The organism is Psychrobacter sp. Ps4, assembly GCF_022129285.1.
In the GTDB taxonomy this organism is placed as follows: Bacteria; Pseudomonadota; Gammaproteobacteria; order Pseudomonadales; family Moraxellaceae; genus Psychrobacter; species Psychrobacter immobilis_A.
The window spans coordinates 1-115,343 of the sequence record NZ_JADQAK010000010.1 but is presented as its reverse complement, the minus strand read 5'-3'; the positions used below and the strand labels follow the sequence as shown (position 1 = coordinate 115,343).

Annotated in this window: 95 protein-coding genes (1 of these 95 running past the window's edge); 38 read left to right on the top strand and 57 right to left on the bottom strand. The window is 43.9% G+C overall.

What is annotated here, in order from left to right; all coding sequences use genetic code 11:
• From I3252_RS07810 to I3252_RS07780, 7 genes are all read right to left on the bottom strand, one after another.
• Positions 1-766, bottom strand: the beginning of a protein-coding gene (locus I3252_RS07810; protein WP_238034785.1) for a FepA family TonB-dependent siderophore receptor. Its footprint begins 1,571 nt before the window's first position; only the first 766 of its 2,337 coding nucleotides appear in the window; it begins with the start codon at positions 764-766; its stop codon lies beyond the left edge, outside the window.
• A gap of 773 nt (positions 767-1,539) precedes the next feature.
• Positions 1,540-2,253, bottom strand: coding sequence for a hypothetical protein (locus tag I3252_RS07805; RefSeq protein WP_238034788.1), 714 nt, complete (start codon positions 2,251-2,253; stop codon positions 1,540-1,542).
• A gap of 144 nt (positions 2,254-2,397) precedes the next feature.
• Positions 2,398-3,111, bottom strand: a complete 714-nt coding sequence (locus I3252_RS07800; RefSeq protein WP_238034784.1) for a hypothetical protein — start codon at positions 3,109-3,111, stop codon at positions 2,398-2,400.
• A gap of 74 nt (positions 3,112-3,185) precedes the next feature.
• Positions 3,186-3,827: a hypothetical protein gene (locus I3252_RS07795; RefSeq protein ID WP_238034783.1), complete on the bottom strand. Its 642-nt coding sequence runs from the start codon at positions 3,825-3,827 to the stop codon at positions 3,186-3,188.
• Positions 3,828-4,065: 238 nt separating this feature from the next.
• Positions 4,066-4,650, bottom strand: coding sequence for an alpha/beta hydrolase (locus tag I3252_RS07790; RefSeq protein ID WP_238034782.1), 585 nt, complete (start codon positions 4,648-4,650; stop codon positions 4,066-4,068).
• 24 nt (positions 4,651-4,674) lie between these two features.
• A complete protein-coding gene (locus I3252_RS07785) occupies positions 4,675-5,565 on the bottom strand; it encodes a hypothetical protein (RefSeq protein WP_238034781.1) in 891 nt (296 codons plus the stop codon).
• 643 nt (positions 5,566-6,208) lie between these two features.
• Entirely contained in the window at positions 6,209-7,087 is an 879-nt protein-coding gene (locus tag I3252_RS07780; protein ID WP_238034780.1) for a LysR family transcriptional regulator, read from the bottom strand.
• Between the two features lie 90 nt (positions 7,088-7,177).
• Between I3252_RS07780 and I3252_RS07775 the strand changes: the two genes are divergently transcribed.
• Together I3252_RS07775 and I3252_RS07770 are read left to right on the top strand one after the other, a co-directional pair.
• Positions 7,178-7,627 (top strand): PACE efflux transporter, encoded by a 450-nt coding sequence (locus I3252_RS07775; protein WP_045445595.1) that lies wholly within the window; start codon positions 7,178-7,180, stop codon positions 7,625-7,627.
• A 304-nt stretch (positions 7,628-7,931) separates the two neighbouring features.
• Positions 7,932-8,420 carry an META domain-containing protein gene (locus I3252_RS07770; protein WP_193009138.1) on the top strand — a complete coding sequence of 163 codons (489 nt, stop codon included), beginning with the start codon at positions 7,932-7,934 and terminating at the stop codon, positions 8,418-8,420.
• Positions 8,421-8,632: 212 nt separating this feature from the next.
• Here the strand turns inward: I3252_RS07770 and I3252_RS07765 are convergent, their stop codons facing one another.
• Both I3252_RS07765 and cynR read right to left on the bottom strand, forming a co-directional pair.
• On the bottom strand, positions 8,633-9,019 hold the full coding sequence (locus I3252_RS07765) for a DUF6122 family protein (protein WP_193009137.1): 387 nt from the start codon (positions 9,017-9,019) through the stop codon (positions 8,633-8,635).
• A gap of 47 nt (positions 9,020-9,066) precedes the next feature.
• Positions 9,067-9,975 (bottom strand): transcriptional regulator CynR, encoded by a 909-nt coding sequence (cynR, locus tag I3252_RS07760; RefSeq protein WP_109590779.1) that lies wholly within the window; start codon positions 9,973-9,975, stop codon positions 9,067-9,069.
• Positions 9,976-10,113: 138 nt separating this feature from the next.
• On the opposite strand from cynR, the gene I3252_RS07755 reads away from it, so the two are divergent.
• From I3252_RS07755 to I3252_RS07740, 4 genes are all read left to right on the top strand, one after another.
• Positions 10,114-10,776, top strand: coding sequence for a carbonic anhydrase (locus I3252_RS07755; RefSeq protein WP_238034779.1), 663 nt, complete (start codon positions 10,114-10,116; stop codon positions 10,774-10,776).
• Between the two features lie 113 nt (positions 10,777-10,889).
• Positions 10,890-11,360, top strand: coding sequence for a cyanase (cynS, locus tag I3252_RS07750; RefSeq protein ID WP_045451487.1), 471 nt, complete (start codon positions 10,890-10,892; stop codon positions 11,358-11,360).
• A 152-nt stretch (positions 11,361-11,512) separates the two neighbouring features.
• The gene (locus I3252_RS07745) at positions 11,513-12,724 is read left to right on the top strand and encodes a CynX/NimT family MFS transporter (RefSeq protein ID WP_238034778.1); all 1,212 of its coding nucleotides are present in this window, start codon (positions 11,513-11,515) and stop codon (positions 12,722-12,724) included.
• A 55-nt stretch (positions 12,725-12,779) separates the two neighbouring features.
• Complete coding sequence (locus tag I3252_RS07740; protein WP_228244495.1) at positions 12,780-13,340, top strand: heme-binding protein; 561 nt, start codon at positions 12,780-12,782, stop codon at positions 13,338-13,340.
• Positions 13,341-13,558: 218 nt separating this feature from the next.
• On the opposite strand, the gene I3252_RS07735 is transcribed toward I3252_RS07740, so the two are convergent.
• From I3252_RS07735 to I3252_RS07690, 10 genes are all read right to left on the bottom strand, one after another.
• Entirely contained in the window at positions 13,559-14,305 is a 747-nt protein-coding gene (locus tag I3252_RS07735) for an HAD family hydrolase (protein WP_238034777.1), read from the bottom strand.
• Positions 14,305-15,447 carry a TIGR03364 family FAD-dependent oxidoreductase gene (locus I3252_RS07730; RefSeq protein WP_238034776.1) on the bottom strand — a complete coding sequence of 381 codons (1,143 nt, stop codon included), beginning with the start codon at positions 15,445-15,447 and terminating at the stop codon, positions 14,305-14,307. The genes I3252_RS07735 and I3252_RS07730 overlap by 1 nt, the downstream gene beginning before the upstream one ends.
• Positions 15,448-15,588: 141 nt before the next feature.
• Positions 15,589-16,593: an ABC transporter substrate-binding protein gene (locus I3252_RS07725; RefSeq protein WP_238034775.1), complete on the bottom strand. Its 1,005-nt coding sequence runs from the start codon at positions 16,591-16,593 to the stop codon at positions 15,589-15,591.
• A gap of 102 nt (positions 16,594-16,695) precedes the next feature.
• Positions 16,696-18,390, bottom strand: coding sequence for an iron ABC transporter permease (locus tag I3252_RS07720; protein ID WP_238034774.1), 1,695 nt, complete (start codon positions 18,388-18,390; stop codon positions 16,696-16,698).
• Between the two features lie 64 nt (positions 18,391-18,454).
• A complete protein-coding gene (locus I3252_RS07715) occupies positions 18,455-19,378 on the bottom strand; it encodes an ABC transporter ATP-binding protein (protein WP_238034773.1) in 924 nt (307 codons plus the stop codon).
• A gap of 443 nt (positions 19,379-19,821) precedes the next feature.
• Complete coding sequence (locus I3252_RS07710; protein ID WP_238034772.1) at positions 19,822-21,507, bottom strand: AMP-binding protein; 1,686 nt, start codon at positions 21,505-21,507, stop codon at positions 19,822-19,824.
• Positions 21,508-21,578: 71 nt separating this feature from the next.
• Positions 21,579-22,646 (bottom strand): CaiB/BaiF CoA-transferase family protein, encoded by a 1,068-nt coding sequence (locus I3252_RS07705; RefSeq protein ID WP_238034787.1) that lies wholly within the window; start codon positions 22,644-22,646, stop codon positions 21,579-21,581.
• A gap of 52 nt (positions 22,647-22,698) precedes the next feature.
• Entirely contained in the window at positions 22,699-24,870 is a 2,172-nt protein-coding gene (locus I3252_RS07700) for a 3-hydroxyacyl-CoA dehydrogenase NAD-binding domain-containing protein (protein WP_238034771.1), read from the bottom strand.
• 85 nt (positions 24,871-24,955) lie between these two features.
• Positions 24,956-26,164, bottom strand: coding sequence for an acetyl-CoA C-acetyltransferase (locus I3252_RS07695; RefSeq protein WP_238034770.1), 1,209 nt, complete (start codon positions 26,162-26,164; stop codon positions 24,956-24,958).
• Positions 26,165-26,268: 104 nt separating this feature from the next.
• On the bottom strand, positions 26,269-27,420 hold the full coding sequence (locus I3252_RS07690; RefSeq protein WP_238034769.1) for an acyl-CoA dehydrogenase family protein: 1,152 nt from the start codon (positions 27,418-27,420) through the stop codon (positions 26,269-26,271).
• Between the two features lie 329 nt (positions 27,421-27,749).
• On the opposite strand from I3252_RS07690, the gene I3252_RS07685 reads away from it, so the two are divergent.
• Positions 27,750-28,388 carry a TetR/AcrR family transcriptional regulator gene (locus I3252_RS07685; protein ID WP_238034768.1) on the top strand — a complete coding sequence of 213 codons (639 nt, stop codon included), beginning with the start codon at positions 27,750-27,752 and terminating at the stop codon, positions 28,386-28,388.
• 145 nt (positions 28,389-28,533) lie between these two features.
• On the opposite strand, the gene I3252_RS07680 is transcribed toward I3252_RS07685, so the two are convergent.
• The 7 genes from I3252_RS07680 to I3252_RS07650 all read right to left on the bottom strand — a co-directional run bounded on the left by I3252_RS07680 (position 28,534) and on the right by I3252_RS07650 (position 38,173).
• Entirely contained in the window at positions 28,534-28,989 is a 456-nt protein-coding gene (locus tag I3252_RS07680; RefSeq protein ID WP_238034767.1) for a hypothetical protein, read from the bottom strand.
• Positions 28,990-29,362: 373 nt separating this feature from the next.
• The gene (locus I3252_RS07675) at positions 29,363-30,649 is read right to left on the bottom strand and encodes an FAD-binding oxidoreductase (RefSeq protein ID WP_238034766.1); all 1,287 of its coding nucleotides are present in this window, start codon (positions 30,647-30,649) and stop codon (positions 29,363-29,365) included.
• Between the two features lie 17 nt (positions 30,650-30,666).
• Positions 30,667-32,127: a Na+/H+ antiporter NhaC gene (gene nhaC, locus I3252_RS07670; RefSeq protein ID WP_060491371.1), complete on the bottom strand. Its 1,461-nt coding sequence runs from the start codon at positions 32,125-32,127 to the stop codon at positions 30,667-30,669.
• A gap of 289 nt (positions 32,128-32,416) precedes the next feature.
• Positions 32,417-33,907, bottom strand: a complete 1,491-nt coding sequence (locus tag I3252_RS07665) for an aldehyde dehydrogenase family protein (protein ID WP_101212038.1) — start codon at positions 33,905-33,907, stop codon at positions 32,417-32,419.
• A gap of 170 nt (positions 33,908-34,077) precedes the next feature.
• Positions 34,078-35,547: a VOC family protein gene (locus tag I3252_RS07660; protein WP_345945881.1), complete on the bottom strand. Its 1,470-nt coding sequence runs from the start codon at positions 35,545-35,547 to the stop codon at positions 34,078-34,080.
• 134 nt (positions 35,548-35,681) lie between these two features.
• On the bottom strand, positions 35,682-36,953 hold the full coding sequence (locus tag I3252_RS07655) for an aspartate aminotransferase family protein (protein WP_238034765.1): 1,272 nt from the start codon (positions 36,951-36,953) through the stop codon (positions 35,682-35,684).
• Between the two features lie 272 nt (positions 36,954-37,225).
• Positions 37,226-38,173 (bottom strand): LysR substrate-binding domain-containing protein, encoded by a 948-nt coding sequence (locus tag I3252_RS07650; protein ID WP_201628981.1) that lies wholly within the window; start codon positions 38,171-38,173, stop codon positions 37,226-37,228.
• Positions 38,174-38,628: 455 nt separating this feature from the next.
• Between I3252_RS07650 and I3252_RS07645 the strand changes: the two genes are divergently transcribed.
• On the top strand, positions 38,629-39,828 hold the full coding sequence (locus I3252_RS07645) for a sugar transporter (protein ID WP_201565330.1): 1,200 nt from the start codon (positions 38,629-38,631) through the stop codon (positions 39,826-39,828).
• 101 nt (positions 39,829-39,929) lie between these two features.
• On the opposite strand, the gene arfB is transcribed toward I3252_RS07645, so the two are convergent.
• The 6 genes from arfB to I3252_RS07615 form a co-directional block, all read right to left on the bottom strand.
• Positions 39,930-40,343, bottom strand: coding sequence for an alternative ribosome rescue aminoacyl-tRNA hydrolase ArfB (gene arfB / locus I3252_RS07640; protein WP_238034764.1), 414 nt, complete (start codon positions 40,341-40,343; stop codon positions 39,930-39,932).
• A gap of 60 nt (positions 40,344-40,403) precedes the next feature.
• Positions 40,404-41,258, bottom strand: a complete 855-nt coding sequence (locus tag I3252_RS07635) for a CoA ester lyase (protein WP_060491377.1) — start codon at positions 41,256-41,258, stop codon at positions 40,404-40,406.
• A 220-nt stretch (positions 41,259-41,478) separates the two neighbouring features.
• Positions 41,479-42,243 (bottom strand): SDR family oxidoreductase, encoded by a 765-nt coding sequence (locus tag I3252_RS07630; RefSeq protein ID WP_201554126.1) that lies wholly within the window; start codon positions 42,241-42,243, stop codon positions 41,479-41,481.
• A gap of 169 nt (positions 42,244-42,412) precedes the next feature.
• Positions 42,413-43,195, bottom strand: coding sequence for an SDR family NAD(P)-dependent oxidoreductase (locus tag I3252_RS07625; protein WP_060491379.1), 783 nt, complete (start codon positions 43,193-43,195; stop codon positions 42,413-42,415).
• 3 nt (positions 43,196-43,198) lie between these two features.
• On the bottom strand, positions 43,199-44,206 hold the full coding sequence (locus I3252_RS07620) for an NADP-dependent oxidoreductase (protein ID WP_238034763.1): 1,008 nt from the start codon (positions 44,204-44,206) through the stop codon (positions 43,199-43,201).
• Between the two features lie 22 nt (positions 44,207-44,228).
• Positions 44,229-46,034, bottom strand: a complete 1,806-nt coding sequence (locus I3252_RS07615; protein WP_238034762.1) for an acyl-CoA dehydrogenase — start codon at positions 46,032-46,034, stop codon at positions 44,229-44,231.
• A gap of 182 nt (positions 46,035-46,216) precedes the next feature.
• Between I3252_RS07615 and I3252_RS07610 the strand changes: the two genes are divergently transcribed.
• Complete coding sequence (locus I3252_RS07610; RefSeq protein ID WP_060491382.1) at positions 46,217-47,239, top strand: helix-turn-helix domain-containing protein; 1,023 nt, start codon at positions 46,217-46,219, stop codon at positions 47,237-47,239.
• Positions 47,240-47,293: 54 nt separating this feature from the next.
• On the opposite strand, the gene I3252_RS07605 is transcribed toward I3252_RS07610, so the two are convergent.
• Complete coding sequence (locus I3252_RS07605) at positions 47,294-48,571, bottom strand: LD-carboxypeptidase (protein ID WP_238034761.1); 1,278 nt, start codon at positions 48,569-48,571, stop codon at positions 47,294-47,296.
• Positions 48,572-48,814: 243 nt separating this feature from the next.
• Between I3252_RS07605 and I3252_RS07600 the strand changes: the two genes are divergently transcribed.
• Entirely contained in the window at positions 48,815-49,225 is a 411-nt protein-coding gene (locus tag I3252_RS07600) for a YkvA family protein (protein ID WP_060491384.1), read from the top strand.
• Positions 49,226-49,348: 123 nt separating this feature from the next.
• Here the strand turns inward: I3252_RS07600 and I3252_RS07595 are convergent, their stop codons facing one another.
• Both I3252_RS07595 and I3252_RS07590 read right to left on the bottom strand, forming a co-directional pair.
• Positions 49,349-49,654: a hypothetical protein gene (locus I3252_RS07595; RefSeq protein ID WP_045445540.1), complete on the bottom strand. Its 306-nt coding sequence runs from the start codon at positions 49,652-49,654 to the stop codon at positions 49,349-49,351.
• Positions 49,655-49,745: 91 nt separating this feature from the next.
• Positions 49,746-50,300, bottom strand: coding sequence for a hypothetical protein (locus I3252_RS07590; RefSeq protein WP_087945614.1), 555 nt, complete (start codon positions 50,298-50,300; stop codon positions 49,746-49,748).
• Between the two features lie 424 nt (positions 50,301-50,724).
• Between I3252_RS07590 and dnaQ the strand changes: the two genes are divergently transcribed.
• The 9 genes from dnaQ (at position 50,725) to I3252_RS07545 (ending at position 60,595) form a co-directional block, all read left to right on the top strand.
• A complete protein-coding gene (gene dnaQ, locus I3252_RS07585) occupies positions 50,725-52,341 on the top strand; it encodes a DNA polymerase III subunit epsilon (RefSeq protein WP_238034760.1) in 1,617 nt (538 codons plus the stop codon).
• A 160-nt stretch (positions 52,342-52,501) separates the two neighbouring features.
• Positions 52,502-54,184 carry a hypothetical protein gene (locus I3252_RS07580; RefSeq protein ID WP_238034759.1) on the top strand — a complete coding sequence of 561 codons (1,683 nt, stop codon included), beginning with the start codon at positions 52,502-52,504 and terminating at the stop codon, positions 54,182-54,184.
• A gap of 252 nt (positions 54,185-54,436) precedes the next feature.
• Positions 54,437-55,462, top strand: a complete 1,026-nt coding sequence (gene nudC / locus I3252_RS07575; protein ID WP_238034758.1) for an NAD(+) diphosphatase — start codon at positions 54,437-54,439, stop codon at positions 55,460-55,462.
• A 130-nt stretch (positions 55,463-55,592) separates the two neighbouring features.
• The gene (locus I3252_RS07570; protein ID WP_238034757.1) at positions 55,593-56,441 is read left to right on the top strand and encodes an RnfABCDGE type electron transport complex subunit B; all 849 of its coding nucleotides are present in this window, start codon (positions 55,593-55,595) and stop codon (positions 56,439-56,441) included.
• Positions 56,442-56,552: 111 nt separating this feature from the next.
• Complete coding sequence (gene nth, locus I3252_RS07565) at positions 56,553-57,248, top strand: endonuclease III (RefSeq protein ID WP_201560714.1); 696 nt, start codon at positions 56,553-56,555, stop codon at positions 57,246-57,248.
• 325 nt (positions 57,249-57,573) lie between these two features.
• Complete coding sequence (locus I3252_RS07560) at positions 57,574-58,170, top strand: DJ-1/PfpI family protein (protein WP_238034756.1); 597 nt, start codon at positions 57,574-57,576, stop codon at positions 58,168-58,170.
• A gap of 162 nt (positions 58,171-58,332) precedes the next feature.
• Positions 58,333-59,499, top strand: coding sequence for a methionine adenosyltransferase (gene metK, locus I3252_RS07555; RefSeq protein WP_045451444.1), 1,167 nt, complete (start codon positions 58,333-58,335; stop codon positions 59,497-59,499).
• Between the two features lie 87 nt (positions 59,500-59,586).
• Entirely contained in the window at positions 59,587-59,943 is a 357-nt protein-coding gene (locus I3252_RS07550) for a DUF3144 domain-containing protein (RefSeq protein WP_060492247.1), read from the top strand.
• A 319-nt stretch (positions 59,944-60,262) separates the two neighbouring features.
• Positions 60,263-60,595, top strand: a complete 333-nt coding sequence (locus I3252_RS07545) for a hypothetical protein (protein WP_060491391.1) — start codon at positions 60,263-60,265, stop codon at positions 60,593-60,595.
• Positions 60,596-60,718: 123 nt separating this feature from the next.
• Here the strand turns inward: I3252_RS07545 and I3252_RS07540 are convergent, their stop codons facing one another.
• From I3252_RS07540 to I3252_RS07505, 8 genes are all read right to left on the bottom strand, one after another.
• Positions 60,719-62,374 (bottom strand): BCCT family transporter, encoded by a 1,656-nt coding sequence (locus I3252_RS07540; protein WP_201614135.1) that lies wholly within the window; start codon positions 62,372-62,374, stop codon positions 60,719-60,721.
• A gap of 236 nt (positions 62,375-62,610) precedes the next feature.
• On the bottom strand, positions 62,611-64,263 hold the full coding sequence (locus I3252_RS07535; protein WP_238034755.1) for a BCCT family transporter: 1,653 nt from the start codon (positions 64,261-64,263) through the stop codon (positions 62,611-62,613).
• Between the two features lie 176 nt (positions 64,264-64,439).
• Positions 64,440-65,693, bottom strand: a complete 1,254-nt coding sequence (locus tag I3252_RS07530) for a PQQ-dependent sugar dehydrogenase (protein ID WP_238034754.1) — start codon at positions 65,691-65,693, stop codon at positions 64,440-64,442.
• A gap of 203 nt (positions 65,694-65,896) precedes the next feature.
• Positions 65,897-68,494 (bottom strand): ATP-dependent chaperone ClpB, encoded by a 2,598-nt coding sequence (gene clpB / locus I3252_RS07525; protein WP_238034753.1) that lies wholly within the window; start codon positions 68,492-68,494, stop codon positions 65,897-65,899.
• A gap of 435 nt (positions 68,495-68,929) precedes the next feature.
• Positions 68,930-69,520, bottom strand: coding sequence for a L,D-transpeptidase family protein (locus I3252_RS07520; protein ID WP_201539871.1), 591 nt, complete (start codon positions 69,518-69,520; stop codon positions 68,930-68,932).
• A gap of 315 nt (positions 69,521-69,835) precedes the next feature.
• A complete protein-coding gene (locus I3252_RS07515; RefSeq protein WP_238034752.1) occupies positions 69,836-70,627 on the bottom strand; it encodes an SDR family NAD(P)-dependent oxidoreductase in 792 nt (263 codons plus the stop codon).
• An 87-nt stretch (positions 70,628-70,714) separates the two neighbouring features.
• Positions 70,715-72,439 carry an AMP-binding protein gene (locus tag I3252_RS07510; RefSeq protein ID WP_238034751.1) on the bottom strand — a complete coding sequence of 575 codons (1,725 nt, stop codon included), beginning with the start codon at positions 72,437-72,439 and terminating at the stop codon, positions 70,715-70,717.
• A gap of 214 nt (positions 72,440-72,653) precedes the next feature.
• Positions 72,654-73,784 carry a DNA topoisomerase IB gene (locus I3252_RS07505; protein WP_238034750.1) on the bottom strand — a complete coding sequence of 377 codons (1,131 nt, stop codon included), beginning with the start codon at positions 73,782-73,784 and terminating at the stop codon, positions 72,654-72,656.
• 181 nt (positions 73,785-73,965) lie between these two features.
• Here I3252_RS07505 and I3252_RS07500 point away from each other — a divergent pair, with 181 nt between their 5' ends.
• Positions 73,966-74,418, top strand: a complete 453-nt coding sequence (locus I3252_RS07500) for a GNAT family N-acetyltransferase (RefSeq protein ID WP_238034749.1) — start codon at positions 73,966-73,968, stop codon at positions 74,416-74,418.
• Positions 74,419-74,526: 108 nt separating this feature from the next.
• On the opposite strand, the gene I3252_RS07495 is transcribed toward I3252_RS07500, so the two are convergent.
• The 3 genes from I3252_RS07495 to I3252_RS07485 form a co-directional block, all read right to left on the bottom strand.
• Positions 74,527-74,811: a pyrimidine/purine nucleoside phosphorylase gene (locus I3252_RS07495; RefSeq protein WP_045445514.1), complete on the bottom strand. Its 285-nt coding sequence runs from the start codon at positions 74,809-74,811 to the stop codon at positions 74,527-74,529.
• Between the two features lie 36 nt (positions 74,812-74,847).
• A protein-coding gene (prfB, locus tag I3252_RS07490; protein WP_095849321.1) for a peptide chain release factor 2 occupies positions 74,848-75,943 on the bottom strand; the annotation gives its coding sequence in 2 pieces (ribosomal slippage) (positions 74,848-75,870 and positions 75,872-75,943; 1,095 coding nt in all).
• A 117-nt stretch (positions 75,944-76,060) separates the two neighbouring features.
• Positions 76,061-76,762, bottom strand: a complete 702-nt coding sequence (locus tag I3252_RS07485) for an HAD family hydrolase (RefSeq protein ID WP_238034748.1) — start codon at positions 76,760-76,762, stop codon at positions 76,061-76,063.
• Between the two features lie 269 nt (positions 76,763-77,031).
• Between I3252_RS07485 and I3252_RS07480 the strand changes: the two genes are divergently transcribed.
• Positions 77,032-77,481, top strand: a complete 450-nt coding sequence (locus I3252_RS07480; RefSeq protein WP_238034747.1) for a hypothetical protein — start codon at positions 77,032-77,034, stop codon at positions 77,479-77,481.
• Between the two features lie 93 nt (positions 77,482-77,574).
• On the opposite strand, the gene I3252_RS07475 is transcribed toward I3252_RS07480, so the two are convergent.
• Positions 77,575-78,111 carry a gamma carbonic anhydrase family protein gene (locus I3252_RS07475; protein WP_238034746.1) on the bottom strand — a complete coding sequence of 179 codons (537 nt, stop codon included), beginning with the start codon at positions 78,109-78,111 and terminating at the stop codon, positions 77,575-77,577.
• A gap of 438 nt (positions 78,112-78,549) precedes the next feature.
• Between I3252_RS07475 and carA the strand changes: the two genes are divergently transcribed.
• The 8 genes from carA to I3252_RS07435 all read left to right on the top strand — a co-directional run bounded on the left by carA (position 78,550) and on the right by I3252_RS07435 (position 90,215).
• Positions 78,550-79,782, top strand: a complete 1,233-nt coding sequence (carA, locus tag I3252_RS07470) for a glutamine-hydrolyzing carbamoyl-phosphate synthase small subunit (protein WP_238034745.1) — start codon at positions 78,550-78,552, stop codon at positions 79,780-79,782.
• Positions 79,783-79,994: 212 nt separating this feature from the next.
• Entirely contained in the window at positions 79,995-83,249 is a 3,255-nt protein-coding gene (gene carB / locus I3252_RS07465) for a carbamoyl-phosphate synthase large subunit (protein ID WP_238034744.1), read from the top strand.
• Between the two features lie 396 nt (positions 83,250-83,645).
• Positions 83,646-84,122 (top strand): transcription elongation factor GreA, encoded by a 477-nt coding sequence (gene greA / locus I3252_RS07460; protein WP_238034743.1) that lies wholly within the window; start codon positions 83,646-83,648, stop codon positions 84,120-84,122.
• Positions 84,123-84,606: 484 nt separating this feature from the next.
• The gene (locus I3252_RS07455) at positions 84,607-85,575 is read left to right on the top strand and encodes a hypothetical protein (RefSeq protein ID WP_238034742.1); all 969 of its coding nucleotides are present in this window, start codon (positions 84,607-84,609) and stop codon (positions 85,573-85,575) included.
• A 184-nt stretch (positions 85,576-85,759) separates the two neighbouring features.
• The gene (locus I3252_RS07450; RefSeq protein ID WP_238034741.1) at positions 85,760-86,374 is read left to right on the top strand and encodes a hypothetical protein; all 615 of its coding nucleotides are present in this window, start codon (positions 85,760-85,762) and stop codon (positions 86,372-86,374) included.
• Positions 86,375-86,493: 119 nt separating this feature from the next.
• Positions 86,494-87,762, top strand: coding sequence for a putative DNA modification/repair radical SAM protein (locus tag I3252_RS07445; protein ID WP_238034740.1), 1,269 nt, complete (start codon positions 86,494-86,496; stop codon positions 87,760-87,762).
• 69 nt (positions 87,763-87,831) lie between these two features.
• Positions 87,832-88,716, top strand: coding sequence for a TIGR03915 family putative DNA repair protein (locus I3252_RS07440; protein ID WP_238034739.1), 885 nt, complete (start codon positions 87,832-87,834; stop codon positions 88,714-88,716).
• A 149-nt stretch (positions 88,717-88,865) separates the two neighbouring features.
• On the top strand, positions 88,866-90,215 hold the full coding sequence (locus I3252_RS07435; RefSeq protein ID WP_226951683.1) for a glycosyltransferase: 1,350 nt from the start codon (positions 88,866-88,868) through the stop codon (positions 90,213-90,215).
• A gap of 163 nt (positions 90,216-90,378) precedes the next feature.
• Here the strand turns inward: I3252_RS07435 and I3252_RS07430 are convergent, their stop codons facing one another.
• Together I3252_RS07430 and I3252_RS07425 are read right to left on the bottom strand one after the other, a co-directional pair.
• Positions 90,379-91,137 carry a cupin domain-containing protein gene (locus I3252_RS07430; RefSeq protein WP_238034738.1) on the bottom strand — a complete coding sequence of 253 codons (759 nt, stop codon included), beginning with the start codon at positions 91,135-91,137 and terminating at the stop codon, positions 90,379-90,381.
• Entirely contained in the window at positions 91,112-91,852 is a 741-nt protein-coding gene (locus I3252_RS07425) for a gamma-glutamyl-gamma-aminobutyrate hydrolase family protein (protein ID WP_238034737.1), read from the bottom strand. Before I3252_RS07425 ends, I3252_RS07430 begins: the two co-directional genes overlap by 26 nt.
• Before the next feature lie 495 nt (positions 91,853-92,347).
• On the opposite strand from I3252_RS07425, the gene I3252_RS07420 reads away from it, so the two are divergent.
• The 6 genes from I3252_RS07420 to I3252_RS07395 all read left to right on the top strand — a co-directional run bounded on the left by I3252_RS07420 (position 92,348) and on the right by I3252_RS07395 (position 100,363).
• On the top strand, positions 92,348-93,691 hold the full coding sequence (locus I3252_RS07420) for a glutamine synthetase family protein (RefSeq protein ID WP_238034736.1): 1,344 nt from the start codon (positions 92,348-92,350) through the stop codon (positions 93,689-93,691).
• Between the two features lies 1 nt (position 93,692).
• Positions 93,693-95,045, top strand: a complete 1,353-nt coding sequence (locus I3252_RS07415) for an FAD-binding oxidoreductase (RefSeq protein WP_238034735.1) — start codon at positions 93,693-93,695, stop codon at positions 95,043-95,045.
• 195 nt (positions 95,046-95,240) lie between these two features.
• A complete protein-coding gene (locus I3252_RS07410) occupies positions 95,241-96,734 on the top strand; it encodes a Na+/H+ antiporter NhaC family protein (RefSeq protein ID WP_238034734.1) in 1,494 nt (497 codons plus the stop codon).
• A 120-nt stretch (positions 96,735-96,854) separates the two neighbouring features.
• Positions 96,855-97,724, top strand: a complete 870-nt coding sequence (aguB, locus tag I3252_RS07405) for an N-carbamoylputrescine amidase (RefSeq protein WP_238034733.1) — start codon at positions 96,855-96,857, stop codon at positions 97,722-97,724.
• Positions 97,725-97,776: 52 nt separating this feature from the next.
• Positions 97,777-98,904 carry an agmatine deiminase gene (gene aguA / locus I3252_RS07400; protein ID WP_238034732.1) on the top strand — a complete coding sequence of 376 codons (1,128 nt, stop codon included), beginning with the start codon at positions 97,777-97,779 and terminating at the stop codon, positions 98,902-98,904.
• Positions 98,905-98,989: 85 nt separating this feature from the next.
• Positions 98,990-100,363, top strand: coding sequence for an NAD-dependent succinate-semialdehyde dehydrogenase (locus I3252_RS07395; protein WP_238034731.1), 1,374 nt, complete (start codon positions 98,990-98,992; stop codon positions 100,361-100,363).
• 95 nt (positions 100,364-100,458) lie between these two features.
• Here I3252_RS07395 and I3252_RS07390 read toward each other — a convergent pair whose 3' ends face one another.
• From I3252_RS07390 to I3252_RS07380, 3 genes are all read right to left on the bottom strand, one after another.
• Positions 100,459-101,901: an APC family permease gene (locus I3252_RS07390; RefSeq protein ID WP_045445480.1), complete on the bottom strand. Its 1,443-nt coding sequence runs from the start codon at positions 101,899-101,901 to the stop codon at positions 100,459-100,461.
• 310 nt (positions 101,902-102,211) lie between these two features.
• A complete protein-coding gene (gabT, locus tag I3252_RS07385; RefSeq protein ID WP_238034730.1) occupies positions 102,212-103,474 on the bottom strand; it encodes a 4-aminobutyrate--2-oxoglutarate transaminase in 1,263 nt (420 codons plus the stop codon).
• 190 nt (positions 103,475-103,664) lie between these two features.
• The gene (locus I3252_RS07380) at positions 103,665-105,140 is read right to left on the bottom strand and encodes an NAD-dependent succinate-semialdehyde dehydrogenase (RefSeq protein WP_238034729.1); all 1,476 of its coding nucleotides are present in this window, start codon (positions 105,138-105,140) and stop codon (positions 103,665-103,667) included.
• Positions 105,141-105,402: 262 nt separating this feature from the next.
• On the opposite strand from I3252_RS07380, the gene I3252_RS07375 reads away from it, so the two are divergent.
• Positions 105,403-106,173, top strand: coding sequence for an IclR family transcriptional regulator (locus tag I3252_RS07375; RefSeq protein ID WP_238034728.1), 771 nt, complete (start codon positions 105,403-105,405; stop codon positions 106,171-106,173).
• Positions 106,174-106,229: 56 nt separating this feature from the next.
• On the opposite strand, the gene I3252_RS07370 is transcribed toward I3252_RS07375, so the two are convergent.
• The 3 genes from I3252_RS07370 to I3252_RS07360 all read right to left on the bottom strand — a co-directional run bounded on the left by I3252_RS07370 (position 106,230) and on the right by I3252_RS07360 (position 109,922).
• Positions 106,230-107,279 (bottom strand): histone deacetylase family protein, encoded by a 1,050-nt coding sequence (locus tag I3252_RS07370; protein ID WP_238034727.1) that lies wholly within the window; start codon positions 107,277-107,279, stop codon positions 106,230-106,232.
• 54 nt (positions 107,280-107,333) lie between these two features.
• Positions 107,334-108,560, bottom strand: a complete 1,227-nt coding sequence (locus I3252_RS07365) for a CaiB/BaiF CoA-transferase family protein (protein WP_238034726.1) — start codon at positions 108,558-108,560, stop codon at positions 107,334-107,336.
• Positions 108,561-108,737: 177 nt separating this feature from the next.
• Positions 108,738-109,922 carry an acyl-CoA dehydrogenase gene (locus tag I3252_RS07360; protein ID WP_193008964.1) on the bottom strand — a complete coding sequence of 395 codons (1,185 nt, stop codon included), beginning with the start codon at positions 109,920-109,922 and terminating at the stop codon, positions 108,738-108,740.
• A 175-nt stretch (positions 109,923-110,097) separates the two neighbouring features.
• Between I3252_RS07360 and I3252_RS07355 the strand changes: the two genes are divergently transcribed.
• Positions 110,098-110,925: an IclR family transcriptional regulator C-terminal domain-containing protein gene (locus tag I3252_RS07355; RefSeq protein ID WP_238034725.1), complete on the top strand. Its 828-nt coding sequence runs from the start codon at positions 110,098-110,100 to the stop codon at positions 110,923-110,925.
• Positions 110,926-110,998: 73 nt separating this feature from the next.
• Here the strand turns inward: I3252_RS07355 and rtcR are convergent, their stop codons facing one another.
• Positions 110,999-112,693, bottom strand: a complete 1,695-nt coding sequence (gene rtcR, locus I3252_RS07350) for an RNA repair transcriptional activator RtcR (RefSeq protein ID WP_238034724.1) — start codon at positions 112,691-112,693, stop codon at positions 110,999-111,001.
• The gene (locus I3252_RS07345; protein ID WP_238034723.1) at positions 112,683-113,684 is read right to left on the bottom strand and encodes a DUF4062 domain-containing protein; all 1,002 of its coding nucleotides are present in this window, start codon (positions 113,682-113,684) and stop codon (positions 112,683-112,685) included. Before I3252_RS07345 ends, rtcR begins: the two co-directional genes overlap by 11 nt.
• Before the next feature lie 241 nt (positions 113,685-113,925).
• Between I3252_RS07345 and I3252_RS07340 the strand changes: the two genes are divergently transcribed.
• Positions 113,926-115,158, top strand: a complete 1,233-nt coding sequence (locus tag I3252_RS07340) for an RtcB family protein (protein ID WP_194197287.1) — start codon at positions 113,926-113,928, stop codon at positions 115,156-115,158.
• The last annotated feature ends 185 nt before the right edge of the window (positions 115,159-115,343 follow it).

The window sequence follows — 115,343 nt, the reverse complement described above, 5'->3', positions numbered from 1 at the left end:
CGTGATAGCCAAGCGTAGTACGGAAGGACAGCTTGTCGCTTAAAGAACCAGCCATATTGATATTGGTGCGCCAGTCTTTACCTTCCAAGTCACTCTCTGGGGACTCGTAGTGACCAGTGACCGAAAATTCTTTTTTAGTAGGCGCTTTAGTGATGATATTGACTACCCCGCCCATACTACCAGAACCATAGCGAGCCGCGGCTGGACCACGCAATACTTCGATTCGTTCAATAGCGCTCGGCGGCACCCATTGCGAGTCTCCACGGGTATCTTGCTCGCTAGCCCTACCAGGGCGAACGGCATTGCGAGAAGTGACAGGACGGCCGTCGATTAAAATCAGCGTGTTATTCGGGCCCATACCACGTAGATCAATCTGGCGCTGGTTACCACGCTGACCAGAAGTTGAGGAGCCAGATAGGTTCACCCCAGGCATTTTGCGCACGATCTCTGCAATATCATTGGAAACAGAAGCTTTTTTGATAGCCTCTTCACTAATCACTGAAAGCCCAGCTGCTTGTTCAAGCTCCTCTCTTGCCGCCTTAACAACAATGGTATCTAGCTCAACAGAAGGTATTGCCTGCTGTTCATCAATTTCTTGCGCTGCTATTTGTGGTACGTTACGGCTATCTATCTCAGCAGCGAATGCAGTTGTACTCAAAATAGAGGCGATAGCAATGCCAAGCAAAGCTTTGCCAGCCGCTAAGCGTAACGGCTTTGGTAGGTAAAGAGCATTTATAGAAGCAGAAGAAATTGGTAATGTTGGCATAGATGAAAATCCTAGAAATATTTAGTGTTTACCAATACTTTGCAAATTTTCTGATAGAGCAGATTCGCTATAACATTATGGGTAAGCACTAGAAAAGCATGCAAAAGTGGTTATTTTTTAATGTTATAACAACAGAATAAATGAAGCATTGATATCGATAAGACCTTGAAAATAGAGCACGCAAAGAACTGATCGATGCTTATTAATAAAGAGTGCACACTTTAGCAACATTATAAAAATAATGCAAATACTAATGATAATAGTTATCATTAGTATTTGCATTATTTTTATATATACTAAGGCAGTTAACCACTACACCTATCTTCATATCATGTAGCTAAAGTTTCCCAAATTGAGGTCTACGGATTTGACGGGATAGGTCACTTGTCACGCCTCTTCTATATTTCTAAAACGCGTATTTCTTAAATAAGAAGTGGAGATTTTTTTTGTCTAATTTTCTAGAATTATAGTCATACTTAGGTCGTGTCCTCAATTCAATCGATAGTTATCTAAATGGGTTAAAAATGAGGACACGCCCTAGTATTCGTAAGTTTACATCGCATCTACATAATTAAGAGTAATAAGCGTTCTGTTGAAATATATAACGCTAAAATCAACCAGACTAAGGTGCTTAATTTTTTAGGTATCAAAAGTTTTTAGGCATGAAAAAACCAAGACAAGCTTGGCTATTCTCATATATCATAAAGTCACTTGATTAGCATATCATAAGTTTATCTTGATAATTTTTACTGCATAAATTACCGCTCTAACGATCAAACCCAACCCGCTTCCAAAAGCTGCTCAGTATTACTTATTTTGAATTCATGATATAGATTAAAAAATACTGCGGGGTCTTCAATGTTATCGAGCAACTCGCGTTTATTGAGCGCCGCAAACATCGCCAGTGCATAAGCCGCACAATGGATAGACTTTTTAGGATTGAACTCACGATCCGTAAAGGCTTGATATTGCATAACTTCTTCATGCAAATGCGGGTTTTGCTTTAGGGCATTCACATAGAGCCAATCATAAAATGTGGTCAATGGCTCTACGCTCCACTCCATACCAAAATAATTATAGCCAATCAGTTCACCCGAAGTCATTAAGCGCTCGTCCTTTCTGGCTTGTCTTGGCGGCGCACTTAACAAGTCAGTATAGGGACCACCATCCTCAAAAATCATACTGCTTTGAAAGGCATTTTCGACACTGTACTGCTGCCCATCTTGTTCATTTGTTAGTTTTAAGCTCAATGGACTCAGCGGAAAACTCAATTTATTACCAGACTTGCTCGATAGCTCAAGGACATGACTAAAGCCATACTTTTTGCGAATGACTTGATGCATATCATTGATTGATTTTTTCTTTTGGCGACTGGCAAACCCCACATGCCGCTCAAACCTAACCATGTCTGTTTTTACCAGATTGTCACTGTTGGTTCTCGGCATGAATACGGGTCTGTGTTCTACAGCATCTTGTCTTTGATCCACAGAATTCTGTGTTTGTTGCATAGCAATGCGCCTTATATCAATAGTCTTTTATAGCTAATCTTATATAAATATTCTTTTACAACGGCTCTCATAAAAACTGACGTTAAAACGTGTTGTCCTGACATCAATTTTACGGATAGCTACCTACTCAGCAGCATCTAATAACTTGTTAAGCGCCTCTACCATGGCATCATCTATGATACTGTCTTCTACATAACTTATTACTTCGTCTATGGTGGTCAAATCCATTTCCCGAATACCCAAACTGGCTAGCTGCTCATTGATTGAGTCTAAACTGTCATTATCTTCAGTGTCGTCTAATAGATTTTCTTCGAAGCGTCCTCTAACGAACCAATACATTTTTTCTAGCACGGTTTCTTTTTTGGTTAAAGTAGAATAGCCATCACCATAAATAAACAAGTTGAAATGATAAGGTATCTCTACCTCATTAATGAAAAAAGTACGCTTACATTCTAATGTATAGGCTTGAATCTCTTTGTCTTCTGCATCTTTGTCGTTTTTATTGTCTTCATCATATTCAATCGCTTCTTTTACCAACTCCCCTAGTATTTGATAGTCGCCCACTTTGACCTTGTGATTGTAAATGATAGCGGACTCTGCGATTGCGTCAAAAATAATGGCGCTGACGTCTAACGTATGATCGTCAATATCATAGAAACTTTTTAGCGCGGGTAAAAACTCGGTCAGCTTTTCTTCAGGTACTGGTATCAAAAACTGCTGCTCATATATTTTAATCATGTCTTCAGGCGCATAAGTGTTGGCAGTATCGGTCTCGTTTCTACCAGTCGGCTGTAAAGGTAAAAAATTATACGGGTTATAAGGATTAGTATCGGTCATTGGGGACGGCCTTTTTATTTGGGTATGCTGTGTTAAATGTTAATGCTACCAATTGATGAGTGATGTATCACATCCTACTCACACTGCGGCAGATCATACTCAATGCTATCAACCATCTCATGACGCTGTTCAATGATAAGTTGATAACCGTTAATCACGCCATTATACGGCAAGTGACCGTTATATTCTGCATAATGCGCAGCCAGACATTGTTGAATCACCAACTCATGCTTTGCCGCATTCATTTTGGCAATATTTTGCGGTAAATACGCAACAGCCTTACTGCTAGCCACGCCGCGCGACATCCAGTTAGCGCCCTCACTCCATGTAAAGTCGATGACCGCTCGCAATTGATATTGCGGTAGCGGATAAGGATAATGCGCCAAGTCATATTGGATTTGCGCAATATCCTCTGCAAAGGTGTCGTACTTTATTTCGAGCACGGGCAATAGTGTTTTTAAGAATTCATGAGCAGTAAAGTAACTATCAATATCTGTCGCATTAAGTCCTAGTATGTCGCTAGACAATACATGACGCAGACGATTACAGGCAGATATGATGTGTTTTGGCGGATAACCCATGGCTTGGACAATATCTTGCGAACGTCGTTCACATTTCTCTATTTGGCTAACCGCCTCTTTTGCCAAAGGATGCCGCGGCGTATAACGATGAGTATATTTGCAAGGCCTGAGATTTTGGCTATTGATATGAGACATCAGTGACTCCTGAACTCCGACAATAAGAATAAGCCCAAATAGGCTCATCGAATCAGGCATGGGTAACCTTGTCGGAGTACAGGCTCATGCGCTTTACCAGAGTGGTTTTATATCGTGCTGGAAGTTGCAATGTTTGCTAAGTGATTATTGAAAAACTTGGCAAACCGTTAAACCCACGATAGTTTTTTAGTTCTTTATAATAGTAATTAATAATGCCTTACTGCAAGGCTGATGGTATTTAATCTTCCCCATGATATGTCGCGTCATCCATCCAGACAATGGGGTCTTCGCACAGATGAACCAAGTGATACCAAATGTCTTCGCTACGGGCGATACGGTGATGACCACGCTCAAAATACTCCACTTCCCAGCTATCAGGTAAGTTGACCAACGTGCGTCTGGCGACGGCTACATCTAAGCATTCATCATCAACCTCAACCATGACTCTTACCATCTCAGTATTCGAGGTAGGAAATGACAATTTCATATCAGCCACTTTTGGTATGCGATCGGCTAAAACCTCACTGGCATAAATGCAAGGCGCTATTAATAGCGCACGCAAATTGTATTTGTGGGCGAAATGATTGGCAAACCAGCCACCAAGTGAATGCCCTGCCAAGACGACTCGCGGATACTGCTTCATTTTTTCTAAAATTAACGCCTCATAAATATCGAAAATCTCGTTGAAATTATCTCGATAATTCACGGTTTGGCAGGTTTTGGGCTCACGGCTAATACAAGTATATTTAGTGGTTTCATTGCTTGAATCAAGACCGTGAAAGAATAGTAAAAATGTGTCATTATTTTCAATGGGAAACATCATAGTGCTCTCCTTTTAAGGATTTTTTTATTTATTAGCATTACTTTTATAATTCAACCATAGACCATAAATGCGCTCAGCGACATCCATAGGAATCCTCGTATATCCAGCACCAAATGACACGTCATAGACCGCAATCATCATCGCGAGAACCTCATCTACGCTATCGGCATCACCTTGAATCAGACGATTAGCGATTTGCTCTGCCTCACTGCTGTACTCATCCCAAGTATCATTGTAATAACATCCCACAATACCAAAGTCATAACGATAGATCATATCGGTGATAGACCTCATTAAGCTTGCACTCGCCTTATCATAATGATTGACCCACTCTTGGTATAATTGCTGACGTATGGGCAATACACAAGGCAAAATAGGACGATCTTTGGGATCATTCAGTTTATCGGCACTTACAACGTGTGAGGGTTTCATACCCTCCTCCCAGAGCAATGAGTACGATGACGAAAACATGCCTTTTTCGCACACATTCAAACGCCATATTCCCCACATCTCCTTGCTAGCACGACTCATGGTATAGACAATAATCTGATTGAGATAATCACTATCATAGATGATATGTTGACGATCAATTCTCACGCCTTGCTTGGGCAATACATCAGTATAAGTGAGGGATATGTCACGTTCACTTGGTTCGGCAGCAACCACTACCTCAGGACAATCTAAATCTCTCTTCATCAGCTCATAGGGAGCAACAAAGCTCAATGTCTCATCACTATTATTCACAAAGTAGATATCATCTTCATAGTTATTGATAGACTCATTATGCAGATAAAATAACGGTATCTTTGATTTAGTTTGTACCTTATCTTGAATGGATTTAGGCAGTTTTGATCCACTTGACCAATTTAAATTGTTGATACGTTTTTGCTCAAAAGTGTTAGTTGTGTTTGTCATAGTACTGTCCTTATTTTTTAATTTATTTTGAATATCAGTAGCTTGTAGTATTTTTAATTTTTTTGATTCTCAGAACAAATTTAAGTCAGCCGAGCTTGTCCGCCGCTTTTAGAGCAACGTTAAAAAGTAAAGTGAATGTGTCAATGATGACTTTAGAAGTTATTTAAACTTATTTTTAACAATATGAAATCTGTGCCATCATTGATATGACAGCTATGATTTATGAGTAGCTTGGGTTTAGTTGATTAGAAAAATAATGATTAATGCCAGCCAGAGTATTGATAGTTAACAGCAATAGCGAAGTTATAGGGTGAAGCGTTGCGCCTCGAGGGTTAACTCTATGTTGCTGTTTTCCTGACTGAATTACGTCCTAACTCAGTAACTATAATATAAAAATTGAGAAAAATAAAGCGTCTAATTAAAGCGGGCGACAATTGCTGTCGCTCAGCTGTATCGCATATTTCAGTTGAAAACATAATTTGGATTGAAGCATATTATAACTTGACCACTAAAGCGCTTATATTAAAAACCGTCTAAATTTATAACCTACTCAAGCTTATAGGCGAGACTATAAATTTTATAGATAGTGCACCTGCAATAAATAGACGACCCTTTAAAACTCACTATTATTGACTGCTCAATATCACTTATTTAGCGCAATCGCAGCCGACTTCAACCAAGCAGCTGCTTTACCTAGAGGACGCTGCTTGTGCCATACAATTTCTAAAGCCACTGGCCAATCATGATCGTTAAAGTCCAATATTGGCTCGACTAAAAAACCATTATCTAAGGCACTGGCTACCACATGTTCAGGCACGAATGCCCAGCCTAGATTGCGCTGTACCAGCTCAACGATAACCCACTGGCTCTCAACCCACCAGACATCAGATGCTATTCGCAATCGCGCTTTTTCTTCGCTATGATTGCGTGTTGCCACCATCAATTGCCGATAGCGTTTCAACTCCTCCCACCCCACTGGCTGACGAGCTAGCTCATGGTTCGGTGCGCACACCATTTTCATCGACACCCAACCAAGCCCATGAAAATTCAGCGCTGAAGGTAGTATCTCTTGACGCCACATAATGCCTAAATCGGCGCGATCTTCTAGCACCAAGCGGCTGACATCTTCCATCAGAGGAAACAATAGTTCCAGCTCCACACTAGGAAATCGGCGCGAAAACTCTTCCATCAAGCCGCCCAACGTTGCTTCGGGGTACAGCTCATCAACCGCCAGTACCAATCGGCTCTCTACTCCTTCGCCCAGACTTTTGGCCACCGCGCGAAAATGCTCACAACGCTCTAGTATCACTCGCGCCTCTACCAGTAAGCGCTCTCCAGCTGGCGTCAGGACTGGATAGCGTCCACTGCGGACAAATAAGCTGTTGTCCAAATCAATTTCTAAATTTGATACCGCCGTGCTAATAGCAGACTGCGCCTTGCCTAGATAACGGGCGGCGGCGGAGAAAGAACCGGTCTCTACCGTGGTGACAAAGGCTTGCAATTGCTCTAATGAAAGGCTCATCTATCTAAAAATCCTATAGGTTCTAACTTGGTTATAATAGTTTAACAGATACAATAGGCGCGAAAATAACTGATTCAATTAGGAAGCTTCATGCGCACCGTGAAAGATCGTATTCGTCATACTTTGGGTTTTGAGATAATAGGTTTAATTATATTTGTACCGTTGGCAAGCTGGTTATTTGGCTTTGATATTCAGTCGATAGGCCTTATCGCCGTGGCTGCTTCGATTATCGCGACGTTGTGGAACTATTTTTACAACCTGTTATTTGACCACAGTATGCTGAAGCTACGTGGCAATGTACATAAGACGGTTCCACTACGGATGTTGCATGCCTTTTTATTTGAAGGTGGTTTGCTGTTATTATTCCTACCAATAATTGCGTGGCACTTAGGCATCAGCCTTTGGCAAGCCTTTCTCATGGATATTACAATGGCTACTTTCTACTTGGTACATGCTTTTGTTTATAACTGGATTTATGACAATGTGTTTCCTATTCCAGCAAACCATCTGCTATCTCAACGTAATGATGTGGTCGCCTAATAGCAATAGGCTGTGCTAAGGATTTATAGTCAATCCTATATAAATCAGATACGGTGTCAGGCTCGCTTAGTCTACTATTTGTAGTACTTTCGCTTGCCTTCCTTGTATCCAAATTATATTGAACCAACTATATCAACATAAAAACAACTTGGTATTTAAATGGTTACTGGCGCTTGTATCGCTATCATTGCTTTGTAATAATGCCTGCATCTGCTAGTGTCTCATGTCAGTTATTGGGGCAGCGAGCATAATAATTTTGAGATAAATGTCTCTATATAATAATTGAAGCAATAAAGGACTTTATATGAAAAATATGACCAAGGTAATGATGGTAAGCGTTTTAGCAGTGGGAACATTGGCAGCAGGTTGTCAAACCACATCTACGCCAAGTGCACCCGTTACCCAGCCTATTACCTCGGATGCCTTGCAAGCCTATCATTGGCAACTCGTGGATGCCAAAAACACCAAGGGCGAGACCATTACTCCATTATTCTTTAATCCAGCCAAACCATTAACCCTCGATTTTGTGACGGCGAATGGGAGCAATATCGTTACTTTGATGAATACTTGTAACAATATGAGTGCTGAATATAAGGTAGCAAATGGCGAGGTAACATTGGGTCCAGTAAGAAGCACAAGAATGGCTTGCCCTGCCCCACAAGCAAGCTTTGATAGCGCTGCGCTAGCAACCGTAAATGGTAAATATAGCATGAGCAAAAACGCCAATAACGTGCCTGTCTTGACCATTACCAATGCAAACCAAGTAGCGAATTTTAAAGCGGTTGCCAAATAATCATTGCCATATAGAGTGCTAAACTAGTCACTCAATAAAAAAGCCTCACTTATTAATAAGTGAGGCTTTTTTTGTCTATATTTATTGTCTGAATACTGAATTTAGGCCTAGTGCAGAACTAAATCCTCAGTAAATAATCCGATTCTTTAGAAAATATAAGGTTCCTATAATAAATACGGAATTAATGAGCATGCGATGGAAAGTTAAAAATACTACTTAAACCTATTTGCTAGCCATATGACCAGCTCACGAGCTGGCGCATCATCCAACGCTTGAGGGATTTGGGTATACGTCATAACACAGTCATTCAGATCCGTCAGCATATGCAACAGTAAGCCCAAACCTATGACTCTATATGGCTTAGGCAGCACTAACATAGCCACATATACTATCATTTCATAGTAACTGTGCAGCGGGTGAAAGTTAATACTACAGCGATTGGGCGAGAAGATAGGCGTTGCTAGCAGATGATCCAAATCAACCAACATAGTGGCGAGCAGTATCAGATAAACCCTTTTATAATCATTGCGAAAAAACACATAGGCAACTATTAAAGGCATGCCGAAGTGAAAAAAGTAGTGAATTAAGGTTTGCATCATTGGCCTTTTGCCTATCTCATCGTGACCGTTCGTTTTCTAAGTTTATTCTATTTGAAAAACAGTGCATTGGATTCAACCGTGTTCGAACAGACCTCATGTGCCAACGCAACAAATGCATTGGTAGCAGCGCTCTGATACGCGCCTTTTCGTTGTAGTAATACCGCTGTACGCTGGAGCAAAGACGGCGCTAAGGTAATCGCCACCAGCTCATCATAATTATGAGCGATGTTGGACGGTAATAAGGTGGTCAGTTGGGTATGGCGAACCATTTCGATCACTGCGCTTAGCGAGTTTGCCTCCATCAGTACGTTTGGCGCAATGTCATGCTGGCGACAATAATGCTCAATCTGTTCGCGCGTGGCAAATTCGCGGCTCAGCAATACCAGTGACTGCGCGTTTAGCGTTGGCAAGTCAATCGCCATTTGCTTAGCAAGAGGGTGATGTTTACTAACAACCAGTGCAAGCGTCTCTATCAGCAAGATTTGTGTATCGATATCGGCAGACTGCACATTTTCAAAAGCAATACCCACATCAAACTCATCATCGAGTATTTGCTTTTCCATCTGCTCCTGTGACATCTCCTGCACGCTTAGCGTAAGGCTCGGATAACGAGTATGAAACGCTTTGATTAAAGGTCCAAGCAAATACGTGGTAAAAGTAGGCGTAATCGCAATCCGCAACGCACCGCGACTGAGATCCTGCACATCGTGAATGGCGCGCCGTCCTTCCTCCAAATCCTGCAAGGCTCTATGGGCATAGCGCGCATAGACGTCACCGGCATCAGTCAATGTGACACGGCGACCAGAGCGATCAAATAAAGTCGCGCATAGACCTTCTTCCAACTGCTTAATCTGCTGTGATAACGCTGGCTGTGAGACGTACAAAGACGCTGCTGCTTGGGTAAAGCTTTGGTACTCTGCCACTGCCAAGAAATACTTAATGTGCCGAAGAATCATGGGTCATCTCGTGTGGATTAGGGATTGATCAAGGTTTGGTCATAAGTAATTATTATCGACATCATAATATACTAGTATTTTACCTTATAACGATAGCGGCGTATCATTCCTTTCATCAACTACACAGAGACCACCGCGATGAAAGATATTATTGAAGGTTTTCTAAAATTTCACAGTGACGCCTATCCTAAGCGCGCCGATTTATTCAAAAATTTGGCGACCAAACAAAACCCGCGCACGCTGTTTATTTCTTGTTCAGACAGCCGCTTAGTACCCGAGCTCGTTACTCAACACGAACCCGGTGGTCTGTTTGTGATTCGCAATGCGGGCAATATCGTCCCATCTTATGGTCCTGAGCCTGGCGGTGTATCGGCGTCAGTTGAGTATGCTGTTACCGCTTTGAAAGTCACGGATGTGGTGATTTGCGGGCACTCAAACTGCGGCGCGATGACTGCAATTGCCAACTGCACCTGCATGGATCATATGCCAGCGGTAGGCAGCTGGCTACGCTACGCTGACTCAGCACGGGTGGTCAATGAAGCCCGTGAACACGCCAGTGATAGCGAGCGGGTCGCCTCTATGGTTCGTGAAAATGTCATCGCCCAAATCGAAAATATCAAAACCCATCCGTCTATACGTTTGGCGCTAAGAGAAAATCGTTTGGCACTACATGGCTGGGTTTACGATATCGAGTCCGGTGATATCGATGCCTTAGATGGCGTGACCAATGAATTTGTCTCATTGGCCACGCACACTGAGGTTCGCGCTTATCCGATATCGCCACTGGCAGTCACCGTTTAGCGTTATATAACTGTCATTATTAATGACTATGCATAATCAGAAAATCAATTAACCCAAATGATTCATAAGCATCATTAACCCAATAACCACCACCAACCTCAAAAGGTATTATTATGATTCAGTCTCAAGTAAGCAACACCGCACGTCAAACATTAACGGACACCATCATTGCTGCCAAAGCGGCAAAGAACCTGTCATTTGAGCAAATCGCTTCAGGAACAGGCTTGAGTGACGTCTTTGTCACTGCCGCTTTGCTAGGTCAGCATCCGCTACCTACTGATGCCGCCCAAAAAGTTGGTGAAACTTTAGGACTTGATGAGGACGCCATCGCGTTACTACAATGTATTCCATCACGAGGCAGCGTTGGTAGTGAGATTCCTACTGATCCGACAATCTACCGTTTTTATGAGATGATGCAGGTATATGGCACCACGCTAAAAGCCTTGGTTCATGAGCAATTTGGTGATGGTATCATCAGTGCCATTAATTTCAAAATGGATATCAAAAAAGTGGCTGATCCTGAAGGTGGTGATCGCGCAGTAATTACTCTAGATGGTAAGTTCCTACCGTTCAAACCTTTTTAAATGACGCTTTAAACAGCAGTTTTATCAGCGGTTTGTAAAAGTAGTACTTATTGAAAAAGTCGGCGTTCGGCATATAGTGACGTCGGCTTTTTTGGCGACTCAGGCGGTGATTTTTTGGTACTGCCTTTCTTAATACGGATTTTATATTATTCATGAGTACCGATCATATCTCCTCCACGGCGCGTTCGTCGATACTGACCTTGTTGTTTCCTATGCTGGTGATTGCTGGGTTGGCGATGACGCTGCGCCCAACGATCACTTCTACTGGTCCATTGCTTACAGAGATACGCCTAAGCACAGCGATGGGTTTGCAAGCCGCCTCTTTATTGGTGGTGCTGCCCATGCTATGTATGGGTATATTTCCGCTACTGTTGCCTTGGATTGGGCGACGATTTAGTGAAAGCGCGTGGATCACAGGTGGTCTGTTTGCGATTGCCTTCGCGGGTTTATGGCGTTTGTGGTTAGACACGGGAGGGATGCTAATTGCCAGTGCCTTAGTAGGCGGCACGGGTATCGCCATCGTGCAAGCAATGGCACCTGGTGTGGTCAAGCGTTGGTATCCTGCGCGTGTACCACTTGCTATGGGCGTTTACTCTGCCGCACTGATGACTGGTGGCGGGGTTGCCGCTATCTTGAGTCCTGTGGTCGCTCAACATTACGGCAGTTGGCAATCCGGTTTGGGTATTTGGCTGATAGTGCCAGTTTTTGCCCTCGTGCTGTGGTGGCGACGCCCCTCCGAGCAGATGGAAAATCGAGACGACGGGGTAAAAATCAACTTTTTTGGCAATCGCCGTGCTTGGCTGCTGGCAAGTTATTTTGGTCTGGCAAACGCTGGATATGCTTGTATGATTGCATGGTTGCCAAGCTATGCGCAGACTTTGGGCTGGAGCGCGCAAAGTAGTGGCGAGCTGATCGGTATCATGACGATTTTTCAGGTCATTGGTGCGCTGGTTATTCCAATGTTGTCCGCCCATCGTCTCGACCGCCGACCTTGGTTGTTTTTTGCCGTAGGGATACAAATTGCTGGATTTATAGGTTTGATTACCATGCCGACAGCTTTACTCATCTTGTGGATTGCCTTGATTGGCTGTGGTCTTGGTGCTTGCTTTTCATTGACATTGACCGTCGCGTTAGATCATTTGTCCAAACCCAAACTCGCTGGGGCACTGGCAGCATTTGTCCAAGGCATTGGCTTTATTATTACCGCCATCGCGCCTTATGTCGCAGGTGTGCTTCGCGAGGCGACTGGCAGTTTTAAGGCGGTTTGGTGGATGCTATTGATCAGCCTTATCGGTATGCTGTTTGTCACCATCAAGTTTGCCCCAGCAAGTTATCATCAGGCAATTAACTTGTCTAAGCTTTGATTCAGGCGTATTGAGTCACGTCATGCAATATTCAAAACAACCTCAAGGATTAATTATGAAAGGGCTGATTATGAAAGAACTCGTTATCTATGCCGCGCTTGCAACTTCACTGTTGTCCATCTCCGCGTGTGCCAACACCTCACACTCACAGTATCAAGTACAAGTGATCAAACCAAACGTAATAACTCAAGGAGCAGAGATGGCAACCATTCCATTATTGACTGGCGAGATGGCACAAAACATGGTGAATGCCGCCGCATTAGAAGCCAAAAACAACAATTTGATGGTATCTGTCACCGTCGTTGACGCCTCTGGACAAACCTTAGCAGTGCTCAGAGATCACCGCGCAGGCGTGCATACCGTGCGTGCCAGTTACAAAAAAGCCTATACCGCAAACTCACAAAAAAGAGAAACGGCGGTCATCGCCAAAGGCATCAAAGACGGCACGATTCCTGAAGACCTACGCTATCTGGATGAAAACATCCTTATCTTAGATGGTGGCGTGCCCATTTATATCGATGGTATCGTAGTTGGTGGTATTGGGGTGGGCGGCGCACATGGCAGCGAAGATGTACACATCGCCAAAGCAGGTCTGAAAGCATTAGAGCAGCAGTAGCGCGGGCTAAAGTTTTAAGACAAGTATTCCACATATTATGCTGTTCGAAAATCGATAAGCCTGCCTGTCCTTATGTTTATTGTTACTTCTATAAAAGAAGAAGGAGAGAAACCATGTAATGATTTCTCTCCTTATAAAATGCGCCATTAAAGTACCCAATGTCTTAATCTAGCCATTTTTAGCCCATATAGACGCCTCAATTAAATTGAGGATATACTCTAGATCAATGCCGCTAGATCCGTGAGCTTCTCAAGCACGATATCTGGTGAATATTTTTCCAGTTTCACATGGGTTTGAGCACCAGTCAGCACCCCAACACATAGACCACAATGGGCATTTTTGCCTTCTTCGATATCAATGCCGCTGTCCCCTGCTTTCAATACCTGTTGCGAATGCTCAATCCCACACTTGTCCATAGCAAGGGTAATCATATCTGGCGCAGGACGACCATTATGCACATCATCCGCTGTAATCAAAGCATCAATATCACGACCCACTGACCATCCTAAAATAGCTAATATTTTATTGGCAGTCTGAATATCGTAGCCCGTATTTAGCACGACTTTTCTACCTGACTGCTTTAACTGAGTGAAAAAGTCTAGCATGCCATCGAAGGTTGCTACCGTGTCCTTGGTATAGGCTGATGCCAACGCTGATTTAAACGTATTAAAGGCAGCATCCTTCCATTTTTCACTATCAGCGGTCGCGGTATTGTCATTTTTGCATACTTCATTGAGTATATCGCTAATGGCTTGTCGCTTTTCTTTGCCAGCCCCAAACTCTAAACACACCTCTAGATTAACCTGAATGTCTGTTCGACCAACCTGTTGTAAGGTGTGATTGATCGCATCACATACGGTCTTATAAACCAAATTGTTTTCATTGACGGTCGTGCCTGCCATATCAAAGACACACAGTTTGATCGCGTCGAATGGCGCTTTGATACGATGAATATCTGTATTCATTATTTTGACTCCAATACTAAATTAATTAACTCTTCACCAAAGGCAAATCCCGTTGATGCGCCTGTGCCGCTTGTGATGGTACCGATGGCAACGCCTGATTCTGGTGATGCTTTAAACACGACATTGTCGGCACTTGGATAGACCCCTAACCAGTGCTGGGTGATGTCTACCTCACCGATGTCCATGACCTTTTTGAACTCGTTGATGATTAAGTTATCTGAATAAGTGTCTCTAAAGGGCAGCTCTTTATCACAGTAATCATGACTGTCACCAATGATAAGTGAGCCATCCGCTGATTGAACAACGATTAAATGTACGCCAGCCTTGCGCTCAGCAGCTTGAGTGTCATCAAGTAAGCTGCTGAGCGCACGGGCTTCTGGTAGCTGAGCAAACCCATCATAACGAGCAAAACTCAGATCTGACATGACAGCAGCATTTAGTTTGAACGCTTGCCTTGGCATCACGCGCATCATATTGAGGGTACAGAGTTTGGCATCAGACTGCGCTAAAGTATCAGGATATAAGCCATGTAAATCCGCCCCAGGACAGATGACACAATGCGCCGTCTGCAATGTTCCTCGACTGGTATGAACAGTGGGCAAGTCAACCGCCTGAACCGTGGTTTTGTTATAAAAATCCACGCCATGCACCTGTGCTAACCAGTCCGCCAATTTGCCAATCGCGGTATTTGACTCGACTCTCAGCTCGTGCGGGCTATATAAAACGCCCAAACCTGTTTTAAGATAAGGCGTCTGCTCCTGTATTTCTGATTGGCTCAATAAGCGACAGGACTCGCCCATTTCAGTCTTCAAAAACGCGTCGGCAACGCTCATTGCTTCAGGGCGCTGAACCAGCATGTGCAGACCAGTATGCTCAACCTCGATACCGGCTTTTGGCGCGATGTCTGCCCAGATATTGCGTGAGTGCATGGCACGTTGCCAATGCTCACCGCTACGCTGACCACTAACCGTCACAAAGCCAAAGTTACGAATCGAGGCATCTTTATTCTGTGCTTCACGCTCTACCAACGCCACTTTCAGCCCTTTTTTTACGGCAGCATAAGCGCTGGCAAGACCAACGATACCTCCCCCAACGACGACCACATCATAGTGTTTATCTGATAATTTACTTGTCCCTGTCATAGCTTTTTTCTTCTTTATGATTGATTACAAATGATACTCAATTTATGTTTTAGCGGCTCAATCCTTGTTTTAAGGATTTCACTAGCCAATGAAATAGTGCATTTGAACAATGACTACTCATCACGGTTTTTATGGATTCATTTACGATTCAGTTTGTCCATGGAAAAACGCTCTGTGCTTGTCTAGCAGCTCAGCCGTCAATGGCTCGCCGTACGTTTTACTGTTTTTGATTTGATTGTTAGGAGCGACTGTTTCACCGTCATAAATCACATTTGGGTATATCGTCAATAATTTTGGACGCGCATTTTTAACAATGATTTTAGCCATTTTCATCGCATTTGGATTGGTGTTCTCGCCTTTATCAATAACGGCTACCGATTCCGTTAGCGTATAATTTCCTTCACTTGGGTCAACATAATCAATGGGCAAGCCTTGTGCTTTGTTTGCGATTGCTTGATGACGCAAGCCAAAACCAATCGGCACCTCACCTGCCATCACTTTTTTGATCGGACCTGAGCCTGACAACTCCAAGTTTGGACCCGCATTGGTGCGGATATCGTTCATAATTTTCTGCCCTTCAGCGCCCATTCCATAAGTAGCGGTGACGTCTTGAATAAAGAGCCAACCTGTCGATGAGCCATTAGGATCCACCATCGCAATTTTATTTTTGTAGATCGGGTTTGCTAAATCCTTGGCACTGGTTGGTCTGGGCAGATTTTGCGCCGCCATCTCTTTTGTGTTTAAAATAATAGCGCCCGTAAAGCCTAGTATTGGTGCATAGTAATTGGGGACCGCCACTTGCGGGTCAACGTCAAAGGTCAATTCTTTAAACATAGGATGCTTGGCTTGGGCACTTTCTAAGTAGAACGAGCTCATCGTCACCATATCAGCCTCTGTATTATCGCCTTCTGCCAGCAAACGCCCACCCAACTCCCCTGTCCCAAAAGACTGAAAGACATACTGACCCTCATAGCCTGCTTCGTCTAAAACCTCTTGGATGACCTCGACCGCTTCTTCGTCGGCATTGCTATAAATGACCACTTCTTCGACGTTGCTAGAAGCACCTCCTTCCGACTCAGGTGAACTACAACCTGCTAAGACGATCCCACACGCGAAACTTGCCACTAACGTTTTGAATAAAAACATTATTTGTCCTATTATTTGTTGAGGTTTTAATAATGAAAAAGGTGTTGCTTAAAATACAAAACCAAAATAAGTCTTATCAATGCGCTTGACCGATGGGTAAGACTAAGAAGACGTTGGTACCACCATTGACTTAGGTTTTTTCTTGGTTTTTATTGCCGTTGTACCAGAGAGCCGTTTGCTATAAATATGACGGACAATAGCAAACAACATCAGTGCGCCAATATTGGTCAGCAATATCATCAGCGACAAGATAAAAATCTCATCGAAGCGCGCAAAGTGCTGTAGCTCGACTATCTTGGTGGTGAGTACCATGGTTTTGGCACCTGAAATAAAGATAACCGCGCTAATTGTCACCATGGCGCTGATAAAATAGAATGAAGCGACTTCAATCAGCGTAAAAAACGAATTGGGCACGACGATGCGGCGTAACGATGCAAACCATGAGTCGCCCAACAAACCAGCCGTCGTCTCCCAGCCCAAATTCATTTTGGACAGCGCGTTTTTACTCATCAAATAAGGCGTGGCAAAGTAATGAATGATGTTGCTAATCACGATGATAAAAATAGTATTGGCGACCGCCGACCCCGAAAACACCATCAAATAGGCAATACCGACGACCATTCCAGGCACCGTATTGGTTACCAATGCCGAGCTTTCAATACTGAATTTTCCCAGTTTAAACAAGCCTGAGCGCTCGTATAACAGGGCTGAAAAATACGTAGTCAAGGTGCCAAACACCGCCGTTAATACCGCCACAAGTAATGAGTTTTTATAGACCCGCATCAGATTGGCAGACTCTAAAGCCTCGCTGACAATCTCGGTGGTGAAGACCATCTGATAAGGCCATGATTTAATCCATGGGATGATGAATATCACGGCGAATACCAGTAACAGTGAGGCTAAAATCACACTCGATAACACCGCCAAAACACGGTCTTTGATTTTTGAGGTGGGCAGATCAATCATTTCAACTGAGTCATAGCGCACATTGAAGCGTGCCACGTACCATAGTATGGCGATGCTTAGGATGGATGGCACCAGCATAAATAGCGCAACCACTGCCCCCTTTTCGAATGAAGGTGACGCGCCTAAGATTTGGGTATAAAGCTCAGTGGCGATGACGCTATATTGCCCCCCAATCGACGCTGGAATACCAAAGTCTGTAAAGGCTAAAAAGAAACATTGAATCATCGCTGCTGCAAAGGTGCCGATTAGAGGGCGCACCACAGTCATGTCAAACTGGCGATAAGGAGAGTCTCCCATCAACTCTGATACAACGACAAACTTTTTGTCCAAATACTGGAAAGTATTGTTCAATAATAAAAAAGCAATGGGCAAGGTATAAATGGTATAACCAAGCCACATGCCATAAAAGCCGTATATGTCCTCAAACAGCTGAAAGCCAAGAATCTGAGTAAGCAAACCTTGTTTGCCAAAGGTATAAATAATGGCAAAGCCATAGGTGACGGTTGGCAACAACATAGGAAATAATGCCGCCAGCTTAATAAATTGTTTAAAACTTTTGGGCAAATTGGTCCAATGCACGGTATAAGTCAAAATAAAGCCCAAAAACGTCGCGCTAAGCGCACTCATCGTCGCCACAAAAAAGCTGTTTTGCATGGTCTGCAAAAAGCCATCACTGCTCAAAATACTGGTGTAGTTTTCTAGCCCTAATGCATCACCGACATTCAAAGACAGTGCCAGCAGTTTGACTAATGGCACAAACATAAACATGACGAATAAAACAGCAACGAATAGCCAAGTTGCTTTTACGAGGGGTGAATTGCTCAATTTCATAAATATCCAAGACGATCAAATAGTCAAATACGTTCATTCACAACATTTTTATTTTTAATCAATATTAATTGATGGTGGCATCTTTTCGTTTTTGCTGATGACTGGCTTTGATAACGTTAAGATCGTCGGTATTGTCGATAGTGTCAATACCATCGATATCGTCATAACGATGAGTCACCACACTGTCATCCTGACCATAATGTTGGCGCTGGGTATATTTGCTTAAGGGGTCGATATTTGCGCCATCATCCGCGAATAAACTTAAGATATTGCGACGCTTAATATTGAGCTGATTGAGAATGAAGTTTTTGACAAAATCATTGGCTGGGTTGCGAATGATTTCCGTTGGTGTCGCGAACTGTGCCACTTTGCCGTCTGAGAGCAGTAAAATACGATCAGATAACGTCATGGCTTCTTCTGGATCATGAGTGACTATTAAAGTCGTCAACTGATAGCGAACGGAAATCTCGCGAATACGCGCTTTGATGGTTTCTTTGATGACACCATCTAGCGCAGATAAAGGCTCATCTAATAACAGGATTTTAGGCTTCATCACCAAAGTGCGTGCGAGTGCCACGCGTTGCTTTTGACCACCAGACAATTGGCTGATACGTTTATTTAGGTGGGCTTCGATATCGAGTAAGTCGACCAGTTCATCGACTTCTGCTTGCGTGCTAATATGGGGATTATTGCGTAAACCGTATTCGATGTTTTGTTTGACATTTAGATTGGGAAACAGTGCATAGTCTTGAAAGACAATATTGAAGCCTCTTTTTTTCATCGGCACTCGTGTAATGTCTTCGCCGTTATAAGCAAGACGACCGCCATTGATACCTGTCAAACCTAAGATAATATGCAATAAAGTCGTTTTACCACAGCCAGAAGGCCCTAAGATTGAGACAATTTCGCCCTTATTAATTTTGAGGGAAATATCTTCAAAGATAACTTTATTCTCATACTTTTTCGTCACACCTCTAAGCTCTAACATATCAACCAACCTGATCATTTATTATTTGTATTGCCTAGGTCAGCAGTGTAGCCAGTAGTTGTGACATTTTGGTTAAAGAGCCATGACAATACGATGACATCAAACAACGTTAGGGCGTGTCCTCAATTCAATCAATTACTTTCTAAATGGGCTAAACATGGCTAAATTTTGTTAAACATCGTCAAATAGCTTATCAATATCTCGATATTAACTGTGCTATCTTCCTTGTTTGACGGCAATTTATCTCATTTTTATCACCATTTTTAAAATGAGGACACGCCCTAGATAAAGTATCGAAAACAATCCCATGAGCATTTTCCAAAATAGAAGACCTCATTTAATACCATTAAATGAGGCCTTCTAAAAACAGAAAGCCTGCCAATAGATGACAGACAAAATGCGTTAAACGTAGATGTTATTGATGAGAGTCTGTTGAGTAGTCGTTACGCTTCATGAGCCAATTTTCTCAGCTTGTGACGCAGTATTTTTCCGACAGTTGATTTGGGTAACTCGTCTATGAATTCGATATGGCGCGGGCATTTATAGGCGGCCAGATTTGCTTGGCACAGCACTTTAATATCATCCTCATTTAAGCTGTCATCAGATTTTACAACGTAGGCTTTGACCGACTGACCCTGCAACTTATCATCGATACCAACCACTGAACATTCGGCAACCTTAGGGTGCTCCTCAATGATGTTTTCTACTTCGTTAGGATAAACGTTGAAACCACTGACGATAATCATGTCTTTTTTACGGTCATATATTTTGATAGCACCCTGCTCGTTCATAGACGCAATATCACCTGTTTTTAAGTAACCATCAACGGTAAAAAACGTCGTATTGTCAATATTATGATAATGAGTAATGACGTTGTCACCTTTGATGCACATCTCACCAACTTCATTTATGGCGAGAATATTTCCATCGTCATCACGGATATTGATATCGACACTAGGCAGTGGAAACCCTACATTGCCACTATATTCAGTGCCATTAAATGGATTGGCGGTACCCACGCCTAGCGTCTCAGACATACCCCAGCCTTCGAGGATAGGCAGACCTGTGACTTCACGCCAGCGCTTAGCGGTTTCAGGAGTCGCTGCCATACCACCGACTACAGTTAACTTGCATGCAGAAAAATCTAGCTCCTTAAATTTGGGATTCATCAGCAGGGCTTGGAACAAAGTATTGACACCAGGCAATAGATGAAAAGGACGCTTGCGCAATATCTTGATAAACCCTTCGATATCACGGGGATTGGTAACCAGTGTGAGATGCTGACCCACACTCAACCCAACTATTGAGCAGATAAACGCATAAATATGATACAGCGGTAAAGCGACAATGGTATTTATTTGAGTACTATCAGACATGGCGTCATAGACTGGCTTGAACCATTCGACAAACTGGTAAGTGGCGGTCACAACATTTTGATTGGTAATCAAAACACCTTTGGCAACGCCTGTCGTACCGCCGGTATATTGCAGCATTAATAAGTCGCCCGCTTGAATGGTAGGACGAGAATAGCTTAATTTTTTGGCGCGTTTTAAAACGGCTTTATAGCGAGTCACGGTACAACGAGAATTTGATTTCAACTGATAACGGGGAATGGCTTTTTTGACATATTTGGCAGCGATATTAACAAGCGCACCTTTTACTACTCCTAACATATCGCCAATCTTGCTGATGACCACGTTTTTGACAGGGGTGTCTTTGATAATTTTCTCTAACGTTTTGCAAAATGGTTCTAATATAAATAATACAGCAGTATCTGAGTCAGCCAATTGATGTCTCAATTCACGAGGACTATATAGCGGATTGATGAGCGTTGTGACCATACCAGCGCGAATTGCCCCTATGACGATAGGCAGGTACTGGTTGACATTGGGCATCATGATGCCTATGACCGAACCCTTTGCTAGACCCAGACTTTGAATCCAAGCCGCAATAGCCAATGACAGGCTATCCACTTGCCCATAAGAATAAGTAACACCCATGTTGGTGATAAATTCATGGCTGGCATATTCCGTTAATTTGTCATCAAACATGTCAATCAATGTATTATGTGGCGGCACTATCTGTGCATTTATCCCTTTAGGATAATGCTGCGTCCAAAACTGATTCATAACTTACCTTCCTTGGTAATCAACTTATGAAAAACTCAATGGCTTTGAAGCATTTTTCATAAAAAACCTAGCTACTCAACCTGCTGCCATCCTGACGTTGCATCATATTCATCTTGATGGGCAAATAAGGGATGTGCTTTTGCTTCATTTAGGCTAAGCACAGGGGTGACACAGACATCAACGAGTGCAAAAACTTGTTGCCAATGCTCAAGCGTTTGACTGGCAAATTTATCGCTTACCGCCTTAGCCGCCACTTGGCTTTCAGAGGTGTTTGGCATAACACCACGTTGCCAATGGCTATTTTTGAGCTCTGGCAACGCTAACGCCTCACACAATCCTTGCCAGAATTTCAGCTCTAGCGAGCCAATGGCCATATAGCGTGCATCTGAGGTTTTGTATAAGCGATAGCAAGGCAATAACCCACCCAAAAAATCATGCTGCGGTTCTGGTTGTTGTCCTGAAAAGCTTTTCACCAGTGTTCCCGTTGCCTTTGGCATGACCATATGCTGATACAAGCTGTGCGTCATACTAACGGCAACATGACGACCTTTGCCCGTCCGCTGGGCGGCGAATACGGCAGCGAGCAATGCAATCACAGTGGTATCACTGCCACCTGCCAAATCTGCGAATTGCACGTTAGGCATCGCCTGCTCGCCAGTGGCAGTCTTTAATTGGTCTAAAACACCGCTCATCGCCATAAAGTTAATATCATGACCAGCTTTATCAGCCCAGTCATGATTAACATCAATTTTCGAATCGCTATCTGCCAAACCGTAACCAGTAATCGATACCATAACCAGCTTTGGATTAATTGCATGCAATGTTTTGGCATCTAGCCCCATACCTTCTAGGACGCCAGGGCGAAAGCTGTCTAACATCACATCAGCATCTTTAAGATGCGCTTTGATCGCAGCAATACCTTGAGGATCACGGAAGTCATGACTTTCAGTAGTTTTACCATGATTCAATGCTTTATACAATGCGCCAAAGGCTCTGGCAGGATCACCATTTTTAGGCTCAATCTTAATGATTTCTGCGCCTAAATCTGCAAGCAAACGCGTAGCAAAGGGTCCCGGTAAATTACGAGTCAAATCAACGACGCGCAGCCCTTGTAAGCAATCTGCCATTAAATCTATCATTGAACCAGTGCTCGTATTAATTGCAGAATCAAGCATAGAATTAACCATCAGCTCAGTCATCAGAAAACACCTCACCTTTATCTAACATGTCTAGCACAATCTGCGCTGGCTCAAAACGCTCACCGTATTGAGCCGCAAGTTCACGACTACGGGTGATGAACGCCTCTAACCCCATCGCATTGATGAACTGTAGCGTACCACCTTGATGTGGCGCAAAGCCCGAACCAAAAATGGAGCCGACATTGGTATCAGCGACAGAGCGCACTACGTTTTCTTGATAACATTTAGCAGATTCGTTGGCTTGGATAAACATCAAACGATCGATTAAATCTTGCTGAGCAGGCTGCTCTACTTTTGTTGGGTATAAATTCATCAGCTCAGGCCACAAGTATTTGTCGCTATTATTGGCATACTCATAAAAGCCTTTACCATTCTTTTTGCCCTCGCGATTGTGTTCTTTGACCAGCGTTTTGAGTATCTCGTACGAAGGACGCACAGCAATGGGTTTACCTTCAGCCTCCATATCTAGCTGCTGCTGTTCGCTCACGTGCAACGCCAAACTTAATGACACCTCATCTTGCAATGCCAGTGGCGGCATGGGCATGCCAGTTTTCATGCCAGCAACTTCGATGCTGCGCGGATGGACGCCCTCGCCTAACATCGCTACCCCTTCTGATACATAAGTGCCAAATACCCGTGAGGTATAAAAACCACGACTGTCATTAACGACGATAGGTGTTTTACCGATTTGTAGCACATAATCAAAGGCTTTTGCTAAAGTGGCGTCATCCGTTTGCTCGCCCATGATAATTTTAACCAGCGGCATCTTATCGACTGGCGAAAAGAAGTGTAGCCCGATAAATTGATTGGGACGCGTGCTGGCTTTTGCCAATCCAGTGATAGGAAGTGTCGACGTATTAGATGCATAGACAGCCGTGTGAGGAATCACCGCCTCGCTTTGCTGAGTACACTTGGCTTTAATCTCACGATTTTCAAACACCGCTTCAATAATAAGGTCACAGTCTGCTAAATCCTCATAAGACACGGTTGGCTTGATGCGATTAAGTAACGCTTGCTTTTTATCTTCTGTTGAGCGTTTACGGCTAATGGCTTTATCCAAAATGGTGGCAGAATACGCTTTGCCTTTTTCAGCACCTGCTATGTCAGTGTCAAGAAGTACAACGTCGATTCCTGCCTTTGCAGTGACATAAGCAATGCCCGCACCCATCATGCCTGCACCTAAAATACCAACTTTTTTGGTTTTATAGCGCTCAAAACCATCAGGACGAGATTGACCTTTTTTAATACTATTCAGCTGAGTCCATAGCGTATTAATCATATTTCTAGATTCAGCAGACAGCACACAAGCGGCGAAGTAACGCGACTCAAGCTCAAGTCCCGTATCGATATCCACTAAGCAGCCCTCGAAAACGCAAGACATGATGTGAGTAATGGCTGGATAATTGCCGTGTGACTTTTGGTTGGCCATGGCAGGCGCGATAGAAAATATCGGCACAATACTAGGATGCTTACTATCACCGCCGGGAATTTTAAAACCTTTTTTATCCCATGGTTGCTGGGCACTGGGATTGGCGTTAATCCAGTCTTTCGCCTGCTTGAACATATCTGCTTTGTCAGTAGCAACAGCATCAATCAAACCCATGTCTTTAGCAGCAGCTGGACGCAGCTCTTTACCTTGGGTCATCAGCTCGAGTGCTGATTGAATGCCAACCAATCGAGGTAAACGCTGAGTACCTCCGCCGCCCGGCAGCAAGCCCAATTTGACTTCAGGTAGACCCAGTTTGGTTTTAGGCGAATCAATCGCGATACGATAATGACAGGCCAATGCCAACTCCAAACCACCGCCAAGTGCCGTTCCAGTCATAGCAGCAACGACAGGTTTACCAGATTTCTCTAGTTTGCGTAAGCTAGCTTTCAGGTCTTCGACCAGCTCAAAGGCTTGTTCAGCGGTTTTAATATTAGCCAACTGATCAATATCAGCACCGACCACAAAGGTCTCTTTGCCAGAGGTTAAAATCAAACCTTTGGCGGACGCATCGTTAATAAAGTTGTCAGTCATCACTGCAAAACTATCGGTGAAACCGTCGCCGATGACATTCATTTTGCGACTACTTTGGTCAATCGTAACGGTGATAATGCCATTATCAGATTCGGCAGAAAAGTGGTTCAATGCATTGATGGCGTCTACGCTGTTTATGCTCATTTCAAGTCCTTTTTATATTATTCTATGTCGATATCAGTCACTAGAAACTAATGACAATCACTAAAATCTATTAGCACTATCAGCACTACACGCGCTCAATGATAGTGGCGATGCCCATACCGCCGCCCACACACAGCGTAATCATCGCGGTTTTTAGATCGCGACGTTCTAACTCGTCAAGCACAGTCGTCATGAGCATCGCGCCCGTGGCGCCAAGTGGATGACCCATAGCAATAGCGCCGCCATTGACGTTGACGATATCAAGAGAGAGTCCGAAGTCATCGGCAGTATTTAACGGAACGGCAGCAAAGGCTTCATTGATTTCCCATAGATCTATATCTGAAGCTTGCATGCCCGCTTTTTTGAGCGCTTTTTGGCAGGCAGGCGTTGGCCCTGTCAGCATAATAGCGGGTTCTGAGCCAATCACTGCAGCCATCGTAATTTTGGCACGTGGTTTTAGACCTGCTTTTTTGCCAGCAGCAGCGCTGCCAACTAAGCAAATTGCAGCACCATCAACGATGCCTGAAGAATTGCCCGCATGATGCACGTGATTTACTTTTTCAATAGTGGTATATCTGTCCAAGATAACGCTATCAAAGCCCATCTTGCCGGGCATAATAAAAGAAGGATTGAGACCAGCTAAGGTTTCGACATTGGTATTGGGACGGATGGTTTCGTCTTTATCCAATAACGTCATGCCATTGATATCGGTGACGGGAACGACCGATTTGTCATAATAGCCATTTTCCCAAGCGTTCGCAGCGCGGCGATGCGACTCGGTAGCAAACTCGTCGACATCGGTGCGACTAAAGCCTTTTAGCGTCGCTATGGTATCCGCGCCAACACCTTGCGGGACAAAATGCGCCGCTTCATTAACCCGTGGATCCATATACCATGCACCGCCGTCAGAGCCCATCGGTACACGGCTCATCGATTCTACGCCGCCTGCAATCACCATGTCCTCCATACCTGACATGACTTTGGCGGCAGCTAGATTGATAGACTCTAGACCTGAGGCACAAAACCGAGATAAAGTGACACCTGCCACACTTTGCGCCCATCCTGCATCAATGACGGCTATACGGGCAATATCAGAACCCTGCTCGCCAACCGGCGTCACGCAACCAAGCACCACATCATCGACCAAACTGGTATCCAAATGATGGCGCTGTTGCATTTCCTTTAATAAGGTACGGGCAAGCCAAATTGGTGACGCCTGATACAAAGAGCCATCCTTTTTGCCTTTACCACGCGGGGTACGGATAGCATCATAAATGTAAGCAGTCTCAGTCATAAAAATCCCTTTTTATCTTTTTTGAATAAATAACCATGATGGATGATGGCAATATAATCTATTTCTTAGAATCAAGAAGTAGAACCAAAAAGCAAATCAGCCGCTTACATAAAGCGTGACGCCAGCTCTTTCATAATTTCATTGGTGCCGCCGTAGATTTTTTGTACTCGAGCATCAGCATATAGGCGAGCGATTGGGTATTCTGTCATGTAGCCATAACCGCCAAACAGTTGGACACATTCGTCGATCACGTCACACTGCTTTTGCGTCACCCAATATTTAATCAAAGACGCTTGCGGTACGGTCAACTTGTTCTCTAACATGGCATCGACAGCAGCATCACACATCGTGCTAGCAGCGAGATAATCGGCGTAGCACTCTGCCATTTTAAAGCGCGTATTTTGAAACTTCCAAATAGGCTTACCAAAGGCTTCACGACCTTTGACATAATCTAGGGTCAAATTAATCGCCAGCTTCATCGCACCAACGCCCGTTAAAGCAATAATTAGACGCTCACGTGGCAGCTCTTGCATCATTTGAATAAAACCCATGCCCTCTACTGTGCCAAGCAAATTCTTTTGCGGCACACGGACATTGCTGAAAAATAGCTCTGACGTATCTTGTGAGGTCAGACCAATCTTATCGAGATTACGACCACGCTCGAACCCTTCTACCTTGTCCGTTTCTACCACGATAAGGGAGACACCTTGCGCCCCTTTTTCACGATCAGTTTTGCAGGCGAGCAAAATTAGGTTGGCATGCTGACCATTAGTAATAAAGGTTTTTGAGCCATTAATAATGTAATCATCACCGTCTTTTACGGCATAGGTTTTGATGTTCTGCAAATCTGAGCCAGTACCCGGTTCGGTCATAGCAATCGCAGCCACATACTCACCCGTCGCCATCTTAGGTAGCCATTCTTTTTTCTGTGCTTCCGTACCATGACTCAAGATATAAGGCGCAACAATACCCGAATGTACCATGCCACCGAATCCAGATTGATTGGCCTCAGCCTGCGCATAAAGAAGCGCTGCTTCATGACCAAAGTCACCGCCGCCACCGCCATATTCCTCTGGAATCGATGCACATAAGAAACCCATCGCGCCTGCCTCTTCCCACGCAGCGCGGTCAATCATGCCGTTTTTGCGCCACTGCTCATCTTTTGGCTCCCACGATTGAAACATTTTAAGCGCGCTATCATGCACCATCTGGTGCTCTTCGGTCATCCAGTTCGGGGTGAATTTTTCAATACTCATATTGTCTGTCCTTGACGAGGGGAAGTTGATAATGGCTAGGGCGTGTCCTCAATTCAAACGAGGACACGCCCTAATATAAAATACTATTGAGTGTAAACATATTACTTATGGTAATTTTAATTACCGTTATATACAATCTAAGCATTCTTTATATTTAATATCATACAAAACTTATACTAGGACAGTAAAAGACAATGCGCAACCAATTAAATAATAATAGTAATTAAAATTACCCAACTTACTTTTATCTTATTAATCCTTAAATGATGTACTACTTCAAGCATGAGCTATCTAAAAATACCTACCGTAAAGGAGCTACGAAACCAACGATGAAAACCACGAGCCAGATACCTAGCACGATTGAAACCCGCGCCTTGGCACCCTTATCCGATATGCGCCCTACTACTTTAGAAAAAATTGAAAAAGCCGTTCGTAAAGTGTTTGCAGGTTTTGACTCTAATGAGGTGACCATGGCGCAGATTGCAAAGTCTGCCAATGTCTCACTACAGACGCTGTATAAATATTTTGGTGATAAGCAAACACTGTTTTATACCATCATGGATATTGTATTGGGCAGGTTGGCGGCGCGCATCATGGATCATTTGCAAGGCATTGATAGCGTGCAAGATCGGCTACGCAAGACATTATGGGTCTGTTTTGACTTTGTAGACTCACATCCCGATGCGGTGATGGTACTGTCTTCGGTATCGGCATCACGTATACGTAATATTGCAATTTATGAAAATAAAGAGCTGATTGGCGCATTTTTGAATGTATTAGAAGATGGTCAAAACCGCGGAGTACTAAATGATACCGTGCCCCTTTATATACTTTTTGATGTGTTTATGGGTTTTATCAGTCGTCTTGGCTTGATGCATATCATTCGCCAGACTGACACGCCCATTAATGCAGAGTTTGATGCGTTATTCGTGATTTTATGGCGAGCCATATCAAAGCCTGACATATAATCAGTTCGATATACAATAACTTGTACGATATTATGAAATATTCATACTAGTCAAATTTTCAATTTCACCATCAAAAATCACAACGAAAAAAAGCCTCACTTGGTAGTGAGGCTTTACTTAATGCTTAAAAACTAATGCTTAGAAATTAACATTCCTTAGATTTTTTTAGCTTATATTCTTCTACCCTATCAACCATTTCATAATCTTGTTCACTCATCTGTTGATAGCCATTGCTCACACTGCCATAGGATGAATTTTTATTATCATGCTCAGCGTGCACAGCAGCATCTTTGATCTGGGCAATGTCTTCTGCAAACGGCGTATAAGGGATATCCAGCACAGCAAATAGCGCGGCTAAAAATTCATCAGCGGTAAAATATTTATCCATATAGCTGCCATCAAGCCCAAGGTATTTATTCGATAATACGTGACGTAGGCGCTCACAAGCAGGGATAGTATGCTTGATAGGATAACCCATGGCTTTGACAATATCTTGCGAACGCAGCTCAAGTGTCGCTATCTGATTGATCGCATACTGGGCAAGAAGATGGCGTGGGTGGTAATGACGGGTATATTTGGATTGGTTAGCAATGTGGCTCATGATATTGAACACCTTAGACTCCTGTAACTCCGACGAAAAAGGGTGAAATACGCCCAAATAGGCAAATAAAATCAGGCACAAATGAGGATGTCGGAGTACAGGCTCATGCGCTTTACCAGAATTATTTTATATCGTGCTGGAAGTTGCAAGGTTTGTACGCCACCATTTATAACGATAATGGCTGGCAATGACAAAACTGTTAAACCCACGATAATGACTTAAAGATGATAGCATATCAGATAATAGAAAATAAATACTGATATTAATACGCTTTGGTAATCACACGATTGTTACGGTCTCTCTATCGCCGTTAAAGTCTGAATACCTTTATATTTAAAAACGGTAGAAAAAATCAGACGATGACTCAGCAAAGCTATCTAATTATTTTTAGACATTGACCTGCATGATATAAAGTCAGTCCCAACTCAGTAAAGCCAGATTTCATCCCGCCAAAAGAGACTTTTGCCTCTTCTAAGGTCTTAAATGGCAAGGGAATACTGTCTCTATTACCGGTCATTATATAATCTGCAAAGCACTTACCCATTAGCGTGCCTGTAGTAATGCCGCGACCATTATAAGCCGTTGCGGTCAGCAAGCCCTCGTCGGGCTCCATGACTCGAAAAATATGATCTTGCGTAAAACCAAAGCTACCCGTCCACTCATACTGCCACTTAAATACTGGTAAATCTGGATAATAGCTTTTTTGCACCGCATTGGCCCATGATTGATAAAAGGATCTTGGTTTCAGCTGTGTACCACCCACCGTTCCCAATAATAGGCGGTCATCGTCATCACGGCGAAAGCTAGACAAGGCTAAGCGTGTATCCCATGCCCCTGTTTTATATGGCAAAATCCGCTCTGCTGCCTCGCCACTAAGCGGCTCAGATGCAATCTGATAATAATAAACCAGATAAAAGGTCTTTTTGATTTCTGTCCACTCGCCTTCGGTATAAGCGTTGGTGGCAATAATGACGCGCTCAGATTTCACGCGCGCTTTAGACGTCCTTGTATACCAATAGCCATCCACCTTCTCTAATGCTTCAACCGCAGAATGCTCATAGATAGTAACACCAAGATCTTTTGCTACTTTTGCGAGTCCTCTGACATAAGCCAGCGGATTGATAGTACCTGCACGATGATCTAGTAATGCTTTATTAATACTTGTCGTCCCGCAATACTCATGGCATTTGCTGCCGGTTAATACCTCAACATTCGCACCACGGCGGCTGAGCTGCTCGTATCTAATATCAACATCGACTTCACCTTTAGCGTTATGTGCCATATGGATATTACCAGATTGGGTGGCTTGGGCATCGATATTATAACGCTTGATTAAGTCGAATACTAAGCTTGGCGCTTGCCCCAGTGCTTCAGTCAGACGCTCACCTGATGCTTTACCCAAAGTGACGCTCAAATCATCAGGGCGCGCCCAAGTACCTGCATTGACTAGCCCTACGCTTTTACCAGAGCCGCCACTACCTATCGTATGGCTCTCTAAAAGGATGACTTTGACGCCTTTTTCGGCCAAATGAATCGCCGCCGATAATCCTGTATAACCGCCACCTATAACACAGATAGTCGCTGCAGTATCGCTATTCATCTGGCTATAGGTATCTATAATGGGGGCTGTCATATTCCACAAACATTGCTCTTGCAACATCTTATATTCCTTCTAAATTACACGTTGTCTACAGTGGAGAGCGTGTTTGTGTCGTTATTAACAATAGGTTCTTCACGGGGGATAAATTTGTCTAAGAATACCCATAACAAACCAAATAGCGGTGATAACCAACAGGCAAAGGCGAATGGTGCATAAGTGAGGGTCGCAATACCTAGTGTTGCCGCGACGAAACTACCGCCCATGTTCCAAGGAATAAGTGGAGATAACAGGGTTCCGGTATCTTCAATAGAACGTGTGAGTGTCGTGCGTTTGTAGCCCATTTCTTGATATTTGTCTTTTAATAAACGACCTGGCAACACCAGTGTGGTATAGACGTCACCGATGAGCGTACCAACACCAAGCGTGCTGGCATAAGTGGTCATTACTAAACCAAATCTCGATTTCACCATCTTATTAATTTTTGCCATGATGGCTTTTAGCGTACCGTAATGCTCAATTGAGCCGACGAATGCTAAAGCAAAGATGGTCAAGGTCACAACCCATGTCATCGACATGATGCCGCCTTTAGACAGCAGTTGATCCACGACAGCAAATCCCGTTTCACTGATAAAGCCATTTTGTAGGACAGTAAAAATGTCGTGCACACCCACGCCTTGCATAAAAAACGCGACCAATCCTGCGACCACCACACCAGATAAGACTGTTGGAATAGCTGGCATTTTCATCACCGCTGCAATGACAACGACAACAGCCGGTAATAACGTAATTATGCTCAAGTTATAATTGGCCGCTAGCGAAGTTTGAATTTCTTTAATTGAAGTTAAATCGACATTTTCTGCGCCGTAACCCATACCAATCCAAGCATAGATAATCAATGCAGTTACCATGGCAGGTACCGTGGTTGGCAACATACCGCGGATGTGCTCCCAAAGATCAACACCAGCCGCTGCTGGGGTTAAGTTGGTGGTGTCCGATAAAGGAGACATCTTGTCACCGAAAAAAGCGCCAGAAACAATAGCACCGCCCGTTAGTGACGGCGGAATACCCAATCCTAGCCCAATACCCATCATGGCAAGACCAACCGTACCAACCGTGCCCCACGAAGTGCCTGTAGCGACAGAAATAATGGCACAGATGATACAGACAGAGACTAGGAATGATGAAGGAGAGAAAACGCTAAAACCATAGTATAAAATCGTGGGAACCGTACCAGCGATAATCCAAGCGCCGATGAGCATACCAACGCCCATCAAGATAATCATGGCTGGTAGACCAATTTTGACAACCTTTAAAAAGCGTTGTTCCATGCCATCCCAGTCACGGCCACGCAGCTTCATAAACAAGCCAGTGATTAAAATACCGCAAGCTAAGGGAATGTGAGGGGTAAAATCTTTGAATACGAAAAACTGCACCATCAGAATAATGGCAGTCAACACCAGAGGTGCAATATCTAATAAAAAACTAGAAGACGGACCGTAGCCATCTTTAGCTTCGTCATAAGGTTTATCATCCATCATAAGACACCTACCTTCCTTAGTAGTGGATACTGCTGTCATAGATATAACAGTAGTGGAAACAACCAATCCATGGCTGCTGATAATGCTGAAAAAAGTGCTGAAAAGGTTACTGCAAAGGGTGTAAAAAGCCTATTTTGAAATCATGAATAGTTATTCATCACTTCCGCAGGCTTTCATACTAAAACAATAAATACTTAATAATTGGCGACCAAAATAGCTATTAACTGGCTTGCTAAATAGGCGCTGAGCCTACTTAACAAGCATCACATCACGTCACGTCACATTGTTATTAGCCAAAGTTGATGCCTTGTGCCAGTGGCAGCTCGGTTGAGTAGTTGACCGTATTGGTCTGACGACGCATATAAGCTTTCCATGCGTCCGAACCTGATTCACGACCGCCGCCGGTTTCTTTTTCGCCGCCGAATGCGCCGCCAATCTCAGCGCCACTGGTGCCGATGTTGACGTTGGCGATACCGCAATCACTACCGCGGTCGCTGAGGAAAGTTTCAGCTTCACGTAAGTCATTGGTAAAGATACAAGATGACAGCCCTTGTGGCACATCGTTTTGCATCGCTAGCGCATCGTCAAACTCTTTATAAGGCATGACATATAAAATCGGTGCAAACGTCTCACTACGTGCCACGTCATTTTGCTCATCAAGCTCAACAATCGCAGGGGTCACATAATAAGCATCGGGGAATTTATCCATCAGCACCCGTTCGCCGCCTGTGACTTTACCGCCAGTATTGCGAGCCTTTTCTAACGCCGCTTGCATATTATTAAAGCTGTCTTCATCAATCAGTGGACCGACCAAATTGCCTTCAAGCGGATGGCCGATGCTCACCGTCTCGTATGCAGACTTAACGCGCGGTAAGATATCGTCTTTGACCGACTCATGAACGAACAGACGGCGTAAGGTGGTGCAGCGCTGCCCTGCCGTTCCTACTGCTGAGAATAAAATGCCACGTAGTGCCAAATCTAAATCGGCAGTGGGTGCCAAAATCATGGCGTTATTACCGCCAAGCTCAAGCAAGCATTTACCAAAACGCTCAGCGACTTTTGGCCCCACTTCTCGGCCCATGCGCGTACTACCGGTGGCACTGACTAAAGCGATGTCTTTGTTTTCAACCAACGCATTACCTATATCGGTTTTGCCCAATATAATTTGCGATAAATGTGCTGGTGCTTCACCAAATTTTGCCAAGGCTTTTTCAAATAACGCTTGGCAAGCTAAGGCGACAAGTGGGGTTTTTTCTGAAGGTTTCCAGATGACAGGGTTGCCACAGACGATGGCCAGTGCCGTATTCCAAGACCAAACGGCGACTGGGAAGTTAAAGGCAGAGATGACGCCGATGACGCCAAGTGGATGCCATGTCTCACGCATGTGGTGACCTGGGCGTTCTGAGGCGATGGTTAGACCATAAAGCTGACGCGATACGCCCACGGCAAAGTCACAAATATCAATCATTTCTTGTACTTCGCCAAGGCCTTCTTCTTTGATTTTTCCGGCTTCTAGCGATACTAAGATACCTAAGTCTTCTTTGTGTTCACGCAGGACTTCACCCAACAGACGAATCAGCTCACCACGTTTAGGGGCAGGAACGACACGCCATTCTTGAAAGGCTTGTTTGGCATTTTGGATTTTATTATTAACATCATCAACGCTATCTAGAGTTATCTTGCCAATAACCGTACCGTCTATAGGCGTATTGACTTCAAAATCGCCATGTTGATATTGTTCTTCTTTGACACCCATGGCAGACATGTATTGCTTAATCATAATCAATCCTTTGCTTATTGGTATAATGGTTTACTACGTCCTTGACTGACTTATAAAATTACCCTGCTACCTACTAAGTTGCAAAATAATAAATTTCTTGCAGTCATTCCTTTTTGGAATGACGTAGTAATAAGTCGGCTATACGCTGGCTATTTTTAGCCTAAATTTTACTAAATATTGACACTAGACAGGCACTGCTCAAGGCTTTGCGCCTGCATCGCTTCATACAATGCCATCTCATCGTAAATGACTGCCCCCAAATCACGTTCAAACTCTTGTTGGCTTGAGTAACCATCATATTGGCTTGGCTGCGCCTGTTGCAGATTCGATTGAAAGATACCGGCGGCACTGACAGGCAAAAAGTCCTCATAAACGATGGGTTCAATGCGAAGCACTTCATCATTAATCAGAGCAGTCAGCTTAGCATTAGGCAGTTTATTCAAATCATCATTGCTTAAGCTGCCGGCCAACAACGCTTGACCGTCCTCAGAATCAAGGGTGCTGTCCGTCAACTGGTAATAAAAATACGCCAGCCCCTCATCGTGTAGAGTTTGATAATCATCAGGAAAAGCGGTAAATACCTCAGTTAAAATTTGATTATACTGAGCCGCATTGTCCTCATTTGGGGTAGCACCAAGCTGGCGGCGAGCTGCGGCCAATAATTCATCATAAAGCGCGCGGCCCTTTTGTGTTAACGCCACACCGCGTTGCTCAATCTCTCCAAAGCGCGCGGTATGATGCCCTTGCTCGTACTCTTCATGGCTAGCGTCTGAGTTATTAGCAACTTTAAAGCCAACCGCTTCTTGTAGCGCTTTAAAACTGGTTTGCCTTAATAAGATAGGACACGCTCTACGCGGTGGCCCTTCGATAATGGCTTTTGAGGGTATGCCTCTTGCTTGCATGCCTTGTTGTACGGCATCAATATCCAAGGTTCGAGGCGTTAAATGATTGATATGTGGACCCTTAAAGCCGACCACATCAGCGACGAGCGGATGCTGATTTAATAGACGCTGATAGAGCGCTTTTGCCACCGGCGTTTTATCATGCCAACGAAATGTCTCTAACGCTTCTTGGACAAATTGCTCTGCTTGCTCAGTAGTCAAACCACCTTGCGCCTCAAAGACTTCAATAAGCTCAATGACGCCAGTAGTGAATATCTGACGCTGCGCCAGTGTGGCCGTGGCTTCTTGTTGTAAATTTTCATCGGCAATCAAATCTAAACGCAATAACGAGGTAAAAACGCGAAAGGGGCTTTTATGCAATGAATGCGAGTCAAGTGCGCGAAAAGCTGTTGAATGTACCGGCACGCCAGCAGGCGCTAAATCGTAGTAGCCGACAGGGTGCATACCCATCACGGCAAAGAGACGGCGCATCATGCTCAGCTCTGCTGCGGTACCCAGCCGAATCGCCCCATGGCGCTCCATGCTCAGACGCTCAATCTCGCCCGTATGCAGCAGTTGTGATTTAATATCAGGATGTGAGGTTAATACTTCGGTATTGACCTCACTGACCAAATCAACCAAGTCGCCGTATAGCGGCACCTCGTTCTGATACATGGCTGACATGGCCATAGAGAAATCATGGCGAATATCATCGCTGCAGATAAAATCCTTATCTGGACTGACGCTACTATTTTTCACAAATAAACATCCTTGTAATAGAGTTAATAAATTTTTAGCTTAATAATAAGTATTTTATTTCGAGCATTTGGTTATGACGGACGATGCACTATCAATCCTAAGCACGCCTAAACATTCCTAAGCACTCCTAAACATTAAGCGGCAGGCAATCCATCAGGAAGCGCGATGAGTACCTCTTTTAGAATATCCAACCCTTCTTTTAGGGTGTCAGGCTCTATGGTAAGTGGTGGCAATAAGCGAATGATATGGCGATACTGCCCACTTGGCATCAGCAATAGACCACGCTCGCGGGCTTTGGTTAATACTTGCGCCATCACACTTGGATGCACATCATGCTCAGGATGGCGCAGCTCGATACCGCGCATCGCACCGATACCGGTAAGACCAAATAACCAAGGCGAGATACCTTCTTGTTGCCATTGGCTGATGGTCGTCTCAATCGTCTGGGCATAATGCTTGGCTGACTGCCAAACGTCATCGGCTTGCATGATATCGAGCGTGGCATTGGCAGCGGCGCAAGCAACTGGATTGCCAGAATAGGTACCGCCCAAACTGCCTTTAGGCAAACCATTGACCACACTAGCCTTGCCGATGATCGCACCTAATGGCAAGCCGCCTGCGATACTTTTGCCAAGTAAAATAAGGTCAGGCTCAATCCCTAAATGAGTAAAAGCAAACGGCGTACCCGTACGACCATAGCCGGATTGAATTTCATCCATGATGAGTAACATGCCGTGCTCATCACAAAACTTACGAAGATATTGCGCAAAGGTGGGCGACAATAACTGAAAACCGCCTTCTCCTTGTACAGGTTCGACGATGATGGCACCAATATTGTCGATATCGGTTTCTACCATAAATAAACGCTGGAGCGCATCAATCGCTTGCTCGTCGCTGATATTGTTATCGGGACTGGGAAAAGGAATGTGATAAACGCCGCTCCCTAATGCACCAAGCCCGCGCTTATAAGGCGCGACCTTACCATTGAGATTGACGGCAGCCAGTGTGCGCCCATGAAAGCCACCATCAAACGCAATAACGCCTGTGCGACCCGTTTTCATGCGTGCTATCTTGATGGCGTTTTCGGTTGCTTCTGCGCCGCAGTTGGTGAGCATCCCTGCCAGATCGCCGCTGATAGGTACAAGCTCACACAGTCGCGGCATAAAGCTTTGATACGGCTGATGCGCTGCCGCATTGTAGGCATAATGAATCAGCGCCTGGGCTTGCTGAATGATGGCATTAACGATGTGAGGGTGGCAGTGACCAAAGTTTAAAACACCAATTCCGCCGACAAAATCGATATAGCTGCGGTCATTGTCGTCCCAAACTCTGGCATTTTTGCCTTTGATGAGCGTGAGCGGATGCACCATCGTAAAGGCATCGGTCACGTTATAAAGCTTGTCCATGATGAATCTCTATCTCTTCCTTGAGTTAGACTCATTTCAACAAAACATCATTCCGGCAGCAAACGAATAATAGTTGTGGTGGCATTCCTTTTTGTCATTACCAGTAAATTAACTTCCTAAACGAATCCTTTAAAAACAAAAAAACTGCGTATCAAGGCAGTTTTTTTGTTTAGCTTGTTAAATTTTCACAGCAAATAACTTTGCAGGATAAAAATAACAAGACCAGTGCTATAAAAATACTTTAGGGTATAAAGAAACATAAGAAAGTGACATTATAAAACCAACCCTAACGCCTTTTCACGTTCATCTGAGATTGCTAAATAAGCCGTAATCCATTCTAAAACCGCTTTGACCTTATGCGATTGCCCTGAAGAGACAGGATAAGTCACATAGTAGCTGCCGCGACCCTTTGCCGCATAATCCCACGCCATCACTAAAGCGCCTGATTGTAGCTCGGGCTCAACCAAGCGTAACGGCACCAAGGCTATACCATAGCCCAGTAAGGCGGCAGAAATGCAAGCATGGAAAGTCTCAAAACGTGGACCTACAAAGGTGCCATCGACGCTGATATCTTGTTGCTTAAAATACTCATACCACGCACTTAAGCGCGAACTTATTTGCAATAACACATAATCATTTAGACACTCAGTACTCAGTGTTTTATCTCGCAAATACTGCGGCTGACAGACTGCAACGCAGTATTCATCGAACAGTTTTATAGACTCCATATTGCTCCACATGCCATCACCATATAAAAAAGCAATATCGACATTTTGGTCTTCAGAAAAAAATGGCCCCGCCAGCTCTTTAATATCCAAGTTAATAAGGGGATATTCTTGACTAAAGCCACTGAGTGCTGGAATCAACCAACGGGCGCAAAATGTCGGATGCGAGACGATTTTTAGCAGCTCGGTATTACTGCTATGCGACATCAAATTGGTGGTTGCCACCTCGATATGTTTTAAAATCTCTAACACTTCAAGATAATACGACTTACCAGCAGGGGTCAATGAAATCCGGTGCGGCGTCCGATAAAACAAAGACAGGTTTAGCATCTCCTCCAACTGCGCCACTTGCTTACTGATGGCGCTTTGGGTCATGTGCATCTCTTGCGCGGCATTGGTAAAACTCAAATGACGGGCAGCGGTCTCAAAACATTGCAGCGCCGTCGTTGAAGGGTATCGTCTAAAGGCTAATGGTTTATTGGTGTCTGTTTTCATAGATTGCTTTTCTTTTATTCCATCTTAGTAAAATATCAATGATTATTTAAAATCACGTTATCAGGCATTCCTAGCCTATGCCTATCCTTATGGCGTCATCATACCTATATTCAAGCGTAAATAGCGATACCTCACTATAAACACTATGTAACTGACACTGATGCCATCATCGGATTTACTTAACCATTCAACCAATTATTCGGTCGCTAATTTTAAAGACTCTCCTACAAAAAAACGGTCGATTCCTGATAAAAACGGTCGATTCCTGATAAAAACGGTCGATTCCTGATAAAATAGTACGGTCTGATGATAGGCTCTGACATACCGCAACTGATTTGCTATCTTGCCCTCCTCTTTTTCATCATTACGACCTATGCCGCCGTTATTCTTAAACTCATGAATTATTTTTCAGCTAATTTGCACTATTAGCGCCTTCTTTATTTGTATTGGATCATATGAAACATAACCTTGAGGTGAGCGCAAATGCTCGCCGAACTCAGTATTTCCAAGTATTCTTAATGGGCGTCAGCGCCTTTATTATGAATACCACCGAATTTGTCCCCGTTGCCCTATTAAGTGACATCGCCCAAGATTTTTCCATCACTACGGCTGAGACCGGCTGGATGTTGACACTGTATGCGTGGATTGTCGCGGCCATGTCATTGCCATTGATGCTACTTACCAGCCGCTTTGAGCGTAAAAGCTTACTTTTGGGCTTGTTTGTGGTTTTTATTGCCAGCCATGTGTTATCCGTATTTGCTTGGAGCTTTGATGTATTGCTGATTAGCCGCGTGGGTATTGCGCTATCGCATGCGATATTTTGGTCCATCACCGCAGCGATTGCGATTCGCGTAGCACCAGAAGGCAAAAAAGCACTGGCGCTTAGCGTACTTGCGACCGGTACTTCATTGGCGATGGTGCTTGGCGTGCCACTAGGGCGCTTAGTCGGTCAATGGTTTGGTTGGCGGGCAACCTTTGGCGGTATTGGCGTGATTGCTTTTATCGTCTTTATCTTGCAAGCCAGGCTATTGCCAACGCTACCCAGTATGTTTGAAGGCTCGTTTAGAAAGATTCCAGAATTGCTCAAAAACCCCTTATTGGTCTGTTTGTATCTACTCATTTTACTGGTCTTTACCGCGCACTATACCGCTTATTCTTATATCGAACCCTTTATGCGGCAGGTTGGCGCTATTAGTGAAAACGCCGCGACGGTTGTCTTGCTATTATTTGGGGTGGCAGGGATTGCCGGCAGTGTGATATTCAGTCGTTGGGGTGATCGTTTTAATACCAGATTGATGCTGATATCGATCATATTAATGCTGATATCTATGCTGGTGCTCTTATTTGCCGTGACTTCTATCTGGGCGCTGAGTTTCATTGCGTTACTGTGGGGCGCGGCGCTAATGCTGCTGATTATCTCCATGCAAGCCAAAGTCATCATGGTTGATGTCACAGCGCAAGATATGCTGATGTCGATGTTCTCAGGGATTATTAATTTAGGAATTGGCGCCGGTGCGCTGTTTGGTGGTTATGCAGTGACCCATATTTCCATATCAAGTGTGGGCTATGTCGGCGCCGCTATCGCCAGTGTGTCGCTGCTCTTGATGTTATTTATGATAAAGCGCTTTCCTGAATTAAGCAGAAGACTTGGTTAGCTAAAAACTTGATAATAAATAAGCATAAAAAATGCCAGCCACTTAAATGGGCTGGCATTTTGCTTTCTCATTCATTTAAAAATAAGAAATAAGCCACCCATTTAAAAATTCACTTTACCGCGCAAGGCTTTGGTTTTACCGCGCTGGGTCTTTTGATCCACGCGTTTACGCTTGGCATTTCTGCTAGGTTTAGTCGGCTTTCTGGTTTGATTGACATGAGTGGCTTTTATAATAAAGCTTTGCAGCCGCTCCAAGGCATCTATCTTATTGCGCTCTTGCGTACGAAACTGCTGCGCTTTAAGCACAAACACGCCTTCTTTGGTGATTCGGCTGTCTTTACTGTCTAATAAACGCTGCTTATGCACATCACTCAGGCTTGAGGCATGGATATCAAAACGCAAATGAATCGCAGACGAGACTTTATTGACGTTTTGCCCGCCTGCCCCTTGCGCGCGTATGGCGCTAATATCTACTTCACTGTCATTCAGGCTAATGGTATTACTAATAAAAATCATAGAGCTCTTTTTAAATCATAAATAAGTATGATGCATAATAAACCATTATTTGCTCCCCTTCTACTTCGTCAATAAATAACCTAATAGCTGGCGACAACGCTCAATCACTGGCGCGTCTACCATTTGACCATCTATCTCAAACACTGCCTGTCCACTGCGCTCATACTCTTCGACCACACGCTGAGCAAATGACAATGCTTTGTCAGTCGGCTTTAATGCCTGCTGGACGACAGCTACTTGTTTGGGATGAATACACAGCATTCCTGACATACCCATCTGTGACCATAAACTTACTCGGGCGCTTAGTCCTATCTCATCATTAAAATCAGGATAAACAGTATCAATCGGTGGGGACAATTGGTGCACTTTTGAAGTCAGAATAAATTGATAGCGGATTTGATTGGCGATGACATCCGCAGCAGGCGTACCTACTTGTACCCGCAAATCATTGCATAAATCTAAAAACCCATAACTAAACGCGGCTAACCCAACTGCTTTTGCCATACTATCGAGTTGATACAATCCAATGGCATTCTCAATCAAGGCAATTACAGAAAAATTAGTAAGCTGGTGCACGCTCTCAATATCTGATGCTTGTTCAGCTTTGGCTAACAACACACCAGCCAAATTAGGCATTTTCTGACAAAGCACGATGTCTTTAAAAAACTCTCCGCCCCCTGCTTTATTAATACGTAGCCAAATCGGCTGATAATCTGCACTGTCATGATATTGTTGTAACGCTGCACGGGCTTGGTCTTTATCCTCTAGAGCCACAGCATCTTCTAAATCTAAAATGACAGCATCTGCATTACTGGCAAAGGCTTTGGCTACTCTATCAATGCGAGTCGCTGGCACGAATAGCCATGTTTTATTTTGAGAGATTATATTTATTTTATGATTGGTCACTGAATTCATGCTTGATTCCCATATTATTCAAGTAGCTGTTAATACCTTTATTATGCCACTATATCGCTGATCCCCATTCAAAATTAGCGATTCACCCTATAGCACAAAACTAAGGCTACTTAGATATTCAATCAAAAAAAATCAAAAAAACCGCATGAAAATTAATCTCATGCAGTTCTTAATAGTCATGCTTTCTTTAACTGGTATTCTAAGTCTTCTGACTGGCTAACTAAGCCAACATACCACCATCGACAACGATAGTCGCGCCTGTGGTATAACTTGATGCATCAGACACTAGATACAACACTGTGCCAGCCATCTCGTCAGGATTCGCAACACGTCCTAGTGGAATAGCATGTAGCGCCATTTTTAAGACTTTATCATTGGTCGTCAAGGCAGAGGCAAACTTGGTATCTGTTAAACCTGGCAACAACGCATTGACGCGGATATTGAGTGGGCCACATTCTTTGGCAAAAGCTTTAGTCATGCTAATGACCGCTGCTTTGGTGATTGAGTAGATGCCTTGCTTGTCGCCTGCAACCAAGCCATTGACCGATGCGGTATTTAAAATCACGCCGCCGCCCTGCTCGCGCATCATTTTGCCAGCTGCCGTCGACATAAAGAAGTAACCACGAATGTTTACCTCAACCGTCTTATCGAAAGCGGCTAAATCCGTATCTAAGATATGGCCGTAGTATGGGTTGGCTGCGGCGTTATTGACCAAGATATCGATTTGACCAAACTCGCTTTTAATATGTTCAAAAATCGCATCAATCTGTGCCATCTCGCCCACGTGGCAAGCAAAGGCACTGGCTTTGTGACCATCTGCGATGATGCTATCAGCAACTGCTTGGCAAGCATCGATTTTGCGGCTTGAGACGATTACATGTGCGCCTCTGGATGCCAATAAACGAGCAATAGATTCGCCAATACCGCGGCTTGCGCCAGTAACCAAAGCGACCTTACCGGTTAAATCAAATAAATCTTTCATCATTGTTCCTTATATTTTGAATTAGCTATTCAGTTTTCAATTTTTTATCGTAACCACTTAATAAATTATAGTCGAAAAACTGCAAATCCATTACAAGGCAGCTGAGCGTAGATAGTACGCATAGTACATCGAGCGAGGCTAACATCGTAATGATTTAGCAGTTATTTGACTATTAAGCCAACATGCCACCATCAAGGGTAAACGCATGACCATTCATAAAACTGCTTTCATCACTAGCCAGCCAAGCAATCGCGCCTGACACTTCGTTAACGTCTCCCAAACGGCGCATTGGACTGGCCTTAACCGTTGCTTGCTGCGTACGCTCATCCATCGTTGCCATGGTATTGCGTACCATTGGCGTATCGATGAAGCTTGGGCAGACCGCGTTAAAACGAATATTGGCGCGCGCGTACTCATGGGCAGCAGACTTGGTTAGACCCATAACACCATGTTTAGCCGCGCTATAGGCTGAGATCATCGGTGCTGAACGCAGACCAGCAATAGACGCTACGTTAATCACATGACCACCACCATTAGGTAGCATACAGTTGACGGCAGCACGCATACAGTGCCAAACACCTTTTAAATTCACGGCGATATTGCGATCAAAGTCATCATCGCTTAGCTCATGCATGGGCGAAGGCTTATGGTCGATACCAGCATTGTTTACCACCACATCTAGACCGCCAAGCGTTTCTACTGCGAAGTCGAACAACGCACGTACTTCATCACCGCTGGTCACATCTACTTTTTTGAAGACGACACTGTCACCAGCATCTTGAGCTTGCTTGGCAACCGCAGCACCCATCTCTTCTGCTAAATCGCCTATGACGACTTTCGCACCGCGACTTGCCAGTAATAGCGCGCTAGCCGCACCGATGCCAGAGGCGCCGCCCGTGATTAAAATTCGTTTACCCGTTACATCTGATGCAATTCCGTTTGTATTCAGTGTCATGATCTATCCCTCTACCTTAAGTACTAGTTTGCCGAAGTTTTCACCGTTAAAGAGCATCATTAAGGTATCTGGGAACGTCTCGATGCCTTCAACGATATGGTCTTTTACTTTCATATCACCTGACTGAATCCAGCCAGCGATGTCTTTCATGGCGACTGGATATTCTTTGAGATTATCGAATACCACGATGCCTTCCATGCGGGCACGATTGACCAATAATGATAAATAGTTCGATGGGCCTTTGACTTCTGTGGTGTTGTTATACTGACTAATCGCACCGCAAATGACGATACGCGCATGCAGGTTTATTTGTGTGAGCACGTCATTCAGGATATCACCGCCTACGTTGTCAAAATACACATCGACGCCATCAGGACAGGTTTTTTTCAATGCTTTTTTCACATCTTCGTTTTTGTAGTCAATCGTTGCATCGAACCCAAGCTCATCGACTAAGAATTTACATTTCTCAGCACCGCCTGCGATACCGACAACACGGCAGCCTTTAATCTTGGCGATTTGACCAACCAAACTACCGACAGCGCCAGCAGCGCCAGAGACAACAACGGTCTCGCCCGCTTTTGGCTGACCTGTTTTTAGCAGACCAAAATACCCTGTCATACCCGGCATACCGAGTACACCCAAGTAATAAGACAATGGTGCAAGTTTTGGATCAACTTTATACAGATTGGCGCCATCACTGACGGCATAGGATTGCACGCCATCGTGACCTGCGACATAGTCACCAACGGCAAACTTCTCATGCTTACTTTCTATCACTTCGCCTACCGTACCAGCGCGCATGACGTCACCAATCTGTACCGGTGCAATATAAGATTTGGCATCGTTCAACCAACCACGCATCGCCGGATCGATAGAGATATATTCAACCTTAATCAGTAGCTGACCATCGGTGATCGTCGGGATTTTTTTCTCGGTATAATCCCAAGTCTCAGCACTAGGCTCGCCTACCGGTCTTGCTTTTAAGCGCCATTGTTTATTTATCGTTGTCATGTCTCTTTCCTTAGAGTTGTTTTTAGAACCAGTCCGCTTGCATATCCGTGCAAACCGAGTTGGTATTGGTTAATAATTCGATGTCGCGTTTGATTAATGGTAATTCCCAATCGATGAAGTATTTGGCCGCTTGTATCTTGCCTTTGTAGAAATTCTGCTGCTCAATATCTTGGGTAGTGCTCAGTAGCTTCTCGGCTTTACTGGCTTGGCGAATCCAAATCCAGCTCAGTATAATTGAGGCAAAAATATTCATCAGTGCTTGAGCATTACCTGTTAGCGTTAATGCTTCCTCTGTCTGTAATACTTTGCTTAAATGAACTAATACTTCATGTAGCTGACCCATATAAGGCATCAGTTTACCCGCCAATTGAGCGCTCTCAGGTGTAGTGATGCTTTCCAAATCTTGTGTGATTTCACGCTTTAGGATTTGAATGCCCAGACCGCCTTTTTGCCATAACTTACGGAATGACAAATCTAGCGCCTGCACACCATTTGTGCCTTCATGAATAGGATTTAGACGATTGTCACGCCAAAACTGCTCGGCTTGATACTCACGCGTATAGCCTGCCCCGCCCAATACTTGGATACCCAAATCATTGGCTTTCGGCCCATACTCAGACGGCCATGCTTTTAGTACTGGGGTAAGCAAATCTAATAGCTCTGTTAGCTCATTTTTTAGCGTTTCGTCTTCACAAGTGTTGATACGGTCGATTAGGTTTGAACCATATAGACATAATGAAATGCCACCTTCAGAGTAGGCCTTTTGCGCGAGCAGCATTCGCTTGACATCGCCATGTTGAATAATGGCAGTCGCTGCATCTTCAGGCTTATTGTTTGGTGCGATGCGACCTTGGGTACGATCTTTGGCGTAATCTAGCGAATACTGATAGCCACGATAGCCAATCATCGCTGCACCAAAACCAACAGCGATACGTGCCTCATTCATCATCTTAAACATATAGCGCAAGCCAAAGTGCTCTTCGCCAATTAGATAGCCATAACACTCGCCGTCATCACCAAAGCTCAATGCCGTCGACGTCGTGCCTCTATAGCCCAGCTTATGAATGAGTCCTGTTAAATGTACGTCATTGCGCTCGCCCACCGATGCATCCTCGTTTAAGCGATACTTGGGCACGGCGAATAAAGAGATACCTTTGACCCCACCTTGACCACCTGGCACTTTGGCCAATACGAGATGGACGATATTGTCAGACAGTTCGTGATCGCCGCCTGAGATATAAATTTTGCTGCCTTTGACGCGGTATGAGCCATCATCTTGTTTTACTGCAGTGGTTTTGATATCAGCAAGTGACGAACCTGCATGTGGCTCTGTTAATGCCATCGTTCCGGTGAACTCACCTGTCAGCATTCGCGGCATAAAGGCAGTTTTAATTTCATCACTAGCAAAATGCGAGATGACATTAATTGCAGCAGTGGTCAAAAATGGATAAGCAGTGGTTGAGGGATTGGCAGCCATAAAATAACCTGCCACGGCTGTCATCACTGTCTCAGGCAACTGCATTCCGCCATCTTCAAAACTATAACGACCTGCGATAAACCCTGACTTACGGAATGCATCAAAAGCGACTTTTACATCACTTATCATGCTGACTTTTTTGCCATCAAACTGTGGCTCATTCTTGTCTGCTACGTGGTTATGCGGCAAAAATAACTGGGTCGCAATTTTATTGGCCGTATCCAGTACTGCGTCAAACGTTTCGCGGCTATGCTCTGCAAACTTAGCATGCTTGGTTAAATTTTCAGTGCCCAATACATCATATAATTGGAACGGTAACTCAAAGTCATTGATAAGCGTATCTGCTGCCATAGTATTCTCGTTAACTGATTAAATTTGGTTATCAATCGATATTAAGCTAATTTAACGTCTTACCGTATTGTCATTTATGACATAATTATGGTCAAATATGACATAAATAGCGTTTATATTTCGAGAGTTCAGATAAAAATTTGATATTTTCGGTTTTAGAATTAAAAGAAGGATAGACACCTATGCCCTATTTCAAACCGTTTAAAGTCATCATTATCGGATTCGATGGTGTGCTCGGTAGCGCATTGACAGGCGCATTAGATTTATTTTCATTTACGGGTGTCAGTTGGCAGCGATTTTTAGATGAGCCAGTAGAACCACGGTTCAACGTGCAGATAGCAAGCGTTGGTGGCGTAGATATCAGATGTAGCAACCGCTTAATCATGCAAGCACACTGCGATATCCATGACGTGGCGGAATGCGACTTGCTATTGATTCCGACGATTGGTGATTCAATCGATAAGGTGCTGAGCCGAAATGCAGCGTTGATACCCCATCTAACGCGGTTGGCAGACACCAAGTCAGATATAGCCAGCAATTGTAGCGGTGCTTTCTTTTTGGCAAAGGCAGGATTATTAGATAACAGAATCGCTACTACGCACTGGGGTTACGCCAGTAAATTCAAGGCGGATTTTCCGCTCGTTGATTTACAAGAAAACCAGTTTGTCACTCATTCAAAGAGCAAGTCAGACAGCCAGTCGGGTAATATATTTTGTGCAGCGGGTGGTAGTGCTTTTTTTGACTTAGGACTGTTATTGATAGAGCGCTACTGCGGACGTGAGATTTCTACTCAAGTAGCCAAAACCCAAATTATTGATAGCAAGAGAGGCAGTCAAAACAGCTATACCAATGTGACCTTGCACAAACCCCATTCAGACCAACTGATCAAGCAGGTACAAGAATTCATTGAGGAAAATTTTTATCAGACTATTCAGGTGAGCGGATTGGCTGCCATGGTCAATATCACCCCGCGGACATTGAACAGGCGCTTTCAATCTGCTGTTGCTATGCGCCCGATTGAGTATATTCAAGCCGTCAGAATTGAGCAGGCAAAACGCCTGCTAGAGTTAGGCGATGTGACCATAAAATCGCTTGCCGAGCAAGTTGGCTATGATGATATCTCCTCGTTTACACGCCTATTCAAACGTGCGACAGAGCTAACTCCCAAAGAATATCAAGATAAATTTTCGCGATTAGCGATTTAGTCATGGCAATGCATAGTAGTTAGAGATTAGTGCTTAATGTTTAGTGTTTAGCCTTTAAGTATTTTGCCATAACCCTTCGACATGGATAGCTTCTGCTTTAATGGTTGGATAATCGGTAAATACTAGCTGATACCCGCCATCGGTATTAGGTGTTAGCTGACAAGTTACTCCGAGTGGAAAGCTGTGTTTTTGTCCAATATGACCAAAGCGCATGCCGCTATAAATGGGTAATCCGGTCAATTTATGCAGCTGGCGAATGACTGTCGCGACATCATAACGCTTGTCATAACTGTCCTCTCCTGTACCAGACAATGCCCCAAATACAATCGCTTGTTGATTTTTAAAGACACCTGCCAGATACAAATCATATAGCATGCGCTCGATACGATAAGGTTGCTCGCCCACGTCTTCCAAAAAAACAATGCCGCCATCAATGCGCGGTAAATACTCGCTACCTGCCAGCGCTGACACCACGCTTAGATTACCACCCCATATAGTGCCCGTTATATTTTTTGGCTCAGTACTTGTCAAAATACTCGGTAAATTTGGACTGGTTAAGGTAGCGTCTGATATATCAATAACCAGATTAGGATTGGTTAGTGCTTCAACAAACTGTCGACAGCTGACTTGATCAGGGACAGTTTTTCCAAATTCACTATAGAGCATCGGTGCTGCAAGCGAACTCATATCACCTTTTGCCAATAATGCGCACTGAATAGCAGTCACATCACTAAAGCCCGCCAGTATCGTGCCGCGCTCCTGCATAATCCGTCCTAGCGTCAACCAATCAATCATCGGTAATATGCGCATTGCACCATAGCCGCCGCGCACGCCGAGTAACAATTTTGGGGCGGCTATTGCACCAGTAGCGAGGTTTTGTAAATCACTGGCTCGCTGCGAATCCGTACCAGCAAAACGCAGATACTGCCGATTGGTAATCGTAGGATTATTTACTTTGAAACCTGCACAGGCCATACGCTCCAATGCCAATTGATTGCGGTCATCGCTACCGCCCACATTAGAGCTGGCAAAAAGCCGCGTTTCAATCGTTGGCGTGATACAGCGTGTTTGCGTGAGTGACGGCTGTGATGATGAACGCTCATCCAATAACGCGGTTGGCAAATCATCCTTGGTGAGCTGCCGACTATTATTAGGGTCGATAGGGCTGGCGGCAAATACTTGAGAAATACTATGGGTCGCCAATGCCGCAGTACCCGCACTGACACCTACTCGACGCAAAAACTGCCGACGACTTAGCCCAGATGGCGTTTCAACCGTTGCATGACCATTTTTGTTTCTATCATCTGTTAATAACTGACTCTTAAAAACCATCTCTCTCTGCCACCTTATCATTTTTATTTTGATATATTTTTGCATCATCTTTATTTTTGCAGTCTACTTGCTTAAACCACACAGCAGCATATTGTAAACGCTTTTTTGGCTATGGTAGTTGCCCAACCCTTACCACTATTTAATTTTTCGCCATGTTACACCAAAAACCTAGCACTATTGGCACATTCCGCGACTTTGTTGTAGTATGAGAATACCGATTTCGGTTAAATAAGGATAATAATAATGGCTGAGAAAGCGATTTATAAACAGAAAAAAGAGGACATATTGGATACCGATTTAGAGTACCTCATCAACGAAGAAGAAAAACTGCAAGAAAAGCTAAAAGACAGTAGCCATCTTGAGCGTTTTGCCAAAGATTTGATATTATTCATGAGCTTGATTAAAGATTATTATCAAGGAAACTATCGCGATATTCCCTACAAGACCATTTCAGCAGGTGTGGTTGGACTGCTCTATACTCTCAACCCAATCGATATCATTCCAGATTTCATACCCTTTATCGGTCATATTGACGATGCGCTAGTACTCACCTTTTGCTTGAAGTTGGTCGAAAAAGATTTGCAAAAATATCAAACTTGGAAGAAAAAACAAACCGCTATCAAAACCGCTACCGACTTAAAGAAAAACAAGTAACTTTGTACAAGCTATCATCCTGAAATGATCGTTATAAAAAATAATCGTTATAAAAAGCCACGACTGACAATCAATGTATCAGCCGTGGCTTTTTTATTCATTAATAGCAATTATTTATGTGAGTTAATCTGGAACATCATAACGCGCTTTTTCTGGATTGAGACCGAACGAATAGACAAAGGTTGCAACGAGGCTATTGATAATAATAAACGGCAAATCGATAGCAGCATGCCCAAGCGCATAGCGACCAATCAGCCACGAGACAATCAGCATAATAATAAAGAAACCGCCTAAGTACGCCAAAATTGCAGGATGCTTTAGATTATAAGGTTGCTCAGGTTCAGGCTTCTTATCAAGTACATAGGTTCTGATTGCCCAACCCGCTGCATAAGAAAATCCGCCCAATACCACGTAACTAAAAAAATTCATATTGCTTAACTCTAATGACATATGGTTTATAGCAAAACACTCTTTAAAATAACACTACCGATCATAAATTCTGTTTATGAGCCATGCTTTTTTAGAGGCTCTCATTAACATTATCAATCACAATATTGGCATGTGGATTGGCTAAAATATCGGTATTAACATCATCACACTCGACACGATAGATGGTATTGGCACCGCGATAAATATAGGATAAATATTCACTATCTAAGAGTGGATCGATATTGGCATAGACAGGCTTAACATGAGCCAGTACTAGCACTCGATCAGGACGCCCAATGACCGCATCGACATTGTCAGGGTCAATAGAGAAAAACTGCGGAATTTCGCTATTTTCAATCACTTCTAGAGGCTCAGCGTCATCCCAAACGCGCTTCGCACTTGCCGGCTCTTTCATCTGCATCACCCACGAGCCATCCTGTTGACTGATTTTTATTTGGGCAGGCTCGTCATGACTAACCGTGTAACAACCTTCAAAAACCGATAAGTCTGTCGCCGCTTCGACCAGTCCGGTATCAGCTTGAATGTTGCTATCGTTGCAAGCACTTAAAAATAGCGCGCTGCTCACCGCTATGCCGACTGGTAAGCACATCAGCCTTTTATAAAAAATGTTTGAGCGTAAGGACATAATAGGGTTATCCTGCATTCATGCATTAAACTTTTATGAAAATTGTCTTTAAAAAAACTATCTTTAAACAGTGATGACGACAATCTTAATATTAACGTGATTTTCTAGGGCATTTTTTCATCAACTATTGGCACTGTCGAATGATTTGCGCTACTAATTGACGCCAGCAAACTGCTGTTTTTTCTGCTGCGTAGTCAATACCGTTTGATACTATGTCGCAACACAGCTCATTTTAACAGAAAATAGCAAGGTTACTATTGTGATCTGTGCTTTTGGCGACTTTGTGCATTACGATTGCCCACATCAACGATAGATTTGTTATACTCATTCCCAAAATATCACGGAAGCGCTGGTGTAAAAACAACGCTAGCAAAATCCCTCCAACCCTCCCTATGTTTATCAATTTTTAGGTCAATAATTTTTTATGTCAGACAATCGCACCTCAGCGCAGCCATTCAACACCAGTAACGCGATGAATCCGTTGGCCGCCAAATTAAACACCACCGTGGCCTATACGGATGGTGCCTGTAAAGGCAATCCAGGCGCTGGTGGCTGGGGCGCACACCTCATTTTTAGTGATGGACGTACACAAGATTTGTACGGCGGTGATAAAGAGACGACCAATAATCGCATGGAGTTGATGGGCGCGATACAAGCATTGACCCATAGCCCGCATGAGCACAACCTCGAGATTTGGACAGACTCAAGCTATGTCAAAAAAGGCATCACCGAATGGATAGAGGGTTGGAAAAAAAGAGGCTGGAAAACGGCAAGTAAAAAACCTGTCGCCAATCAAGACCTTTGGCAGCAATTAGACAAGCTATGCCAGCAGCGCGATGTTGACTGGCACTGGGTAAAAGGTCACGCAGGACATGCAGGCAATGAAAAAGCGGACGAGCTGGCAAACTTGGGCGTGACGTCCAGCAGTGAAGAATTATCGAGCATAGAGCCGCAAGCCACAGCTAAAAAAAAAGGGCAAATAATGCCTAATACAGCGCAAAATGCTGCTCACGATGACTGGCTAAGTTTCGATCCACTGGGTCTGGACATGACAGATGATGAGCTTGACGAAGATGTCATAGACACTGATAACGATACAAACCCTGCCGATGATATGATGAGTAAAGATGCTGTAATAGAAGCCGATCGCTATCAGCATAATGCTAGCAAACCAATGAGTAAAATAGAGATGCCGGAAACCCAAACGTCTATGACTGATGCAACGATAAATGATCATGTGCCTGCTACCGTTACTGGCATAGAAGAAGCTAATACACCAAAATTTGACGGCGACACCAGCCGTGCCAATCCGTATTTCATACCGCTGCTACCCAAACCTATCCATCGTCATGAGTCTGATCGCCAGCTTATTATGGATACTGAAACCACAGGTCTTGATCCGTTAAAAGGCGACCGTATTATCGAAGTCGGTATCGTGGAGATGATCGGGCGTAAATTTACGGGTGAAAAGCTCCACGTTTATATCAATCCACAGCGCGGCATGGATGATGAAGTCATTCGTATCCATGGTATTTCTGAGGCATTTTTGACCGACAAGCCTACCTTTGATCAAGTTGCTCAGTCGCTCTATGATTTTATGGACGGCGCAGAAATCATCGCTCATAACGCCACCTTTGATATGAACTTCTTAAACATGGAGTTTGCCAAAGTTGGTATGAACGACTTTGCCGAGCGCGTACAAGTGACTGACTCGCTGGTCATGGCAAAGCAGCAGTATCCTGGGCAAAAAAACACCCTAGATGCTTTAGTGCGTCGCCTAAATGTGGGAAAGCAAGATCGTACTTTTCATGGCGCCTTACTTGATTCAGAGATTTTAGCAGAAGTTTATCTAGCGATGACAGGTGGGCAGGTTACACTCGCCATCGAAGAAGACACGCAAACAGATGGCGGGCAGACAGCCCACGCCAGTTTTGCCAATTTAGCGTCTTTATTGCTAGAATCCTCTATGGATGAAAATACCAACCAAGAGTGGTATGCCGCGCTCGCAGAAGCGTATCCTGAGTTAAAAGCCAATATGTAGTCGCCGTATAAGCTGATGATATCAATCTTTGAGCAATAACATTTGTATAATATAGGCTTGATTATTGTTATATTAAGCGTTAAAACGTTACCAGCAAGTGCTTTTTCGATCATCATTTAAACCATCGCCATTCTCATCAGTACATTATGGAAAAACACCTATGAACCAGTCTGCGCAAATGAAGTTAACGGCCCCAACGCTTAGTGTTACTGATTTCAATCTACCATCGCTACATTTGTTGCATGATGAGATCATCGTAACCTTAAAAGATACTGAGATTCATCTGAGTGAATTTAATGATGATAATAGTCAAGCCCCTTTATTATTAGATTCTATCACTGTGCTAAAGCAGCTGTCTTGCATCTTTGAGCTGATATCTTTGGTTGGTGCAGAGGCTTTGAATACCGCTATTGTCAATAGTTTACAGCGCCTCTATGATAATGGTGATAATAACGATACCAGCTTGATTATGGACTTATCAGAAGCCATTATGACACTGGATCGCTATATCGAGTTTGTACTTTTGACAGAGTCGGTAGAGCCAACCTTGTTACTGCCTGTTATCAATAAACTCAATGCTCACGGGCAAGAAACCCCTATCACAGCAGACTATTTTGCAGCTTTTGGTAGCAGTAGTGTCATCATTGCCAACCCTGAACAAAACTTCCAACCACTTGACGAGCTTAACCTAGACACTGAACTACTAACTTATGCTTATCGTAGTGGTCTTGGAGTCGCTCTGCTCAATCAAGATGGCAACGTTAGCCCAGACGATCAGCAGAAACTTGACGCCATGAGTGCAGCATGTGCTTTGATAGCATCGAACACCAGCAGTCTATTTTGGCAAGCGGCCACCGCAGCTGTCACTGACATTGCCACGATATTACCGTTAAACCTGAGTCAAAAACACACACTGATTTATTTAGAGCAGCAATTCCAAAGCTACTTGCCTGTGATGGACAAACGGTTTGCTGATTTGGTCAGTTTTGCTTGCCAGCGTGACAGTGATGCAGCGCAACGACTGCGTGAGCAATACGCCAGCAACCACTTGGAAAGCGCGCAACTTGAACAAATGAAGCGTTTCTTATTCGGTCCTAATCGCGCCCTGACCGATACGCTGAACACCATCATTCAGACCCAAATTAATACCATCAAAGAAAATGTGGATAGTTACGCACGTGGTGATTCATTGAACCCTGTCGATATGCAAACCGCGCAGATTATCGAAGAGCTAACAGAATTGCGCTCAGCGTTACGCTTGCTTGGTTTATCAAATGCAGCCAATAGTCTCAGCGTAGCAGCAGAAGCTGTTAGTCATTGGCAAACGCCCTCGCCTGATGATTTCGATCACTTGCTGTTGGCATTAATGCATGCTGAAAACGCCACCATTGCAATGGCAGAAATGCACACACCAGGGGCCATCTATTTGCCACTGAATAACCCACATATCTCTTTACATCAGCTCAATACGGCTAATGATACTTTGATACAAGAAAGTCGTTCCGCTATTGCCAGTGCAGAACAAGCCATTAACGATTATCTGGCTGAGCCAGAGCGCGATATGCTCAATATCCAGAACATACCTGAGATGATGCGCCAAGTGGCAGGGGCTGTGCGCTTCTTACAGCTACCAACACCTGCCAGCATGCTCAGTCAATTGGCCAATTATCTTCAGCAACGTATCGAAGGTGGACAACGTATTGAAGACAATACGCTTGCCTGTATCGCTGATGTCATTATGGCCGTCGATCATCATCTAGATGGTTTTGAGCATAATCGCCCAGTCAGCAAACAAGCACTAGATGTGGGACAGCAGAGCTTGAGTCATTTACTCGCAGCCTAATTTCTATCACGCTTAAGCACTAAAATGATATTTAAATGGCGGCTTTGCTGCCATAGCCCTTCATTTATATATAGTCGATTCCATATAAGCTAGATACAAGCAAGGTGATTGAAAGCACTACAAAAAATAGTAGTGCTGAGCGAGCCTGACTGACACCGTATCCGAATGATATAGGATTGACTTTACTTCAATTAAAAAAAGTCTGTATCAACACTGATGCGTACTGACCGTAACCGGTTTGGAATTTTACCTATGACCAGCGCTTTTGTATTTAGTGATGATACTGTTTTATGCCGCCAGCTACCTAATGGATGGTGGCCAGTGCAGCTTGAATTACCCCCATCCGCTACACATTCAGACGAGGAGACCCAGCTTGCTTATCAAGTTGGTCATGTCACGCTACTCGAAAGCCTAGCACCGCGTCACTGGTCGCCTGATGTCAAGCATACTAACGCGAGTGTAGATACTCTGAAGTATGCCGATATTTTAGAAAGTTCCGATACTCTAGAAAGTGCCGACAGTTCGATTAATACTCCCCACACCTTTACTGCGCAAGCGGCTAGCGCCATTACTTATGACTATGCAATTGCACATCATATTGCACTGCCCATCATTGCTGAGGGCAGCGGCAATGCGTTTGTTCCTTATCGCCAGCTGATTACTCAGTTGCCCGCGGCTTTGTCCGATCAGCTTAGCCAAGCGATACAGTTATTGCGCTGGCAAACAGATACACAGTTTTGTAGTCGCTGTGCTGCCCCAACCATTCATGCCAAACGAGATGAGCGTGCGATGGTCTGTCCAGTGTGCCGATTGCGCCAATACCCACGTGTACAACCCTGTGTCATTACGGCTATTACTCGCCCGAATCCGCAAACTGGTGAAATGCAGATTTTGCTAGCCCATCATCATCGTTATGGACAGCAAAAAACAGCACCTCATTTATTACAGTCTCCACAACCGTTACTATACGGTTTGATTGCAGGCTTTGTAGAAGTGGGTGAAAGCCTAGAACACGCGGTGGTGCGTGAAGTGGCAGAAGAGGTAAATATCAGCCTATCAGATATTCGTTACGTCAGCAGTCAGCCATGGCCATTTCCGTCTAATTTAATGCTAGGCTTTCGCGCGTCTTATGCAGCTGGCGAAATTGTTATCCAAGAAGATGAGCTGTCGCACGCCGATTTTTTTGATCTGTCAAATTTACCAAAAATACCCTCAAAAGGTAGCATTGCTTACGAGCTGATCGCACAAATTGCCAATGAGCAAGGTATTTTGCTTTAATCTATAATATCAATGCAGCATTTATCAATATCGTTATTATCCTATTATTCTAATGTCAGCGCTCAGAGCACACTTAGCACTTAGCACTTAGCACTTAGCACTTAGCACTGATATTAAGGTTTTAAAGCATATGCAAAGCACCACTAGTAAAAATAGCACCCACATCCGTCTCACCAATTTGCCAATCTTGTTCGACACTTTGGATATAGAGCGCTTACCTGCGGACATACAAGCGAAAATCTCATATATTGATGCTTGTCTACCGCAAACACAATGTGGACTTTGCGAGCACCCAGACGGCTGCTTGCCCTATGCCGCCGCTATCGTGCTTGACAATGAGCCATACAATAAATGTGTACCCGGTGGTCAACCCGTTACCAAGGCCATTGCTCAAATTATTAATATAGACAGTCATGAAGCGATACTTAGCGCGGCGCCTTCTCAGTGGCCAATAGATGCGACCTCTGAACGTCCGACTGAGGTACGTGCGGTGATTCGTGAAGATGATTGTATCGGCTGCACCAAATGTATACCTGCCTGCCCAGTCGATGCTATTGTCGGTACTGGTAAGCACATGCATACTATCTTTACGGATTTATGCACCGGCTGCGAGCTTTGCATCGCTCCTTGTCCAGTCGACTGCATCGATTTGGTCACTGTTGAACGGGAGCTGTCTAGCTCTGAACGTACCACAGAGCAAGAAGATTTAAGACAGCGCTATCATACTCATTTAAGACGCGTCACCGAGCAGCTGGCTGATAGTAGCAATAGTAGACCTGTGGTCAGCATGATTGAAGCAAAACTGAACAATGCCGCTAGTCAATCGTTGAATATCAGCGAAGCGCAGGCAAAAAACACCATTGCCGCAGCGAAGCTTCGTAGTAAAATTAAAAAGCTAGAAAAGCAGCTAAGTGTCCGTCCAAATGAGAGCAAACAAGTAGAGCTTGACGCATTGCAAGTGGAGTTAAGTCAGCTTTAACAGCGTAATTATCATTCGTTAGACAGTCTACCCAACATCGCTAAAATAAATTTATCCCGATATCTTGTATCAGTTATTAACTATCAATAGCCAAAAAATAGTAAGAATACTATGAGTAAAACCGTCAAACATAAAACTGCTGATACCCCGCCATCGAGACGAATGCCCAATCGTGACGTGCGTCCATTTTTTGAGAAACTGGCAGCGACGATTGATGAGCCAGTTACGGAATTGAATTATAAGAGTAATTTTGAGCTGCTGATCGCGGTCATCTTATCTGCGCAGGCGACGGATGTGAGCGTCAATATTGCTACCAAGCAATTATATCCCGTAGCAAATACACCTGAAGCAATCTTGGCATTGGGTGAAGACGGTCTAAAATCTTATATCAAAAATATTGGCTTATACAATGCCAAAGCCAAAAACGTCATCAAAACTTGCCGAGACTTAATTGAGAAATTTAATAGCACCGTCCCTGATAACCGCAAAGATTTAGAATCACTCGCTGGCGTTGGGCGCAAAACTGCCAATGTGGTGTTAAATACTGCCTTTGGTCAGCCAACCATGGCGGTCGATACCCATATCTTTCGGGTGGGTAATCGTACGGGACTTGCCACTGGCAAGAACGTCTTGATCGTTGAAAATAAGCTGGTCGAGCGTATCCCAGATGACTTCATCGTAGATGCGCATCATTATCTTATTTTACACGGGCGCTATACCTGCCAAGCCCGTACACCCAAATGCGGGGCGTGTCCTGTTTATGACGAATGTATGTTTAAAGACAAAGCCAAGTTTTTGGAGCTATAATTTTTAGAACGATCGCTTTTAGAACGATAACTGCTCTAGGGCGTGTCCTCAATTCAATCGATTACTTTCTAAATGGGCTAAAAATAGCTAAATTTTGCCAAACATCGTCAAATAGCTTCTTAATATCTCGATATTATGTGCGCTATTTTCCTTGTTTGACGGCAATTTATCTCATTTTTATCACCATTTTTAAAATGAGGACACGCCCTAGTTATAAAAGGTTTAATTTATCTACTTTATATGCAAAAAGCATGAATAGCGTGGTTAAAAAGGCAGTAGACGCCCACTTACTTTTGTAAACATTATTTAAAAATCAGGAAGCCATATGCAGACACTGACCGCGCTATTATTCGATGATTTTGAGACTTTAGATCTATTTGGACCTATCGAGATGTTTGGCTGCTTACCTGAGCATTATCGTCTGCAATTTGCCTCCTTAAACGGCGGCATTATCCATAGTAAGCTTGGCGTTGCGATGCAAACAGTCGCTGTCACCGAGTTAGCGCATCAGACTGATATTTTATTGATAGTTGGCGGTATGGGTACTCGCCAGCAAATCAATCACCGACCATTTTTGCAGACGTTAACAATCTTGGTTGACCATGCTGATTGGGTACTTAGCGTTTGTACGGGTAGCGCATTGTTGGCTAAGGCTGGCGTCTTAGATGGCAAGCGCGCAACGTCTAATAAACTGTCATGGCAATGGGTGATAGCGCAGTCTGACAAAGTCCATTGGGCAGAGCAAGCACGCTGGGTTGTTGATGGCAAATTTTATACATCCTCAGGTGTCAGTGCAGGTATGGACATGGCGCTTGGCTTTATCGCCGATAGACATGACATCGATACAGCGCGCCAGATCGCTCACTATACTGAATATCGCTGGCAAGAAAATAGCGAGATTGATGACTTTTACCATGGTTAATCCATGCCTAGTTACTTCTTAGTATTATCCATCGCTAGAGTTTTACCTCGATACACGGTAAAATGTGCTAATTTTTTTATTCGTTTTCGCCTTTTATTTTTATATACATTTAATAATGACTGAGTTCGTAGAATACAGTCCCTGCAATTAAGCGATCCCATTATGCGTGAATACAACTTATTTACCTCAGAATCTGTGAGCGAAGGTCATCCTGATAAAATGGCTGACCAAATATCAGATGCCATCCTTGACGCCATCTTACGTGAAGATTTGCATGCACGCGTGGCATGCGAAACCTTGGTTAAGACAGGTGCTGTGATACTAGCGGGTGAAGTCACCACGACGGCAAATATCGACGTTGAGCGTATCGTGCGTGATACTGTAAACGGTATTGGTTACCACCACTCAGACTTAGGCTTTGATGGCGAAACATGCGCGGTCATCAATATGCTCGGCAAACAATCTCCTGAAATCGCTCAAGGTGTCGATCGTAGCGACCCTGAAGAGCAAGGCGCAGGTGACCAAGGTCTTATGTTTGGCTATGCCAGCAATGAAACTGATGTCTTGATGCCAGCCCCTATCGAATTTGCTCATCGCTTGATGGAACGCCAATCTGAGCTGCGCCGCGCAGGCGAGTTGCCATGGTTACGTCCAGATGCCAAGGCGCAAGTGACGTTAAGATATGATGGTAGCAAGCCTGTTGCCATTGATGCCGTGGTGCTATCAACGCAACACGATCCAAGTATCTCGCAAAAAGATCTGCAAGAAGCCATAATGGAATCTATCATCAAACAAGTATTGCCTGCTGAATTATTGCATGCTGGCACGCGCTATCATATCAATCCAACGGGTAAGTTTGTGATTGGCGGTCCTGTTGGTGATGCTGGATTGACAGGTCGTAAAATTATTGTTGATACTTATGGCGGTATGGCGCGTCATGGCGGCGGTGCATTCAGTGGTAAAGATCCATCAAAAGTAGATCGCAGTGCTGCGTACGCCGTGCGTTATGTAGCTAAGAATATCGTCGCTGCAGGACTTGCTGAGCGCTGTGAAATACAGGTCAGCTATGCCATTGGTGTCGCTGAGCCAACCTCTATCTCGGTCAATACTTTTGGTACGAATAAAATCAGCAATGATGAAATCATCCGTCTGATTCGCACCCATTTTGACCTGCGCCCTTATGGCATTACCCGTATGCTAAATTTATTACAACCAATGTATCAGCAAACGGCGACTTTTGGTCATTTTGGTCGTCCTGGCTCTGAAACTGCTTTTACGTGGGAAAAAACAGACAAAGCTGAGATCTTAAAAGCAGACGCTGGTTTGTAAAAATATCACGTTGCACCCCTTACAAACCTTCTTTATAAATTTAAAATTACCGACACTTATTAGGAGTCGCTTATGTCTCAAGACAATATGCAAGACAGCAACATTCAAGAAAGCAATGTTGACGCTAACATTGAGATTACCCCTGAAATGCAGGCATTTTATCAACGTGCTGATGCCATCATTGGTATCGCAAACAGTCAGTTGGGTTCTGAAGCGCATTCAGGACAAGTAGGTGCATCACTACTTTATGCAGCCGCACGTTATAGCGCATCTGTCGCTTCTATCGGCTTTGTCAAAGGCGATGACTTTGCCAAAGAAAAAGATGATATCGTTGAATTTTATGTCAAACAGTATCGCCAAATGCTGAGCGACAACCTGACTGATTATGCGCAGAACTTTGATAAATATGTTCAGCTTAATCAAGATGACAAAGCAGCCAAATAGTTCTATAGCCTTTAGCTGGCATTTATAAAACGGCTGGTATAGTCAGTTCAATTTAAAAGTAGTACAAGGCAACCGAGTGTAGATGTATATTTAATACTTCAAGCGAGGTTAACGCAGTAATATTTTTAAATTGAACTGACTATAGTGATGCTCAAACCCAAGCTTAATCATAGGCTTGGGTTTTTTATTAATCATGATTTGGTAGATGACTGCTGATAAATAGGCTACTATCAATTAAAACCACCTTGTTCATCACATGGTTGCAACCAGCTATCGATAACAGGGACTTACCAAACACTATTTATAAGGACATATGATTATGAACCACTTATTCAAATCATGGCGATTATGCCTGTCATTATTAGGGTTATCAGTCACTATTGCCTTAGCTGGCTGTAATAACATCCAAAGCATCGATACGCCTGACACCGCCCCTATTCATAGCACTGGGCACAGCCAACAGAACAGCGACAACCCTTTCATCAAATGCCCACCTTACAACCCTGAGCAAACGATGTGTACCGCGCAATATGATCCTGTGTGTGTCAAAGTAAAAACCAGCTCAGGATTTAGTTATCGCACTGCGGGCAACTCATGTTCGGCATGTGGCACAACGGCAGCAGTAGGTTATGTTAAAGGACAGTGCTCATAACCTTGCTTCATAACTTTGTGTAAATACTTTATATCAAACTAAAAAAGACAGCCAAATCATATAAAAAAGCACCCGCTTAATCATAAGCGGGTGCTTTTTTATTATTTTTCAGATCAATAAAATCTAACCTTCAGGTTTTTCAAGATCAGGTGGGCCTGTCAACAAATCTTCATCACGAAATTCATTGGCTGAATTATGCTCTGCTGACTCTTCGGTGACAAACCACTGCTGGTTGCGATACAGTATCAAACGATCTCGACTCAAGCCGCGTAATAAGGAGTACATCATAACGACTATCACAATCGCAAAAGGGAAACCTGACACAATGGAAGCTGCTTGTAGCGCACTCAATCCACCTGCTGCTAATAGTACGGCAGCGATGACACCCTCTGTACCCGCCCAAAATAGGCGCTGAATTTTCGGTGGATTGGCATCGCCACCTGAGGTCAACATATCAATGACAAAACTGGCAGAATCCGATGACGTGACAAACCAAAGCACAATCATCACTACGATAAGCAAGTTCAAAGCTGACGTAAATGGATAAGATTCCATCAGTTTGAAGATGGCACTGCCAGTATCTGCTTGGACAGCCTCAATCAAGCCAGGACTAATGAGATTGGGATCAGCGGCTGCCATTAATTCCATATTAACGGCTGAACCACCGAAAGCGGTGAACCATAAGAACAAGATGGTGATAGGAATTAATAACACCCCTAATATAAACTCACGAATGGTTCGACCACGAGAGATACGAGCTACGAACACACCGACGAAAGGCGACCAGCTTATCCACCATGCCCAATAGAAAATCGTCCATGATGCCTGCCAGTTTTCTTGACCATCATACGATTCTGTCCAAAGACCTAATGGCACAATTTGATGCAAATAATTGCCAATATTTTCTACAAAGCTATTAAAGATAAACTGGGTCGGGCCTAAAATAATCACAAAGCTGAGCAATATCACAGTAAATAATATATTGGTATCACTTAAGCGCTTAATCCCTTTATCTAGCCCCATAAATAGAGACAGACCTGCCAACATAGTGATTAAGGCAATCAAAATAATTTGCACTGTAATATTATTGGGTATGCCAAATAACGTCTCAAGACCTGAGTTAATTTGCAATACCCCAAGACCTAAAGTGGTCACTACTCCAAACATCGTACCAAATACCGCTAGTGTATCGACCGTATGACCCCAACCACCATAGATCTTTTTGCCCAATATAGGATATAGTGTCGAACGGATGGCCAGCGGTAAGCCCACTCGGTAATGGAAATAAGCCAATGACAACGCGACCATGCCATAGAGCGCCCACACATGCAAACCATAGTGCAAGAACGAGATATTCATCGCTTGCTTGGCGGCAGCCACTGTTTCAGCTTCTCCTAACGGCGGCGCCATAAAATGGTACAAGGGTTCAGCCGTACCCCAATAGAGCAGACCAATACCGATACCCGCGGAAAATAGCATGCCAATCCAAGATACTAGATTGTATTCTGGTTTCTCATTTTGATGACCAAGCCTGATATCGCCATAACGACTAAATATCATGTAAATACTCATCACCAACGTTAAGTTGACCACCACAATAAAGAACCAGCCAAAACGCAAAGACACGAATGCTTTGGCATGACCAAATAACAATTCTGCTTGCTCATTAAAAAGAGCACCAAAAATAATGAACACAAGAATTAATAACGCTGAAGTTAAAAACACAGGTTTACTTACCCGTGGAAAAGGGCCTAAGCGGCCAACTTTTACATGATCCATTTAGTCATCTCAATTTTTGAAGGGGCTCACCTTAACAAGATACTGCACAACTATCAAATCGAATCAGACACTTTGTAACCTTGCTATTGGTCAACAAATAAAAAAATCCTAAGATAACGATGCATCTTAGGATTTCAAATCACAATTGTTATATTGTATTTTTACGTAAAAAAAGAATAAGCTAACTGCCTGATTCATTTCATAAAAACAGTATTAAAGCTGATATATATAATCTGCTAATCACCTTTTACAATTTTAGGTGGTCCTTTTAACAAGTGCTCATCAGCAAGCTCATTGGCTGAATTATGATCTGCGGATTCTTCGGTGATAAAGTGCTGCTGAGCGCGATACAGTATCAAACGATCTCGGCTCAAACCACGAAGTAACGCATACATCATCGCAAATACTACTAAAACAAAGGGTAATCCTGCAACGATAGCCGCTGCTTGTAATGCACTTAGTCCACCAGCAGCAAGCAAAACAGCAGCAATGATACCTTCCGTACTTGCCCAGAATAAACGCTGGATTTTTGGTGGGTTGGTATCACCACCTGCGGTCAACATATCAATCACAAAGCTTGCTGAATCGGATGAAGTCACAAACCAAAGGACAATCATAACGACAATCATTAAGGTGACTGGTTGTGCCAATGGATAAAATTCAACCAATTTAAAAATTGCACTACCAAAATCCGTTTGCACGGCTTCTACCAATCCTGGGCTGGCCATAGCGGGATCAATAGCAGCTAAGAGCTCCATATGGATAGCAACGCCACCGAAAGTGGTGAACCAAAAAAACAGAATCAGCATGGGAATCAATAAGACACCCAATATAAACTCACGAATAGTACGACCACGACTGATACGCGCGATAAATACGCCAACAAACGGCGCCCAACTTACCCACCATGCCCAATAAAATATCGTCCATGATGACTGCCAATTTTCTTGACCTTCATACGATTCACCCCACAGACCTAGCGGTACAACTACCGAAAGATAATTGCCAACATTTTCAAGATAGCTATCAAAGATAAAAAGCGTCGGCCCTAAGATGACCATAAACCCGAGTAGGATTGCCGTCAGTCCGATATTAATATCGCTCAAGCGCTTAATACCTTTGTCTAGGCCCATCATGACGGAAAAAGCAGCTAAAATAGTAACGAAAACAATCAGACCGATCTGTATCGTTAGGTTATTAGGAACACCAAATAGTCGCTCAAGTCCTGAATTAATCTGCATAACGCCAAGACCAAGCGACGTTACCACACCAAACATCGTACCAAATACCGCTAAGATATCAACGGCATGTCCCCACGAGCCATAGATTTTTTTGCCCAATAGAGGATAAAGCGTTGAACGAATCGATAACGGCAAGCCACGGCGAAAATGAAAATAAGCCAAAGACAATGCAACAATCGCGTATAGCGCCCATGCATGTAAGCCCCAATGCAAGAATGTAAAATTTATGGCTTGCTTAGCGGCTTCTATCGTTTCCGCTTCTCCGAGTGGTGGTGCCATAAAGTGATACAAGGGCTCAGCCGTTCCCCAATATACCAGTCCAATACCAATACCAGCAGAGAACAACATCCCTATCCATGAGAACAAACTGTACTGTGGCGTCTCAGTTTGTGCACCTAGACGAATATCGCCATAACGGCTCATCGCGAGATAAATACAAAGCAACAATGCTAAATTTACTAAAATAATAAATAACCAGCCGAACTTATCCGTAATAAAGTTCTGCAAAAAGCTAAATAACACACCAGCGGTTTCAGTAAAGAAAGCACCAAAGATAATAAATCCAATAATAAGTAGCGCTGAAGTAATAAACACAGGTTTACTTACCCGTGGAAAAGGGCCTAACCTGCCAACTTTTACATGATCCATTTGTTTGTTAGCCTTAGTTTTTTAGGAAGAATACCTTAACAAGATACCTCTCAACTATCAAATCTAATTAGCTATTTACGTTTTTCTTATTGACAGAAATAGACCAAAACCATTTAGCAGCCTAACCTACAATAGTGCAAACGCTTGGAAAGTCGAAGAGCAATGGCTACTAATCACTACTGCGGAATCAATTGTAATAATCCACTATTATCGCCATCTTCTAATACCCAAACTTGTCCATCTACATTTAACACACTACGAATACGCTCGCCCATATCATAGCGATAGCGCTCAGTCGCGTGGCTATTTTCATCAAAATCGACGACTATCAGCGCTTTAGATGATAAGCCACTAATGAGCGCATTACCTTGCCACGCTGGGAAATCATTATATTGTCCAGCGTTATAAATACTCATCGAGGACGGCGATATCACTGGCGTCCAACTAATTTTGGGCGACGTAAACTCAGGACGCGTCTCATGGTCAGGAATATCAGTGCCTGTATAGTTACGCCCATTTGAGACGCTTGGCCAGCCGTAGTTATGACCTTTTTCAATCAGATTAAATTCATCACCGCCCCGTGGTCCCATCTCATGCGCCCAAAGCCTACCTTTTTCATCGAACGCCATACCCAATACATTACGATGTCCTATACTCCAAAACTGCGCGGCAATGTCATTGCTATTATCTACAAAAGGATTGTCTGCTGGAACAGAACCGTCAGGGTTTAGGCGTACTATTTTACCCAGATTTACACTCATGTCTTGTGCTGGTGTTTTTTCTTGGCGCTCGCCTGAACTGATATATAAATATTTTCTGTCAGGCGAGAAAAGCAAGCGATGACTATAATGCCCCTGCCCTTTTACTTTCGGTATTTGCTCCCAAATGGGCGTAAGATCCTGCAAACGTGGCGTGGCTGTATCCAATCCTATCAATGTCGCTTTGATGACTTTAGCGCCAAATTTATTATTATCAGTGTCATTCCCTGCTTCAACGTAGCTCATATAGACATGATTAGAAGTAGCAAAATCTGGTGCAAAAACGATATCGCCAAGACCACCTTGCCCACCATAAGCCACTTTCGGGATACCACTGATGGCTGTCTTGGCACCTGTTGCCGTATCAACAATGAATAACTCGCCTGTCTTCTGGGTGACAAGTAATTTAGGGGGCTCATTATTAACGGTAGGTAATGCTGTCATTGCCCAAGGTTCATCAAACGTGGCAATTTTCTTGGTGATAAAGGTGGGTTTTTCGGTACTTGCTAGCGATTCACTAGCAGAGGCTTGCCCTTCTTTATAGTCTGTCAGGTCTTCATGGGTATTGACGGCAGTTTGATTGGAGCAAGCAGGAGCACTAAACAGCAGTGCGCTGATCATTATCGGTAACATTAATGGCGTGCTTAGGTGCTGCATACTGATGATCGTCATTTTGTCGTCTCCGTAACTGTTGATGTCTTATTCCTAGTGCTTAGTTTTTAGTGCTTAGTTTTTAGTGCTTAGTTTATTTATAACATAGTCAAAGCACTCAAACCGTAAATAATAATAGCGCATAAAAAAACCCCTTACCTGCCTGTAGAAAAAATAGGCAAGTAAGAGGTTGGTTTTAAACCACTGTCAGTTAGGGTTAGATATTAATTCATGCTACGTTTCTCAAACACCAACTTATCATCTGCGCCGACATCGACTTTGATGATGTCTCCTGCGCCAAAATCACCAGCCAATAGCTTCAATGACAATGGGTTTTCAATTTCCTGCTGGATCGCACGTTTTAGTGGACGTGCGCCATAGACAGGATCATAACCAATCGCAACCAGTTTGTTCATCGCATCAGCTGATAATTCAATATCCATCTCACGCTCATGCAAGCGCTGACGTAAGCGATCCAACTGAATCGCAGCAATACCTGACATCTGCGACATACCGAGCGGATGAAATACCACAATCTCATCGATACGGTTGACAAACTCTGGGCGGAAATGCTGCCCAACTGATTCCATCACCTCAGCTTTGATGTCTTCGTAACTTTCACCGACCATCTCTTGGATTTTGTGCGAACCCAAGTTACTGGTCATAATGATGACCGTGTTTTTGAAGTCCACCACACGACCCTGTGAGTCCGTTAAGCGACCATCGTCCAATACTTGTAGCAAGATATTAAACACATCAGGGTGCGCTTTTTCAACTTCATCAAACAAAATCACACTATAAGGCTTACGGCGTACCGCTTCCGTTAATGCACCACCTTCTTCGTAGCCCACATAACCTGGAGGCGCACCCACCAAACGACTGACACTGTGCTTCTCCATATACTCACTCATGTCTATACGAACAATCGCATCTTCAGAGTCGAATAAGAAGTTCGCCAGTGACTTGGTCAACTCAGTCTTACCGACACCCGTTGGTCCTAAGAATAAGAACGAACCTGAAGGGCGATTCGGATCAGACAAACCAGCACGGCTACGGCGTACCGCATTGGCGACCGCTTCGACTGCTTCATCTTGACCGATGACACGTTCATGGAGCTTTTCTTCCATCGCTATCATCTTATCACGCTCGCCTTGCATCATTTTACTCACAGGAATACCTGTTGCTGCCGCTACGACTTCGGCAATTTCATTATCCGTGACTTTGTTACGTAGCAGTTTTACACCACTACCTTCGCCTGTCTGCTCTTTTTGTTCTGCCAAGTCAGACTCAGTAATGCGGCGCTCTAGCTGCGGAATCGTTTCATACTGCAGCTTACTCATGGTCTCGTAATCACCTTCACGACTGGCTTTGTCATAGGCGATACGCGCTTTATCCAGCTCGTCTTTTAGCTGCTGACTGCCTTTGACCAAGGCTTTTTCTGCTTGCCAAATCTCATTAAGGTCAGCGTACTCTTTTTCTAGCTCTTCAATTTGTGCATCGAGCACTTTACGCTCGGCTTGCGCACCAGCGTCTTCTTCATTTTTGAGCACTTCGCGCTGCATTTTCAACTGAATCAAGCGACTATCAAGCTTACCTAAGGCTTCAGGCTTGCTGTCCATCTCCATACGTAAACGACTTGCCGCTTCATCAATCAAATCAATCGCTTTATCTGGCAGTTTGCGATCGGTAATATAACGATGGCTCATCCGCGCAGCAGCAATAATCGCGCTGTCTTGGATATCAACACCGTGATGCAGCTCATAACGCTCTTTTAGACCACGCAAAATCGCAATGGTGTCTTCGACCGTTGGCTCATCGACCAGTACTTTTTGAAAACGACGCTCAAGAGCCGCATCTTTTTCGATGTACTGACGATATTCATCGAGAGTTGTCGCACCGACACAGTGTAGCTCACCACGCGCAAGCGCAGGTTTTAGCATATTACCGGCATCCATCGCACCATCGGCTTTACCAGCACCTACTAAAGTATGCAACTCATCGATAAATAAGATGACATTGCCTTCTTGCTTTGATAAGTCGCTGAGTACCGCTTTGAGTCGCTCTTCAAACTCACCACGGAATTTTGCACCCGCAATCAATGAGCCCAAATCTAACGACAACACCTCTTTGCGGCGTAGTCCTTCTGGCACCTCACCATTGATGATTTTTTGTGCCAAACCTTCAATGATAGCCGTTTTACCAACACCTGGCTCACCAATCAGTACGGGGTTATTTTTGGTACGACGTGACAGCACTTGAATGGTACGACGAATCTCTTCATCGCGACCAATCACAGGGTCAAGCTTACCAAGTTCCGCCTGCTCAGTTAAGTTAATCGTATATTTATTCAGCGCATCACGCTGATCTTCAGCATTTTGATTATTCACAGTATCATCACCTCGCAATTGCTCAATGACTGTTTTTAATTTACTCGCTGTTACGCCCGCACTCTCAAATATCTTTTTGGTTTCGCCTTGCTCAGCGAGCGCCAACATCACCCATTCAGTGGCGATAAAATCATCGCCTTCTTTTTGCGCTTGACGGTCTGCCAAGTTCAAAATTTTAACCGAATTTGGGTTTAAATTCACATCACCTGTTGGCTCACTAATCGTTGCTTGATTGTCGAGTGCCTTTGCTACACCATTCTTTAGCGCAGGGATAGACGCGCCTGCTTGTTGGCAGATAGATAAATTAGACTCATCCTGTAGCAATACTGCAAGCAGATGCACAGGATCAATACCTGTATGGTCACGCCCCAATGCTAGGCTCTGTGCTTCTTGAATGGCTGATTGTAGTTTCTGGGTAAATTTTTCGAACCTCATAATTGTGTCCTTTTATAATTAGTATTATCAGTCAGTGGATGCAACATAAAATACCGAACGCGCAGCATTTAAACATAGCGCTTATCGTCAATTTTATCGTGCTTCAATCACCGTTAGTTGTTATATATATATAGGGTATAACATACAAGATTTCAACCTACTTATGCAAGTTGTCAATCAATATCTATGACTTATTAGTAAATACTGAAAAATAGTAAGATTTTATATAGGTAAAAACCTTACCCATAGCAATGATATTATCACAAACTATCAATAGGCACACTAAGAGAGTATTTCAAGAGGATAAATAAAAAAACAACTAAAAGAGAGGCTTGCTCAACAATGAAAGGCAAGCAAGAGACAGCTATAGCAGAGATTATAATGCGCTGTAGCTGCTAGAAATTTACTACACGATAGTCAGCATTAACATAACACTCATTCTACAATTTCTATCGATGTACCAACCTTAACTGCCGCCATAATCTCATCCATCTCATTATCAGTGACCGCAATGCAACCATCGGTCCAATCACGTTGTTGGTTAATCCACGCTAGGTGACCGAAGCCGTTCATCTGCCCATGAATCATAATATCGCCACCAGGATGGACGCCGCGTGATCGTGCCCGAGCTTTGTCCGCAGCATTGGGGTAGCTTATATGGATGGAGCGATGGGCAATAGAGTTCTCATTCTTATAATCTAAGATGTACGCCCCCACGGGTGTGCGCTCATCGCCTTGCTGCTGTTTATGACCAACCGGACTATCTCCTAGCGCAATACGATAGGACTTAATGACTTTATCACCACTCAATAGCTGCAAAATACGGTCGGATTTATCGACAAAAACTTTATCGATAACCACCGTACTAGAAATAGGCTGACCATTATTGCCTGTACTTTTTGCATCCGAGGAGGCTGTTTTGACATACCCTATCGCACTGGTGCTCATAATGGTTGTCAGTCCCAGTCCTATCACAACGAACAATCGACGCGGCTTTTTGCTGAAATGTAGAGAAAAAAATGACATGGGCTTTAATAACTCCGTTTGGCGTTAAAGAGTGAAATGGCAACATACCACGCTATCAACTTATCAAAGTACCATACCAGTTTTTGTGAAAATTTCATGGATAACATTAGGGCGTGTCCTCAATTCAATCGTTTACTTTCTAAATGGCCTAAAAATAGCTAGATTTTGCCAAACATCGTCAAATAGCTTATTAATATCTCGATATTATTTGCGCTACTTTCCTTGTTTGATAGCAATTTATCTCATTTTTATCACCATTTTTAAAATGAGGACACGCCCTAGGATCTTTTGAACATAAAAACTTCGTTAATACCATTACACCATACGAATCGCGCCATCTAAGCGAATGACTTCTCCATTGAGATAGGCATTATCAATGATATGCATGACCAACTTGGCAAACTCATTGGGATTGCCCAGACGCTTAGGATAAGGTACGCCCGCCTCTAGTTGTTCGCGCGCTTTTTCAGGGATAGTCTCCATCATCGGTGTGGCAAAGACGCCCGGCGCGATAGTCATGACGCGAATACCATGACGTGCCAGCTCACGTGCTAGCGGTAAAGTCAGACCGACGACACCTGCTTTTGACGATGAATAGCTTGCTTGTCCTACTTGCCCATCGAAAGCGGCAATAGAAGCCGTATTAATAATGACGCCATTATCAGCGTTCTTCTCTACAGAGCTGTCTGCGTTATTGGCATTTGCTACACGCTTTGCAATACTGGCAGCGACCAGACGCGCGACATTAAAAGAACCGACAAGATTAATATTGACGCCGCGACTAAAAGCATCGAGATCCGCTGGGTTATTATCACGGTCCAGCAGCTTTTGCACAACGGCAATGCCCGCACAGTTGATAGATCCTTGTAAGCCGCCAAATTCTTTTTCAGCCGTATCCACAGCCGCTTGCACCTCATCACCACTGGTCACATCACAGCGTGTAAAACGCGCATTGTCACCTAGCTCGTCTACCAGTGCTTGCCCTGCCGATTCATTCAGATCTGCGATGACGACGTTACCGCCTTGATTGACAATAGCACGAACCACTGCCTCTCCCAAACCTGATGCACCGCCTGTGACCAAAAAGCTCTGTTGTTCAATGTTCATAATTATTCCTTTTATTAATATTTTTACTGTTATTTTTATCAGTCATCGATTTTTATCTTAACCTGACGATATGAGTGCATTGCTTCATTAAGCCGCAGACAAACTGCGCAGCAAAAAGCGCTGAATTTTACCACTTGGGGTTTTTGGTAACTCTTTTACAAACTCAACCTCGCGCGGATAAGCGTGAGTTGATAGACGTCTGCGGACTAAGTCTTGAATCTCTTTGGCAATCTCGTCCGTGCCTTCGATACCGTCTTTTAGCACCACATACGACTTAATGGTATGACCACGCACTTCGTCTGGCACTCCAACTGCCGCTGACTCTGCGACTGCCTCATGCTCCAGCACGGTATTTTCAACATCGGTTGGTCCAACGCGGTAACCTGCGGTAATGATAATATCGTCATCACGCCCTGAAAACCAATAGCTGCCATCACTGTGACGCTCAACCACGTCGCCTGTTAAATAGTAATCATCAGCGAAGGCGTCTTTTTCGTTCCAGCTATAACCGCGGAAATAAAACGCGGACGATTGACTGACCACTACGGCAAGCTGTCCTTGCTCGCCATCAGGTAATATATTCATATCATCATCTAACACCACCAATGTGTGCCCCGGTAGCGCCATGCCCATCGAGCCTACTGGACAGTCATGTGCCAATGCATGGTGCTCACAGCAAGTCATTCCTGTCTCGGTCTGTCCGTACTGATCACAAACCTTGCAGCTTAAGTAGGTCTCAACCCAGTTGACCACTTCGGTATTTAAGGTCTCGCCTGCTGAATTGGCACAGCGCAGTGATAGTTTAGCCTCATTATCATTACTATTGTCATTGTGAGCAGCTTCAAACACGCCACTCGATTTCATCATACGAAATGCAGTTGGCGAGGACGCCAAATTGCTAATTTTATGGCGTACCATAAAGTCGCGGGTATTAGCAGCGTCAAAGCCCGCTTCATTAAAATACGTTGTTACCCCTAATAACAAAGGTCCTGTAATCGCATAATAAAGACCGTATGCCCAGCCTGGATCAGCCATGTTCCAGTAATTATCATCCACTCGCAAGTCAATCGCATAGCGCATGTAGAGATAAAACGCTGAGAGCGCACTTAGCGGCACACTAACGCCTTTTGATTTGCCAACCGTACCCGAGGTAAACATTTGCAGAAAGGGTGCATCGGTATCTAATGAAACCGCGTCTACCGTTTGCGACTGCGTTGCGACCTTTTCAGCGTAGCTATCATCACCCCAGCTTTGCGCATCTACTTTGCTGCCAACCAGCACCATTTTAGTTTGCTTCGCTAAGTCGTCAAACTTGCCACGATTTTCTTGATTGGTAAAAACCACTTTGGTATTGGCTTTGTCCATCCGATACTTAATCGAATCATAGCCAAAGGCGGTAAATAACGGCTGATAAACCGCGCCGATCCGCCAAGTCGCGAGTACAATGGTGAGCAGCTCAGGAGTGCGAGGTAACATGGTCGCTACTTGGTCACCAACTTGTACGCCATAAGACAACAATAAATTGGCGACTTGTGCGCTTGCCTTATCAAGCTCAGCAAAGCTCATGCGCGTTACATTGCCCGACGTATCTTCATGCACCAGTGCAATATTATCACCGCGACCATCACGCACATGACGACCACAACATGCCATATAAGCATTCAAGCGATCGTCTAAATGCTCGCCAAATATCTCTGTTAATAGCGCGTTCATATCAAAGTTATGATAGTAATCGCTGTAGCTCATCGGCGGGTGTGCAGTATGATTTGAAGCGGTATTTACGAATGATGGGTCGGAAGAAGAGGTGTTCATAAGCTAATCCTTTAGCAATAGCAGGTAACGGGCGAAATAAGAGAATTGTCAGCAGAAAAACAGGCATATCCTAGCAACTGTTCTTTCTGCTTGTTCGCACATATCAATGTGCATAGACTCTATTAGTAACGCATTTTAATATTTATTTCAATACATAACGTATCATTTTTATAATTCAATCACAAACTCTTGATGGAACTTTATTTCAAAGCACTCAGCAGCCACTTAAAAATCCCAGCAGCGCCTTTTCTTCATAACTTTGATGCTGTTTAGTACGTCCACGGCGCGCTTGTTTATAAGATTCAAAGAACTGCCCCGCCAAAAAGCGCTCTATAATAATGGGATTAATATAAGATATTCGGCAGACAGCAGGGGTATTGCCCAGCTCATCAGCGACACTTTTTACCATAACAGTCACCAGTTGCTGACGTTCTTTGCTCTCAGGTTCACTGGATAAAATTGCTTTGCCAGACTTGGTTTGTAGCTCATCATAAAGGTAGCTTGCTGCCAGCACACTGGCCATCCAAGTACGAAAGTCCTTTGCGCTATATAAATTACCGCTATACATCTCACTGTCACGACCATGACCGCTAGTATGCGTGCGTAGATAGTCGTTGATATCGCTACTGTCGACGACTTGTTTATGACCCTTGTCATCCAAATATTTAAAAATCTGATAACCAGGTAACTCAGAACATGCCTGTACAATCTCAATCAAACGCTCATCTTGCAATTCAATATGATGCTCTTTGGCACTTTTTCCGACAAAGTCAAACGCCAGTCCGTTATCGGTTTCGCTCACGTGTTTACTGCGTAAAGTACTCAAACCATAGCTTTTATTGAGCTTGGCATAGCGGCTGTTACCGATACGAATCAATGTCGTTTCTAATAGTTTGACCACTGCTGATAAAACATTTTCACGGGATAATGATTTAGCTTTCGAATCTTTTTCGACTTGTGCACGTAGATTCGGCAATGCTCTAGCGAAGCCTATCATGGCATCGAACTTGGCTTGGTCACGTACGCGATCCCACTCAGGGTGATACAGATACTGTTTTCGTGCTTTGTCATCGCGCCCCGTCGATTGCAAGTGCCCTTTATCATCTTGGCATATCCAAACCTCCGACCACATCGGCGGTATCACTAGCGCATCAAAACGCTGTCGCAACGCTTTGTCTTTGACCGTTTTGCCTGTGGCATCCTTATAAGTAAACCCGCGCCCCCAACGCCTACGCGTAAACCCAAGCTCATCATCACTGACATAGCGCAGATTAGCAAGGCGAGCGAGTTTTTCATAATCATGGCGTATGTCTTGCGTGGTTGTTTGGTCATTTAGCGTCGCCATAATACATACTCGATTGATAAAATAGTTGTTTTAGCATAATGAATTGTGATGGTTTTTGCTGTTTATTTGCCACGAGCAAAGTGTAATTGATGTGTAAAAAAACACGCTTAAAAGGGTTCTAAATAATGAGATTATGAGCCATAATTTGATAACAATAACAATTTAATTTGAATAAAACACAATGAAAAATACTTCTATAAAGATAGCAGCATTATCTAAAGCCGATTACGAATTTTGGTTACCTTTGTGGCAAAACTATCTAAAATTTTATGAGACCAGTTTGCCATCAAGTACCACCCAAAACACGTGGCACAGTTTGCTCGATAGTAACGTGCCGATTTATGGTTTTGGTGCTTGGCAGGACGACAAGTTAGTAGGTATAACCCATGTGATGCTACATCCCAATACTTGGAATATCACTGAATGCTGTTATTTAGAAGATTTATATATCAATGAACAGGTACGCGGACAAGGCGTAGGACGAGTACTGATTGAAAAGGTATATGAGTTCGCTCGTAGTAAAAACTGCAACCGTGTATATTGGACGACACAAGAAGGCAACACCACGGCGCGCAAACTCTATGACGCAATCGCCACTCAAACAGACATGGTGCAATATCGTAAAAACTTATAATGGTTGTCCAATACTTTATGACTCAAATTTATCTCAAAATGCAACCATAAAAAAACGCCAAGCGTTAAACACTTGGCGTTAATCTGTTGACTACTACTCTAAAAATGCTTATTTACCATAAACACATAAATAAGCCGTTTCTACTGCCACTTTTACTTGAAACTTCTGATTGGCTTCAACGGTAAATTGCTCACCTGCATTAAAGGTTTGCCACTCATCACTTTCTGGCAATTTGACCGTCAATGCACCACTGACTACACTCATGGTTTCAAATTCGCTGGTACCAAACTCGTATTCACCAATCTCCATCACGCCAACTGTTGCAGGCTTAGTTGCCGTTTGAAAGGCAATAGAAGTGACTTTATTATCAAAATAACTGTTAACGCTTGGCATAATTTTCCTTAATTAAATATTAGTTACTATTTTATTTTACAATCCTGCTTTTAGACTCGCTTCGATAAACTGATCGAGGTCGCCATCGAGTACTGCACCAGTGTTAAAGGTTTCAACGCCAGTACGCAAGTCTTTGATACGCGAGTCATCAAGTACATAAGAGCGAATTTGACTGCCCCAGCCAACGTCTGACTTGCCATCCTCGACCGCTTGCTGAGATTCCATCCGTTTTTGCATCTCAAGCTCATAAAGCTTAGCGCGTAACAACTTCATCGCCGTCGCTTTGTTCCCATGCTGGCTACGCTCATTCTGACAAGTGACCACCACGCCACTTGGCTCGTGGGTGATACGTACCGCAGAATCGGTCGTGTTCACATGCTGACCACCCGCACCCGATGAGCGATAAGTATCAATACGCAAATCTGCTGGATTGATGTCAATCTCGATATTATCATCAATTTCAGGCGATACAAAAACGGCAGCAAACGAGGTATGACGACCGTTATTGCTATCAAATGGCGATTTACGGACTAAGCGATGCACGCCGATTTCGGTACGTAACCAACCAAAAGCATAATCCCCTTTAATCTCAATCGTTGCTGATTTAATACCAGCCACGCTACCAGAAGATACCTCAATGACCTCAACTTTGAAACCATGCGATTCCGCCCAGCGGGTATACATACGCAACAGCATCTCCGCCCAATCCTGCGCTTCGGTGCCGCCACTACCCGACTGGATATCTAAGTAGCAGTTATTAGGATCCATCTCACCGCTGAACATGCGACGGAATTCTAAATCAGCAACGCGTTTCTCCGCATTGTCGAGCTCTGCTTGCACATCCGCCAGCAAGGATTCATCCTCTGCTTCTACCGCCAGCTCCAGCATGGTAGACGCATCTTCCAATGTGCTCTCAAGCGACACCACAACATCGATGACGCCATCAAGCTGGCTTTTTTCTTTATTAATTTTAGTCGCACGCTCTGGATCATTCCATAGCTCGGGGTTTTCTAACTCTAAATTGACTTCTTCTAAGCGTTCTTGCTTACCATCAAAGTCAAAGATACCTCCGCAAGTCCTGCCCACGCTCTGATAAATCTTTGATTCGTTCTTGATACGGATTGATTTCCATAAAGGTTCCTGTTTTTTTTAAATAAATATCTAACGGCTGTGCCGTCATTTTAAATGAGATTGAGGCTAAATAGTTGACTAATTATTACTGCCAATATATTAAATAATATTAAACAACCTAAATCGACCAATCCTCTACTGCCCAGTGATGCGCTAACGCATGTGCATGTAATGCATCATCCGGCGACACACAAATTGCCACATCTGCCCATTTAAGCAACGGAATATCGTTTTTAGAATCTGAATATGCGTAGGTTTTTTCAAAGGTCACGCCAGCCAATTGCTGCTTATTCACCCATTTATCTAGATGATATATCTTACCTTCTTTAAAATTGGGCTTGTCCGCCAACTTACCCGTATAACGCTCATCTTTTATCTCGAGCGGTGTCGATAGCACATTGGCACCTTCGATACCAAAACGCTTGGCAATGGCTGATACTACAAAATCATTGGTCGCAGAAATAATCACCACCTCATGACCTTTTTCAACATGCTGACAGAGCACTTCCATCGCTTTTGGGCGTATGTGTGGCTCAATTTCACTTTTAATATAGTCTTCTCGTAGCTCATGCAATCTATCCATCGGCAAGCTACTCAAAAACTGCGCCACAAATTCATTATATTCCGTCGCATCAAGCGTACCTTCGATATAGTCTTGATAAAACTTTTGATTGGCCGTGCGATATTGCGCTTCATCGACGAGGCCGTGTTTGACTATATACTCGCCCCATAAATAGTCGCTATCGACGTCGAGCAAAGTATGATCTAAATCAAAAAGTGCCAGCTCTTTTGGAGAAAGTTGTGCTTGTGTTGCCTGCATAATGAGACCTTATTATTGTTTGTTGAAGGACAGAAATACAACTGGTTTTTAATAACTTCCGCTTTGGAGATAGATAATGATATGAAAAAATTTCTCAATAATTTTTAGTGAATGCTACTGCTTACCAAACAAAATTATGGTAAATTTATTTATATAACTTGTGGTTAGGCTGTGCCCTCAATCTGAACGAAAGTGCCTAAATGGTGCTAAAAATGGTGATACGCCCTAGTATCTGTTTTGCTTACTTCATCATAAAAATAGAGAATCGCATGGAAACGCCTGATGTCAAAAATGTTTTGCCAAGTAAAACGCGTCGCCCTGCCCGTTCGATCAAAGAAATCAGACAACGTCAGCTGGGTAAAAGCTATCAATCACCTTTGGACCGTATACTATATGCGTTCTTAAATGGTTTGATGTATGGTGCTGGTGGTTTACTGATTGATCTTGCTATTGTGGTTATTCGCTCAATAGCTGGTATAGGTAATGGCGACGTTTTCTGGTTATTCACCCCATTTATGTTGGTTGTGGGCGCAATCATGGGTTTTATTGTTGGTAAAAATGCTGGTGCTGAGAGCGTCAATGCGCTCAACATCAACGAAACAACCAATCATAACGCTTACCTTAATGACTACTCTATACGCCATGATATTTTTCGCGGACTGATTATTGGTATTATCATTTTTGCCATTATTTGGCTGGTCATGATGCTGATGACATAAAGAACCTCTATATAAGGCGCGTTTGCATCATTTGCATAAACATAGAGAGTAGATCAATATCAGACAGTTCACTTATGTTTTATAAACTTGTTCTCAATCAGGCATCGCTACTTCTGTTAAGCCTGTTTTAAATTTTTGACAACGTTCCGCATAGTGTAGCGCCGACAGTTTTAACATTGCTGCTTGCTCATCCGTTAAGGTTTTGACCACCTTGGCAGGTGCGCCCATGACGAGTGAATTGTCTGGAATCACTTTGCCTTCTGTGACAAGGGCTTTGGCACCAATGATACAATTTTTACCAATTTTGGCATTATTTAATACCACCGCACCAATACCAATCAAGCTATTATCACCGACTTCGCAGCCGTGCAGCATCGCTAAATGACCAATAGTGACATAGTTGCCGATTTTAACCTCAATGCCTGCATCAGTATGAATAACGCTGTTTTCTTGCACATTACTATAATCGCCGATGTAAATGCGCTCATTGTCACCGCGAATCACCGCACCGAACCACACGTTAGCCTGATGACCCAAATAGACATCGCCTATCACTCGTGCTGAGTCTGCGACCCAACCATGAAAAGGTACCGCGAATTCGGGCACCTTGTCTAAATATTGATAAATCATAACGGCTCCTTGTTATATATAGTAATGAAATAGGTCAGTCATGAAAATTAGTCATGAAAGCGAATCATAAAGACCAGATATCTCGATTTGCTGTCCATTGTGGCAAAGCCAAAAGGGAAAATCCAGCGCTATTAAGGGCTAATAATTAAAGGCATACTTTTCAATCTAAAAATCGGCTGGCTATCTGCGGGCAGATTGTATATAATGCGCAAAATCTGTGCCTAAGCGAGCGGACATGATGCAAGTTACCTATTCACTATCTAGTGGGTTTTGTAGTTTCCATCAATAATGTCTTCTCGCTTTTTTGTGGGAAAATTTTGGGTTTAGGTGTTTTTTAGTATCCATTAATAGCAATTTTTTCGATACAAAAAGCCGCGTTCAATCCAAAATTTCATCATAAAAAATTATGGCACTCACTAATAACAGCGGAGGCAAACCTTGAATTCATCGGCAGAAATACAAGCAATTTTGGCATTAGCAGACGGTACGATTTTTCGCGGTGTGAGTATCGGCAGTCTCGGTCATCGTGTCGGTGAGGTGGTGTTTAATACAGCCATGACAGGGTACCAAGAAATCCTAACGGATCCAAGCTACGCGCGTCAGCTCGTGACCCTAACCTATCCGCATATCGGCAATACGGGCACCAACGCTGAAGATGTCGAATCTGGTAACGGCCATCAAGTATGGGCAGACGGTCTTATCATCCGTGATGCAACGATGGTCACCTCAAACTTCCGTAACTCAGAATCATTAAGCGATTATTTATCACGTAACGATACCGTTGCAATCGCTGAGATTGATACCCGTCAATTGACTCGTCTACTACGTGATAAAGGCGCACAAAATGGCTGTATTATGACCGCCTCAGACGGCGAGACAATCAGCGCTGCTGACGAGCAACAAGCCATCAAATTGGCACAAGAATTTGCTGGTATCGAAGGCATGGACTTGGCAAAAGAATGCTGTACTAAAGAGACGTTCGAATGGACAGCAGGTACGTGGGATTTATCAGATACCCTACTTAACCGTGATGCCATTGGCAGCCATGATAGCGGTACAGGCGGCTTCTTTAAGCAACTCGGCACTCACATCGATTCTAAATACAATGTCGTCGCTTATGACTTTGGTAGCAAAACCAATATCTTGCGTATGCTGGTTGACCGCGGCTGTCATGTAACCGTCGTTCCTGCACAAACGCCTATCGCAGATGTGCTGGCGATGAACCCAGATGGTATCTTTTTATCAAACGGTCCTGGCGACCCTGCAGCCTGCGACTATGCTATCGATGCCGTACGTCATATCATTGAAAAAACTGATGTGCCAACCTTTGGCATCTGTTTAGGTCATCAGTTGATTGGTCTAGCTAGCGGCGCCAACACCATTAAAATGAAAACCGGTCATCACGGCGCCAACCATCCAGTTCAAGACTTAGCAGCTGGCACGGTTATGATTACCAGTCAAAATCATGGTTTCGCGGTTGATGAAGACACGCTACCAGACAACGTTAAATCTACCCATCGCTCATTATTTGACGGCACCAACCAAGGTATCGAGCTGACTAACAAGCCAGTCTTTAGCTTCCAAGGTCACCCAGAAGCCAGCCCAGGTCCGCATGATTGTGCGCCACTGTTTGATAAGTTTGCAGATATGATGGCAAAGGCTAAAGCTTAAGCTTAAGCAGTTAATCAGTTTTTAAGTATCAGTCATTAGCACACAATAAGTATTCGTTATACAGCTTAGATCACGCATGATGGTTTAAGCTGAGCCACGCAAAATATCATTTTATTAAAGTATTGTTTTATTAAAATATAGCACTGTTCAAATACGATTTTAGCCGAATATAAATCAATTAAAATATCATACTAACGAAGGTAGCCCTAACTATGCCAAAACGTATCGACATAAAAAGCATTCTTATCATAGGCGCAGGTCCTATCGTCATCGGTCAAGCATGTGAGTTTGATTATTCGGGTGCACAGGCCTGTAAAGCGCTAAAAGAAGAAGGCTATCGCGTCATCTTGGTCAACTCAAACCCTGCGACTATCATGACTGACCCTACCATGGCGGACGCGACTTATATTGAGCCAATTACTTGGCAGACCGTTGAGCAAATCATTGCTAAAGAACGCCCTGACGCCATCTTGCCAACCATGGGTGGCCAGACCGCTCTAAACTGTGCCTTAGAATTAGACAAGCATGGCGTCTTGACCAAATATAACTGCGAATTGATTGGGGCGACCAAAGACTCTATCGAGATGGCAGAAGATCGCAACTTATTTGATAAAGCCATGAAGCGTATCGGCCTTGAATGCCCACGCGCTGAAACTGCTGAAACCATGGAAGAAGCGTTTGCGACCCAAGAAAAAATGGGCTATCCCTGTATCATTCGTCCGTCATTTACGATGGGTGGTTCAGGCGGCGGTATCGCATATAACCGTGACGAATTTATCGAGATTTGTGAGCGCGGTTTTGATTTATCGCCAAACCATCAATTGCTGATTGATGAATCATTAATCGGTTGGAAAGAGTATGAGATGGAAGTGGTTCGTGACAAAAACGACAACTGCATCATCATCTGTGCGATTGAGAACTTTGACCCAATGGGTGTGCACACTGGCGACTCAATCACGGTTGCGCCAGCACAAACTTTGACCGACAAAGAATACCAAATCATGCGTAATGCCTCATTGGCAGTACTGCGTGAGATTGGTGTAGAAACCGGCGGCTCAAACGTTCAGTTCGGTATTAACCCTGATACTGGTCGTATGGTCGTCATCGAGATGAATCCACGTGTGTCACGCTCATCAGCATTGGCGTCAAAAGCCACTGGTTTCCCGATTGCTAAAATCGCGGCGAAATTAGCCATTGGTTACACGCTAGATGAATTGCAAAATGACATTACAGGTGGCAAAACGCCAGCCAGCTTTGAGCCTGCGCTTGATTATGTGGTCACAAAAATTCCACGTTTTAACTTTGAAAAGTTCCCACAAGCAGATAGTGTTCTATCAACCCAAATGAAATCGGTTGGTGAAGTGATGGCGATTGGTCGTAACTTTCAAGAGTCGATGCAAAAAGCATTACGTGGTATGGAAACTGGCAATGATGGTTTTGATGAGCAAATTGACTTATCGAAAGTTAGCATTGAAAAGGCACGTAGCGAAATCACCAATCGCTTAACCATTCCAACGCCTGAACGCATTTATTATATTGCCGATGCTTTCCGTATCGGTATGAGCGTCGATGAAGTATTCAACTTAACCAAAATCGATCCATGGTTCTTGGTACAAATCGAAGATATCGTGAAAACTGAAGCTCAAGTCAAAGCGTTAGGTTTTGGTGGTTTAACTGAGAAGAACTTACGTAGCTTTAAGCGTAAAGGCTTATCAGATTTACGTTTAGCAAAACTCCTTGGTGTCTCACAAAAGCAACTACGCAAAAAACGTTGGGATTTAAACGTTTATCCAGTCTATAAACGCGTCGATACCTGCGCGGCAGAATTTGCCACCAGCACCGCCTATATGTACTCAACCTACGATAGCGAATGTGAAGCCAACCCAACGAATAACAAGAAAATCATGGTCATCGGTGGCGGTCCTAACCGTATCGGTCAAGGTATCGAATTTGACTATTGCTGTGTACACGCTGCTCTTGCGATGCGTGCAGATGGCTATGAAACCATCATGGTCAACTGTAACCCAGAAACGGTTTCAACCGATTATGACACCTCAGACCGTCTATACTTTGAGCCAATCACGTTAGAGGACGTACTAGAAATCGTCCGTATCGAAAACCCTGATGGCGTGATCGTACAATTCGGTGGTCAAACACCGTTGAAACTGGCTCGCTCTCTTGAAGCCGCTGGTGTAAAAATCATTGGTACTAGCCCTGATGCGATTGACCGTGCTGAAGACCGTGAGCGTTTTCAACATATGATTCAGCAATTGAACCTTGTCCAACCAACCAATGCCTTAGCGACCAGCTTAGAAGATGGCTTGGTTAAAGCAAAAGATGTTGGTTATCCACTAGTCGTACGCCCATCATATGTCCTTGGTGGCCGCGCGATGGAAATCGTCTATAACGAAGATGAGCTAAGACACTACTTGCGTACGGCGGTTCAAGCATCGAACGAAGCGCCCGTCCTACTAGATCGCTTCTTAGACGATGCAATCGAAGTCGATGTAGACTGCGTTAGCGACGGTACAGACGTCGTGATTGGCGGTATCATGCAGCATATCGAACAAGCTGGCGTGCACTCTGGTGACTCAGCCTGTTCATTGCCACCTTACTCATTGTCTGATGAGCTGTGCGATGTGATGCGCGCGCAAACGGTCGCCATGGCAAAAGAGCTTGGTGTTGTCGGCTTAATGAACGTACAGTTTGCGGTAAAAGGTGAAACAATTTATATCTTAGAAGTGAACCCTCGCGCTGCCCGTACCGTGCCGTTTGTCTCTAAATGTATTGGTACTTCTTTAGCGCAAATCGCGGCACGCTGCATGGCTGGCACCTCATTGAAAGACCAAGGCTTTACCACTGAAATCGTTCCAGCATTCTATGCCGTCAAAGAAGCAGTATTCCCGTTTGCTAAATTCCCTGGCGTTGACCCAATCTTGAGCCCTGAGATGAAATCAACAGGTGAAGTAATGGGCGTCGGTAAAACCTTTGGCGAAGCATTTTATAAAGCCATTATCGGTAGTAATGAGCGTCTGCCAGGTCTACCGACCGAAGGCGAAACCAAAACTGTCTTTATCTCAGTACGTGATAGTGACAAAGCACAAATCGCCCCTATCGCTCGCCAGCTTGTCGAATTTGGTTTTAACATTGTATCAACCACTGGTACGCAAAAAATATTGAGCGACGCCGGTATTGAGTGCAAGCAAATTAATAAAGTTACCGAAGGTCGCCCGCACATCGTCGATGCCTTGAAAAATGGTAAAATCGACCTTATTATCAATACCACTGAAGGCAAACAGGCACAAGAGGATTCATTCTCTATCCGCCGTAGCGCCTTGCAAGGTAAAGTGTTTTATGTGACGACTTTAGGGGCGGCAGACGCGGTTTGTAAATCTTATGCCATTGACCTACCGTTTGAGGTCTATAAGCTACAAGATTTGCACGAACAAGCAAAGACTATTACTTAGCTCTATTGACTTAGCAGCATAATTTCAGTAGATTAAGCATAACGGCAACGCTTGTTTAACAGCGGATGCAAAACTTGTTGTCGATTTTTATATAACAATAGGGCTTTAAAAAAACGTACGGCTTAAAAAAGCAGTACTTTAAAAAAATAAAGTTTTAAAAAGATAGACCTAAAAAGCATAGTGGCTAAACTGCGACTATGCTTTTTATTACGTAAGGTTAAAGTGTCTTGTTTGTCAGTGTATCCATGCTCACAGATAAGCGCGTGTTTGGTTGTTACGCAGTCTAAACCTCATTCTTTTTATATCTTCACATACTCATTGCAACAACACTGACACCATCTCACTATTCACTAAAGAGTAGGAGATGGTGTGGTGTTATTGGTTTAAGGAAAAAACATGCAACGTTATCCCATGACTCCGCAAGGACATGCGGCTCTAGAAGCCGAATTAAAACAGTTAAAAAGTATCGACCGTCCACGCATCACTGCTTCTATCGCTGAAGCCCGTGAACATGGCGATTTGAAAGAAAATGCTGAATATCATGCTGCTCGCGAACAGCAAGGTTTTTGTGAAGCGCGTATCCGTGATATCGAAGCCAAACTTGGCGGCGCGCAAGTGATTGATCCTGCAACATTGCCAAAAGATGGTCGTGTGATATTCGGCGTGAGCGTCGTTATCGAAAACATGGACACCGAAGAAGAAAAACAATACAAAATCGTTGGTGATGATGAAGCGGACTTTAAAGCGGGTAAAATCTCAGTCAATTCACCGATCGCACGTGGTTTGATTGGTAAGTCTGAAGGCGATGAAGCGCGTATTGAAACGCCAAAAGGCGTGGTCGAATACGAAATCATGAAAGTGATTTACGATTAATTTTTCTTATTTGAGAAATATCTGGATAGAAAGCCTTTGATAGCAATTCTTTGATAAATAAAAAGCTTTTGATGACAGCAGTATTTTAACGCGAATCAGCTGGAAATTTGCTTAGCAAATGAGCGTAGAAAGTAGTACACAACCTCATTATGAATAGAGCAGAAGTTACACAACGCTGCTTTTTTAGTCTGTTTGTTTTAGCGCATAATTGCTCGAGTATAGATGCTGAGCCTTGTGATGATTACAAGTGTTTCATGATAAGCATTAGACATCAGTGCTTAACAACTGACTAAAATAATGATGGAGAGATAGCGAACGTTGGCTATCATTAGTATCTTTACCCTCGTTATTTGACATGGTTTACATGCTCATTTGACGGGGGTTTTTCTTTTCTAGGTGTTGTTTTCTAAGCGTTATTTTTTACGCTTTGCTTTCTGCTACTACATTAGCGGCTTTATTTACTGTTATCTTAAAGGAATCTATTATGACCATACACATCGATATGCCAGCGTTACTGACTATAAATAAGAAGGCATTTACCCAGCATAACCTCGTCAAAAAAAGCATGATAAGCACTTCTATTCCAACAATCTTAGCAGGCGCTTTATTGATGGTATCTACCGCACATGCTGCGCCTGAAATCGCCATCACTTCGTCTGCTGGTAGTAGCACTACCGTCGTTGAGCAGTATTCTGACGGTAAAACCGCAACCATTACAGCGATACCACACGGCATCACTATGCAAGACGGCATGCCTTATGCTGTGACTCAAGTAACTAACGTTCCACGCTATACGGTTCGCCAAGTAGCCAGTAATGGTGCGAGCAATACGGTCGTCACCCAAGGCAGCACCACGGTTACGAGCGTACCTGTGACTAACCAGGTCACCAATCAAACCAGCAAGGTTGATGTCATAGCCGTGCCGACGACTAGCGTGACGCAAGTATTGCCTGTGACGACGGCTACCCAATTGCCAGTCATCAATACGCCAACGACAACCGTAGTAACGAACCAACCTGCAACGACGCAAATAGTATCTACGTCTTTAGATGCTCTGCAACTGACCCCGACCTTTAGTACGCCTGACGTGGTGAATGCACAAACCAAAGTGATGAAAATATTAAAAAATAAAGATGGTCGCGAAGTGGCTGTACCTGCGAACCATATCGCACCTGGCGACATCATCGAATACCACACCACTTATACCAATACCACGGCACAACCCGTCACTGACATCAATGCCATGGTGTCACTGCCAAATGGCGTGCAATTAGTATCATTGAATAGCCCTCTACCAACGCTTGCGACAACAGGCGGCGACAGTTATCAGACTATCCAACAAGTTGGCAATACTGTAGTCATCACGGAAAATTACTCTGGACTCAAATGGAACTTGGTAGATCTTCCTGCTAACGCACCGCAAACGGTTGTTATACGTGCGAAGGTTCAGTAAAAATTAGATCTGAAAGTTTAGATTTGAAAGTATTGTTATTTAATTAATCTTAAAATTAGTAAAAGGTCTTGCCGGCTAATTTCTTAGTCAGCAAGACCTTTTTGATGAGTGTACCTTATTCCTTAACAACCAACCTTTTGCTATAGTGCAATTAATTCAAAACAAGTATCTGGTCATTATTTCCATGTATAAATTTACTCCTCTCTATGCATTGGTTTTTATTATTTATAGCTGTATTTTTAGTTCTATATCTTGGGCTGAAGCTGCCGAACCAGAATTTGACGCTAGCTTTTATATGTCGAAAATTTGTACTGCATATATAACTAAGAACGATAATGAATTTTGCGATGATGGTTATATCCTTAAAAGCGAAACGTTAAATAATGGCGAAGTAATAGAAACCGTGCTTATGAATGGAATAGGTCATTACGGCTGGAACCATACTTCGCTCAAAAAAATCGATAAAGATACTTATCATGTCTATATCGGCTGTGGCAACCCGTGCGGTGCTAATATGCTATTTGGTCGTGGCGGCAAGGAGCAATACTTTGGCCGTTATTTCACCTTTGACCTAAACAGTCGGTGTAGCGTTGGATATAATAATGATAAACAATTATGGACGGCTAGCCGATTTTTTTCAGATAAAGAAATCGATTTTCCTTCGACCTATGACCCAGACGCTTTTGCAGCTTACCCCAAGTACAACGTCGAGTTTGACAAAAAAGGACGTCTCATTGTCAAAGAATACTTCTCAGAAGAAGTGGTTCAAACGTTGCCTAATCCCTGCTCTCATAATTAAAAAAATTTCATAAATAGCACGACAACAGTTGTCGCATGAAATAAATATTTCTTCAATAATTCCAGTGACTTACAAGCCTATTTGCTAAAATAGTAGCCAATAAATGAATTGGTAATCTTATGGCCACCATCAATTATGAACGACTACAAGGCAAGCTCAATATTTTAGCGGATGCTGCTAAATATGATGTTTCTTGCTCATCCTCCGCTGGTACGCGCAAAAACCAAGGCGGTGGTCTGGGCGATGCTTCTGCAACTGGTATTTGTCACAGCTATACCGAAGATGGCCGCTGCGTCAGCTTGTTAAAAATCCTCTTAACCAATCACTGTATATACGATTGCGCGTATTGCACCTCACGTAAAAGTAATGACACCCCGCGCGCTGCTTTTAGCGTCGAGGAAGTCGTTGATTTAACCATGCAGTTTTATCGTCGTAATTATATCGAAGGGTTGTTTCTGAGCTCAGGTATCTTTAAAAGTGGCGATTATACGATGGAACGCTTGGTCGAGGTCGCCAAGATATTACGTACCCGTGAGCGTTTTAATGGCTATATCCACCTAAAAACCATTCCGGGTGCATCAAAAGAGTTGCTATTAGAAGCTGGTCTGTATGCTGACCGCTTAAGCGTTAATATCGAGATTCCGACCAAATCAGGTCTAGCACTGCTCGCCCCAGAAAAATCACATGATGAATTAAAAGCACCGATGGAAACGGTTAAAACTGAAATTATTACGATCAAAGAGAGCCGTAAAACCCATAAGAAAGCACCGAAATTTGTGCCAGCAGGTCAAACCAGTCAAATGATTGTTGGCGCGAGTAACGAGACTGACTTGCAAGTAATTCAGTTATCGAGTCATTTTTATAAACAGTATGATTTAAAACGCGTTTACTATTCTGGCTATGTGCCGATGCTATCTGACAGTCGCCTGCCCGCGATTGGAACGCCAGTGCCGATGATACGTGAAAACCGTCTGTATCAAGCGGATTGGCTGATGCGTTTTTATGGCTTTGGCGCGCATGAAATCGTTGAACCTGACTCGCCATTTTTAGACTTAGACTGCGACCCAAAGCTTGCTTGGGCAATCCGCCACCGTGAGCATTTTCCGGTTAATATTCAAACCGCAAGCTATGAGATGATTGTGCGTATCCCGGGCATTGGTACTAAGACGGCTAAAAAGATAGTAAAGGCGCGCAAGTTTAATCAGTTGACGCTTTATCATCTCAAAAAAATGGGCGCGGCGGTCAATCGCGCCAAATACTTTATCGCAACTACCGGAAAAAACGAACATTTAGCGCATTTAACGCGTGATAACTTCCGGCAATATGTATTGGCACAGACGCAGACCAAGTATAAAGACCAGCGTAATGGGCAAATAGCTTTGTTTTAAGCATCAAGATTATTTATAAAGTGAGCCACCACTATTAGAGCATCTTGAGATAGCAAATTAGGATAAATAATGTTGCAGTCATTGTCAGAAATCGCTGAAACCCAAACTTATCATCTGGGTCAATTAACACCCAGCATCGTGCTTTATGAACCAAGTTTTGAGGGTTGGCTGAGTGCGGTATTTTATGTCTATGCCAATAAACTGCAAAACGATGATTCTCTACAGTTAATCGCTCAAGATTGCTATGTACCTTCATTAATCGCACAAGCAACTAGCGTTACTACTGATGAAGACAATGCCGAACGCGTACTGATAAAGCTGAATAAGCTCTTAGGTCGCTCGGGTATGCGCAATATTCTGTGGGGATTTTTATCCGAAAAAGACAATATCGGTACGACTCTGTTTCAAGTGGTCAAATATGCCATTGACTACCCTAGCCGCCATATTATGGAAGACTTGGGTAATCTCAATGTCTTAGAGCTGGTGCAAACTGTCAAATCGGTCGGTCGTGAGAAACATCGTATGGAAGCCTTTGTACGTTTTGAGCATACCACTGACGATATCTATTTTGCGCGAGTGGAGCCTGATTTTAATGTATTGCCTCTGATTGGCGAGCATTTTCGGCAGCGCTACCAAGACCAACACTGGGCGATTTATGATTTATCCCGTGGCTATGGCATTTATTATGATAAAAGCAAAAGTACGCTTAAACGCCCCGCTGCCCTGCAAGCCATCACTGATTTAGATAATGCCGTGCTGCGCAATCCTGCCAGTATTCATAGCGAGGATGAGCAGCGCTATCAAAAATTTTGGCAAGGTTACTTTACCAACGTCAATATCAAAGAGCGTAAAAACCCACGTTTGCATAAGCAATACTTGCCGCAGCGCTATTGGAAATACTTAAGCGAAAAGCAAGTACTGCCCAATGCCGAGCATTTACAGAAACGTCGCTAGTGACTTTTATCCTTCGATTCAAGCCTTTATGCGTATCTCTCTTAGAAACTCGACCATATAACCTTATCTTTTTATCTTGATGGTTGAGTTTTGGCGGCTTTTAACTGACAATAGCCACTTGTTATTATGAACTGGTCACCAATGCCATTATGAAAGTTATGCGCTTATTGTCGTCTTTAAAGCATGATGAATCCGAGCGCGGTATTTTTCATCTTGGGCGCGCATTGGTCAAAAATGGCCATACCTCCATCATCGTCTCTAGCGCCGATGAAGATAATGATCTGGTCAAACGTCTAAAGCGTGATGGCAATAACTACCATCAGCTACACATGAATAAAAAGTCTTGGCTGTCGTTACTACAAGTCACGGCGCTGCGGCGTTTAATTGAAGAGTACGATCCTGACGTGATCCATGTGCACTCACGCACACCTGCATGGATACTGCATTTGGCATTGCGCCGCGCCCGTGTCAAGCGGATACCAAAGCTAGTGTCAACCATGTATGGTTTTTATCCGATCAATAAATACTCTCAAGCCCTACTTGATGTCGATACCATCATTACCGTCTCCGATAGTGTGACCAATTATCTAAAAAAAGGCCTGCGCCGAGAAGATGCAGACCCTAAAGTCATCAAACGCATCTACCGTGGTATCGATACGCGCCGTTATCCTTATCGTCATAATCCGTCTGTTTATTGGTTGCGGCATACTTTTGCTGAATATCCTGAGCTTGAGCATAAAAAGTGGCTGGTATTTCCAACCATTATTGGCAACGAATATGGTCAGGAATGGCTGATTGATATTTTGGGCAACTTGCAAGAGCAGTTCCCTAACATCCATGTCATTATCATGGATGATGATTATAGAGATGGTGACGTCGCGCATGAAGATTTCCGCCAACGCACTAATACATTAGGGTTGGCTGATCGCATTACTTATGTAGGCAGCAAACGTAATGACATGCGTGAATGGCTCTCAGCCGCCAATATCGTCATGGCGCTTGCGAATGAGCCTGAATCAATCGGCATCAACGCCTTACAAGCGATTCATTTAGGTACACCCGTTATTGGTTGGGATCAGGCCGCATTTAGTGAGATTTTACAACCGCTATATCCTCAAGGGCTGGTCAAAAAATACAATGCCAATGCGCTATGTAAAGCCGTGAGAAATCAATTAGAAAGCATCACACGCCCTGAAATGACCAATAAATTCACCATGCGTGAGATGATTGAAGAAACCCTCGCTGTCTACCAAGGTTTATATGACGACTCACTCGCAGAGGAACAAGCTGCAAGCGATGCCGCTGCTGTCAAAAGAATTAACAAGACGCTAAAAAAATCCTCTAAGCCCACTAGTAAGAAGCCTGAGTCTGCTTATGTCGCGCTTGCACCAGCCGATAAACAAACTAAAGTAAAGCTTGTCAAAGAAAAGCCTAAAGCGATGAGTACCTCAAATTCGCCTACTGACTCAGACACGCTTCAAAATCATAAAGACCTGTAAGCCTATCACTTTGTTACTTAGGCTAATATCTAACAGCTTGCTGGGGCGTGTTTTCACAATGAATTATTTCATACAAAAAAACGCGGCTTCTATTTTTAGAAGCCGCGCGGGAAATCACTATGGTTATTTAAACATCAACTTAAATGGCTATTAAAATGCTCATCTAATAAGTCGTCGGGGTGTGCGCACTAACAATGCGAGTCACGCCATCAGTAGGGTTGATAAAAGTATGCGGGCGAATGGTATCAATCACGTAGCTATCACCTTGGTTTAATAGATACGTCGTCTCATCGATACGGATAAGAATCTTGCCTTCAATAACGGTGCCAATCTCTTCACCTTCGTGGGCGATTTTTTCTTCCGTTGAGCTGTTCGGTTGATACACCTCAATCAAAAAACCCAAATTCTTGGTGGTACTACAGTTATATACCTGTCTTAGCGACACTCTGCTACTCGGTTCACTCAGCTCCAACAAATCCTTTGGCGTTACTACAACTCTCGCCTTTGGTTCCTTCCATTCATCACTAAAAAACGTGGTCAAATCAGAACCCAATACCGCCAAAATTGCCTTTAGCGTATTCACTGCTGGACTGACTTTATTGCGCTCAATGGAGCTGATAGAAGTATTGGTTAATCCTGACAATTTCGCAAGCTTACGTTGCGAGTAGCCTTTTGCGAGACGCAGCTGATTGATCTTTTTACCGATATCCTCTTCTGGCGACTCGTCATTTTCGGCTGATATCGCTGTCTCAGAGTCTGTCAGCTCATCTTCATCATCACCACTGATGTCGTCATCTGTATCGATATCAGCCGCTTTATCACTGGCAACATCAGCGTCAATGCCGTTATTAATATCAATGTCAGTGCTGGCATTGTCTACATTGCCTTCAGTAGTGCTATTCAGTTTGGGGTTTGCTGGCATAGTGAATGAATTCCGTGAATAGAAATTTGGACAAGTCGTCTTGTGCATAATTTAACTCAGGATGCCATTGTACACCAATCATAAATGGATGTTGCAACAAGCTGATGGCTTCGACCAAACCATCAGGCGCTAGAGCCTCAACGAATAAACGCGCGCCTACTTTATGGATTGCTTGTTTATGTAGCGAGTTAACGTGCCATTTTTCACTAAAGGCAGCAAGTCTGCCATTTGCTTGAATAATCACGTCATGAACTGGCTGATACTGCACTTCAAGTGGCTGAGTATTGTCCTCTAAATGTGGCTCATAAAACCCCTCCACTTCCCGCCAATCAGGATGTAGCGTGCCACCAAAATGCACATTCATCTCTTGCAAACCTCGGCAAACCGCTAGTAATGGAATGCCAGTCTTGTCTGCATAATCCAACAGTTTAAAGCTCAGCTCATCACGACCCAAGTCTTGTTTCGCTTCGATATGCGTCGCGCCATAACGCGTTGGTGCCACGTTACTATAACTGCCCGTTAACAAAATCCCATCTGCGATATTCAGTAGCGCCTCAAAGTTTTCGCTATCGGCAGCAGTATTTGGCAGCAGTATGGGATTGCCACCATAAAAATTCACGGCATCGATATATTTTTGATACACCGCTTGTGCTGGCTGCCCATCAACCATCTTATGACAAGAAACAATAGCAATAATAGGTCTAGAATTTTTCATACCGTCTTCCCTAGTTATAACAAATAGACCTCATCGTCTATATTGCTCAATCCTTTATTTAGCTAAAATTTAACACAGCATCTCATAAAATGTAAACTATAAATTTCAATATTGCCGATATTAATAATAAAATTGGAAAAATGCATTAATTTAAGATAATTTTAAATAAAAATTGACAACTATAGTTTTCATACATATATTGGAAGTTATCAGCGAGACACTAGAGCAGAGTGTAATTTTTACAGTTAATCGTAGCGCTCTAAAAAGATATATAGGTAAGTAGTTAATATCATTAATGAAATTAACTTTTTATAATTATTAGATATGCGTCTTTTGATGAATATAGACAACAACTAAGCACCGTATTACCAACTACTGCTCTATCAAGTGTTAGTTATAAATTTCATCACTGGCTCATACACACTCACTATCAACACGTAATAACAGTCGTAACCACAATCCCAGTAATTCTAAACATTCATAGGAAGAATAGACATGACGACAACCAATGGAATGGTCGAATCTGCAAACAACACAGAATACGTTTATGTTGCGGCAGGTGATATTAATGGCTTACTTCGTGGTAAGCGCATCCCTTTCAATCAAATGGAAAAAGCAGAAAATGGTGCGATACGATTGCCTTTATCTATCTTAGGTGTCGATATTTGGGGTGCTGATGTCATCGAGTCTTCTCAATGTAATGGCGATATCGATGCCATTGCCCGTCCTACTGGTCGTGCCGCCTATCCGCTTCTCAATACCAGTGCGCCTTCATCGCTATTGCCCGTTTGGCTTTATACAGAAAACAACGAACCTTATTACGGTGATGCCAGACACGTTTTGGATTACATCAGCAAAAAATTCCAAGCACTTGGTCTAACTCCAGTGATGGCAACGGAGCTGGAATTTTATTTGGTTGACTATACTGAAGGCGAAACCCCAAGACCACCTATCCGTCCCAAAAGCGGTCTAAGACTGAATAAAACCTCAATTCTGAGTATCAATGATCTATTACAATTCGATGAATTTTTAGACGAAGTTTATGCACAGTGCGAAAAGCTCGATATCCCAGTAGATGCCGCTTTGGCGGAGAACGGCTGTGGTCAGTTTGAAATTAATTTATTGCACGTGGACGATCCACTAAAAGCCGCCGACGATGCTATTTTGTTCAAACAGGTCGTCAAAGCCGTCGCTGCTCGCCGTAAACTCACCGCGACATTCATGGCAAAACCTTTTGGTCTACAATCGGGGAATGGTTTTCATGTGCATTGCAGCTTATTAGATAAAGACGGCAATAATGTCTTTGATGATGGGTCAGATGAAGGCTCAGATATCTTGCGCCATGCAGTCGCTGGATTGTTAAAGACCATGTCAGATTGCACGTTGTTATTTGCCCCACATGTGAATTCTTATCGCCGCTTTACACCCGGTACGCTAGCACCAAACAATGTGTCATGGGGTTATGAAAACCGCACGGCGGCAGTACGTATCCCTGGTGGCGATACCAAAGCACGTCGTATCGAGCACCGTGTATCTGGTGCTGATGCCAACCCTTACCTGGTTTGTAGTGCGGTACTGGCAGGCATGTTATATGGCATCGAAAACAAGTTAGATGCACCAGAACCCGTCAATAGCATCACTTATAACGAAGCGGAACTGAAGACCTTACCGTTGGATTGGCTCTCGGCCATCCGTAAATTTGAGAGCAGCGATATCATTGATTCGCTATTCCCAAGCGAGATGATTGAGCTGTTGATTGCCGTCAAAAAGCAAGAAGCCAAACGCTTTGCCCAGCAAGTGACCAACCTTGAATACCTCACCTATTTACAGGATGTGTAATATGTCAAATAGCAACGCGACACCAACGACCAACAAGCCGTCTAATAACACGCGCAATATCCCGCACTATTCAGACAAAGGTCAGTATCCTGACAGCTATTACGCTGCCAGTCGCAACCCTAAGCCAGATAGACCGACGTTAGAAAATGATATCCAAGTAGAAATCTGCGTGGTCGGTGGCGGCTTTAGCGGTTTATCCACTGCCCTACATCTCATTGAAACCGATCATGAAGTCGTGGTACTCGAAGGCGCGCAAATTGGTTGGGGCGCATCAGGTCGTAATGGTGGTCAGATCGTCAACGGTCTAAATGCCAGCCTACAAAAAATCAAAAAGTCTTATGGTCAACAAAACGCAGATTTCGTCGGTCAGCTAGTGACTCGTGGCGGCAAAATTATTCGCCGTTTTGTCAACGACTACGATATCAGCTGTGATCTCAAAGAAAAAAATATCTTTGCGGCGCTAAACAACGGACAGCTGAAAGACTTACAAGAAACGCATGCGCTGTGGGAAAGCCACGGTATGCATGATAGAGAGATGCTGGATAAAAATGGCATTCAAGAACATATAAAATCAGATGCTTATGTAGGCGGCGTCATTGACCATTCAGGCGGACATATTCACCCACTAAATCTTGCATTGGGTGAAGCAGCGGCTATCGAACAAGGTGGCGGTACTATTTATGAAAATACCTTGGTGGTAGATATTGAGTATTCCGACGACTCTATCAAAGTCATCACTGAATTTGGCTCTGTCACTTGTAAACAAGCGATTCTGTGCGGTAATGCTTATCTTAATAAAGTTATTCCTAAGTTGACTGACCGTGTCATGCCTGTATCGACACAAATCATCGCGACCGAGCCGTTAGGTGACTTAGCAGACCAGTTACTGCCAACCGATGTCTGTGTCGAGGATGTCCGCTATATTTTGGATTACTATCGTCTCTCAGCAGACAAACGTATGTTATTTGGAGGCGGTACGGTCTACGGTGGACAAGATCCCGCCGACATCACGGCTAAAATCAGACCCAACATGAATAAGATTTTCCCAGAGCTGCGTGATGTCAAAATCGACTACGCGTGGAGTGGTAATTTTGCCTTGTCTTTTTCTCGTGTACCACAAATGGGCAAGCTGCACGATCGGGTATTTTTCGCTCATGGTTACAGTGGTCATGGCGTGACAGGCTCACATCTGTTCGGACAAATCTTGGCTGATGCCATCAACGGCAAGACCAAAGAGTTTGACGCTTTTGCGCAAATTCCTTGGATTCCGTTCCCAGGTGGTCGAGCACTGCGAGTCCCTTACTCGGTCATGGGCTCATGGTGGTATGCGCTAAAAGATACCACTGGTATGTAAACGCATAAAAGCCTTGAATAATAAACACTGAATGAAGTGCTTTTATTTCAAAAGCTGTCGTTACATTGACCTGTCATAGCAATGGATTGTTGTGATTGGGCTCGATAGAAAGTTAATTCGCTACTGTCTATCGAGCGTCAACCATAGAATAGAGCTTGTTTAAAAAAATAATGATGTTTTACAGGGAGCGTAAATATGAACATGAAGCTCAATGACGCTGTCGAAGGACAGTATCATAATAAGCGAGTATTTCTCACCGTGCTAGGCGCAATCGCTATCTACTTAGCGTTTGCGTGGCTATCTACCAGCCGTGCCCCAGACCAATCTTGGGGCGCCTTATCTTTACTACCAACATTACTAGTATTAGTCACTGCCATTGTCTCTAGGCGACCATTTGAATCCATGATCGCAGGCTGTGTCGCTGGGCTCGTGATGCTCAATCCTTTTGATTTGGTCTCCCCTTTTGCAGACAACATGTCGATGGTGCTGGGGAATGAGACCATTATTTGGATTGTTCTCGTCTGTGGTCTAATGGGCGGTCTCATTCAACTGCTTGAGATCAGTGGGTGTCTAGATGGCTTTAGTGAGTGGCTACAAAAAATCATTAAGTCGCGCCGTCAGTCATTACTGGCCACCTTTGCTTTGGGCGTGGTGGTTTTTATCGATGATTATTTAAACTGTCTAGCCGTATCAACCTCCGTCAAAAAACTCACTGACGTCTATAACGTCTCTCGTGAGAAGCTTGCTTATATCGTCGATTCAACCGCCGCACCGATGTGTATTATCGTGCCTATTTCTACTTGGGCGGTCTATTTTGCCGGTCTTTTAGAAGAAAACGGCGTGGCTGGCGATGGTGAAGGTATTGGGCTTTATATCAGCGCGATTCCTTATATGGCGTATGCTTGGTTTGCACTTTTGATTGTATTCTTAGTCGCGTATGGCATTTTGGGTGACTGGGGACCGATGAAAAAAGCCGAGGCACGCGCCAAAGCGGGTAACCCTGTTCCTGAAGCCTTTGTAGAAGAGCAACTGATCTCAAACGTCCAAGCCAAGCGTAAGCTGTCGTTCAAAGCTAATATCGCAAACTTTGCTTTCCCAATGATTTTGTTAATTGTCTCGACGGTCTACTTCGAAATCGATCTATTACGCGGTGCATTATTGACCTGTTTTGTGACCGTCGTTGTCTATTGGATGCAAGGCATTTTAAGTTTTGAGACGCAAGTTGAAGCCATCTTTAAAGGCTTTAAAGTCATGCTTTATCCGCTCTCAACTGTTATTGGTGGTTTTTTCTTAAAAGCCATTAATGATGAGCTTGGTATGACCTCATATGTGATTGAAGCTATTACGCCTTATATGACGATTATTATTTTCCCTGCCGTAATTTTTGCCGTCATGGCTTTCTTAACTTTTGCCACATCATCAAGCTGGGGGCTGTATGTCCTTGCCATGCCGATTGTCTTTCCAATCTCTATTGCACTAGGCGTTAGCACACCCCTTATGATTGGCGCATTGTTATCAGCATCATCATTTGGTAGCCATGCTTGCTTCTTTAGTGATTCATCGCTACTTGCCGCGCAAGGTGCTGGCTGCTCCCCTATGCAGCATGCCTTTACCCAGTTCCCCTATGCCATGCTCGGCGCGGGTTTATCCGTCGTCACCTTCTTAGGATTGGGTTATATGATGGCTTAAGCCAACCTTAGCGCTATTATTGTAATCATTGACTAACGGGCAATGAAAGATTGTTCGTTAGTCAATAAAAACAGCCCTTTTATATGGTACTCACTAATAAATACGATAAGGATTTGGCTCATGCGAAATGTTACCGTTGCTACGACTCAAATGGTATGTGGTTGGGATATACAACAAAATATTGCCACTGCTACTGAGTTGGTCACCAAAGCCGCCAACGCTGGCGCCAATATCATTTTGCTACAAGAGTTGTTTGAGACGCCTTACTTCTGCCAAGTTCATGACTTTGATTACTTTACCCTTGCGACCACAGTTGCAGATAATGCGGCCATCAATCACTTCAAACAGTTGGCTAAAAAGCTGAAAGTGGTATTACCGATTAGTTTTTATGAAAAGTCAGGCAATACCTTTTTTAATAGCGTGACCGTGATTGATGCCGATGGCGAGATACTTGGCACTTATCGTAAAACGCATATACCAGATGGTATTCCTTATGCCGAAAAATTCTACTTTACCCCTGGCGATACTGGATTCAAAGTTTGGCAAACCAAGTATGCCAAAATCGGTGTCGGTATTTGCTGGGATCAATGGTTCCCTGAGTGTGCTCGTAGCATGGCATTAATGGGTGCAGAAATACTGTTTTATCCGACTGCGATTGGTGATGAGCCAACATTGGACATCGACTCAAAAAGTCATTGGCAACGCTGTATGCAAGGTCATGCTGCCGCTAATCTTATGCCAGTCATAGCATCCAATCGTATTGGCACTGAAACCATTAGCCAAAATGGCAACGACAGCACCATGCAATTCTATGGTAACTCGTTTATCACGGATGGTCGCGGTGAGATCATCCAAGAAGCGTCTAAAGATAAAGAACAGATACTTAGTACGACTTTTGACTTAGATCAACTGGCTATCGAACGTCAGCAATGGGGCGTTTTCCGTGATCGTCGTCCATCGATGTATGGCATGTTGCTGACTCATGGATAAAGTTTGTTAACAAGCAAGCTCACTCGCGCTATCGTCAAATAAGGTGCTCTATATGTCATTATTACCGAACCAATCAATCACTGGCTCAACACCACAACAAGACGGCTTTTACATGCCAGCAGAATTTGAGCCTATACAAAAAATATGGATGGTATGGCCATACCGTGCTGATAACTGGCGACAACAAGCCGCTCCTGCTCAGAGAGCTTATGCTGATGTCGCATTGGCAATCAACAGATTTTGTGAGGTTGGCGTACTGGTCAATCCTGATAATTATCAATCATGCCGCGATAGTCTACCTGCTGACATCGACGTCATATCCATGCCCAGCAACGATGCGTGGGCGCGTGATACTGTGCCGACATTTTTAATCAATGAAGCAGGTGAGCTACGCGCTTGTGATTGGACATTCAATGCATGGGGCGGCGACTATGACGGACTATACTCGCCGTGGGATGACGATGATAAGCTGGCTGAACGCTTATGTGACCATCTAGATATCAAACGCTATCGAACGAATGACTTTGTGATGGAAGGCGGTGCATTTCATGTCGATGGTGAAGGCACGGTTCTGACCACACGTATGTGTTTGCTCAGCCCTGGACGTAACCCGCACCTAACCGAAGCTCAAATTGAAGACAAGTTAAAAGCCTATCTCAATGTGCAAAAAGTACTGTGGATTGATGACGGTATCGATCCTGACGAAACCACTGGTCATATTGATGATATTGCCTGCTTTGCACGCCCTGGTGAAGTGGTTTGTTTATACACTGATGATTCTGAGCATCCGTTTTATAAAGCAACACAAAAAGCCTATGAGCAGCTATCTAATATGACCGATGCCAAAGGTCGCCGCCTAAAAGTCCATAAGCTTTGCTGTACCAAGCAACCTGTTACTTTACCTGAGGACCATGATATTGAGCAGTCTGACGATGCTAAGGCACGTCATACTGGCGATGTTTGTATCGCTTCGTATGCCAATTTTTTAATTTGTAATAATGCTATCATCGTACCGCAATATGATGATGAAAATGATTCATTAGCCATCGAGCAGCTTGAAAAAGTATTTCCTCAGCATCAGGTAGTGGGAGTACGCACAAAGGAGATTGTCTTTGGCGGTGGTAATATTCACTGTATTACTCAGCAGCAGCCAAAATCATCAATTAAAAGCATTAACTAAAATCATCAATTAAAAGCACCCGCATAAAAATATAGACCCAAATGGATTTTGAACCCAATAATATTTTAGAATAAAGGACATAGCTATGAGCGATTATCAAGTTAATAACCCAGCCACTGGCGAAGTAGAAGCCACCTACCCTACGGCAACTGAGCAGGACATCCAAAACGCTATTGCACAAGCCGATACCGCTTATCAAGACTGGCGTCAGGTTTCATTGGATGAGCGCAGTGCCATACTTCATAAAATTGCCGATATCTATCTTGAACGTCAAGACGAGCTGGCTCGCATCGTTGCCAATGAGATGGGCAAGCCCGTTGCACAAGCAAAAGGTGAAATCGGTCTAGTTGCCGATATCTATCGCTATTATGCAGACAACGCTGAGCAGCTACTAGCACCTAGTACCATTGATGTTGACTCAGGGTCAGCTTCGGTAGAGAAACGTCCTGTGGGCGCTCTATTAGGTATCATGCCGTGGAACTACCCGCACTATCAAGTGGCACGTTTTGTCGCGCCAAACTTTATGGCAGGCAATACCGTTATTCTAAAGCATGCGCCGCAATGTCCTAAGACTGCAGAAGCCATCGCTGATATCCTAAAAGATGCTGGCTTACCAGAGGGTGTCTATAACAATGTGTTTGCCACCAATGAGCAAGCGGCAACAATCATCGAAGACAACCGCGTACAAGGCGTTTCGCTAACAGGTTCTGAGCGAGCTGGGCAAGCGGTTGCTAAAATAGCAGGCGGCGCGCTGAAAAAAGTCGTGCTAGAGCTTGGCGGTTCAGACGCCTTTATCGTTGCAGCTGATGCGGATATCGAACAAGCTATAAAAGGGGCTATTTCTGGTCGTTTTGGCAATACAGGACAAGCATGTAATGCTGCCAAACGCCTTATCGTCGTCGAATCTGTTTATAATAAATTCGTTGAAGGGTTTACTAATGCCGTAAGCAATATGACACTTGCTGATCCACTTGATGAAGGTACCTTCATTGGTCCCATGTCTTCAAAGGCAGCCGCAGTTAACTTGCAAGAACAGCTAAACAGTGCCATTCAAGCAGGCGCAACCGTCTTGGTCGAGGGCGGCATGGACAAGGAAAAGCCCGGTGCTTGGTTTAAGCCTGCCGTACTAACAGACGTCGATGAATCTATGGCTGTCTATCGTGAAGAGCTATTTGGTCCTGTGGCAGTCGTTTATAAAGCTTGTGACATCGATCATGCCATCAAGATAGCTAATGATGTGCCTTTCGGACTTGGCGCTTCTATCCAAACGCAAGATGCTGCGCTAGCTGCTGAGATTGCTGACAAATTAGAAGTCGGTATGGTCACTATCAATGCGCCTTCTGGTAGCGAAGCCAATACCCCGTTTGGCGGCGTCAAACGCTCAGGATTTGGTCGCGAGCTTGGCACCCTTGGCATCACTGAGTTTTTAAACTATAAGTTGATTCGTGATAAGTCGTAATCGATAGAGTCATTTTTAGAACAAAAAAAAGCCTAACATGGACTGTTAGGCTTTTTTTGTAGGACAATTTTATTAAAAATAACCCATCGAAAAAACTATTGCTTAGGTGGATTATCTTTTAACCATAATTGATTGACGATTTTTAATTCACGTAGCTCTTCTGCCATAATTGACTCGCTAATACCTGGATACTTCACCCTTGCATAGCCATATAACGCAATGCCTAAGACCGTCCAGCCAAAGAAAATCCACCACTCGATAGGGGTTAGCGCGGATGGCATACCTGGCATATACAGCATGAGTATTCCAAAACTTAGCGCAATTGTGACCATACCAACGAGCTTACCTGCTGGTATTCTAAATGGGCGTACCATATCAGGCTCGCGGTAGCGGAGTACTAAGAATGAGATAGCGACACAGGTATAAGCAATAACGATACCAAAACCACCAGCATCGACAATCCAAACCAGCATTTTACGACCAAACAAGGGTGCTAGTGTCGCCAAACCACCGATCAATAAAATGGCATTCGACGGCGTCTTATACTTTGGATGTAGCTTGCTTAAAAATGCGGGCAACATACGTGCTTTTGACATGGCATAAAGTAGGCGGCTACCACCAATCAAGAAGGCATTCCAACTTGATAAAATACCAAGCACACCGCCAATGACTAATAAAATACCTGCCCACTTGCCATGCCAAGCATTGGTCATCGCATCCGCAGTGGCGAGCGTTGAGTTTTCGGCTTGTAAGAGTGGCAAGGTCGTGCCAACGCTCCAAGCGATACCCACATACCACATTACCGCAACGACAATCGATAAAATCAAAAATTTACCAATATTAGGACGAGTCAGATCAATTTCTTCTGCCGCTTGCGGAATAACGTCAAAGCCGACAAACATAAACGGCACCATGACAATAACGGCCATCATACCGCCAATACCACCGATGAATGCAGGCGCTTGTACTGAGTTTGAGCCTTCAGGATTAAACATGACTGCGCCAATGAACAGCAACGTACCCACAAATAAGATGCCCAATACGGCCGTCTTTTGGAACCAGGCACTGACTTCCATACCGCGGATATTTAGCCAAGTGACGATGACTGATCCTAGCATCCCAACGCCCACCCAAGTGGCATAAACATCCCAACCAGCGATGGTCCAGAGATATCCTTGATTGTAATTGGGGATAAAATACTCTACGACTGTCGGCAAGGCAACCGCCTCAAACGCGACCACCGAAAAATACCCAAATAGAATACTCCATGAGCAGATAAAGGAGACATTTACCCCCAGTGCTCTATGCGTATAGGTATGCTCACCGCCCGTAATTGGCATCGATGCGGCAAGCTCGGCATAAGTCACACCAATCAGTATCACTGCCAAACCGCCTATCAAGAACGCCAGCATTGCGCCCCACGTCCCCGCAGATAAAATCCAACCACCAGCCAAGACTACCCAGCCCCAACCAACCATAGCACCGAATGCTAAGGCGATAATATCTAGCGTCCCTAACGATTTTTTTAATTCAGACATAACCTGCTCCTTGTCTGTGTGTCATCCGTGTTAACCCTTGACGGTCACACTATCTTTTGTTTAGTGGGATAGTACCCATCATAATTATCATATATACCTTTTGATCCAAGCTGTTAGGCACTACCTGTTTCATATTCAAATAGTACAAACAGCAACGGCGTCTTGACTTGCAAGGCGCCGTTGTAAAAAATGTACTCAAAGCGAGTGCCATATGGGCAATCTTGCTGTGCTATTAGAGATAGCCTTTTAACCAAGATCGAGGCTTGATTAAAAGTGATGTATTTCACTATAAATAAATACTGAATACTTATTAAGCGGTTAGGATACCTTTGATAATATCTAGACCTTCTTGGAGCACTTCATCTTCAACCGTCAATGGCACCATCACGCGAATGGCATTGCCATACATACCGCAAGACGCTAATAGTAAACCTTGCTCAAATGCTTTCGCTTTCAAATTAGTAGTCGCTTCCACATCAGGCTTGCCATCACTATCGATTAACTCAAACGCTAGCATCGCGCCTTTATGGCGAATATGACCGATACTGCTTAAGTTCAAGTCCTTTAAGAAAGCTTCGATTTTGTCGCCAATCTCAATACTGCGCTCAAGTAGGTTTTCTTCTTCGATAACTTCCATGACAGCGAGTGCAGCCACACAAGCCAGTGGATTACCAGAGTATGTACCGCCCAAACCGCCTACCTGCGGCGCATCCATGATATCGGCGCGACCGATAACCGCGGAGATAGGATAACCACCCGCCAAGCTCTTGGCACTGGTCATTAGATCCGGCTCAACGCCCAACTGCTCGGTGGCAAACAACGTACCCGTACGGGCAAAACCACACTGCACTTCATCAAAAATCAAGACAATGCCATGCTCGTCGCAGATATCGCGTAGAGATTTGGCAAATGATGGGGTGACTTGATGGAAACCGCCCTCGCCTTGTACTGGCTCGATAATCATCGCTGCCACTTCGCTAGGATCGATATCCGCTTGAAAAATCATCTCAAGGCTATGCAGCGCTTGTGCTTCTGTGACATTCAACTCTTCAGCTGGGAATAGCGCATGGAATACAGGGCCTGGCATTGGACCAAAGTTCTTTTTGTACGGCAGCACTTTACCTGTCAAACTCATGCACATTAAAGTACGACCATGCCAACCACCAACGAAAGAGATGATACCTGGACGACCAGTTTTCGCACGAGCAATCTTGATACAGTTTTCGACGGCTTCTGCACCAGTGGTTAAAAAGAAGGCTTTTTTCTCACCGCTGATAGGGGCTTTTTCGCAAAGTTTTTCGGCAAGATCGACATAGCATTCATAGTTGATCATTTGCGCCGCAGTATGGGTAAACTTTTCGAGTTGCTCATGCACGCGCTGGGTAATTTTTGGATGGCTGTGACCAGTATTCAGTACTGAGATACCACCAACGAAGTCAATATAACGATTGCCTTCAACGTCCCAAACTTCTGAGTTCTTGGCTTTTTCTGCAAAGATGGGATAGGCAACGCCAAGTCCTGTTGGTAACACAGCTTTACGGCGCTCAAGTAGTGATTTATTGGTAGTCATCATGAGAATGTCCTTTTCTTTATTTTTAACATAAGTGCCAATGATTGAATGGCGGTTTTGAGGAATGGTTTATCTAATAGTTAACAATTATTAATTGCTAGTTGCTAGCTATAGAGGGGATTCATGGTGCTGAATCCCGTTCGATACGGTGTGACAATTAAAACCTTAAAAGAGAGCGTATGTCGCTAAACGGTTAGCTGACGTCAGAGCACCAGTATTTGGTCACGACATATTCTTCGATGCCGTATTTTGAGCCTTCGCGGCCAAAGCCAGACTGCTTGACACCGCCAAATGGGGCGACTTCGGTAGAAATCAGACCCGTATTATGACCAATAATGCCGTATTCAAGACCTTCAGTGACACGCCATGAACGTGCATAATTGCCACTGTAGAAATAGGCAGCCAAGCCGTAGATAGTATCGTTGGCCTGACGAATAACGTCTGCTTCATCTTTAAAGGTAAAGATAGTGGCAATAGGGCCAAAGATTTCTTCGTGCGCGATATCCATCTCAGCACTGATATCGGTAATGACCGTTGGATTGTAAGTAAGCTCTGAGGCGTCATTGGTGCTACCGCCAGCGATAAGCGTCGCGCCTTTATCTAAAGCATCTTTAAGTAGCGCTTGCACTTTTTCTAGCGCCTTTTGATTAATCAAAGGACCAATATCTACGCCTTCATCCATACCGTTACCGACATTTAGCTCAGCGACTTTTTTCACAAACACATCTAAGAATTCATCTTTAATGCTGTCTTGCACATAGACACGGTTGGCACAAACACAAGTTTGACCAGCGTTACGATATTTAGAGGCGATTAAGCCTTCAGCTGCTTTTTCCAGATCAGCGTCATCAAAGACGATAAATGGCGCATTACCGCCCAGCTCTAATGACAGTTTTTTGATGGTTGTCGCACATTGAGCCATCAAGGTACGACCGACTTCGGTAGAGCCTGTGAATGAAAGCTTATGAATGCGTACATCGCCCGTTAGGATATCGCCGATGGTTGATGATTTGCCCGTCACTACTTGGATAACGCCTGCGGGAATACCTGCTTGTTCAGCCAAGGCAGCCAGTGCTAATGCAGAAAATGGCGTTTCAGTCGCAGGTTTGATAATCATCGTACAGCCTGCTGCCAATGCTGGCGCGGCTTTACGAGTAATCATTGCCGCTGGAAAGTTCCAAGGCGTGATCGCCGCGCAAACGCCAACGGGCTGCTTTAGGACGACATGGCGCAGTTGTGACTGATTGGCAGGGATAACATCGCCATAAACACGCTTGCCTTCTTCGGCAAACCAGCGGATAAAGCTATTGGCATAGCCCACTTCACCGCGCGACTCGTTTAGAGGTTTGCCTTGCTCAGCGGTCATAATGATAGCCAAGTCTTCTTTATTGGCATCGATGAGGTCTGCCCACTTTTGTAGTAGCTCAGCACGCTCTTTCGGGGTTTTGGCTGCCCAAAGGATTTGGGCTTCATGAGAAGCAGCAACCGCGTCGTTCACATCGTCGGTCGTTAGGCTTGGTACCGTACCGATAATATCGCCGTTGAAAGGATTGCTCACATCAATAGTCGAGTCATCACTAGCGGCATGCCAGCCATCTTTGATGAAACACTGCTGTTTAAGTAGATCTGTGTTCGATAGCTGTAGCGTAGACTGTAACAGTTGTGACATTGTGACGCTCCTTGTCAATTGAGGTTTGCAAATAGGATTTGCAGATTTATAGCGATAAGTGAATGACAATAAATAGAAGGTTATGATTTAAATAATTATTGATAACTTGTTAAGTGTTCAATATACTGAACATCTATTCTATATATGAGACATCATTATAAGAATGATAGCCAGCCATTTGCAACCCCTATTCTCATTTTAATGATGATTTATCGCGTTATTTTTATATTTTCCCAATTTTACTGACTTTTATAGGTTCCTTATGAGCTCAACTGCCGTTCCTGCCTTGGACAAAACCTTTCAGATTTTAGATTTAATTACTGATAGCTCACAGCCTTTAACGGCAGCTCATATTGCTAAAGAGCTCAATCTACCACGTAGCTCGACCCACAATATTTTGCAAAGTCTTTTGACCAAGCATGTCATCTATAAAGACAGCGATAGCCGCTTTCATTTAGGCTCTTATTTGATGTATTGGGCGGGTAAGTATGAGCAGCAGCAAGGCGTCATCCAGTTATTTAAAGACCTCATTGTCCAGTATCCGATTCTTCTTCAACATACAGTTACTTTATCTAAGCTTGATTTAGGTGAAGTGGTATTTTTAGCCTGTCATGAAGCGCCTGCCCCGCTTGGCTTTACCTTTCGCGCTGGTGTTCGCGTACCAGCAGTATTCTCTGCCACGGGCAAAGCCATGCTCTCAACCTTTTCTATGGACAGTATAAAATCTATCTATGCCAGCGGGTTCCCTACGCCTATTACCCAACACGGTGTCGATAACTTTACCGATTTATCCACTGAGCTGGCGGCTATTCAAGACAGTCGTATCTCCCTCGACGATGGGCAACTGCGCGAGGGTATGTATTGCTTAGGCACTTATATTCGCAATGCATCCGGCAATGCCGTTGCCGGTATGGCGGTTAGCTTTTTACAAGGTGAGTATGAATCCAAGCGTGCTGAGGTCAGTGCTGTTCTGATTGAATTGGCCGAGCAAATTGAGCAGCGTTTGGGTTTTATCGATAATAAATCAAGTTAAAACGCTGCTAGTTTCTTGTTTACTTCAAACTCTTTCAGTTATTTTGATGATAACTGTTAATCTTCTGAAATAAGCCCTGATAAAAATGCTTGCAAATTGTCATTGAGCTTTTGCAAGTAATAACCGCCCTCGACTAAAACAATCAGTGGTTTGTTTAGCGCTTTCATCTTTTGTGCCAATATTTTAAATCCTTTCGTACTCACCGCACATCTCGCTTCTGGGTCGTTCTCATAAACATCAAAACCTAAGACATGCACAATGACATCAGGGTCAAATAGCGTCATCGCTTCGATAGATTTATCAACATATTCGAAAAACCCAGCTTCATCGGTGCCGTGCGGCATCGGGAAGTTAATGTTATAGCCTTCACCTTCACCTACACCTTTCTCAAACGCATGACCAGTGACGGCGGGATAGAAGTTAACCGGATCACCATGAACCGAGGTATAGAGCACATCGCTGCGATCATAAAATATCTCTTGAATACCTTGTCCGTGGTGCATGTCGGTGTCTATAATGGCGATTTTTTCATATTTTTGCCACAGATGTTCAGCGATGATGGCGGCGTTATTTAGATAGCAAAATCCGCCAGCGGCGCTTTTGCGAGCATGATGACCAGGCGGTCGTGAAAAGCAAAGCTGTATATGACTTTCGGCACGCTCTGTCTCTGACTTCTCATCATTTAATAGTGCTTCAGCTGCATTGAGCGCAGTCTGCGCTGACCAGTAGATAGATGTCCAAGAATGCTCGCTGATAGGTGCACTGTCATCTGCTTGATACTTCGCCGCTTTTGCCATGATGCCAATACCGGGATTGTCATAAGGCACAAAAATTCCTGTCTGCACCTGCGCGCCTAGATCTTCTTCAACTGCCATCCAGTCATCATAGCCATGCTTAAGAAACTCAACATAACCAAAATCATGAACCGCTAATATTGGCCCGATGCCAACATCAGTGGCAGTGATTACTTCTAAGCCCAATGTAGCTGGCGCTTTTAAGAATTCGACCATACGCTCTGGCACTTCTAACGGCTCATGTATCTTTCCATAAGAAAAATAAGGGAGTGGTCTATGCAGGCTTAGGTTTTCATGGCTATAGATTTTCATGCTCAACATTCCTTGTTTGACATTTTTTCCAATGGCGCTTTTCTTGATGCCTAACTAAACAATCCCATCGGCTTTAAGCTTGGCTATAATGTCGCTATCATAGCCCAAATCAGCAAGCGTACTATCGGTATGCTCGCTCAATTGTGGTGGCGGTGTCCGATAAGTGACGGGTGATGCGGATAACTTGATAGGATTCCCAAGTGCTCGAACAGGGCTGCCTTGTTTGGCAAAATCAATTACCATCTCACGTGCCAGCGCTTGCGGCATTGCCAAGGCTTCAGCGACATTATGAATCGCTCCGCATGGGATACCTGCTTGATCTAAAACTTCTAACCAATAAGTACGAGGTTGCTGGGCAAATTTATTACTCAGCTCATCACACAGCAGCTCGCGGTTAGCAACGCGTTGTGGATTGGTCCTAAAGTGCTCATCCATATGCCAATCGACCGCGAGCACATCGCAAAGTTTGGCAAACTGACTGTCATTACCACAGGCTAAGATAAAGTGCTGCTCGCCCTGACCTGCGAATACTTGATAAGGAACGATATTGGGATGCTGATTGCCCAGTCTGGGCGGCACTTTGCCTGATGCCAAATGGTTCATACCCACATTGGCCAGCATCGCAAGCGCACTATCTAAAAGCGCAACGTCTACCTGTTGACCTAACTCCGTAGTCTCACGAGCAATCAAGGCCGCTTGAATGCCAATCGTCAGCTGCAAGCCTGCAAACAAATCGACCACTGCCACGCCGACTTTATGCGGTTCGCCATCACTAGGACCTGTGATACTCATCAGCCCTGACAACCCTTGGATAATATAATCATAACCAGGGCGCGCGGCATCTGGCCCTGTCTGACCAAACCCTGTCAATGAAGCATAAATCAGGCGCGGATTGTGTTGTTTTAGACTGTCATAATCCAAGCCGTATTTTTTTAGACCGCCCACTTTGAAGTTCTCTACCAAGATATCACTATCAGCGGCCAGTTTCTTAATGATGGCCTGCCCTGCATCAGTAGTGATATCGACCGTGAGTGACTTTTTATTACGGTTAATCGTCGCATAATAAGCAGACGTATCATCGCTAAATGTTGGCGGTGCCCAGTGGCGAGTTTCATCGCCAATATGTGGACGCTCAATCTTGATAACTTCGGCACCAAGATCAGCAAGCACTTGTGTACAAGAAGGCCCTGCCAGCACTCTCGATAAATCGAGCACCTTGATGCCGTGCAATGCGCCTTTTGCCAATTCATTGCTGTTATCGCTATTGCTATCGACAGTCATAATAATCCCTTATTGTGTGGCGTATTTTTGATAATAAAATTGTTATTCATGATGTAATTTTTCAGTAGTTAAATCATGAAGAACAACTGAAGAACGTACGCTATTGCTAATGCTCTTTTAACAAGAAGCCAAGCAGCAACGTACGTCGTAGAATACAATTGTATGAGCTAAAAGTACTTAAAAGAACGCTTGAATACCAGTCTGCGCACGACCTAAGATGAGCGCATGAATATCGTGCGTACCTTCATAGGTATTAACCGCTTCTAGGTTCATCACATGACGGATAATGTGGAACTCATCAGAGATACCGTTACCGCCATGCATATCACGAGCAATACGCGCGATATCGAGCGCCTTACCGCAGTTATTACGCTTAATCAGTGAAATCATCTCAGGTGCCGCATTGTCTTCATCCATCAGACGACCGACACGTAGCGCCGCTTGTAAACCCAAGGTAATTTCTGTCTGCATATTGGCAAGTTTCAACTGTACAAGCTGCGTTGCGGCGAGCGGACGACCAAATTGCTTACGGTCTAGCGTGTACTGGCGTGCTGCTTTCCAGCAGAATTCAGCTGCGCCCATCGCACCCCATGCGATACCATAACGGGCTTTATTTAAACAGCCAAACGGTCCTTTTAGACCACGGATGTCTGGGAAAGCATTGGCCTCAGGGACAAATACCTTGTCCATAACGATTTCACCCGTGACTGAAGCACGTAATGAAAATTTACCTTCAATTTTCGGCGCTGATAAACCCTTCATACCTTTATCTAAGATAAAACCACGAATTTCACCAGCATCATCTTTTGCCCAAACCACAAATACATCAGCGATAGGACTGTTGGTAATCCACATCTTATTACCCGTCAGCTCATAACCGCCATCAACCGCTCGTGCACGAGTCGACATTGAGGCTGGATCTGACCCTGAATCTGGCTCAGTCAGACCGAAGCAGCCGATATACTCGCCAGTAGCAAGCTTAGGCAGATATCTCTCTCTTTGCTCTTCGGTACCGTACGCCCAAATAGGATGCATAACCAAACTTGACTGCACACTCATCGCTGAACGATAACCCGAGTCAACTGCTTCCACTTCCTTGGCAATCAGACCGTAAGCAACACTAGATAAACCGGCACAGCCATAACCTTCAATCGTGACACCAAGCAGACCCATTTCACCCATTTGACGCATGATATTACGGTCAAAATTCTCGTTACGATTGGCTTCAACAATGCCAGGCATCAGCTCGTTTTGAAAAAACTGGCGGGCGCTGTCCGTGACCATGCGCTCTTCATCAGTCAACTGGTCGCGTAATAAAAACGGATCTTCCCAATCGAAACTTGGACGCGTAGATGTTGCCATGTGGATCTCCTTGATGTCAGTCTTCCTGACCGACGATTAGTAATTAATGAATAAATTAGCTTAATAGTTTATTGACTTACCAATTCCGCTATGCGAAACTTAGTTTCATAATTTAAAACCATTTAAGCAAAGTTTTACCGCGCTGTAAACCTTTATCAAAAAAAATGAGCATAAAATGACAAAAAATATATCAGCAGCTTTACCATTACTGACTCGAATGAATAGCATCCTTGAGCAGAGTAAAGAAGATAATGACAGACAATTCGTGACTGCATTGGGGCGTGGACTGTCTTTACTCACAGCATTTGAAAATGATGAGCGGCTCACCCATCAGCAATTGTGTCAGATGACCGATCTGCCAAAGGCAACTATTACTCGCCTTATCCATACCTTGATGACACTTGGATTTTTACGTGTAACTGAGCACGGACAGTATCAACTAGGCAGTAGTGCTGTACGTCTAAGTGCTACCGCATGGAGTCGCCACGATATGGTCGCAGCGGCTGAGCCATTACTGCGGCAGTTCGCTAGTGAGAATGAAGTATCAGTGAATTTAGCAACCGAAGTCGAAGGAGAAATGCGCTATCACGCTTGTTGTCGTAGCCCTGCTCGCCTATCGGTAAATTTACAAGTCGGCTCAGCTGTGCCCGTGGCTCGCACTGCTATTGGACGCGCTTTTTATGCGGCTAGCTCGCCAGCGAGACAGGCTGTCATCATGAGTAATCTACAAGAACAGTTATCTACCGAGGATTATAACCATGCACAAACTGCCCTAGCCAGCGCTGCAGCGCACTATGCAGAGCATGGCTATACGATATCAGATGGTGAGTTTTCTACTGATATATTGGCAGTAGCGGTTGGGGTCTTTGATGTTGCGACTGGACAATACGCCTATTCGCTCAATGCCAGTGTGCCAAGTGCCAACTGGGAATCAGAAGAATATGCAGCGATGATTGTGCCAAAATTGCAGGCGTTGGCGGAGCGGATTGGTAGTGGTGTTTAAAAGAGAACAAATGATAAATCTATAGTACAAGCATCATGGCTTAGTTGATGGGTTTTGTCTTATGAAAAATGCTTTATTTTAACTCATCAAACCGCAGCCCAAATTTCAGCAGATACTTACGCAATCTGTCGCTATCGTTCGGGCTTTTTAGCTTATCGCGTGAGTTGGCATACAGATAGCGCCCAGCCGCCGCTTGGTTTTTATGACGTATACACACCTCAATCACATACGCCAGTTGCACCGCATCAAACGGATCAATAGTTGTCAGAATCTCTTCATCGAGATATTTTCTTAAAATATTATGGCTACCCTGCTCGATGGTTTCACTATCTAGAGTAGTATCGGGGCTATTTTTAGTCCTGCCATTACCGCCATTTAAGCTATTAGAGCCGTTTGAACTGTCAGGCAATTCCCAAAGATGCGTTAAGCGTTCAATCTCCGCTTGCACATCATCATTGCGAATCACTTTACTCTCAGCAAGTGTAGTCAAACGAATCATGCTGGCAGTCAAATCACGAAAGTTCCCCTGCCATGTTGCATCCGCACTCATCGCAAAAGATTCATACAGCTGCCTTGCTTCTGGGGTAAATCGATAGTGCTGCTGCTGCTCGCTACCCAAGCGCGCTAGCTCGTAATCGATATTGGCAGGTAAATCTTCCAACCTGTCTTTGAGTGATGGCAAAAAGAACGTCCATGTATTGAGACGCGCAAACAAATCCGCCCGAAACTCGCCATTAGCAACTGCTTGTCGCAAGTCTTTATTGGTACCTGCCATCAGCTGAAACGACACGCTAATCGGCTTATCACTACCGAGCGGATAAAAGCGCTGCTCCTCAAGTGCGGTCAATAGCATCGCTTGCTCATCAAGCCCTAATTCGCCAATCTCATCTAAGAATAACAATCCACCATCAGCTGATTTTAGCAGTCCTTCGCGATTGCTCGCAGCGCCTGTAAACGCGCCTTTGACATGACCGAATAACACACTCATGGCAGTGTCACCACGCAGCGTGGCGCAGTTGACCTCGACGAATTGTTCAAGCGTGTTTTTGCCTTGCGTGCTGCTAACTTTGGCTTTTTTAAGCGCGTAAATTTGGCCTGCCAGTTGCGACTTGCCCGCCCCTGTTGCGCCCATCAGTAGTATGGGTGCGGTTGATCGCGTGGCGACCTTTTCGATATCGGAGATGAGCTTTTGATAAGCGGCGTTTTGGGTGACTAGATTGGCTTGCAAGGTTTGCCAAAGTTGTTGTTTTTCTGCCTCAAAACGTTCACGCAAGCCATCATAGCGTGAGACATCCAAATCAATCACTTGATAGCGCCCTTGCGGATCGGCTTGGTCAGGTCTTGGGCAAGGAGAGGTCTGAATCAAATCAGCAGGTATAAAGCCTGCTTCTACCAATAAAAACCAGCAAATCTGCGCCACGTGCGTACCTGTGGTGAGATGTAGCAAGTAATCGGTATTGTCCTGAAAATCAAATCCTGCGGCAAAGTCATACAGCTCAGCATAAACGTCGGCAAAATCCCACGGACTAATCAATGCCACATGATGACCAATAACGGTAGTGTTCGGACTGACTTGTGCCACGTCATCGACAATGATTTTAAACAGGCGCTTATCGCGCTTGCTATATAAAATATGCAGCTCATCGACCAGTAACTCATCATGCAGACCCAAACTGACGGTTGGTCGCCAACGTTGCCAACGCTTATCATTAAAACCATTGTCTAAGGTAGTGCCGAGGAAGCCGATGACGGCTGTTTTATTCATCATTTTCTTCATTAATTTCACGTCTAATCGACATTATTTCCAGCAAAAATCTTTGACCTTCAGGCGTTACTTCCCAATAATTGGTAGAACCTACACCAGTAAAGTCAACGTAATCCAAAGTTAGAAATTGAATTTTTATTTTTTCAAAATCCGTAAATTCTATTTGCGAAGAGCTGAACTCCTCGTATTTTTTCGAAGCGACATAATTACTTAAAACATCAAAAATTACATTTTCTCTTTCTCTTTTAAGAATTCTTGGACCAATGCATTTAATTAAGTCATTCCAAGTTACCTTTTGCTTCCAAGACTTAAGTTTTTCTTGCCCACCTTCTACAACCCTACATTTCACTAGTATTGGAACCTCATCATCACCTTGAGCCAAATCTAATTTTTTAGATTTTTTGGACTGTAACTCTTTAACTGTTCTATTTAGTTTACTATTTTCTTGTCTAAGATCATTCAACTGTTTTAATAGTTCAGTATTGTCCGTTGCTTCATTTCCTCTTACCCAACCAACGGCTGGATAAGTTTTAATCGTTTTGGGCAAACTAAGCGCAACTAGACCTGGCAACTCTCTTGCGTCACTCCAAAACTTTACCAAACGCCCTGTTGTCACTTTATTCCTAAATTTTTCTAATTTATCTTGAGCTTCAGGATTCATCTCTACCTTCTCAACCGATAGCTTTTCAGGACTACCATGGACTAACGCTATGACCTTTACTCCTTGACTGATAGCATAGTCGTATTCCATTTCCGTATAGCTAAAGCCTTGATCAGATATACTTCCATATCGACCCCCTATGATAAGTAGGTAGTAGTCACTGTCATCAATAACTTTCTTTATGAATTCAAACTGTTCTTCATCTAGAGCAGGGAATAGCTCCATCCCAGCGGGTATACAGTCCATTTCCATAAGCGTTTGAATGACGTTGCTTCGCTCATCTTTCAAATCTGCAAATGTAGAACTCACAAATACTTGGTATCTTTTGTCCATATCTACCTACCTCTCCTAAAATATACTTATATATATATAAATAGAATTTTTTCTATTATTAATAAATTTCTTAGATTATAGCTTATACTTTAAGAAATGTTTTTAATTTATTTAATATAATAATATCAGTTACTTATGATTAAATACTGCATATTATAAAAACTTGGCACACCCTTAGCATTATATAAAGTAAGAATCATCTTTCATAATTAATAAACTTTGCAACGCTAAGGAAAACGCCATGCAACCAACTACTCATAACATCATTCAAGACGGTGGAACGCCAATTAGACTTTGGACCAAGGGCGTGCCCGTTGACCCAAAAGCACACGACCAATTGATCAAAGCATCAAAAATGCCATTTGTATATAAATGGCTTGCGGTGATGCCTGATGTGCATGTCGGTATTGGCGCGACTATCGGTACGGTACTACCAACCAAAGAAGCGATTATTCCGGCTGCCGTTGGCGTCGATATCGGGTGCGGAATGATGGCCGTACAAACCACGCTAACCGCGAACGACTTGCCAGACAGTTTGCTTGGTCTGCGTACCGAACTGGAAAAAGCCATTCCACATGGTCGTAGTAAAACGCGTGGTCGCGGGTCACGCCGCGATGTCGGCGCATGGGCAAACCCTGATGATACCGTAATGAACGGTTGGGGAACGCTGGTTGATGACTTTAACTATATAACCCAAAAGCACCCTCGCCTAAAAAATACCAATAACCTTAATCATTTGGGTACGTTGGGTACGGGTAACCATTTCGTCGAGGTGTGCCTTGATGAGACTAACCAAGTTTGGATCATGCTGCACTCAGGCTCACGCGGTGTAGGTAACGCCATTGGTCGCTATTTTATTGAGCTGGCACGTGAGGACATGCGCAAGTGGTTTATCAACTTGCCTGATAAAGATTTGGCCTACTTTGCCGAGGGTACAGAGCATTTCGATGATTATTGGTTTGCCGTTGGTTGGGCGCAGCGTTTTGCCTTTAAAAACCGCGAAATCATGATGGAAAAAGCGATTAAAGCCCTACGCCAAATCATACCCAAGCCGTTTGATGCAGCCGTAAAAGCAGTAAACTGTCATCATAACTATGTAGAAAAGGAGCAACATTATGGCGAAGAAGTGTTTGTGACCCGCAAAGGCGCTGTCCGTGCTCGCGTTGGTGAATACGGCATCATTCCGGGGTCAATGGGTGCCAAGTCATTCATCGTGCGCGGTAAAGGAAACGAAGAATCGTTTTGCTCTTGCTCGCATGGTGCAGGTCGTATCATGTCACGTACCGAAGCCAAAAAGGTATTTACGGTCGCCGATCAAATTGCGCAGACTGCGGGCGTAGAATGCCGAAAGGATGCGGATGTGATTGATGAGATTCCAGCGGCTTATAAAAATATTGATGACGTGATGCAAGCGCAAAGCGACTTGGTAGAAGTGGTACATACACTGCGTCAGGTGGTTTGTGTTAAAGGGTGAGAAGCGTTAGGGAAAGGTCTCGTAAACATTTTTAGCTTCGCAAGAATCAAGATATGCTTTAATGAGCTACCAATAATTAAAAATTATAATGAGAGGCGCAACTAGTCAGTTATTAGAAGTTACCATCTAACTATAGTCAGTTCAAAATAAAATTGTTATGTTTAGGACAAACATCATAAAACAAT

Bases quoted from the DNA above. Each gene is read 5' to 3' on its own strand.
- I3252_RS07595 (WP_045445540.1), bottom strand. From the start codon at position 49,654: ATGAATTTTTTTAGTTACGTGGTATTGGGCGGATTTTCTTATGCAGCG.
- I3252_RS07580 (WP_238034759.1), top strand. From the start codon at position 52,502: ATGAACCAGTCTGCGCAAATGAAGTTAACGGCCCCAACGCTTAGTGTT.
- I3252_RS07530 (WP_238034754.1), bottom strand. From the start codon at position 65,693: ATGACGATCATCAGTATGCAGCACCTAAGCACGCCATTAATGTTACCG.
- cynS (WP_045451487.1), top strand. From the start codon at position 10,890: ATGATTCAGTCTCAAGTAAGCAACACCGCACGTCAAACATTAACGGAC.
- I3252_RS07515 (WP_238034752.1), bottom strand. From the start codon at position 70,627: ATGAACATTGAACAACAGAGCTTTTTGGTCACAGGCGGTGCATCAGGT.
- I3252_RS07630 (WP_201554126.1), bottom strand. From the start codon at position 42,243: ATGATGAAAGATTTATTTGATTTAACCGGTAAGGTCGCTTTGGTTACT.
- I3252_RS07475 (WP_238034746.1), bottom strand. From the start codon at position 78,111: ATGATTTATCAATATTTAGACAAGGTGCCCGAATTCGCGGTACCTTTT.
- clpB (WP_238034753.1), bottom strand. From the start codon at position 68,494: ATGAGGTTCGAAAAATTTACCCAGAAACTACAATCAGCCATTCAAGAA.
- I3252_RS07380 (WP_238034729.1), bottom strand. From the start codon at position 105,140: ATGTCACAACTGTTACAGTCTACGCTACAGCTATCGAACACAGATCTA.
- I3252_RS07440 (WP_238034739.1), top strand. From the start codon at position 87,832: ATGTTGCAGTCATTGTCAGAAATCGCTGAAACCCAAACTTATCATCTG.
- I3252_RS07650 (WP_201628981.1), bottom strand. From the start codon at position 38,173: ATGAAAACAGACACCAATAAACCATTAGCCTTTAGACGATACCCTTCA.
- I3252_RS07390 (WP_045445480.1), bottom strand. From the start codon at position 101,901: ATGTCTGAATTAAAAAAATCGTTAGGGACGCTAGATATTATCGCCTTA.
- I3252_RS07725 (WP_238034775.1), bottom strand. From the start codon at position 16,593: ATGTTTTTATTCAAAACGTTAGTGGCAAGTTTCGCGTGTGGGATCGTC.
- I3252_RS07365 (WP_238034726.1), bottom strand. From the start codon at position 108,560: ATGACTGTCGATAGCAATAGCGATAACAGCAATGAATTGGCAAAAGGC.
- I3252_RS07705 (WP_238034787.1), bottom strand. From the start codon at position 22,646: ATGATAGATTTAATGGCAGATTGCTTACAAGGGCTGCGCGTCGTTGAT.
- I3252_RS07685 (WP_238034768.1), top strand. From the start codon at position 27,750: ATGAAAACCACGAGCCAGATACCTAGCACGATTGAAACCCGCGCCTTG.
- I3252_RS07570 (WP_238034757.1), top strand. From the start codon at position 55,593: ATGCAAAGCACCACTAGTAAAAATAGCACCCACATCCGTCTCACCAAT.
- I3252_RS07695 (WP_238034770.1), bottom strand. From the start codon at position 26,164: ATGACTGAGACTGCTTACATTTATGATGCTATCCGTACCCCGCGTGGT.
- I3252_RS07430 (WP_238034738.1), bottom strand. From the start codon at position 91,137: ATGCCAGCAAACCCCAAACTGAATAGCACTACTGAAGGCAATGTAGAC.
- I3252_RS07785 (WP_238034781.1), bottom strand. From the start codon at position 5,565: ATGACAAACACAACTAACACTTTTGAGCAAAAACGTATCAACAATTTA.
- greA (WP_238034743.1), top strand. From the start codon at position 83,646: ATGCAACGTTATCCCATGACTCCGCAAGGACATGCGGCTCTAGAAGCC.
- I3252_RS07420 (WP_238034736.1), top strand. From the start codon at position 92,348: ATGACGACAACCAATGGAATGGTCGAATCTGCAAACAACACAGAATAC.
- I3252_RS07680 (WP_238034767.1), bottom strand. From the start codon at position 28,989: ATGAGCCACATTGCTAACCAATCCAAATATACCCGTCATTACCACCCA.
- nhaC (WP_060491371.1), bottom strand. From the start codon at position 32,127: ATGATGGATGATAAACCTTATGACGAAGCTAAAGATGGCTACGGTCCG.
- I3252_RS07360 (WP_193008964.1), bottom strand. From the start codon at position 109,922: ATGGCAACATCTACGCGTCCAAGTTTCGATTGGGAAGATCCGTTTTTA.
- aguA (WP_238034732.1), top strand. From the start codon at position 97,777: ATGTCATTATTACCGAACCAATCAATCACTGGCTCAACACCACAACAA.
- dnaQ (WP_238034760.1), top strand. From the start codon at position 50,725: ATGTCAGACAATCGCACCTCAGCGCAGCCATTCAACACCAGTAACGCG.
- I3252_RS07620 (WP_238034763.1), bottom strand. From the start codon at position 44,206: ATGACAACGATAAATAAACAATGGCGCTTAAAAGCAAGACCGGTAGGC.
- I3252_RS07395 (WP_238034731.1), top strand. From the start codon at position 98,990: ATGAGCGATTATCAAGTTAATAACCCAGCCACTGGCGAAGTAGAAGCC.
- cynR (WP_109590779.1), bottom strand. From the start codon at position 9,975: ATGATTCTTCGGCACATTAAGTATTTCTTGGCAGTGGCAGAGTACCAA.
- I3252_RS07435 (WP_226951683.1), top strand. From the start codon at position 88,866: ATGAAAGTTATGCGCTTATTGTCGTCTTTAAAGCATGATGAATCCGAG.
- I3252_RS07740 (WP_228244495.1), top strand. From the start codon at position 12,780: ATGAAAGGGCTGATTATGAAAGAACTCGTTATCTATGCCGCGCTTGCA.
- I3252_RS07800 (WP_238034784.1), bottom strand. From the start codon at position 3,111: ATGACCGATACTAATCCTTATAACCCGTATAATTTTTTACCTTTACAG.
- I3252_RS07355 (WP_238034725.1), top strand. From the start codon at position 110,098: ATGACAAAAAATATATCAGCAGCTTTACCATTACTGACTCGAATGAAT.
- I3252_RS07625 (WP_060491379.1), bottom strand. From the start codon at position 43,195: ATGACACTGAATACAAACGGAATTGCATCAGATGTAACGGGTAAACGA.
- I3252_RS07415 (WP_238034735.1), top strand. From the start codon at position 93,693: ATGTCAAATAGCAACGCGACACCAACGACCAACAAGCCGTCTAATAAC.
- I3252_RS07445 (WP_238034740.1), top strand. From the start codon at position 86,494: ATGGCCACCATCAATTATGAACGACTACAAGGCAAGCTCAATATTTTA.
- I3252_RS07795 (WP_238034783.1), bottom strand. From the start codon at position 3,827: ATGTCTCATATCAATAGCCAAAATCTCAGGCCTTGCAAATATACTCAT.
- I3252_RS07510 (WP_238034751.1), bottom strand. From the start codon at position 72,439: ATGAACACCTCTTCTTCCGACCCATCATTCGTAAATACCGCTTCAAAT.
- I3252_RS07665 (WP_101212038.1), bottom strand. From the start codon at position 33,907: ATGATTAAGCAATACATGTCTGCCATGGGTGTCAAAGAAGAACAATAT.
- I3252_RS07550 (WP_060492247.1), top strand. From the start codon at position 59,587: ATGCAAGACAGCAACATTCAAGAAAGCAATGTTGACGCTAACATTGAG.
- I3252_RS07720 (WP_238034774.1), bottom strand. From the start codon at position 18,390: ATGAAATTGAGCAATTCACCCCTCGTAAAAGCAACTTGGCTATTCGTT.
- I3252_RS07370 (WP_238034727.1), bottom strand. From the start codon at position 107,279: ATGAAAATCTATAGCCATGAAAACCTAAGCCTGCATAGACCACTCCCT.
- carB (WP_238034744.1), top strand. From the start codon at position 79,995: ATGCCAAAACGTATCGACATAAAAAGCATTCTTATCATAGGCGCAGGT.
- I3252_RS07535 (WP_238034755.1), bottom strand. From the start codon at position 64,263: ATGGATCATGTAAAAGTTGGCAGGTTAGGCCCTTTTCCACGGGTAAGT.
- I3252_RS07485 (WP_238034748.1), bottom strand. From the start codon at position 76,762: ATGCAGGCAACACAAGCACAACTTTCTCCAAAAGAGCTGGCACTTTTT.
- I3252_RS07690 (WP_238034769.1), bottom strand. From the start codon at position 27,420: ATGAGTATTGAAAAATTCACCCCGAACTGGATGACCGAAGAGCACCAG.
- nudC (WP_238034758.1), top strand. From the start codon at position 54,437: ATGACCAGCGCTTTTGTATTTAGTGATGATACTGTTTTATGCCGCCAG.
- I3252_RS07505 (WP_238034750.1), bottom strand. From the start codon at position 73,784: ATGGCGACGCTAAATGACCAAACAACCACGCAAGACATACGCCATGAT.
- I3252_RS07590 (WP_087945614.1), bottom strand. From the start codon at position 50,300: ATGTCCTTACGCTCAAACATTTTTTATAAAAGGCTGATGTGCTTACCA.
- I3252_RS07655 (WP_238034765.1), bottom strand. From the start codon at position 36,953: ATGGACAAGCTTTATAACGTGACCGATGCCTTTACGATGGTGCATCCG.
- I3252_RS07340 (WP_194197287.1), top strand. From the start codon at position 113,926: ATGCAACCAACTACTCATAACATCATTCAAGACGGTGGAACGCCAATT.
- I3252_RS07560 (WP_238034756.1), top strand. From the start codon at position 57,574: ATGCAGACACTGACCGCGCTATTATTCGATGATTTTGAGACTTTAGAT.
- I3252_RS07775 (WP_045445595.1), top strand. From the start codon at position 7,178: ATGCGCACCGTGAAAGATCGTATTCGTCATACTTTGGGTTTTGAGATA.
- I3252_RS07410 (WP_238034734.1), top strand. From the start codon at position 95,241: ATGAACATGAAGCTCAATGACGCTGTCGAAGGACAGTATCATAATAAG.
- I3252_RS07700 (WP_238034771.1), bottom strand. From the start codon at position 24,870: ATGAGCATAAACAGCGTAGACGCCATCAATGCATTGAACCACTTTTCT.
- I3252_RS07545 (WP_060491391.1), top strand. From the start codon at position 60,263: ATGAACCACTTATTCAAATCATGGCGATTATGCCTGTCATTATTAGGG.
- I3252_RS07615 (WP_238034762.1), bottom strand. From the start codon at position 46,034: ATGGCAGCAGATACGCTTATCAATGACTTTGAGTTACCGTTCCAATTA.
- I3252_RS07610 (WP_060491382.1), top strand. From the start codon at position 46,217: ATGCCCTATTTCAAACCGTTTAAAGTCATCATTATCGGATTCGATGGT.
- aguB (WP_238034733.1), top strand. From the start codon at position 96,855: ATGCGAAATGTTACCGTTGCTACGACTCAAATGGTATGTGGTTGGGAT.
- I3252_RS07780 (WP_238034780.1), bottom strand. From the start codon at position 7,087: ATGAGCCTTTCATTAGAGCAATTGCAAGCCTTTGTCACCACGGTAGAG.
- I3252_RS07600 (WP_060491384.1), top strand. From the start codon at position 48,815: ATGGCTGAGAAAGCGATTTATAAACAGAAAAAAGAGGACATATTGGAT.
- I3252_RS07635 (WP_060491377.1), bottom strand. From the start codon at position 41,258: ATGAATTCAGTGACCAATCATAAAATAAATATAATCTCTCAAAATAAA.
- gabT (WP_238034730.1), bottom strand. From the start codon at position 103,474: ATGATGACTACCAATAAATCACTACTTGAGCGCCGTAAAGCTGTGTTA.
- arfB (WP_238034764.1), bottom strand. From the start codon at position 40,343: ATGATTTTTATTAGTAATACCATTAGCCTGAATGACAGTGAAGTAGAT.
- I3252_RS07710 (WP_238034772.1), bottom strand. From the start codon at position 21,507: ATGAATCAGTTTTGGACGCAGCATTATCCTAAAGGGATAAATGCACAG.
- metK (WP_045451444.1), top strand. From the start codon at position 58,333: ATGCGTGAATACAACTTATTTACCTCAGAATCTGTGAGCGAAGGTCAT.
- I3252_RS07495 (WP_045445514.1), bottom strand. From the start codon at position 74,811: ATGCCAAGCGTTAACAGTTATTTTGATAATAAAGTCACTTCTATTGCC.
- I3252_RS07480 (WP_238034747.1), top strand. From the start codon at position 77,032: ATGGAAACGCCTGATGTCAAAAATGTTTTGCCAAGTAAAACGCGTCGC.
- I3252_RS07765 (WP_193009137.1), bottom strand. From the start codon at position 9,019: ATGATGCAAACCTTAATTCACTACTTTTTTCACTTCGGCATGCCTTTA.
- I3252_RS07605 (WP_238034761.1), bottom strand. From the start codon at position 48,571: ATGGTTTTTAAGAGTCAGTTATTAACAGATGATAGAAACAAAAATGGT.
- I3252_RS07425 (WP_238034737.1), bottom strand. From the start codon at position 91,852: ATGAAAAATTCTAGACCTATTATTGCTATTGTTTCTTGTCATAAGATG.
- I3252_RS07735 (WP_238034777.1), bottom strand. From the start codon at position 14,305: ATGAATACAGATATTCATCGTATCAAAGCGCCATTCGACGCGATCAAA.
- I3252_RS07455 (WP_238034742.1), top strand. From the start codon at position 84,607: ATGACCATACACATCGATATGCCAGCGTTACTGACTATAAATAAGAAG.
- I3252_RS07450 (WP_238034741.1), top strand. From the start codon at position 85,760: ATGTATAAATTTACTCCTCTCTATGCATTGGTTTTTATTATTTATAGC.
- I3252_RS07770 (WP_193009138.1), top strand. From the start codon at position 7,932: ATGAAAAATATGACCAAGGTAATGATGGTAAGCGTTTTAGCAGTGGGA.
- I3252_RS07375 (WP_238034728.1), top strand. From the start codon at position 105,403: ATGAGCTCAACTGCCGTTCCTGCCTTGGACAAAACCTTTCAGATTTTA.
- I3252_RS07345 (WP_238034723.1), bottom strand. From the start codon at position 113,684: ATGGACAAAAGATACCAAGTATTTGTGAGTTCTACATTTGCAGATTTG.
- I3252_RS07645 (WP_201565330.1), top strand. From the start codon at position 38,629: ATGAAACATAACCTTGAGGTGAGCGCAAATGCTCGCCGAACTCAGTAT.
- I3252_RS07790 (WP_238034782.1), bottom strand. From the start codon at position 4,650: ATGATGTTTCCCATTGAAAATAATGACACATTTTTACTATTCTTTCAC.
- I3252_RS07675 (WP_238034766.1), bottom strand. From the start codon at position 30,649: ATGTTGCAAGAGCAATGTTTGTGGAATATGACAGCCCCCATTATAGAT.
- nth (WP_201560714.1), top strand. From the start codon at position 56,553: ATGAGTAAAACCGTCAAACATAAAACTGCTGATACCCCGCCATCGAGA.
- I3252_RS07730 (WP_238034776.1), bottom strand. From the start codon at position 15,447: ATGACAGGGACAAGTAAATTATCAGATAAACACTATGATGTGGTCGTC.
- rtcR (WP_238034724.1), bottom strand. From the start codon at position 112,693: ATGATGAATAAAACAGCCGTCATCGGCTTCCTCGGCACTACCTTAGAC.
- I3252_RS07500 (WP_238034749.1), top strand. From the start codon at position 73,966: ATGAAAAATACTTCTATAAAGATAGCAGCATTATCTAAAGCCGATTAC.
- I3252_RS07520 (WP_201539871.1), bottom strand. From the start codon at position 69,520: ATGTCATTTTTTTCTCTACATTTCAGCAAAAAGCCGCGTCGATTGTTC.
- I3252_RS07715 (WP_238034773.1), bottom strand. From the start codon at position 19,378: ATGTTAGAGCTTAGAGGTGTGACGAAAAAGTATGAGAATAAAGTTATC.
- I3252_RS07540 (WP_201614135.1), bottom strand. From the start codon at position 62,374: ATGGATCATGTAAAAGTTGGCCGCTTAGGCCCTTTTCCACGGGTAAGT.
- I3252_RS07745 (WP_238034778.1), top strand. From the start codon at position 11,513: ATGAGTACCGATCATATCTCCTCCACGGCGCGTTCGTCGATACTGACC.
- I3252_RS07755 (WP_238034779.1), top strand. From the start codon at position 10,114: ATGAAAGATATTATTGAAGGTTTTCTAAAATTTCACAGTGACGCCTAT.